This window comes from Streptomyces sp. NPDC060000, from assembly GCF_042737375.1.
Taxonomy (GTDB): Bacteria; Actinomycetota; Actinomycetes; order Streptomycetales; family Streptomycetaceae; genus Streptomyces.
Window position 1 is genome coordinate 1 of record NZ_JBHWUU010000022.1, and the last position, 100,717, is coordinate 100,717.

89 protein-coding genes, 3 tRNA genes and 6 pseudogenes are annotated in these 100,717 nt (G+C 70.2%); 55 read left to right on the plus strand and 43 right to left on the minus strand.

What is annotated here, in order from left to right:
* From ACFWBB_RS14065 to ACFWBB_RS14080, 4 genes and pseudogenes are all read left to right on the plus strand, one after another.
* Positions 1 to 317 (plus strand): annotated as a pseudogene (locus ACFWBB_RS14065) (MFS transporter); the annotation flags it as partial.
* A gap of 301 nt (positions 318 to 618) precedes the next feature.
* Positions 619 to 2,421 carry a DEAD/DEAH box helicase gene (locus tag ACFWBB_RS14070; protein ID WP_385270605.1) on the plus strand — a complete coding sequence of 601 codons (1,803 nt, stop codon included), beginning with the start codon at positions 619 to 621 and terminating at the stop codon, positions 2,419 to 2,421.
* A 545-nt stretch (positions 2,422 to 2,966) separates the two neighbouring features.
* The gene (locus ACFWBB_RS14075; RefSeq protein WP_385270608.1) at positions 2,967 to 3,617 is read left to right on the plus strand and encodes an IclR family transcriptional regulator; all 651 of its coding nucleotides are present in this window, start codon (positions 2,967 to 2,969) and stop codon (positions 3,615 to 3,617) included.
* Positions 3,618 to 3,667: 50 nt separating this feature from the next.
* The gene (locus ACFWBB_RS14080; protein WP_385270611.1) at positions 3,668 to 4,459 is read left to right on the plus strand and encodes a S16 family serine protease; all 792 of its coding nucleotides are present in this window, start codon (positions 3,668 to 3,670) and stop codon (positions 4,457 to 4,459) included.
* Between the two features lie 137 nt (positions 4,460 to 4,596).
* Here ACFWBB_RS14080 and ACFWBB_RS14085 read toward each other — a convergent pair whose 3' ends face one another.
* From ACFWBB_RS14085 to ACFWBB_RS14105, 5 genes are all read right to left on the minus strand, one after another.
* Positions 4,597 to 5,583, minus strand: coding sequence for a glycine betaine ABC transporter substrate-binding protein (locus ACFWBB_RS14085; protein ID WP_385270614.1), 987 nt, complete (start codon positions 5,581 to 5,583; stop codon positions 4,597 to 4,599).
* Positions 5,580 to 6,425 (minus strand): ABC transporter permease, encoded by an 846-nt coding sequence (locus tag ACFWBB_RS14090; protein ID WP_385270617.1) that lies wholly within the window; start codon positions 6,423 to 6,425, stop codon positions 5,580 to 5,582. The genes ACFWBB_RS14085 and ACFWBB_RS14090 overlap by 4 nt, the downstream gene beginning before the upstream one ends.
* The gene (locus ACFWBB_RS14095; RefSeq protein WP_385270847.1) at positions 6,422 to 7,663 is read right to left on the minus strand and encodes a betaine/proline/choline family ABC transporter ATP-binding protein; all 1,242 of its coding nucleotides are present in this window, start codon (positions 7,661 to 7,663) and stop codon (positions 6,422 to 6,424) included. Before ACFWBB_RS14095 ends, ACFWBB_RS14090 begins: the two co-directional genes overlap by 4 nt.
* Before the next feature lie 82 nt (positions 7,664 to 7,745).
* Complete coding sequence (locus ACFWBB_RS14100; RefSeq protein WP_385270620.1) at positions 7,746 to 8,393, minus strand: ABC transporter permease; 648 nt, start codon at positions 8,391 to 8,393, stop codon at positions 7,746 to 7,748.
* A gap of 64 nt (positions 8,394 to 8,457) precedes the next feature.
* On the minus strand, positions 8,458 to 8,940 hold the full coding sequence (locus ACFWBB_RS14105; protein WP_385270623.1) for an Lrp/AsnC family transcriptional regulator: 483 nt from the start codon (positions 8,938 to 8,940) through the stop codon (positions 8,458 to 8,460).
* Between the two features lie 126 nt (positions 8,941 to 9,066).
* Between ACFWBB_RS14105 and hppD the strand changes: the two genes are divergently transcribed.
* Positions 9,067 to 10,212 carry a 4-hydroxyphenylpyruvate dioxygenase gene (gene hppD / locus ACFWBB_RS14110; protein WP_385270626.1) on the plus strand — a complete coding sequence of 382 codons (1,146 nt, stop codon included), beginning with the start codon at positions 9,067 to 9,069 and terminating at the stop codon, positions 10,210 to 10,212.
* A 77-nt stretch (positions 10,213 to 10,289) separates the two neighbouring features.
* Here the strand turns inward: hppD and ACFWBB_RS14115 are convergent, their stop codons facing one another.
* The gene (locus tag ACFWBB_RS14115; RefSeq protein WP_385270629.1) at positions 10,290 to 11,774 is read right to left on the minus strand and encodes a tetratricopeptide repeat protein; all 1,485 of its coding nucleotides are present in this window, start codon (positions 11,772 to 11,774) and stop codon (positions 10,290 to 10,292) included.
* 98 nt (positions 11,775 to 11,872) lie between these two features.
* Between ACFWBB_RS14115 and ACFWBB_RS14120 the strand changes: the two genes are divergently transcribed.
* Positions 11,873 to 13,243: an FAD-binding oxidoreductase gene (locus tag ACFWBB_RS14120; RefSeq protein WP_385270632.1), complete on the plus strand. Its 1,371-nt coding sequence runs from the start codon at positions 11,873 to 11,875 to the stop codon at positions 13,241 to 13,243.
* Positions 13,244 to 13,274: 31 nt separating this feature from the next.
* On the opposite strand, the gene ACFWBB_RS14125 is transcribed toward ACFWBB_RS14120, so the two are convergent.
* Positions 13,275 to 13,751, minus strand: a complete 477-nt coding sequence (locus tag ACFWBB_RS14125) for an SsgA family sporulation/cell division regulator (RefSeq protein ID WP_385270635.1) — start codon at positions 13,749 to 13,751, stop codon at positions 13,275 to 13,277.
* A gap of 340 nt (positions 13,752 to 14,091) precedes the next feature.
* Here ACFWBB_RS14125 and ACFWBB_RS14130 point away from each other — a divergent pair, with 340 nt between their 5' ends.
* Complete coding sequence (locus ACFWBB_RS14130) at positions 14,092 to 15,972, plus strand: RDD family protein (protein WP_385270638.1); 1,881 nt, start codon at positions 14,092 to 14,094, stop codon at positions 15,970 to 15,972.
* A gap of 552 nt (positions 15,973 to 16,524) precedes the next feature.
* Positions 16,525 to 17,259, plus strand: coding sequence for an RDD family protein (locus ACFWBB_RS14135; protein WP_385270641.1), 735 nt, complete (start codon positions 16,525 to 16,527; stop codon positions 17,257 to 17,259).
* 64 nt (positions 17,260 to 17,323) lie between these two features.
* Here the strand turns inward: ACFWBB_RS14135 and ACFWBB_RS14140 are convergent, their stop codons facing one another.
* On the minus strand, positions 17,324 to 17,704 hold the full coding sequence (locus tag ACFWBB_RS14140; protein WP_385270644.1) for a hypothetical protein: 381 nt from the start codon (positions 17,702 to 17,704) through the stop codon (positions 17,324 to 17,326).
* Positions 17,705 to 18,072: 368 nt separating this feature from the next.
* On the opposite strand from ACFWBB_RS14140, the gene ACFWBB_RS14145 reads away from it, so the two are divergent.
* Both ACFWBB_RS14145 and ACFWBB_RS14150 read left to right on the plus strand, forming a co-directional pair.
* Positions 18,073 to 20,421, plus strand: a complete 2,349-nt coding sequence (locus tag ACFWBB_RS14145; protein WP_385270647.1) for an immune inhibitor A domain-containing protein — start codon at positions 18,073 to 18,075, stop codon at positions 20,419 to 20,421.
* 132 nt (positions 20,422 to 20,553) lie between these two features.
* Positions 20,554 to 20,907 (plus strand): hypothetical protein, encoded by a 354-nt coding sequence (locus tag ACFWBB_RS14150; RefSeq protein WP_385270650.1) that lies wholly within the window; start codon positions 20,554 to 20,556, stop codon positions 20,905 to 20,907.
* Between the two features lie 69 nt (positions 20,908 to 20,976).
* Here the strand turns inward: ACFWBB_RS14150 and ACFWBB_RS14155 are convergent, their stop codons facing one another.
* The 4 genes from ACFWBB_RS14155 to clpS form a co-directional block, all read right to left on the minus strand.
* Positions 20,977 to 21,414, minus strand: coding sequence for a Mov34/MPN/PAD-1 family protein (locus ACFWBB_RS14155; RefSeq protein ID WP_385270653.1), 438 nt, complete (start codon positions 21,412 to 21,414; stop codon positions 20,977 to 20,979).
* A gap of 144 nt (positions 21,415 to 21,558) precedes the next feature.
* Positions 21,559 to 22,992, minus strand: a complete 1,434-nt coding sequence (locus ACFWBB_RS14160) for an amino acid permease (protein ID WP_385270656.1) — start codon at positions 22,990 to 22,992, stop codon at positions 21,559 to 21,561.
* A 348-nt stretch (positions 22,993 to 23,340) separates the two neighbouring features.
* Complete coding sequence (locus ACFWBB_RS14165; protein WP_385270659.1) at positions 23,341 to 23,949, minus strand: DUF2017 domain-containing protein; 609 nt, start codon at positions 23,947 to 23,949, stop codon at positions 23,341 to 23,343.
* Positions 23,950 to 23,960: 11 nt separating this feature from the next.
* Positions 23,961 to 24,278 carry an ATP-dependent Clp protease adapter ClpS gene (gene clpS / locus ACFWBB_RS14170; RefSeq protein ID WP_385270662.1) on the minus strand — a complete coding sequence of 106 codons (318 nt, stop codon included), beginning with the start codon at positions 24,276 to 24,278 and terminating at the stop codon, positions 23,961 to 23,963.
* Between the two features lie 57 nt (positions 24,279 to 24,335).
* Here clpS and ACFWBB_RS14175 point away from each other — a divergent pair, with 57 nt between their 5' ends.
* From ACFWBB_RS14175 to ACFWBB_RS14200, 6 genes are all read left to right on the plus strand, one after another.
* The gene (locus ACFWBB_RS14175) at positions 24,336 to 25,730 is read left to right on the plus strand and encodes a nicotinate phosphoribosyltransferase (protein WP_385270665.1); all 1,395 of its coding nucleotides are present in this window, start codon (positions 24,336 to 24,338) and stop codon (positions 25,728 to 25,730) included.
* Between the two features lie 95 nt (positions 25,731 to 25,825).
* Entirely contained in the window at positions 25,826 to 26,413 is a 588-nt protein-coding gene (locus ACFWBB_RS14180) for an isochorismatase family protein (protein WP_385270668.1), read from the plus strand.
* A 136-nt stretch (positions 26,414 to 26,549) separates the two neighbouring features.
* Positions 26,550 to 27,674: a LacI family DNA-binding transcriptional regulator gene (locus ACFWBB_RS14185; protein ID WP_385270850.1), complete on the plus strand. Its 1,125-nt coding sequence runs from the start codon at positions 26,550 to 26,552 to the stop codon at positions 27,672 to 27,674.
* A gap of 92 nt (positions 27,675 to 27,766) precedes the next feature.
* Positions 27,767 to 27,862 carry a putative leader peptide gene (locus ACFWBB_RS14190; RefSeq protein ID WP_020132206.1) on the plus strand — a complete coding sequence of 32 codons (96 nt, stop codon included), beginning with the start codon at positions 27,767 to 27,769 and terminating at the stop codon, positions 27,860 to 27,862.
* Between the two features lie 127 nt (positions 27,863 to 27,989).
* Complete coding sequence (locus tag ACFWBB_RS14195; RefSeq protein WP_385270672.1) at positions 27,990 to 28,268, plus strand: MoaD/ThiS family protein; 279 nt, start codon at positions 27,990 to 27,992, stop codon at positions 28,266 to 28,268.
* Between the two features lie 16 nt (positions 28,269 to 28,284).
* Positions 28,285 to 29,235 (plus strand): PLP-dependent cysteine synthase family protein, encoded by a 951-nt coding sequence (locus tag ACFWBB_RS14200; protein WP_385270675.1) that lies wholly within the window; start codon positions 28,285 to 28,287, stop codon positions 29,233 to 29,235.
* A gap of 65 nt (positions 29,236 to 29,300) precedes the next feature.
* On the opposite strand, the gene ACFWBB_RS14205 is transcribed toward ACFWBB_RS14200, so the two are convergent.
* The gene (locus ACFWBB_RS14205) at positions 29,301 to 29,783 is read right to left on the minus strand and encodes a type II toxin-antitoxin system PemK/MazF family toxin (protein ID WP_385270678.1); all 483 of its coding nucleotides are present in this window, start codon (positions 29,781 to 29,783) and stop codon (positions 29,301 to 29,303) included.
* A 273-nt stretch (positions 29,784 to 30,056) separates the two neighbouring features.
* On the opposite strand from ACFWBB_RS14205, the gene ACFWBB_RS14210 reads away from it, so the two are divergent.
* Complete coding sequence (locus tag ACFWBB_RS14210) at positions 30,057 to 30,809, plus strand: MBL fold metallo-hydrolase (RefSeq protein ID WP_385270681.1); 753 nt, start codon at positions 30,057 to 30,059, stop codon at positions 30,807 to 30,809.
* Positions 30,810 to 30,898: 89 nt separating this feature from the next.
* Here the strand turns inward: ACFWBB_RS14210 and ACFWBB_RS14215 are convergent, their stop codons facing one another.
* Together ACFWBB_RS14215 and ACFWBB_RS14220 are read right to left on the minus strand one after the other, a co-directional pair.
* On the minus strand, positions 30,899 to 32,149 hold the full coding sequence (locus ACFWBB_RS14215; RefSeq protein ID WP_385270684.1) for a PTS transporter subunit EIIC: 1,251 nt from the start codon (positions 32,147 to 32,149) through the stop codon (positions 30,899 to 30,901).
* Between the two features lie 155 nt (positions 32,150 to 32,304).
* Complete coding sequence (locus tag ACFWBB_RS14220; RefSeq protein ID WP_385270853.1) at positions 32,305 to 33,603, minus strand: PTS transporter subunit EIIC; 1,299 nt, start codon at positions 33,601 to 33,603, stop codon at positions 32,305 to 32,307.
* A 110-nt stretch (positions 33,604 to 33,713) separates the two neighbouring features.
* On the opposite strand from ACFWBB_RS14220, the gene ACFWBB_RS14225 reads away from it, so the two are divergent.
* The 4 genes from ACFWBB_RS14225 to rdgB all read left to right on the plus strand — a co-directional run bounded on the left by ACFWBB_RS14225 (position 33,714) and on the right by rdgB (position 36,045).
* Positions 33,714 to 34,022, plus strand: coding sequence for a glucose PTS transporter subunit EIIB (locus ACFWBB_RS14225; protein WP_385270687.1), 309 nt, complete (start codon positions 33,714 to 33,716; stop codon positions 34,020 to 34,022).
* 78 nt (positions 34,023 to 34,100) lie between these two features.
* Entirely contained in the window at positions 34,101 to 34,838 is a 738-nt protein-coding gene (rph, locus tag ACFWBB_RS14230; RefSeq protein WP_385270690.1) for a ribonuclease PH, read from the plus strand.
* A 110-nt stretch (positions 34,839 to 34,948) separates the two neighbouring features.
* A complete protein-coding gene (locus ACFWBB_RS14235) occupies positions 34,949 to 35,365 on the plus strand; it encodes a hypothetical protein (protein WP_385270693.1) in 417 nt (138 codons plus the stop codon).
* A gap of 77 nt (positions 35,366 to 35,442) precedes the next feature.
* Positions 35,443 to 36,045, plus strand: coding sequence for an RdgB/HAM1 family non-canonical purine NTP pyrophosphatase (rdgB, locus tag ACFWBB_RS14240; protein ID WP_385270696.1), 603 nt, complete (start codon positions 35,443 to 35,445; stop codon positions 36,043 to 36,045).
* A 65-nt stretch (positions 36,046 to 36,110) separates the two neighbouring features.
* Here rdgB and ACFWBB_RS14245 read toward each other — a convergent pair.
* Both ACFWBB_RS14245 and bcp read right to left on the minus strand, forming a co-directional pair.
* Positions 36,111 to 36,193: transfer RNA gene (locus tag ACFWBB_RS14245), tRNA-Leu, on the minus strand.
* A 304-nt stretch (positions 36,194 to 36,497) separates the two neighbouring features.
* The gene (bcp, locus tag ACFWBB_RS14250) at positions 36,498 to 36,965 is read right to left on the minus strand and encodes a thioredoxin-dependent thiol peroxidase (protein ID WP_385270699.1); all 468 of its coding nucleotides are present in this window, start codon (positions 36,963 to 36,965) and stop codon (positions 36,498 to 36,500) included.
* A gap of 94 nt (positions 36,966 to 37,059) precedes the next feature.
* On the opposite strand from bcp, the gene ACFWBB_RS14255 reads away from it, so the two are divergent.
* Both ACFWBB_RS14255 and ACFWBB_RS14260 read left to right on the plus strand, forming a co-directional pair.
* Entirely contained in the window at positions 37,060 to 37,407 is a 348-nt protein-coding gene (locus ACFWBB_RS14255) for a DUF3618 domain-containing protein (protein ID WP_385270702.1), read from the plus strand.
* 117 nt (positions 37,408 to 37,524) lie between these two features.
* A complete protein-coding gene (locus ACFWBB_RS14260; protein WP_385270856.1) occupies positions 37,525 to 37,827 on the plus strand; it encodes a GroES family chaperonin in 303 nt (100 codons plus the stop codon).
* 74 nt (positions 37,828 to 37,901) lie between these two features.
* Here ACFWBB_RS14260 and ACFWBB_RS14265 read toward each other — a convergent pair whose 3' ends face one another.
* The gene (locus tag ACFWBB_RS14265; protein WP_385270705.1) at positions 37,902 to 40,337 is read right to left on the minus strand and encodes a transglycosylase domain-containing protein; all 2,436 of its coding nucleotides are present in this window, start codon (positions 40,335 to 40,337) and stop codon (positions 37,902 to 37,904) included.
* Positions 40,338 to 40,639: 302 nt separating this feature from the next.
* Here ACFWBB_RS14265 and ACFWBB_RS14270 point away from each other — a divergent pair, with 302 nt between their 5' ends.
* The 4 genes from ACFWBB_RS14270 to ACFWBB_RS14285 are packed head-to-tail and all read left to right on the plus strand — an operon-like array spanning position 40,640 to position 44,182.
* Positions 40,640 to 41,440, plus strand: coding sequence for an ABC transporter permease (locus tag ACFWBB_RS14270; protein ID WP_385270708.1), 801 nt, complete (start codon positions 40,640 to 40,642; stop codon positions 41,438 to 41,440).
* Positions 41,433 to 42,254 carry an ABC transporter permease gene (locus ACFWBB_RS14275; protein ID WP_385270711.1) on the plus strand — a complete coding sequence of 274 codons (822 nt, stop codon included), beginning with the start codon at positions 41,433 to 41,435 and terminating at the stop codon, positions 42,252 to 42,254. The genes ACFWBB_RS14270 and ACFWBB_RS14275 overlap by 8 nt, the downstream gene beginning before the upstream one ends.
* 8 nt (positions 42,255 to 42,262) lie before the next feature.
* Positions 42,263 to 43,351 (plus strand): ATP-binding cassette domain-containing protein, encoded by a 1,089-nt coding sequence (locus ACFWBB_RS14280; RefSeq protein WP_385270714.1) that lies wholly within the window; start codon positions 42,263 to 42,265, stop codon positions 43,349 to 43,351.
* A gap of 9 nt (positions 43,352 to 43,360) precedes the next feature.
* Positions 43,361 to 44,182, plus strand: coding sequence for a DUF1707 domain-containing protein (locus tag ACFWBB_RS14285; RefSeq protein ID WP_385270717.1), 822 nt, complete (start codon positions 43,361 to 43,363; stop codon positions 44,180 to 44,182).
* A 377-nt stretch (positions 44,183 to 44,559) separates the two neighbouring features.
* Here the strand turns inward: ACFWBB_RS14285 and ACFWBB_RS14290 are convergent, their stop codons facing one another.
* Complete coding sequence (locus ACFWBB_RS14290; protein ID WP_385270720.1) at positions 44,560 to 45,891, minus strand: SGNH/GDSL hydrolase family protein; 1,332 nt, start codon at positions 45,889 to 45,891, stop codon at positions 44,560 to 44,562.
* Between the two features lie 300 nt (positions 45,892 to 46,191).
* Between ACFWBB_RS14290 and ACFWBB_RS14295 the strand changes: the two genes are divergently transcribed.
* Positions 46,192 to 47,514, plus strand: a complete 1,323-nt coding sequence (locus ACFWBB_RS14295; RefSeq protein ID WP_385270723.1) for a DUF445 domain-containing protein — start codon at positions 46,192 to 46,194, stop codon at positions 47,512 to 47,514.
* Positions 47,515 to 47,579: 65 nt separating this feature from the next.
* Entirely contained in the window at positions 47,580 to 49,094 is a 1,515-nt protein-coding gene (locus tag ACFWBB_RS14300) for an MFS transporter (RefSeq protein ID WP_385270726.1), read from the plus strand.
* A 174-nt stretch (positions 49,095 to 49,268) separates the two neighbouring features.
* On the opposite strand, the gene ACFWBB_RS14305 is transcribed toward ACFWBB_RS14300, so the two are convergent.
* Positions 49,269 to 50,744: an alginate lyase family protein gene (locus ACFWBB_RS14305; RefSeq protein WP_385270729.1), complete on the minus strand. Its 1,476-nt coding sequence runs from the start codon at positions 50,742 to 50,744 to the stop codon at positions 49,269 to 49,271.
* 402 nt (positions 50,745 to 51,146) lie between these two features.
* On the opposite strand from ACFWBB_RS14305, the gene ACFWBB_RS14310 reads away from it, so the two are divergent.
* Complete coding sequence (locus tag ACFWBB_RS14310; protein WP_385270732.1) at positions 51,147 to 51,947, plus strand: hypothetical protein; 801 nt, start codon at positions 51,147 to 51,149, stop codon at positions 51,945 to 51,947.
* A gap of 26 nt (positions 51,948 to 51,973) precedes the next feature.
* Here the strand turns inward: ACFWBB_RS14310 and ACFWBB_RS14315 are convergent, their stop codons facing one another.
* Complete coding sequence (locus ACFWBB_RS14315) at positions 51,974 to 52,276, minus strand: hypothetical protein (RefSeq protein WP_385270735.1); 303 nt, start codon at positions 52,274 to 52,276, stop codon at positions 51,974 to 51,976.
* Positions 52,277 to 52,442: 166 nt separating this feature from the next.
* Between ACFWBB_RS14315 and ACFWBB_RS14320 the strand changes: the two genes are divergently transcribed.
* Positions 52,443 to 52,889 carry an Hsp20/alpha crystallin family protein gene (locus ACFWBB_RS14320; protein WP_385270738.1) on the plus strand — a complete coding sequence of 149 codons (447 nt, stop codon included), beginning with the start codon at positions 52,443 to 52,445 and terminating at the stop codon, positions 52,887 to 52,889.
* Positions 52,890 to 53,213: 324 nt separating this feature from the next.
* Here the strand turns inward: ACFWBB_RS14320 and ACFWBB_RS14325 are convergent, their stop codons facing one another.
* From ACFWBB_RS14325 to ACFWBB_RS14335, 3 genes and pseudogenes are all read right to left on the minus strand, one after another.
* Entirely contained in the window at positions 53,214 to 54,389 is a 1,176-nt protein-coding gene (locus ACFWBB_RS14325; RefSeq protein ID WP_385270741.1) for a CU044_5270 family protein, read from the minus strand.
* A complete protein-coding gene (locus tag ACFWBB_RS14330) occupies positions 54,386 to 55,060 on the minus strand; it encodes an RNA polymerase sigma factor (protein WP_385270859.1) in 675 nt (224 codons plus the stop codon). Before ACFWBB_RS14330 ends, ACFWBB_RS14325 begins: the two co-directional genes overlap by 4 nt.
* Before the next feature lie 129 nt (positions 55,061 to 55,189).
* Positions 55,190 to 55,573 (minus strand): annotated as a pseudogene (locus ACFWBB_RS14335) (SDR family NAD(P)-dependent oxidoreductase); the annotation flags it as partial.
* Between the two features lie 2 nt (positions 55,574 to 55,575).
* Here ACFWBB_RS14335 and ACFWBB_RS14340 point away from each other — a divergent pair.
* Positions 55,576 to 55,815, plus strand: a pseudogene (locus ACFWBB_RS14340) (hypothetical protein); the annotation flags it as partial.
* 426 nt (positions 55,816 to 56,241) lie between these two features.
* Here the strand turns inward: ACFWBB_RS14340 and ACFWBB_RS14345 are convergent.
* A complete protein-coding gene (locus ACFWBB_RS14345) occupies positions 56,242 to 56,793 on the minus strand; it encodes an N-acetyltransferase (RefSeq protein ID WP_385270744.1) in 552 nt (183 codons plus the stop codon).
* Positions 56,790 to 58,055, minus strand: coding sequence for a hypothetical protein (locus tag ACFWBB_RS14350; protein ID WP_385270747.1), 1,266 nt, complete (start codon positions 58,053 to 58,055; stop codon positions 56,790 to 56,792). The genes ACFWBB_RS14345 and ACFWBB_RS14350 overlap by 4 nt, the downstream gene beginning before the upstream one ends.
* Before the next feature lie 171 nt (positions 58,056 to 58,226).
* Here ACFWBB_RS14350 and tgmA point away from each other — a divergent pair, with 171 nt between their 5' ends.
* The 4 genes and pseudogenes from tgmA to ACFWBB_RS14370 form a co-directional block, all read left to right on the plus strand.
* Positions 58,227 to 58,490, plus strand: a complete 264-nt coding sequence (gene tgmA / locus ACFWBB_RS14355; RefSeq protein WP_385270750.1) for a putative ATP-grasp-modified RiPP — start codon at positions 58,227 to 58,229, stop codon at positions 58,488 to 58,490.
* A 4-nt stretch (positions 58,491 to 58,494) separates the two neighbouring features.
* Positions 58,495 to 59,464: pseudogene (gene tgmB, locus ACFWBB_RS14360) on the plus strand (ATP-grasp ribosomal peptide maturase).
* A complete protein-coding gene (gene tgmC / locus ACFWBB_RS14365) occupies positions 59,448 to 60,662 on the plus strand; it encodes an ATP-grasp peptide maturase system methyltransferase (RefSeq protein WP_385270753.1) in 1,215 nt (404 codons plus the stop codon). Before tgmB ends, tgmC begins: the two are co-directional and overlap by 17 nt.
* An 81-nt stretch (positions 60,663 to 60,743) precedes the next feature.
* A pseudogene (locus ACFWBB_RS14370) lies at positions 60,744 to 61,066 on the plus strand (DUF6879 family protein); the annotation flags it as partial.
* Positions 61,067 to 61,290: 224 nt separating this feature from the next.
* Here ACFWBB_RS14370 and ACFWBB_RS14375 read toward each other — a convergent pair.
* Positions 61,291 to 63,048: a DUF262 domain-containing protein gene (locus tag ACFWBB_RS14375; RefSeq protein ID WP_385270756.1), complete on the minus strand. Its 1,758-nt coding sequence runs from the start codon at positions 63,046 to 63,048 to the stop codon at positions 61,291 to 61,293.
* Positions 63,049 to 63,236: 188 nt separating this feature from the next.
* Between ACFWBB_RS14375 and ACFWBB_RS14380 the strand changes: the two genes are divergently transcribed.
* Positions 63,237 to 64,022 carry a hypothetical protein gene (locus tag ACFWBB_RS14380; protein WP_385270759.1) on the plus strand — a complete coding sequence of 262 codons (786 nt, stop codon included), beginning with the start codon at positions 63,237 to 63,239 and terminating at the stop codon, positions 64,020 to 64,022.
* Positions 64,023 to 64,239: 217 nt separating this feature from the next.
* Here ACFWBB_RS14380 and ACFWBB_RS14385 read toward each other — a convergent pair whose 3' ends face one another.
* Positions 64,240 to 64,440 carry a DUF397 domain-containing protein gene (locus ACFWBB_RS14385; protein WP_385270762.1) on the minus strand — a complete coding sequence of 67 codons (201 nt, stop codon included), beginning with the start codon at positions 64,438 to 64,440 and terminating at the stop codon, positions 64,240 to 64,242.
* The gene (locus ACFWBB_RS14390) at positions 64,440 to 65,285 is read right to left on the minus strand and encodes a helix-turn-helix domain-containing protein (protein ID WP_385270765.1); all 846 of its coding nucleotides are present in this window, start codon (positions 65,283 to 65,285) and stop codon (positions 64,440 to 64,442) included. Before ACFWBB_RS14390 ends, ACFWBB_RS14385 begins: the two co-directional genes overlap by 1 nt.
* A 204-nt stretch (positions 65,286 to 65,489) precedes the next feature.
* Between ACFWBB_RS14390 and ACFWBB_RS14395 the strand changes: the two genes are divergently transcribed.
* Positions 65,490 to 66,149: an ATP-binding protein gene (locus ACFWBB_RS14395; RefSeq protein ID WP_385270862.1), complete on the plus strand. Its 660-nt coding sequence runs from the start codon at positions 65,490 to 65,492 to the stop codon at positions 66,147 to 66,149.
* Between the two features lie 13 nt (positions 66,150 to 66,162).
* Here ACFWBB_RS14395 and ACFWBB_RS14400 read toward each other — a convergent pair whose 3' ends face one another.
* The 3 genes and pseudogenes from ACFWBB_RS14400 to ACFWBB_RS14410 all read right to left on the minus strand — a co-directional run bounded on the left by ACFWBB_RS14400 (position 66,163) and on the right by ACFWBB_RS14410 (position 72,150).
* On the minus strand, positions 66,163 to 69,336 hold the full coding sequence (locus tag ACFWBB_RS14400; protein WP_385270768.1) for a DUF3427 domain-containing protein: 3,174 nt from the start codon (positions 69,334 to 69,336) through the stop codon (positions 66,163 to 66,165).
* Positions 69,337 to 69,515: 179 nt separating this feature from the next.
* Entirely contained in the window at positions 69,516 to 70,532 is a 1,017-nt protein-coding gene (locus tag ACFWBB_RS14405; protein WP_385270771.1) for an SEC-C domain-containing protein, read from the minus strand.
* 142 nt (positions 70,533 to 70,674) lie between these two features.
* A pseudogene (locus ACFWBB_RS14410) lies at positions 70,675 to 72,150 on the minus strand (glycoside hydrolase).
* Positions 72,151 to 72,436: 286 nt separating this feature from the next.
* On the opposite strand from ACFWBB_RS14410, the gene ACFWBB_RS14415 reads away from it, so the two are divergent.
* From ACFWBB_RS14415 to ACFWBB_RS14430, 4 genes are all read left to right on the plus strand, one after another.
* Positions 72,437 to 73,288 (plus strand): class E sortase, encoded by an 852-nt coding sequence (locus tag ACFWBB_RS14415; RefSeq protein ID WP_385270774.1) that lies wholly within the window; start codon positions 72,437 to 72,439, stop codon positions 73,286 to 73,288.
* Positions 73,289 to 73,500: 212 nt separating this feature from the next.
* A complete protein-coding gene (locus tag ACFWBB_RS14420; RefSeq protein WP_385270777.1) occupies positions 73,501 to 73,812 on the plus strand; it encodes a DUF6412 domain-containing protein in 312 nt (103 codons plus the stop codon).
* Positions 73,813 to 73,912: 100 nt separating this feature from the next.
* The gene (locus tag ACFWBB_RS14425; RefSeq protein ID WP_385270780.1) at positions 73,913 to 74,638 is read left to right on the plus strand and encodes a YidC/Oxa1 family membrane protein insertase; all 726 of its coding nucleotides are present in this window, start codon (positions 73,913 to 73,915) and stop codon (positions 74,636 to 74,638) included.
* A gap of 120 nt (positions 74,639 to 74,758) precedes the next feature.
* Positions 74,759 to 75,616 (plus strand): fumarylacetoacetate hydrolase family protein, encoded by an 858-nt coding sequence (locus tag ACFWBB_RS14430; protein ID WP_385270783.1) that lies wholly within the window; start codon positions 74,759 to 74,761, stop codon positions 75,614 to 75,616.
* A 117-nt stretch (positions 75,617 to 75,733) separates the two neighbouring features.
* Here ACFWBB_RS14430 and ACFWBB_RS14435 read toward each other — a convergent pair whose 3' ends face one another.
* Both ACFWBB_RS14435 and ACFWBB_RS14440 read right to left on the minus strand, forming a co-directional pair.
* On the minus strand, positions 75,734 to 76,243 hold the full coding sequence (locus tag ACFWBB_RS14435) for a heme-degrading domain-containing protein (RefSeq protein WP_385270786.1): 510 nt from the start codon (positions 76,241 to 76,243) through the stop codon (positions 75,734 to 75,736).
* Positions 76,243 to 77,412, minus strand: coding sequence for a Gfo/Idh/MocA family oxidoreductase (locus tag ACFWBB_RS14440; protein ID WP_385270789.1), 1,170 nt, complete (start codon positions 77,410 to 77,412; stop codon positions 76,243 to 76,245). The genes ACFWBB_RS14435 and ACFWBB_RS14440 overlap by 1 nt, the downstream gene beginning before the upstream one ends.
* A gap of 452 nt (positions 77,413 to 77,864) precedes the next feature.
* Here ACFWBB_RS14440 and ACFWBB_RS14445 point away from each other — a divergent pair, with 452 nt between their 5' ends.
* The 5 genes from ACFWBB_RS14445 (at position 77,865) to ACFWBB_RS14465 (ending at position 82,874) form a co-directional block, all read left to right on the plus strand.
* Complete coding sequence (locus ACFWBB_RS14445) at positions 77,865 to 78,938, plus strand: ROK family protein (RefSeq protein WP_385270792.1); 1,074 nt, start codon at positions 77,865 to 77,867, stop codon at positions 78,936 to 78,938.
* A gap of 600 nt (positions 78,939 to 79,538) precedes the next feature.
* A complete protein-coding gene (locus ACFWBB_RS14450; protein WP_385270865.1) occupies positions 79,539 to 80,522 on the plus strand; it encodes a hypothetical protein in 984 nt (327 codons plus the stop codon).
* 160 nt (positions 80,523 to 80,682) lie between these two features.
* On the plus strand, positions 80,683 to 81,462 hold the full coding sequence (locus ACFWBB_RS14455; protein WP_385270794.1) for an HAD-IIA family hydrolase: 780 nt from the start codon (positions 80,683 to 80,685) through the stop codon (positions 81,460 to 81,462).
* A gap of 104 nt (positions 81,463 to 81,566) precedes the next feature.
* Entirely contained in the window at positions 81,567 to 82,211 is a 645-nt protein-coding gene (locus tag ACFWBB_RS14460) for a hypothetical protein (protein ID WP_385270797.1), read from the plus strand.
* A gap of 3 nt (positions 82,212 to 82,214) precedes the next feature.
* On the plus strand, positions 82,215 to 82,874 hold the full coding sequence (locus ACFWBB_RS14465) for a class F sortase (RefSeq protein WP_385270800.1): 660 nt from the start codon (positions 82,215 to 82,217) through the stop codon (positions 82,872 to 82,874).
* A 236-nt stretch (positions 82,875 to 83,110) separates the two neighbouring features.
* Here ACFWBB_RS14465 and ACFWBB_RS14470 read toward each other — a convergent pair.
* Positions 83,111 to 83,184: transfer RNA gene (locus tag ACFWBB_RS14470), tRNA-Lys, on the minus strand.
* 194 nt (positions 83,185 to 83,378) lie between these two features.
* On the opposite strand from ACFWBB_RS14470, the gene ACFWBB_RS14475 reads away from it, so the two are divergent.
* From ACFWBB_RS14475 to ACFWBB_RS14495, 5 genes are all read left to right on the plus strand, one after another.
* Positions 83,379 to 84,821: a peptidoglycan-binding protein gene (locus ACFWBB_RS14475; RefSeq protein ID WP_385270803.1), complete on the plus strand. Its 1,443-nt coding sequence runs from the start codon at positions 83,379 to 83,381 to the stop codon at positions 84,819 to 84,821.
* 136 nt (positions 84,822 to 84,957) lie between these two features.
* A complete protein-coding gene (locus ACFWBB_RS14480) occupies positions 84,958 to 86,067 on the plus strand; it encodes an SPFH domain-containing protein (RefSeq protein WP_385270806.1) in 1,110 nt (369 codons plus the stop codon).
* Between the two features lie 100 nt (positions 86,068 to 86,167).
* A complete protein-coding gene (locus ACFWBB_RS14485; RefSeq protein WP_385270809.1) occupies positions 86,168 to 86,773 on the plus strand; it encodes a lytic polysaccharide monooxygenase in 606 nt (201 codons plus the stop codon).
* 105 nt (positions 86,774 to 86,878) lie between these two features.
* A complete protein-coding gene (locus ACFWBB_RS14490; protein WP_385270812.1) occupies positions 86,879 to 87,337 on the plus strand; it encodes a DUF3592 domain-containing protein in 459 nt (152 codons plus the stop codon).
* Positions 87,338 to 87,377: 40 nt separating this feature from the next.
* Complete coding sequence (locus ACFWBB_RS14495) at positions 87,378 to 89,096, plus strand: AMP-binding protein (protein WP_385270815.1); 1,719 nt, start codon at positions 87,378 to 87,380, stop codon at positions 89,094 to 89,096.
* Here ACFWBB_RS14495 and ACFWBB_RS14500 read toward each other — a convergent pair.
* The 7 genes from ACFWBB_RS14500 to ACFWBB_RS14530 form a co-directional block, all read right to left on the minus strand.
* A tRNA-Lys gene (locus tag ACFWBB_RS14500) sits at positions 89,062 to 89,135 on the minus strand. The two genes, ACFWBB_RS14495 and ACFWBB_RS14500, sit on opposite strands and share 35 nt — an antisense overlap.
* A gap of 113 nt (positions 89,136 to 89,248) precedes the next feature.
* Positions 89,249 to 90,001 (minus strand): IclR family transcriptional regulator, encoded by a 753-nt coding sequence (locus ACFWBB_RS14505; RefSeq protein ID WP_385270818.1) that lies wholly within the window; start codon positions 89,999 to 90,001, stop codon positions 89,249 to 89,251.
* Positions 90,002 to 90,338: 337 nt separating this feature from the next.
* A complete protein-coding gene (ehuA, locus tag ACFWBB_RS14510) occupies positions 90,339 to 91,118 on the minus strand; it encodes an ectoine/hydroxyectoine ABC transporter ATP-binding protein EhuA (RefSeq protein ID WP_385270821.1) in 780 nt (259 codons plus the stop codon).
* Entirely contained in the window at positions 91,108 to 91,758 is a 651-nt protein-coding gene (ehuD, locus tag ACFWBB_RS14515; RefSeq protein ID WP_385270824.1) for an ectoine/hydroxyectoine ABC transporter permease subunit EhuD, read from the minus strand. Before ehuD ends, ehuA begins: the two co-directional genes overlap by 11 nt.
* Positions 91,755 to 92,399, minus strand: a complete 645-nt coding sequence (ehuC, locus tag ACFWBB_RS14520) for an ectoine/hydroxyectoine ABC transporter permease subunit EhuC (RefSeq protein ID WP_385270827.1) — start codon at positions 92,397 to 92,399, stop codon at positions 91,755 to 91,757. Before ehuC ends, ehuD begins: the two co-directional genes overlap by 4 nt.
* Positions 92,396 to 93,307, minus strand: a complete 912-nt coding sequence (gene ehuB, locus ACFWBB_RS14525) for an ectoine/hydroxyectoine ABC transporter substrate-binding protein EhuB (RefSeq protein ID WP_385270830.1) — start codon at positions 93,305 to 93,307, stop codon at positions 92,396 to 92,398. The genes ehuC and ehuB overlap by 4 nt, the downstream gene beginning before the upstream one ends.
* 112 nt (positions 93,308 to 93,419) lie before the next feature.
* A complete protein-coding gene (locus tag ACFWBB_RS14530) occupies positions 93,420 to 94,382 on the minus strand; it encodes a D-2-hydroxyacid dehydrogenase (protein ID WP_385270833.1) in 963 nt (320 codons plus the stop codon).
* A gap of 380 nt (positions 94,383 to 94,762) precedes the next feature.
* On the opposite strand from ACFWBB_RS14530, the gene ACFWBB_RS14535 reads away from it, so the two are divergent.
* Complete coding sequence (locus ACFWBB_RS14535; protein WP_385270836.1) at positions 94,763 to 95,494, plus strand: aspartate/glutamate racemase family protein; 732 nt, start codon at positions 94,763 to 94,765, stop codon at positions 95,492 to 95,494.
* A gap of 561 nt (positions 95,495 to 96,055) precedes the next feature.
* Positions 96,056 to 97,177 (plus strand): LLM class flavin-dependent oxidoreductase, encoded by a 1,122-nt coding sequence (locus tag ACFWBB_RS14540; RefSeq protein WP_385270839.1) that lies wholly within the window; start codon positions 96,056 to 96,058, stop codon positions 97,175 to 97,177.
* On the opposite strand, the gene ACFWBB_RS14545 is transcribed toward ACFWBB_RS14540, so the two are convergent.
* Positions 97,156 to 99,003 (minus strand): putative bifunctional diguanylate cyclase/phosphodiesterase, encoded by a 1,848-nt coding sequence (locus ACFWBB_RS14545; RefSeq protein WP_385270842.1) that lies wholly within the window; start codon positions 99,001 to 99,003, stop codon positions 97,156 to 97,158. The genes ACFWBB_RS14540 and ACFWBB_RS14545 overlap by 22 nt on opposite strands.
* Before the next feature lie 292 nt (positions 99,004 to 99,295).
* Between ACFWBB_RS14545 and ACFWBB_RS14550 the strand changes: the two genes are divergently transcribed.
* Positions 99,296 to 100,609, plus strand: a complete 1,314-nt coding sequence (locus tag ACFWBB_RS14550) for a M6 family metalloprotease domain-containing protein (RefSeq protein ID WP_385270844.1) — start codon at positions 99,296 to 99,298, stop codon at positions 100,607 to 100,609.
* Positions 100,610 to 100,717 lie beyond the last annotated feature (108 nt).

Here is a 100,717-nt window from a genome sequence, read left to right on the forward strand (position 1 = left end):
TGTCGGCTCCCGAGGAGGCCGGGACCAACTCCGCCGCCCTGCAGATCTCGGACGGGCTGTCCAACGTGCTCCTGCTGGCCGCCGGGGGCGCCGCCGTCGCGGCGCTCGGCGGTGGAAGTGTGGCGCACACGACGACGGTTACGGCGTCCGACGGCTCCCATCCGGCCGCCTTCGCCGCCGTCTTCCTGCCGATGGCGGCCGTCGCCCTGTTCGGGGCGTGGGTGACCACCCGACTTCGAGAGCGTCCGCAGTCACCGCAGTCACCGCAGTCACCGCAGTCACCCCAGTCACCGCAGCCGTCGGACCGCTCGCGGTGACCACCTCGCCGCCTGTGCGCAGGACGCGGCGTACCCGCTGGTCATCGACGTGGCGCCCACGTGGCGTCCGGTAGGGGACGGAGAAGTCGTGGCGATCACGGAACGGCTGCGGGCGCTGTGACGTGGGTCCCACCCACAGTCCGCCCGGCCTTGTTGGCGGGTTGGTAGCGTCGGGCCGCCGGTAGGGTGGCCCGGTTGTCATACGTAGCCGAGCCCCCACCCGCCACCCACGCACCGAACCCGCAGCCCTGTCCGACGCGCTTCGCGCGGCCCCTCTGATTCGACCCCGAACCCGGAGACCGTGACTACCACCGCCGCTTCCTCCACCGCCCACTCCCACCACCTGTCACCGGCCTTCCCGGGCCGAGCCCCCTGGGGCACCGCGAGCAAGCTGCGGGCCTGGCAGCAGGGGGCGATGGAGAAGTACCTCCAGGAACAGCCGCGCGACTTCCTCGCCGTGGCCACCCCGGGAGCCGGCAAGACGACCTTCGCGCTGACCCTCGCGTCCTGGCTGCTGCACCACCACGTCGTGCAGCAGGTGACCGTGGTCGCGCCGACCGAGCATCTGAAGAAGCAGTGGGCGGAGGCGGCCGCGCGGATAGGGATCCGGCTGGACCCCGAGTACAGCGCGGGCCCGCTCAGCAAGGACTACCACGGCGTCGCCGTGACGTACGCGGGCGTCGGCGTCCGCCCCATGCTGCACCGCAACCGGAGCGAACAGCGCAAGACCCTCGTCATCCTCGACGAGATCCACCACGCCGGTGACTCCAAGTCCTGGGGCGAGGCCTGTCTCGAGGCCTTCGAACCCGCGACCCGGCGCCTCGCGCTCACCGGTACGCCGTTCCGCTCCGACACCAACCCGATCCCCTTCGTGACGTACGAGGAGGGCAACGACGGGATCCGGCGGTCGGCCGCCGACTACACGTACGGGTACGGGTCCGCGCTCGCCGACCAGGTCGTCCGGCCCGTCATCTTCCTCTCCTACAGCGGCAACATGCGCTGGCGGACGAAGGCGGGGGACGAGATCGCGGCGCGGCTCGGCGAGCCGATGACCAAGGACGCGATCAGTCAGGCCTGGCGTACGGCGCTGGACCCGCGCGGCGAGTGGATGCCCAGTGTGCTGCGCGCCGCCGACCAGCGGCTCACCGAGGTCAGGAAGGCCATCCCGGACGCCGGCGCGCTCGTCATCGCCTCCGACCAGGAGTCCGCCCGCGCCTACGCCAAGCTGATCCGGGAGATCACCGGGACGAAGGCGACGCTCGTCCTGTCCGACGACACCGGCGCGTCCAGCCGCATCGACGACTTCAGCGGCGGCAACGACCGCTGGATGGTCGCGGTGCGGATGGTGTCGGAGGGCGTCGACGTGCCCCGGCTCGCCGTCGGGGTGTACGCGACGACCATCTCCACGCCGCTCTTCTTCGCCCAGGCCGTCGGGCGCTTCGTGCGGTCCAGGCGGCGCGGCGAGACCGCGTCCGTCTTCCTGCCGACCGTGCCCGACCTGCTCACCTTCGCCAACGAGATGGAGGTCGAGCGCGACCACGCCCTCGACAAGCCAAAGAAGGAGGGCGAGGAGGATCCGTACGCCGAGTCCGAGCAGGAGATGGACGAGGCGAACAAGGAGCAGGACGAGGACACCGGTGAGCAGGAGCAGTTCGCCTTCGAGGCGCTGGAGTCCGAGGCCGTCTTCGACCGGGTGATGTACAACGGCGCCGAGTTCGGCATGCAGGCCCACCCGGGAAGCGAGGAGGAGCAGGACTACCTCGGCATCCCGGGTCTGCTGGAGCCCGACCAGGTGCAGATGCTGCTCCAGAAGCGGCAGGCCAAGCAGATCGCGCACAGCAGGAAGAAGCCGGACACCGAGGCCGACCTGCTGGAGCTGCCCGCCGAGCGGCGGCCGGTCGTCTCGCACAAGGAGCTGATGGAGCTGCGCAAGCAGCTCAACACGATGGTCGGGGCGTACGTCCACCAGAGCGGCAAGCCGCACGGGGTGATCCACACCGAGCTGCGGCGGGTGTGCGGCGGACCGCCGAGCGCGGAGGCGACGGCGGGGCAGCTGCGCCAGCGCATCGCCAAGGTGCAGGAGTGGGCGACCCGGATGAAGTGAGGGCGGCCCGTCCCCTCGCCGGGTGCCAGGTGCCAGGTGCCAGGTGTCCCGTCACCTCAGCCAGGAGCCAGGAGCCCCGTCCCCTCAGCCAGGAGCCAGGAGCCCCGTCCCCTCAGCCAGGAGCCAGGAGCCCCTCCCCTCAGCCAGGTATCAGGTGCCGGGTGCACACCGGCGGCGGTGTTGCAGCCGGCGCCCGACACCCCGGCGTTCGGTGACAGGAGCCCCGCCCCTCGCCGTACCCCTGGTGGGGGCGTGAGCCAGGGCGTCACGCTCCGTACGTATCGGGATAAATGCAAGTAGTCCATACCGGCCAATGACCGGATTCTGGACGGAGCCTTCCGCTCAGCGAACCAGCTTCGCTACTGTCCCGCTACGCACACGCCCCGTGGCAGCGCCGCCGCGGAGCGCAGCCGTGAAGCGACTGGGCCCGGACAAGCCGGGCCCATCTGTCGATCGGCGGCCTCTGTAGCGCGTCACTGACGGGACTCGGTGACGCATCCGCCGCGACGGAGGTTGCCGACCTCACCACTTAAGGAGTGGGCGTCGTGACCGCGGAGACCTCCCAGACGCTCGATCGAGGGCTGAAGGTCCTGAAACTGCTGGCCGATACCGACCACGGGCTGACCGTCACCGAACTTTCCACCAAACTGGGCGTCAACCGGACCGTTGTGTACCGGTTGCTCGCCACCCTGGAGCAGCACGCACTCGTACGACGTGACCTGGGCGGGCGGGCAAGGGTCGGCCTCGGGGTGCTGCGGCTCGGCCGTCAGGTGCATCCGCTGGTGCGGGAGGCCGCGCTGCCCGCGCTGCGCTCGCTGGCCGAGGACATAGGGGCGACCGCACATCTGACGCTGGTGGACGGGACGGAGGCGCTCGCCGTCGCCGTCGTCGAGCCGACCTGGACGGACTACCACGTGGCCTACCGGGCCGGGTTCCGGCATCCGCTGGACCGGGGTGCCGCCGGCCGGGCGATTCTCTTCGCCCGGCAGCACCCGGCGCGTCCGGCGGACGAGCCCGGCTACACGCTGACGCACGGGGAGCTGGAGGCCGGCGCGAGCGGTGCCGCCGCTCCGCTGCTGGGCGTGACCGGCGTCGAGGGCAGCGTGGGCGTGGTGATGCTGGCCGACGCGGTGCCGGAGCGGGTGGGGCCGCGGGTCGTGGACGCGGCGCGGGAGGTGGCGGAGGCGTTGCGCTGACTCCGCGAGGGCCTTGGGGCCGGAACACGTCGTCACGTTAGATTGACCTCGTGCTCTCTCGCCTCTCACGCCCCAAGGCCCTCACCGTCTGCGCCCTCCCGCTCGTGGCGCTGCTCGCGACGGCCGCGTTCGCGCCCTTGCCGTTCTCGGTGGCGCAGCCGGGCATGACGGCGAACGTCCTCGGCGAGAACAAGGGCACCCCGGTCATCACGATCACCGGCGCGCCCACCCGGGACACCAGTGGGCAGCTGCGGATGACGACGATCGAGGCGACCAACCCCGACACCGACGTCAGGCTCTCCGACGTCATCGACGGCTGGTTCCGCGCCGACCAGGCGATCATGCCGCGCGACTCCGTGTACCCCGACGGGGAGAACACCAAGGAGATCGAGCGGCACAACACGGAGCAGATGCGGGAGTCGCAGGACGCCGCGACCGAGGCCGCGCTGAAGTACCTGGACCTGGGCGGTGACGACGTCAAGGTCACCCTGACCCTGGCCGACGTGGGCGGTCCGAGCGCCGGACTGCTGTTCTCGCTCGGCATCGTCGACAAGCTCGACGGCGACGGCAGCGGCGGCGACCTCACCGGCGGCCGCACGATCGCCGGTACGGGCACCATCGGGGCGGACGGCGCGGTCGGCGCGGTCGGCGGCGTGGCCCTGAAGACGCAGGCCGCGCGGCGGGACGGGGCGACCGTGTTCCTGGTGCCGAAGGCCGAGTGCTCCGACGCCAAGGCCGAGCTGCCCAAGGGGCTGCGGCTGATCCCGGTCACCACGCTGAAGGGCGCGGTGGGCGCACTGGTCGCCCTGGAGAAGGGGAAGGGCTCGGTCCCGAGCTGCTAGCGGTCCGTCACCGGGCGGCGGTCCGTCACCGGGCGACATGCTCGACGGAACCGCTCCATGAACCCGGCTGCTCCACGAACCCGGCTGCTTCACGGACCCATACCGCTCCACGGACCCAACTGCGGCCACGAGCCCGGCTACTTCACGAACCCCTCCTTCTTCATCCAGTCCAGGGCCACCTGGTGGGGGTCCTCCCCGCCGACGTCCACCTTGGCGTTCAGGTTCTGGGCCACCGTGTTGTCCAGTTTCTTCGTCACCGGGTCGATGACCTTCGCGATCGCAGGCCACTTCTTCAGCGTCTTCGAGTTGATCACGGGAGCCGCGTTGTAGTTGGGGAAGAACTTCCTGTTGTCGGCCATCACCACCAGGTTCATGGACTTGATGCGCCCGTCGGTGGTGAACACCTCCCCGTAGGCGCACGTCCCCTTCTGGACCTGGGTGTAGATGATCCCGGTGTCCATCTGCGTGATCCGCGAGGCGGACACGGCCATCCCGTACGCCTTCTCCATCCCGGGCAGCCCGTCCGCCCGGTTGGCGAACTCGCTCTCCACACAGAGCGTCACGGCCTTCGGGTCGGACTTCGACAGCGCGGCCACCTCCGACAGCGTCCTGGTGCCGTACTTCTTGAAGTTGGCCTGGTTCATGGCCAGCGCGTAGGTGTTGTTCAGCCGCGACGGTGGCAGCCAGGTCACGCCGTTCTTCAGGTCGGCGTCGTGCACGGCCTGCCACTGCCGCTGAGGGTCCGGGATGGGCTTGCTGTTGCCCTGGTAGGTGATCCAGGCGGTGCCCGTGTACTCGTACATGCCGTCGGCGTCGCCGTTCCTGACCGCCTCGCGCGAGCCGATGGAGCCCTGGATGCCGGTACGGTCCAGGACGTCAGCGCCGGCCGCCTGGAAGGCGATGCCCATCATCGCGCCGAGGATGAGGTTCTCGGTGAACGACTTGGACGTCACGGTGAGATGCGCGCCCTTGAGCGGCTCGCCCTGTCCGATCGACCCGGGCGAGACGTCGTCGACCATGGGGGAGCCGCTGGTGAGTCCGCACCCGGTCAGCCCGTAGGCGGTCAACCCGTAGCCGGTCAGCGCCGCCAGGGTCCCGGCGGTCACCAGGCGGGAACGCTTCACGAGTCCACCTCCAGTCCCCGCGGCCGCAGCAGCACTTCCGCCAGCGAGGCCAGCCAGTCGACGAGCAGGGCCAGTGAGACGGTGAGGATCGAGCCCAGCACCAGCACCGGCATGCGCTGGTTGGTGATGCCGGTGGTGATCAGCACGCCCAGCCCGCCGCCCCCGCCGAAGGTCGCCAGGGTCGCCGTACCGACGTTGAGGACGAGGGCCGTGCGCACGCCGGCCAGGATCAGCGGCACCGCCAGCGGCAGCTCCACCCTGCGCAGTACGCCCAGCGGGGACATGCCGATGCCGCGGGCCGCCTCCAGCAGCGTCGGGTCGTTCGACTTCAGGCCCGCGACGGTGTTGGCGAGCACCGGCAGGATCGCGTAGGCGATGATGCCGATCAGAGCGGCTCTGGTGCCCGTGCCCAGCCAGATCACCAGCAGGGCGAGCAGCCCGATCGCGGGTGTCGCCTGCCCCATGTTGGCGATGGCCATCGCGAACGGCGTGGCCCGGCGCAGCGAACCCCGGGTTAGCAGGATGCCGAGCGGGATGGCGATGATCAGCACGAAGAAGGTGGAGATCACGGTGAGCCGTACCTGCTGCCACAGGGCTTTCGACACCTGCCCGTTGGACAGCGCGTTCTCGGAGATCGGGTCCAGGTCCGCCTGCTGGAACCACAGCCAGGTCGCGAGCAGCAGGGCGACGAGGAACGCGGGCAGGAAGGTCAGCTTCCGCCAGGTGAGGCGACGGCGGGGCCGCGCCGACTGCGGGGTCCTGACCGGCTTCTGCTCGTCCTGGTCCTCCGGCCCGGGAGTGCCTGCCAGGTCGGAGCCCGCGTCCAGGTCGGGAGCGCTCACGCCTTCGCCTCCCCGCCCGGGCCCTCCTGCTCCGCGTGCGTCTGCGCGGCCCGGGCCTCCTCCAGCTCGTGTTGCGCCTCCAGCGCCTCCAGCCTGTCGGCCTCCAGCAGCTCGTGCACGGAGTTCAGCAGCGTCTCCATGTCGACGACCCCGGTGTACTCGCCCCGCCGCCCGGTGACCGCGACCCGCCCGGCGTTGTCCGTCAGCACCGCCTCCAGCGCGTCCCGCAGGGTGGCGTCCCGGGTCACCGTGTCGCCGACCAGGGTTCCGGCCCGCGCCAGCGAGCCCCTGGCCCGCATCAGGTCCCCGCGGCGCAGCCACTTGTAGGGCCGTCCGCGCTGGTCGAGGAGCAGGATCTCGTTCGTACGTCCCCCGGAGCCTGAATGGCCCGGGAGGGACCCCCAGGAGCGGAGTTTGTCGAAGATGGTCTGGAGCGGGTCGTCGACGGTCGCCGTCGGGTAGTCGGTGATCTCCACGTCCCGTACCCGGCTCAGGTTGAGCCGCTTCAGCGCCGCTCCCGCCCCCACGAACCCGGACACGAAGTCGTCCGCCGGGTTGGTGAGGATCGCCTCCGGGGTGTCGAACTGGGCGATGTGCGAGCGTTCGCGCAGCACCGCGATCCGGTCGCCCAGCTTGATGGCCTCGTCGAAGTCGTGGGTCACGAAGACGATCGTCTTGTGCAGCTCGTGCTGGAGCCGGATCAGCTCGTCCTGGAGGTGGTCGCGGGTGATCGGGTCGACCGCCCCGAACGGCTCGTCCATCAGCAGCACCGGCGGATCCGCCGCCAACGCCCTTGCCACGCCGACCCGTTGCTGCTGGCCACCGGAGAGCTGGCGCGGATAGCGGCCGTGGAACTCGCCCGGGTCGAGCCCGACCAGGTCGAGCATCTCCTCCACCCGGTCCCGGATCCGCGCCTTCGGCCAGCCGATCATCTTCGGCACGAGAGCGATGTTCTGCGCGACCGTCATGTGCGGGAAGAGGCCGGACGACTGGATCGCGTACCCGACCTTGCGGCGCAGCTTCACCGGGTCGATGTCGGTGACGTCCTCGCCGTCGATCCGGATCCGGCCGCCGCTCGGCTCGATCAACCGGTTGATCATCTTCAGCGTGGTCGACTTCCCGCAGCCCGACGGGCCGACGAAGATGACGGTCTCGCCCGCCTTGATCTCCATGGTGACGTTGTCGACGGCCGGGTTGGGGCTGCCCGGATAGCGCTTGGTGAGGTTGACCAGCTCGATCGTCGCCCCGTGGGCGCCGCCCCCGCCCCCGGTCCCGGTCCGGGACCCGGTCCCGGACTCGGACTCGGACTCGGACTCGGTCTCAGACACGGATCCCCCTGGGAATCGTCAGCCGTCCGATGAGGACGTACGCGGCGTCGAACAGCAGGGCCAGGACGATGATCCCGAGCGTGCCCGCCAGGACCTGGTTGAGCGCGTTCTTGCTGCCGAGCGAGGCGATGCCCCGGAAGATCTCGTTGCCCAGGCCGGGCCCGGAGGCGTACGCGGCGATGGCGGCGATGCCCATCAGCATCTGGGTCGAGACCCGGATCCCGGTCAGGATCGGCGGCCAGGCCAGCGGCAGCTCGACCCGCAGCAGCCGCATCGTCCCGGACATCCCGATGCCCCTGGCCGCGTCGACCAGCGTGGGATCGACCCCGCGCAGCCCCACGATCGCGTTGCGCACCACCGGCAGCAGCCCGTACAGGGTCAGCGCGATCACCGTCGGCGGTACGCCGAGCCCCACGAGCGGGATCAGCAGACCGATCATCGCGAGCGACGGGACGGTGAGGATCGCGGAGGTGCCCAGGGTGGCGAGGTTGCCCGCCCAGCCGCTGCGGTAGGTGACGACCCCGATCACGACGCCCAGCAGGGTGGCCATGACCATGCACTGGAAGACGACGCTGGCGTGCTGGTAGGCGTCGGTGAGCAGCTGCTGGTGACGGCTGCTCAGGTACTCCCAGAAGCTCACACGCCCTCACCGCCCCATGTCGACCAGGCCCGGACCGGACCGGCTCCGGGCCAGGTCCGCTGGGTCAGGGCCTGTCCCGGTCGTCCTCGGCCGCCTGCTCCACCAGCGGGATGATCCGCAGCGGAACGGGGTTCTCCATCACGATCGCGGTGGAGGCCCGGACAATGCCATCAAAACCGACAACCAGGTCGATCACCCGCTGGAGATCGGCGTTGGAGCGGGCCACGAGCCGGCACAGCATGTCCCCGGTGCCGGTGGTGGTGTGCAGCTCCAGCACCTCCGGCACGGTCCCCAAGTGCGCCCGTACATCGACTCCTTGCCCCTGCCGGATCTGCAGGGTGGCGAACGCGGTGACCGGGTAGCCGAGCGCCGCCGGATCGACCTCGGGGCCGAAGCCCCGGATGACTCCATTCGACTGAAGCCGGTCGAGCCGCGCCTGCACCGTCCCCCGGGCCACCCCCAGCCGCCGGGACATCTCCAGCACCCCGAGGCGCGGCTCCCGGGCCAGCAGCACGATGATCCGGCCGTCCAGTCGATCGATAGCCACAGCCGCCCGCCTCCCGGATGGTCACCCTGTACATAAAGCCCGTCGAAACCGGCGTGCCGCTGCACACCTTGCCCAGCGATGGAGCGAACTATTGCGCACCTTGCCGCCCGGGGCGAGGCTTCCGTCATGACGCAGACCACACACCACACTCCCGACACCGCCCGGCAGGTCGATCCCTTCCCGGTCAAGGGAATGGACGCGGTCGTCTTCGCCGTGGGCAACGCCAAGCAGGCGGCGCACTACTACTCCACCGCCTTCGGCATGAAGCTGGTCGCCTACTCCGGACCGGAGACGGGCAGCCGCGAGACCGCCTCGTACGTGCTCACGAACGGCTCGGCCCGCTTCGTCCTGACCTCCGTCATCAAGGCAGCCACCACCTGGGGCCACTTCCTCGACCGCCATGTGGCCGAACACGGCGACGGCGTCGTCGACCTCGCCATCGAGGTCCCCGACGCCCGCGCCGCGTACGCCTACGCGATCGAGCACGGCGCCCGCTCGCTCGCCGAACCGTACGAGCTGAAGGACGAGCACGGCACCGTCGTCCTCGCCGCGATCGCCACCTACGGCGAGACCCGCCACACCCTCGTCGACCGCTCCGGCTACGACGGCCCCTACCTCCCCGGCTTCGCCACCGCCGAGCCGATCGTCGAACCGCCCGCCCACCGCACCTTCCAGGCGATCGACCACTGCGTCGGCAACGTCGAACTCGGCCGGATGAACGAGTGGGTCGGCTTCTACAACAAGGTCATGGGCTTCACGAACATGAAGGAGTTCGTGGGCGACGACATCGCCACCGAGTACAGCGCCCTGATGTCGAAGGTCGTCGCGGACGGCACGCTCAAGGTCAAGTTCCCGATCAACGAACCCGCCATCGCCAAGAAGAAGTCCCAGATCGACGAGTACCTGGAGTTCTACGGCGGCGCGGGCGTCCAGCACATCGCGCTCAACACCAACGACATCGTGCAGACGGTACGGACGATGCGGGCGGCCGGGGTGCAGTTCCTCGACACCCCCGACTCCTACTACGACACCCTCGGCGAGTGGGTCGGCGACACCCGCGTCCCCGTCGGGACCCTGCGCGAGCTGAAGATCCTCGCCGACCGCGACGAGGACGGCTATCTGCTCCAGATCTTCACCAAGCCGGTCCAGGACAAGCCGACCGTCTTCTTCGAGATCATCGAACGGCACGGCTCCATGGGCTTCGGCAAGGGCAACTTCAAGGCCCTCTTCGAGGCCATCGAACGCGAGCAGGACAAGCGCGGCAACCTGTAGCGGCAACGTGTGGCCGCGACCCGTGGCCGCTACCCGTGCGGGAGCGGCTCGTGGCCCCCTGCCCCGGCGGCCCGGCCCTACTCGGGCAGCTCGGCCGGGGCCGGCTCGCCGCCCAGCCGGGCCGCCGCGGCCCGGGCCACCGGGCCGAGCAACGGCGAGAAGTACGGGTTGATCTGCAACGCCTCCCGAAGGTGCCGCCGCGCCGGCCCCTCCATCTCCAGACTCCGCTCGATCATGCCCCGGTGATACACGTAAGGCGCGCTGTACATGGCGCCCCCGTGCACCCGGTCCGTGGCGATCACGGCGAACCGCAACGCCTCCGTGTCGTCCCCGGCCCGGTGCAGCGCCCAGCCCAGCGCGTCCGCGACCGCGATCCCCGGCTGCCGTCGCCACTCGGCCCGCAGCCGCCGTACCGCCGACGCCGGATCCCCGTGGTCCGCCTCGAACCGGCCGAGCAGCAGTTCCCCGTCCACCCCGCCCGCCGCCTCCTGCCGGACCCGCGCCCGCAGCAGGTCGTACTGCACGTGCGCCGCCTGCGTCAGCCCCAGCGACTCGTACAGCTCGCCCAGCTCCAGCGCGTACTGCGGCAACGGCTGTCTGGCGAGCGCCACCTGGTACGCGTTCAACGCCTCCGACGTCCGCCCCAGGGCCGCCAGCGCCCGACCCTGCCCGGCCTGCGCGGCCCGCTGGTCGGGGTCGATCCTGACCGCCTCCTGGAAGTGCCGCAGGGCGTCCGCCCGCTCACCGCGCTCCCAGGCCAGCTGCCCCGCCCGCTCCAGCCAGGCCGCCTGCTCGGCGGGGGCGGAGGCACCGGCCGCCGCGTCGGCCAGCGCGGCCTGCGCGTCCTCGCGCCGGCCCTGGTCCCAGTACACGACCGCCGCCCGCGCCCGCACGGCAGGACCGGAGTGCAGCGCCGTCAGCCTGTCGAGCGTCCTGCGGGCCTTCTTGTAGTCGCCGAGTCCGGTGTACGCGTCGATGAGCTGCGGATACGTCGTCCAGCGGGCCGGCGCCAGCTTGCGCGCGGCCTCGCCCCAGGACAGGGCGGCCCGGAAGTCACGGCGCGCGTTGGCCAGCGCCGCCAGGCCGTCGAGGGCCTCGGCGTTGGCCTTCGGGCGCACCTTCAGCGAGGTCCGCAGCGCCCGCTCGGCCTTCGGGTACAGCGCGGCGGCGTCGGCGCTGCGCCGGCCCTGCTCGACGTAGGCCGCACCGAGCACCGCCCAGGACCGCGCGTCCCGCGGATGCGCCCGCACCCGGCTCTCGCGCTCCCCGATCAGCACCGCCAGATCCGCCGGCGCGGCCGGCACCCCCGCACGGACCGCGGTGCCCGCCTGCGCCCCCGGAGCCGGCGCGGGCGCCCGCCGCACCGTGGACCCCCCGCCGGGCAGGCACAGCAGCACCCCGCCCAGCGCCAGACAGCCCACGAGCGAGCCGACGAGCAGCCGCCGACGCAGCCGGGAATCCTTGCCGGTGGCCGCGGGCGCCGCGTCGGTCGCGGCGGCCTCTTCGGGGGCGGTGCGCTCTTCGGCGGCGCACTCCGCGTTCTCCATGGCGCTGTTCTCCATGGCGCTCACTGTGCGCCAGTACGACGACCGTACGACGTCAGCCGAAGGGCCGGGCGGACGGGGTTCACACCGATGGCCCCGGGTGCCAAGCTGTGATCATGAGCCGTAACCTGGTCGACCGTCTGCTCACCGGCCTGCCCGCCGAGGCCGTCCTCACCGACCCGGACGTCACGGTCTCCTACGCCAACGACATGGCCAGTTTCTGCCCGGCCGGGATCCCCGCCGTCGTCGTGCTGCCGCGCACCGTCGAAGAGGTCCAGCACGTCATGCGCACGGCCACCGAACTGCGCGTCCCGGTCGTCCCGCAGGGCGCCCGCACCGGTCTGTCCGGGGGCGCCAACGCCTCCGAGGGCTGCGTCGTCCTCTCCCTGACGAAGATGGACCGCATCATCGAGATCAACCCGGTCGACCGCATCGCCGTGGTCGAACCGGGCGTCGTCAACGCGGCCCTCTCGCGCGCGGTGAACGAACACGGCCTCTACTACCCGCCCGACCCCTCCAGCTGGGAGACGTGCACGATCGGCGGCAACATCGGCACCGCCTCGGGCGGCCTGTGCTGCGTGAAGTACGGGGTGACGGCCGAGTACGTCCTCGGCCTGGACGTCGTACTCGCCGACGGCCGCCTGATGTCCACCGGCCGCCGCACGGCCAAGGGCGTCGCCGGGTACGACCTCACCCGCCTGTTCGTGGGCTCGGAGGGCTCGCTCGGGATCGTCGTCAGGGCGATCCTCGCGCTCCGGCCGCAGCCGCCCCAGCAGCTGGTGCTGGCCGCCGAGTTCGCGTCCGGGGCGGCCGCCTGCGACGCGGTGTGCCGCGTCATGGCCGGCGGGCACGTCCCGTCCCTCCTCGAACTGATGGACCGTACGACGGTCAGGGCCGTCAACGACCTGGCCCACATGGGGCTCCCCGAGAGCACCGAGGCCCTGCTGCTGGTGGCCTTCGACACTCCCGACCCGGCCGCCGACCTCGCCGCCGTCGGCGCGCTGTGCGAGGCGGCCGGTGCCACCCAGGTGGTCCCGGCCGAAGACTTCGCCGAGTCCGAACTCCTGCTCCAGGCAAGGCGGTCCTCGCTCGTCGCCCTGGAGGCCGTCAAGGGCACGACGATGATCGACGACGTGTGCGTGCCCCGCTCGAGGCTCGGCGAGATGATCGAGGGCGTCGAACGCATCGCGGAGAAGCACGGACTGACCATCGGGGTCGTCGCCCACGCAGGCGACGGCAACACCCACCCCACGGTCTGCTTCGACGCGGCGGACCCCGACGAGGGCCGGCGCGCCCGCGAGTCCTTCGACGAGATCATGGGCCTCGGCCTGGAACTCGGCGGCACGATCACCGGCGAGCACGGCGTGGGCGTGCTGAAGAAGGAGTGGCTGGCACGCGAGATCGGCCCGGTGGGCGTGGAGATGCAGCGGGCGGTCAAGGCGGCCTTCGACCCCCTGGGCATCCTCAACCCGGGCAAGCTGTTCTGACACCGCCGCGACCGTGGCCGGAACCGGCGGCTCACTCCCCGTCCCTGGACTCGTCCGACGGCCACGGGTCGCACAGCCACAGGTCGTCCACGGGAGTCGGGGCGAGCAGCTCGGCCAGCCCGTCGTCGATGCCGAGCTGCTCACCCTCGGTCCCCGGGGGCACCACCCGCAGCGTCCGCTCAAGCCAGGCCGAGACCTGGGCCGCCGGCGCCTCCAGAAGGGCGTCGCCGGCGGGCGAGCTCAGCGCCATCAGCACCACGCTGCGCCCCTCCACCTTCGTCGGCCACACCCGGACGTCCCCGTGCCCGCACGGCCGGAACACGCCCTCCACGAGCAGCTCGCGGGCGAACGTCCAGTCGACCGGGTGCTCGGAGTCGATGTGGAAGGCCACGTGGACGGCGAACGGGTCGTCGCTGCGGTAGCCCAGCCGGGCCGGGACCGGGATGCTGCGCTCCGGCGACAGGATGAGGTTGAGCTCCAGCTCGCGCTCCACCACGGTGTGACGCATGTCGGTTCTCCTCTCGATACGGACCTCGCGCGGGCCCGCGGCGGGCCCGTACGAGTGGAGAGGGGCCGGGACCCGGAACCATTACGCGGGTCCGGAGAACTTTCTTCGAAGAGTTCCCGCCACGGGTGTCAACATGTTCCGGCCACGGGTGTCAACGCGTTCCGGCCACGGCGGCGACGCGTTCCGGCCCGGGCCGCTCGGTCGGTTCCGAACGTGTGAAGAGCGTGCACGGGGTTGCCCGGAAAGGGGCGGGTCCGACAGGACTGGCCGTGGGGCTTGCGTCGGTCTGATAGATGTGGAGCCCCCCAACCCACCCCCGAGCAGATACGGGACGACGGACATGAGCGCCCCAACCCCGGCACCCGGCGACGACAGGCCCCGCGAGGGGTACTACCCGGACCCGTCCATCCCTGGATACGTCCGGTACTGGAACGGTGCCTCCTGGGTACCGGGCACCAGCCGGCCGGCGCCCTCCGACGGCCGACCGCTCACGCCCCAGCCCGGCTCGCCCCCGGCCTCCGTGGAGGAGACCGGCCCGCACTTCTTCGACGAGGACCCGGCACCGGCCGACCCGTACGGCGGCCGTCCCGAGCCCGCCCCCTCGTGGGGCGCCGACCGCGCCCACCAGTCCGGCTTCGGCGGCGACCAGGACCGCCGGGTGTCCTGGGGCGCCCCGCAGGGTGCCGACCCGAGGGTGCCCCCGTCCGCCCCGGCGCGGCCCGAGGGCCAGTCGACGAGCACGGACGGCATGACGACGATCCCGCCCGCGCAACCGGAGGACGGTGCCGGGGACGTGATCTCCGGGGGCACGTTCGTCTTCCGCCGGCCGACGGCGGGCGGCGGGGCAGCCCCCTCGCCCGGCGCACCCGGTCCCGGCGCGCCGATCCCCGACGAGGGCACGGTCACCTTCCGACCGCCGGCCCCACGCACGGGCCACCACGACGACACGCCCCCGGCAGCCCACGCGCCCGCGTTCCCCGCCGCCGCCCAGGGCCCCATGGCGGCCCCGGGCCCGACCGCCGCCCCGGGTCCGGCGGGGGCTCAGACTCCGGCGGCGGCCCCCGGGGCTCCCGGTGACTTCGCGGCCCCTGAGGCCCCCGGGACCGCCCGGACTCCCGGGACTCCAACTGCCCCCGGGACGTTCGCGACCCCTGGGACACCCGGGACTCCCGGGACACCGGGGTTCGGTGACTCCGATGTCTCCGCCGGGGCGGGAAGCGGCCACGGCGCGGCCGTCTTCGGCCCGCAGGGGCCGGTCGGGGCAGCGTCCGACCGCGGGGTCGCCCCCGCCAAGCCCGGCTTCGGCGCCGGCAAGGCGGCCGCCGAGCGTGCGGCGGCCGCTCCGAGCCCGGGCATCCCGGCCCCGCAGGGCCCGGCGCACGTCCCGGCCGCCACCCCCGCTTCCGCGCCCGCCCCGCAGGGCCCCGCGGGGCACCCGGTCGCCCAGCCCGGGGTTCAGCCCGGGGGCCAGGCGCCCGCGTCCGCGCTCTCCGGCCCCCAGCAGGGCGCACCGAGCGTGCCCCAGCAGGCCGGCGGCCCTCAGCCGCAGCCCGCCGTGTCCGCCGCCGCTCAGGCCGCCGCCGCCCAGGCTTCCGCCCCGATGGCCGCCGGGCCCGGCGGCGGGCAGCCTTCGTGGGCCCAGCAGGTGCACCAGCTCGCGGGCGCCGAGGACGGACCCGTCACACCCTGGAAACCGCCGGTCGAGGACATCTTCCAGGCGGCCGCCCGGCGGCAGGCCTCGGCCCGTCCCGCGGGTCTCGGCAAGCGGCTGGCCGCCCGTCTCGTCGACACGCTCGTCCTCGCGGCCGTCACCTCCGCCGCCGCCGTGCCGCTGGGCGCGAAGGCCCTCGACCACGTGAACGAGAAGATCGACGCGGCCAAGCTCACCGGAGAGACCGTCACCGTCTGGCTGCTCGACGGCACGACGTCGGTGTACCTCGGGATCGTCCTCGCCGTCCTGCTGGGCTTCGGGGTCGTGTACGAAGCGCTGCCGACCGCGAAGTGGGGCCGCACGCTGGGCAAGAAGCTGTTCGGTCTCGAGGTACGGGACATCGGCGGCGGCGAGCCCCCGTCCTTCGGGGCGGCCCTGCGCCGCTGGCTCGTCTACAGCGTGCCGGGTCTGCTCGCCGTGGGTGTCGTGGGCGTCGTCTGGGGCCTGTTCGACAAGCCGTGGCGCCAGTGCTGGCACGACAAGGCGGCCCACACCTTCGTCGCCGGCTGACCCGCACCCAGCATCCCGCCCGAGGGTGCGGGCCCCGGACGCAAACCAAGGCCTCGCACCCTTGTTCTGTTCTCGGGGTCCCGGGCCCTCGCCCTGTTCTCGGGGTCCCGGGCCCTTGCCCTGTTCTCGGGGTCCCGGGCCCTTGCCCTGTTCTCGGGGTCCCGGGCCCTTGCCCTGTTCTCGGGGTCCTGGGCCCTTGCCCTGTTCTCGGGGTCCTGGGCCCTTGCCCTGTTCTCGGGGTCCCGGGCCCCGTACTCCGGGCCCCGTACTCCGGGCCCTGTACTCCGGGCCCCGGGCCCCGTACTCCGGGCCCTGTACTCCGTACTCCGGGCCCTGTACTCCGGGCCCCGGGCCCGAGCCCTGGACTTCGGCCTCGGGCCCGGGCCGCGCACTCCGGTCCCTGGCCCTGGTCCCGGTTTCTGCCCAGAGCCCCGCGCTCCGGGCCCGGACCCCTGCCAGGACCCCGCACCTCACCCCTCGCCCCCGTCCCCCGTCCCCCGTATGGACGCTCGCCGGATGCGGTGGGTGGCGGTTCGGGGTCGACTCGGGGGCATGACCAGCGAACCGCCCCCCGGTTCCGGCGGCGGCGAGCCGCCGGAGGACGATCCGTTCAGGAAGCAGCCGCCGCAGCAGGAGCCCCCGCAGCCCCCGTACGGCCAGGGGCAGCCCCCGTACGGCCAGGGGCAGGGCTCGCCGTACGACGCCCCGCACGGACCGTACGGCGGCGGGCCGGGTGGCGGTGGCCCCGGTCAGCCACCGCCCTACGGTGGCGGCCCGTACGGCGGTGGTCCGCAGGGTGGGGACCCGTACGGCGGGTACCCCGCAGATCCGCTCTCCGGGATGCCCCCGCTCGCGGACAGCGGCAAGCGCACGCTGGCCCGGATCATCGACATGATCCTCGTCTTCATCGTGGTGACGCTGCTGGCGTGGGCCTTCGGGGTCGCGCAGTACACGGTGGACGCGGACAAGATCGAGTTCGGCAAGACCTTCGGCCGGGAACTCGTCGCCGCGATCCTCTACGTCGCGTACGACACGATCCTGACCGCCAAGGCCGGTCAGACGCTGGGCAAGAAGTGGCTCGGGATGCGGGTGGCGAACCTCGAGAACGGCTCCACGCCCTCGGCGCAGACGTCGCTGATCCGTGCCCTGGTGCTGTGGGTGCCGTTCGCGTTCTGCTGCGCCTGTCTGTGGACGGCGATCTGCGGCGGCTGGAGCTTCTTCGACAAGCCGTACAAGCAGGGCCTGCACGACAAGGCGGCCAAGACGGTGGTGGTCAGCGCGCGGTGAGGTGACCGCGTACGGCGAAGGGCCCGCACCCGATGGCGCGGGCCCTTCGTCAGGTGCGTGTGTGTCAGGGGGCCGTGGGCTCCCGGACGGGCTCGGGCGCCGAGGCGACCGACGCCGGAACCGGCGCGTGGACGCCCGCGTGCGCGGGGACGGGAACGGGCTCAGGCCGGCTCGCGGGCATGCCCGCCCCGGAGCGGATCGTCGTCGAGCGGGGCGTGGGGCGGATCACGGAACGGGCGCGGGTCGTCGAGCGGCCCACAGGGGCGCGCGACACCTTGGGCACCGGCACCGTCATGGCGACGAGCACGCCCAGCGCGACCGCGGCGACGACGACGACCGCGATGCCGGGGCCCGAACTCGTCTGTGACAGCAGCAGCATGGCGAGCGTCGAGAAGATGACGGTGCAGGAACCGTACGTGAGCTGTGCGACAGTCGGACGAGGCATGGCAATCGGTGTCCTCGGAAGCGGGGGCGGTCTCGACTCTATTCGGCTGCATGCCCGAGCGGAACGAACGGTAAGCGTGACCTAACCCACGGTGCCGGTGCACAGGGGGCGCACGGAGTCATGACGTCCATCAAGTGGACTGCCCCGCGCGCCCGTCAGGGCTGCCGCCCCGTTACAGTCACATGTCCGCAATGCGAACACCAGCTCCTAATAATGCAGTTGACTTGTCCAAGTCAAGGTCTGTCTTTTCTCGTAAACCAGTAGTCAAATAGCGTCACTTGACTACACGCGTATAACAGCGCGCGGACCTTCCTTGACAGGGATCCCCCCTTTCCGCGCGTCCGGACGCGTGCGTGGGAGGACATCAAGTGACCAGTAGATCCTGGACGTTCAGGACGGCCTCGACGGTCGTCGCCCTTGCGGCGGCCTCGGCGACGTTCTCGACGTTCGCCGTGGCACAGGCCGCCGAAAACACCTCGGCGAAGGCCACGGCGGTGGACCGGCAGGACCCGCAGCCGGCCAAGGCCAAGGAGCACGACTTCGACGGCCCGCTCAGCAAGACCCAGGAGGCGCAGCGCGAGGAGGCCATCGAGCAGGTCATATCCGGCCAGGCTTCGGTCAAGGACCGGGACGGCTCCAAGGTCGTCCAGCTCAAGAGCCGCAAGGGCGCCGCCAAGTACGTGGAGCTCGGCCGCGAGAAGACCGACAAGATCTTCACGATCCTCGTCGAGTTCGGCGACCAGGTCGACAGCCGCTACGGCGGCACGGCCGGCCCGCTGCACAACAAGATAGCCGCGCCGGACCGGGCCAAGGACAACTCCACGGCCTGGCAGGCGGACTACAACCAGAAGCACTTCCAGGAGCTGTACTTCGGCACCGGGAAGAGCACCGAGTCGCTGAAGAAGTACTACGAGAAGCAGTCCTCGGGCCGCTACTCGGTCGAGGGCGAGGTGACCGACTGGGTCAAGGTCCCGTACAACGAGGCCCGGTACGGCTCCAACAAGGCCTCCACCGGCGCCTGGTACGCGGTCCAGGACGGCGTCAACGCGTGGGTCGCCGAGCGTGAGGCGGCCGGCGCCACCGCCGCCCAGATCAAGGCGGAGCTGGCCACGTTCGACCAGTGGGACCGCTACGACTACGACGGCGACGGCGACTTCAACGAGCCGGACGGCTACATCGACCACTTCCAGATCGTGCACGCCGGCGAGGACGAGTCCGCGGGCGGCGGCGCCCAGGGCGAGGACGCCATCTGGGCCCACCGCTGGTACGCCTTCGGCACCGACGCCGGCGCCACCGGCCCGGACACCAACAAGCTCGGCGGCACCCAGGTCGGCGACACCGGCATCTGGATCGGCGACTACACCATCCAGCCGGAGAACGGCGGCCTCGGCGTCTACGCGCACGAGTACGGCCACGACCTCGGCCTGCCGGACGAGTACGACACCTCCGGCGGCGGCGAGAACTCCACCGGCTTCTGGACCCTGATGTCCTCCGGTTCCTGGCTCGGCACCGGCAAGCAGGCCATCGGCGACCTGCCGGGCGACATGAACGCCTGGGACAAGCTCCAGCTGGGCTGGCTGGACTACGACGTGGCGAAGGCGGGCGTGAAGTCCAGCCACACGCTGGGCGTCGCGGAGTACAACACCAAGAACGCCCAGGCCCTCGTGGTCCAGTTGCCGGAGAAGAAGGTCACCACCGAGGTGGTCGCCCCGGCCGAGGGCGCCAAGCAGTGGTGGAGCGGCAGCGGCGACGATCTGCGCAACACCCTGACCCGCGCGGTCGACCTGACCGGCAAGACGTCGGCGGCGCTGTCCCTGGACGGCTGGTGGGACATCGAGCAGGGCTACGACTACCTGTACACCGAGGTCTCCACCGACGGCTCCAACTGGACGCCGATCGACGGCACTCTGGCCGACGGCACCGCGATCCCGCGTGACGGCAGCGGCAAGCCCGCCCTCACCGGCACGGTCGACGCCTACCAGAAGCTCACGTTCCCGCTGAACGCCTACGCGGGCCAGAAGATCAGCGTCCGCTTCCGTTACGCCACCGACGGCGGCGTGGCCCAGAAGGGTTTCGCGGCCGACGGGATCAAGGTGACGGCGGACGGCGCCACCCTCTTCTCCGACAACGCGGAGACGGCGGACGCCGCCTGGACCGCGACCGGCTTCTCGCGCATCGGGGCGTCCATCACGGACGACTACGCCCAGTACTACATCGCCGAGAACCGCCAGTACGTGTCGTACGACAAGACCCTCAAGGTCGGCCCGTACAACTTCGGCTTCTCGACGACGCGCCCCGACTGGGTGGAGCACTACCCGTACCAGAACGGTCTGCTGATCTGGAAGTGGGACACCTCCCAGGCGGACGACAACACCAGCCAGCACCCGGGTGAGGGCCTGATCCTCCCGATCGACTCGCACCCGACCGCGCTGAAGTGGGCCGACGGCACCCTGATGAACGCCCGTCTGCAGAGTTTCGACTCGCCCTTCAGCCAGTACCGCACGGACGCGGTCACGCTGCACAGGGCGGACGTCGCGGTCAAGATCAAGTCGAGCCCGGGCGTCTCCGTCTTCGACGACCGCAAGTCGACGTACTACGACGCGACGACCCCGCTCGCGGGCGTCAAGGTCACTGACACCAACACCACGATCAAGATCGTGTACGAGGCCACCGATGGCTCGAAGATCAAGGTGAAGGTCGGCCCCTCGGTGAAGTAGTCGGCGTTATCGCAGGTCAGACGCGTATCGGCGGCAACCCCTGGCGGGTCGCCGCCGATCGTGTTTAGGTGCCTCCTGTGCTCTTCTTATTGACACCGACCTCGATACCGACTCGCACGGGGGTGTGACCGCATGGCCGCAGGAGGCTTCTGCAAGCTGCCCAACGGCAGAGTGGTGGTGGCGCTGAACCTGCCCAGCCCCGCCGCCCGCGAGGGCCTCCCGGGCGCCTCCGCGGACGTCCGCGTGCTGGTCCACGCCCACAACCGGGCACGCGCCCTGACCAGGCTCCGCAACCTCGGCCTGCGGGCCGTCTACCTGCGCGGGAACGCGGCGCCACCCACCCCCGACGAGGTCACGGCGGTGCTCCACCACCCGGACGGCCTGATCTGGCGCACGGCTCCCGACAACGGTGTCCCGGCCGGCGTCGTCGCCGTACCGGAGCTGTGGCGCCCCATCCGGTCGCTGCTGCGGGGCGCGGCGGCTTAGCCCCGAGAGTCAGGGCGTGGGGGGATGCGGGGCGGGGGCGTGGAGGCGCGGGCGTGACGGGCTCGGGCCTCAGTACGCCTCGACCACCCGGACGTCCTCCTCCGTGACCTCTCCGTCCACGATGCTGAACGAGCGGAACTGGAACTCGCCGAGTCCGTCGGTGTCGGCCGTGGAGACCAGGACGTAGTGCGCGTCGGGCTCCATCGCCAGGGAGATGTCCGTGCGGGACGGGCGCGCCTCCGTCGCCGTGTGGGAGTGGTAGACGACCACCGGCTCCTCGTCGCGGTCGTCCATCTCGCGGTAGAGCTTGAACAGGTCGCCCGAGTCGAACTCGTAGAACGTGGGTGACATGGCCGCGTTCAGCATCGGGATGAAACGTTCCGGCCGGTCCGTGCCCGCCGGGCCCGCGATCACACCGCACGCCTCGTCGGGGTGGTCCTTGCGCGCGTGGGCGACGATCTGGTCGTACAGGGCCCGGGTGATGGTCAGTGTCCGCTGTGTCCGCATGGTCGCCAGGATAAGCAAAGGGGCCGCCCCGTACCGATGCGTGGTACGGAACGGCCCACATCGCGGACGTCCTGAGCGGCCCGCGCAGGGGGCGCCACGAGAGCTCCCTGCGGCCGGACGTCCCGGGGGTGGTCGACCGGTCGGTCAGCCGACCTTCTCGAACTCCGGCTCGCGCCGCGCGGTGATCTCCGGGTTGCGGCCCTTCAGGACCATCCAGCCGACGCCGAGCGCGGCCGCCCAGCCCGCCATCACGTACAGGCAGACCCGGGAGTCGGCGTCGTACGCGATCAGGCCGGTGACGAAGAGCAGGAAGACGATGGCCACCCAGCTGAACGCCGAGCCGCCCGGGGCCGGGAAGGACGAGGCGGGCAGTCGGCCCGCGACGACCGCGCGGCGGTAGAGGACGTGGCTGATCAGGATCATCAGCCAGGTCCAGATGCCGGCCGCGGTGGCCACCGAGGTGACGTAGCCGAAGGCCTTCTCCGGGACGACGTAGTTCAGCAGCACGCCGATGCCCATGAACAGGACCGAGACCGTGATGCCGAGGGCGGGCGTCTTGGTCGACGAAAGCTTCCGGAAGGCCGCGGGGGCCTCGCCGCTGTCGGCCAGGTTCCGCAGCATGCGGCCCGTGGAGTACATGCCCGAGTTGCAGGAGGACAGGGCCGCCGTCAGCACCACGAAGTTCACGATGCCGGCGCCCGCCGGGATGCCGATCTTCGCGAACGCCTCGACGAACGGCGAGACGCCCGGTGCGAACTCGGTCCACTTCACCACGCAGAGGATGACCGTGAGCGCGCCGACGTAGAACAGCGCGATGCGCCACGGCAGGGTGTTGATCGCCTTCGGGAGCGTCTTCTCCGGGTCCTGCGACTCGCCGGCCGTGACACCGACCAGCTCGACCGCGAGGTAGGCGAACATGACGCCCTGGAGGGTCATCAGGGACGAGCCGACGCCCTTGGGGAAGAAGCCGTCGAAGGCCCACAGGTTGGAGACCGCGGCCGTGTCGCCGGCGCTGCTGAAGCCGAAGGTGAGGACACCGAGGCCGATGACGATCATGCCGATGAGCGCGGTGACCTTCACCATCGAGAACCAGAACTCCAGCTCACCGAAGAGCTTCACGGAGATCAGGTTGACCCCGAACAGGATCACCAGGAAGACCAGCGCGGTCACCCACTGGGGGACGGCCGGGAACCAGTAGTTGACGTAGATCGCGGCGGCCGTGAGCTCGGCCATGCCGGTGACGACCCACATCAGCCAGTACGTCCAGCCGGTGAAGTAACCGAAGAACGGGCCGAGGAACTCGCGCGAGTACTCCGCGAAGGAGCCCGAGACCGGGCGGTAGAGCAGCAGCTCGCCAAGCGCCCGCATGATGAAGAAGATGATCCCGCCCGCGAGGGCGTACATCAGGATGAGACTGGGACCGGCCTTGGCGATGTTCGCCCCGGCGCCCAGGAAGAGCCCGACGCCGATGGCGCCGCCGATCGCGATCATCTGGACCTGGCGGCTGCCGAGTCCGCGCTCGTACCCCTCTTCGGGAGTGTCAGTGACAGCGGTGTCAGTGACCTTCTCAGAGGTCATGTGTGGTGCGCCTTTCTCCATGCCGAACCGGGCCTCTCGTCGGCCCCGGATCGGGTTTCGATCCCCCCGGATTGATGGAGCGATGCCTGGCCGGCGATCAACCGGCTCGGTGGCGCACCCGGCCGAACATACGGGTGGTGTTCGCCGGGCGGTCGTGAAGATTTATCACGCCCGCAATATTGATCACCCGGACGGGCTGTGGCGCACGACACAAGAAGAAGTGGATGAACGAGGCACAAAGAGGACACTCCCGGCCGTCGCGGTAATGCGATCGTTATCCGGATTTGAGCGTCCTCTGAGCGAACAAATAAGCGTACGAACCACCGCGTAACGGCTACCACGCCACGGCTACGGCAGCAGCGTCGTCACCAGCGTCTCCTGGAGCCCGCCCAGCCACAGGTACGCCATCACCATCGGCTTGCGCGGATCCGTGTCCGGCAGCCGGTAGAGGAGGTCCGTGTCGTCCTCGTCGGTGATCTCCAGGCGGGAGCCGATCGCCAGGCGCAGATCGTTGAGCGCGCGGAGCCACTGCTGGGACTCCTGCGGCGTCAGCTTCAGTACCGCACCGCCCTCGTCGGCCGCCTCGGAGGCCAGCGTGTCCAGCGAGCGGACCACCGTGAGGGCGTTCTCGCGCTTGCCGGCCCGCAGGTCGTTCTCCGTGTAGCGGCGGAACTCGGCGGAGTGCGCCTTCTGCTCGTCCGCCCGCTTCGGCCCCGGGGTGCCCTCCGGGTCGGTGTAGGCGTCCGGGAAGAGGCGGCGCAGCACCGGATCGGCGGGGGGCTCGCTCGGCCCCTCGGCGAAGAGCTCGGCGAACGGGTCGTCGGGGGCGTCCTCGGCGGGGCCGGGGCCGATGAGCTCCAGGAGCTGTACGGCCAGCGACCGGATGATGGAGATCTCGACGTCGTCGAGTGCGACGGCCGCGCCGCCGCCGGGGAGCGGTTCGAAGTGTCCAGGCATAGGAGGGGAGGCTACTTCCGGTCCTGCTGGAGGGTGGCCCACAGGCCGTATCCGTGCATGGCCTGCACGTCGCGTTCCATCTCCTCGCGGCTGCCGCTGGAGACGACCGCGCGGCCCTTGTGGTGCACGTCCATCATGAGTTTGGTGGCCTTGTCCTTGGAGTACCCGAAGTACGTCTGGAAGACGTACGTCACGTAGCTCATGAGGTTGACCGGGTCGTTGTGGACGATCGTGACCCAGGGGACGTCCGGCTCGGGTACGGCGAAGGCCTCCTCCGCCGACTCGGTGCGTTCGATCTCAAGGGGCGCGGGTGACGTCACAAGGCCCATGCTGCCACGCGTGATGGATATCGTCACACCGACGAAAAGGGAGTATCATCCATTGCCATGAACACAGCGGACCTTGGACTGCCAGAAGACGAAGGGCGCGAAGCGCTTCCTCAGAAGGGTGATGGGCGACGGGTGGGCGTTCCCTCCACGGCGCTCTTCACGGACCAGTACGAACTGACGATGCTCCAGGCAGCCCTCAAGGCGGGCACGGCCGACCGGCGCAGCGTGTTCGAGGTCTTCACCCGGCGGTTGCCGGACGGCCGGCGGTACGGCGTCGTCGCGGGCACCGGGCGGGTCCTGGACGCCATCGAGAACTTCCGCTTCGAGGCGGACGTCCTCGGCTTCCTGCGCGAGCGGGACATCGTCGACGAGGCGACGCTGGAATGGCTCGCCGGGTACCGCTTCTCGGGTGACGTGTGGGGCTACCCGGAGGGCGAGGTCTACTTCCCCGGCTCGCCGATCATGCGGGTCGAGGGCTCCTTCGCCGAGTGCGTGCTCCTCGAGACCGTGATCCTCTCCATCCTCAACCACGACTCCGCGATCGCCGCCGCCGCCTCCCGGATGTCCGCCGCCGCGAGCGGGCGCCCCCTGATCGAGATGGGCGCCCGCCGCACCCACGAACTGGCCGCGGTCGCCGCCTCCCGCGCCGCGTACGTCGGCGGCTTCGCCACCACCTCCGACCTCGCCGCCGGCTTCCGCTACGGCATCCCCACCGTGGGCACCAGCGCACACGCCTTCACCCTGCTGCACGACACCGAGCGGGAGGCCTTCCAGGCCCAGGTCGACTCGCTCGGCCGGGGCACCACACTCCTCGTGGACACGTACGACGTCGCCGAGGCCGTCCGGACGGCCGTCGAGGTCGCCGGGCCCGAACTCGGCGCGGTCCGCATCGACTCCGGCGACCTGCTCCTCGTCGCCCACCGGGTGCGCCAGCAGCTCGACGAACTCGGCGCGACGGAGACCCGGATCATCGTCACCTCCGACCTCGACGAGTACGCCATCGCCTCACTGGCCGCGGCCCCCGTCGACGCGTACGGCGTCGGAACCCAGCTGGTGACCGGTTCCGGGCACCCGACCGCCTCGATGGTCTACAAGCTCGTCGCCCGTGCCGAGTCGCCCGATCCGCAGGCCCCGCTGGTGCCGGTCGCCAAGAGGTCCACCGGCGGCAAGACCTCCGTCGGCGGACGCAAGTGGGCCGCCCGCCGGCCCGACGCGTACGGGGTGGCCGAGGCCGAGGTCGTCGGCACCGGGCCCGTCCCCGCCGCACTGGCCGACCACCAGCTGCTCGTCCAGCTGGTCAAGGGCGGCGAGGTCGTCGCCCGCGAGCCTCTGGACGCCGTCCGCGACCGCCACGCGGCGGCCCGCGCCGGCCTGCCCCTTTCCGCGATCCAGCTCTCGCGCGGGGAACCCGTCATTCCCACGGAGTATGTACAGGGTCCGTCGGGTAGCTAGGGCGTGAGTCCGGCTCCACCGGGCCCGCCCCCTCCCGCGGGGCGGACAAAGTCTCTAGGCTCAATTACTTCACTCTCAGTCGAAGGACACCGACCATGCGCCGCGCCTTGATCGTCGTAGACGTGCAGAACGACTTCTGCGAGGGGGGCAGCCTCGCGGTGGCCGGTGGCGCCGACGTGGCCGCCGCCATCACCGAACTGATCGGACAGGCGCCCGCCGGATACCGGCACGTGGTGGCCACCCGCGACCACCACATCGCGCCCGGCGGCCACTTCGCCGACAACCCCGACTACGTGCACTCCTGGCCCGCGCACTGCGTGGCGGGCACCGAGGGCGTCGGCTTCCACCCCAACTTCGCGCCCGCCGTCGCCTCCGGCGCCATCGACGCCGTCTTCGACAAGGGCGCCTACTCGGCCGCCTACAGCGGCTTCGAGGGCGCCGACGAGAACGGCGCCGGGCTCGGCGACTGGCTGCGCGACCGCCAGATCGACGAGGTGGACGTCGTCGGCATCGCGACCGACCACTGTGTACGGGCCACCGCCCTGGACGCGGCCCGGGCCGGCTTCCGCACCCAGGTCCTGCTCGACCTCACCGCCGGCGTGGCCAAGGAGAGCACCGACCGGGCCCTGGAGGAACTGCGCGCGGCCGGCGTGGAACTGACGGGAAAGCCGGTCGTCGCCTAGAGCCCGTCCCGGCCTCGTCCCGGCCTCGTGCAGGCCTCGTCCGGGGACCCTTCCGCCGGACAGGCCCCCGACCCGCCACCACCCCCGCGCCGGTTACCGTTTCCGCAAGGTGCACGCACAACTCGCCCCCACGGAGATGGTGTTGACGCAACGCTCGCACGTACGGCGGCCCACGCTCGAGGACGTCGCCCGGCAGTCGGGAGTCTCGAAGTCGACCGTGTCCCGCGTGATCAACGGGGAGGCCCGGGTACGGACAGAGGTCGTCGACCGGGTCCGCCACGTGATCTCCGAGCTGGGATACGTCCCCAACCGCGCCGCCCGGCAACTCGTCACCCACCGCACCGGCGCCGTCGCCGTGGTCGCCGCCCAGCCCGAGAACCGGCTCTTCATCGACCCGTTCTTCGACCTCCTCCTGCGCGGCATCCGCCGCGAACTCGCGCTCCACGGCGCGCAGGCCGTCCTGCTGTTCGTGGAGGAACCCGACGACTACGCGCGCGTGGCCGACTACCTCGGCGGCGGCCATGTCGACGGCGCGATCCTCTTCTCCCTGCGCCCCGGCGACCGGCTGGCCGAGATCATCGACCGGCTCGGCGTCCCGGCCGTGTTCGGCGGCCGCCCGCTGCTGCTCGACGGCGACCCCGTGCGTCCCGGCCAGGCCCATGTCGACGGCGACAACCGGGGCGGCGCCCGACTGGCCGTCCAGCACCTGGTCTCCCTCGGGCGACGGCGGATCGCGACCGTCGCCGGGCCCTACGACCAGGAGAACTCCGCCGCGGACCGGCTGGCCGGGTACCGGGACGTACTGCGTCACGCGGCCTCGCCGCACATCGTCGAGCGGGCCGACTACACCCGGCAGGGCGGCGCCGACGCCATGGCCGCGCTGCTCGACCGCCACCCCGACCTCGACGCCGTCTTCGTCGCCTCCGACCTCATGGCGTCCGGTGCCCTCCAGACCCTGCGCGAGCGCGGGCGCCGGGTCCCCGAGGACGTGGCCGTCGTGGGTTTCGACGACCTCACCTCCATCGCCGAGACGACCGACCCGCCGCTCACCACCGTCCACCAGGACGCCGAGGAGATGGGCCGGCTGATGGCCCGCCTGCTGCTCGCGCGGGAAAGCGCGGCGGCCGGCCCGCCGGACGCGTCCCCGCACCTGTCCCCGGACGCCTCCCCGCACCTGTCCCGCGACGCGTCGCCGGACACGTTCCCGGACGCGCCCTCCGTGATCGTCCCGACCCGGCTGGTGCGCCGCGCCTCGGCCTAGCGGAGCGGCGACATCTCACTCACCGGCCCCATTGCGTCCGCCATGTGGGATCACCTTCCAGAAGCCGGACCGGGAATCGATACGATGAGCCCATGGTTCTGAACGACGTGAGCGAGAAGACGCCGGGCGCACTGCTCGTGGCGCGGCTGCACGTCGACCTGTGCAGGCTCGCCAGCGCCATCTGTTGACGCGCTACCCGCCGCCGTACGGCCGTGAGCCGATGGGGGTACCCGCCCGCGCGAGCACAGCCGAGCGTGGGGAGCCTCACCCGCACGAACCCGCGCAGCCCACACCTTCCGACAGGAGCCCTGAGCCATGGCCATCGAGGTCCGCATCCCCACCATCCTCCGCCAGTACACCGACGGTCAGAAGGCGGTGGAGGGCAACGGTGACACCATCGCCCACCTGTTCACCGACCTCGAGACCCGGCACGCGGGAATCCACGCCCGCATCGTGGACGACGGAAAGCTGCGCCGCTTCGTCAACGTCTACCTGAACGACGAGGACGTCCGCTTCGTCGACGGCATCGACACCAAGCTGTCCGACGGCGACACCGTGACCATCCTGCCGGCCGTGGCCGGCGGCATGGCCTGATCGGCCGCCGGACCCCATGCGTTACGACTCCCCGCTGGCCGCGGTGGGCAACACCCCTCTGGTGCGCCTGCCGCGGCTCTCGCCGTCCGCCGACGTCCGTATCTGGGCGAAGCTGGAGGACCGCAACCCCACCGGCTCGGTCAAGGACCGCCCCGCCCTGCACATGGTCGAGCAGGCCGAGAAGGACGGCCGCCTCACCCCCGGCTGCACCATCCTGGAGCCGACGAGCGGCAACACCGGTATCTCCCTCGCCATGGCGGCCAGGCTCAAGGGCTACCGCATGGTCTGCGTGATGCCCGAGAACACCTCGCAGGAACGCCGGGAACTGCTCGCCATGTGGGGCGCCGAGATCATTCCCTCCCCGGCCGCGGGCGGCTCCAACACCGCCGTCCGCGTCGCCAAGGAGCTCGCCGCCGAGCACCCCGACTGGGTGATGCTCTACCAGTACGGCAACCCCGACAACGCGGGCGCCCACTACGCCACCACCGGCCCCGAGATCCTGGCCGACCTCCCGTCCGTCACCCACTTCGTCGCCGGCCTCGGCACGACGGGGACGCTGATGGGCGTCGGCCGTTTCCTGCGCGAGCACAAGCCGGACGTGAAGATCGTCGCCGCCGAGCCGCGCTACGACGACCTGGTCTACGGCCTGCGCAACCTCGACGAGGGCTTCGTGCCCGAGCTGTACGACGCCTCCGTCCTCACCACCCGCTTCTCGGTCGGCTCGGCGGACGCCGTGACCCGCACCCGGGAACTCCTCCAGCAGGAGGGCATCTTCGCGGGCGTCTCCACCGGAGCCGCCCTCCACGCGGCGATCGGCGTCGGGAGGAAGGCGCTGAAGGCGGGGGAGAGCGCCGACATCGTGTTCGTCGTGGCGGACGGCGGCTGGAAGTACCTGTCGACGGGCGTCTACACCGCGGCCACCACGGAGGAAGCGATCGAGACCCTCCAGGGCCAGCTCTGGGCGTAGGACCCGGGACCGCGGGCAGCAACGCCTTCAGACTGCGGGCAGCAACGCCTCAGCACGTCAGCACATCAGGTAGCCAGGTGACGGACCTGGTCCCACAGGACCGGGTCCACCACACCCACCCGGCGCCGGAAGTCCGCCACCGGGACCTGGCGCAGCTCGTCCGTCTCCAGGAAACTCGGCCGCCCCCGCGCGTCCCCGACGGCACCCGGCGGCAGCGGGATCACCCCGGCCCGCTCGTCGTGGTACTTGCTGGTGATCTTCGCGACGGTCACCCGGTCACCGCGCACCGTCAGCACCAGACACGGCCGGTCCTTCACCTCCGGGCCGTCCTCGAACGGCACGTTCGCCCACCAGATCTCCGCGGGCCGGGGATGACCGGCGCGGTCGCGACCCCTGGTCGAGCGGCCCTGCGGACGGCCCGTCGCTCGCCCCGGCGGCCGGGTTCTGCGCCCCCGCGGCCGCCGCCCCCGCCCCCAGCCGTCCACGAGCGTCGCGACCAGCGCGAGCAGTATCACCGCCGCGAGCGCGAGCCACCAGGACGTGTCCATACGACGACGTTACCGGCGCGCGAGGACCACCGCGCGCCCTCTCGCGCACTTCATGTGCCCCGGGTCCAGCCGAACCGGTGACACCACAGGTGAGTTCCCCCACAACGGCCCCTGGCGGAGGAGCGACCCGGGGTTTTGCGCCTTACGCTCGACGCACCGCACGACCCCCGTCGCCCCGTTTAACGATCATTTTTTACGATCATTCGTCCCCTGATCCGTCCCCCGGACCCACCCGGTACTTCTCGGTTTCCCGCCAGCGGAGGTTTCTGCTTTATGAAGCTCACCGTCGTCGGCTGCTCGGGGTCGTTCCCGTCCGCGGAATCGGCCTGCTCGAGCTACCTCGTAGAGGCCGACGGCTTCCTGCTGCTTCTCGACATGGGCAACGGCGCCCTGGGCGAGCTGCAGCGCCACTGCGGTCTCTACGACCTCGACGCGATCTTCCTGAGCCATCTGCACGCCGACCACTGCATCGACATGTGCGCCTACTTCGTCGCGCGCTACTACCGGCACGACGGCGGCCGCTGCGACCCCATCCCGGTCTACGGCCCGGAGGGCACGGAGCACCGCCTGACCACGGCCTACGCCGACACCCCGTCGGCCTCCTCCATGAGCGAGGTCTTCGACTTCCACACGGTCAAGCCGTCCACCTTCGACATCGGCCCCTTCACCGTGCACACGGAACGCGTGGCGCACCCGGTGGAGGCGTACGGCATCCGCGTCGAACACGGCGGCAGCTCGCTGACCTACTCCGGTGACACCGGCATCAGCCCCGCGCTGGAGCAACTCGCCCGTGACACCGACCTGTTCCTGTGCGAGGCCGCCTTCACGCACGGCAAGGAGAACATCCCCGACCTGCACCTCAACGGCCGCGAAGCCGGAGGGACGGCGAGCAGGGCGGGCGCGAAAAAGCTCGTGCTGACCCACATCCCGCCGTGGACGGACCCGCAGGTCAACCTGGCGGACGCCCGCGCGGTGTACGACGGCCCGGTGGAACTGGCCGCGCCGCGGATGACGTACGAGATCTAGCCACGGACTCCCGGCCGTACGAGGTTCAGGCGTACGGCACAGGAAAGGCCCCCGGTTTTCCCGGGGGCCTTTCCTGTGCGAGCGGCGTCCTACGCCTTCGTGAGGTCCTCGACCTCCTCCTCGGGCTCACGGCCCGGGGTGGGGAGGTTGAATTTGGTGATCGCGAAGCGGAAGACGAAGTAGTACACGGCCCCGAACACCAGGCCGATCGGGATGATCAACCAGGGCTTGGTCGCCAGGTTCCAGTTCAGCGCGTAGTCGATGAAGCCCGCGGAGAAGGTGAAGCCCGCGTGGACACCGAGGGCCCAGGTGATCGCCATGGACAGAGCCGTCAGCACCGCGTGGATCGCGTACAGCAGCGGCGCGATGAACATGAACGAGAACTCGATGGGCTCGGTGACACCGGTGACGAAGGAGGTCAGCGCGAGCGAGATCATCATGCCCAGCACGGCCTTGCGGCGCTCGGGGCGGGCGGTGTGCGCGATGGCCAGGGCGGCGGCCGGGAGACCGAACATCATGATCGGGAAGAAGCCGGACATGAACTGACCGGCGGTCGGGTCACCGGCGAAGAAGCGGGTGAGGTCGCCGTGCACGACGGCACCGCCGGCGTCCTTGAAGTCGCCGATCTGGAACCAGGCGACGGAGTTCACGAACTGGTGCATGCCGACCGGGATCAGCGCGCGGTTGATCAGACCGAACAGAGCCGCGCCGAACGCGCCCAGACCCGTCATCCACTCGCCGAAGTCCGAGATGACCTCACCGATCGGCTCCCAGACCAGGCCGAAGAAGACACCGATGAGCGTGCCGACGAACGCCATGATGATCGGCACCAGACGGCGGCCGTTGAAGAAGCCGAGCCAGTCCACGAGCCTCGTGCGGTGGAACCGCTGCCAGATCACCGCGCTGAGCAGACCCATCACGATGCCGCCGAGGACACCGGGGTTGTTGTAGGTCGCGGCTATGTCCGCACCCGCCTGGACCTTGGCCTCGGCTACCGGGAACGCCTTCAGGACGTTGCTGTAGACCAGGAAGCCGACCAGCGCGGCCAGGGCGGTGGAGCCGTCCGACTTCTTGGCGAAGCCGATCGCGACACCGATACAGAAGAGCATCGGCAGGTTGTCGAAGATGGCGCCACCGGCCGTGGCGAAGACCGCCGTGACCTTGTCCGGCAGATGCAGCTTCTCCTGGACGTCCGACTGTCCCAGCCGGAGCAGCAGACCCGCCGCCGGCAGCACGGCGATCGGGAGCTGAAGGCTGCGGCCGACCTTCTGCAGACCCTGCAGCAGACCGGCTCCCCTTTTCTTCTCGGGGGCCGCCGGGGGCGCGGTGGCGGTGCTCATAGACTTCCTCCATCGGGTGGTGGTCTACACCACTCAGTGGTGTAGACCATGTTTTAGCACGATGAAGGTGGCGTAAGGAACCCACGATTCCCGTAATCGTGGTATTACGCTCCGCTACGCCCGGCCGAGCCCCGACCGGGCCCGACTGCGCCCGACTACGCCTTCGTCACGTCCTCCCGCTCCTCCTCCGGCTCCCGCCCGGGAGTCTTCAGATCGAACCTCGTGATCGCGAAACGGAAGATCGCGTAATAGACGACGGCGAAACACAGACCGATCGGGATCATCGCCCACGGCCGCGTCGCCAGATTCCAGTTGATGACGTAGTCGATGAGCCCCGCCGAGAAACTGAAACCGTCGTGCACCCCCAGCCCCCACGTCACCGCCATCGACGCCCCCGTCAGCACCGCGTGCACCACGTACAGCAGCGGCGCCACGAACAGGAACGAGTACTCGATCGGCTCGGTGATCCCCGTGACGAACGACGTCAGCGCCACCGACAGCATCAGACCGCCCACCTCCTTGCGGCGCGACGGCCTCGCACAGTGCGTGATCGCCAGCGCCGCCGCGGGCAGCGCGAACATCATGATCGGGAAGAACCCGGACGTGAACTGACCCGCGTGCGGATCGCCCGCCAGGAACATGTTGATGTCACCGTGCACCACCGTGCCGTCCGGCTTCGTGAAACTCCCGAACTGGAACCAGATGGGCACGTTCAGGAACTGGTGCAGACCGATCACCAGCAACGCCCGGTTCGCGACACCGAAGATCCCCGCACCCCACGCGTCCAGCCCGTCCAGCCAGTCGCTGAAGCTCTCCAGAGCGTCACCGATCGGCGGCCACACCCACAGGCACAACGCCGCGAACGCGATCGCGACGAACGCCATGATGATCGGCACCAGCCGCCGCCCGTTGAAGAACCCCAGCCAGTCCACCAGCTTCGTCCGGTGATACCGCTGCCAGAAGAACGCCGTGAGCAACCCGATGACGATCCCGCCGAACACCCCCGGATTCTGGTACGCGAACGCCCCCACCGTGTTGTCCGTCGCCTGACACCCGATGTTCGGGATCACCTTCGAACCCGGCCCGCAGTCCTCCGGGAACTGCCGCAACACGTTGTAGTAGACGAGGAATCCAGCCACCGCCGCCAGTGCCGTCGAACCGTCCGACTTCTTCGCCATGCCGATGGCCACGCCGATACAGAACAGCAGCGGCAGCCCGAGGGAACCGTCGAGCAGCGCCGCGCCCGCACCCGCCATCACCTTCGCCACGTTCGTCCAGCCGAGCCCGTCGTCCCCGAACACATCAGGCTGGCCCAGCCTGTTGAGGATGCCCGCGGCCGGCAGCACCGCGATCGGCAGCTGAAGACTGCGCCCCATCTTCTGCAGACCCTGGAACGCGCTGTGCCAGCGCCGGCGTGCCGGGCTGATCTCGGTCTCGGCGCTCTCGGCACTCATCGTTTGGCGACCGCCTGTCAGGTGGTGTAGACCAGCTACGGACGATTGGGCTGCTGCGACGTCATCACTGACGTCATCCTTCGGCACACCCAGCACAATCGCTCGCGAAGTTGGGCCAACTGTGGGTTACTGCGACAAAGCGGTTCACATCGCAGGTCGCAACAGGGAATTCAGGGAGACGGAACATGGCCACCAAGGCTGAGAAGATCGTCGCCGGACTCGGCGGCCTCGACAACATCGAAGAGATCGAAGGCTGCATCACCCGGCTGCGCACCGAGGTCAACGACCCCTCGCTCGTCGACGAAGCCGCCCTGAAGGCCGCCGGCGCCCACGGAGTCGTCAAGATGGGCACCGCCATCCAGGTCGTCATCGGCACCGACGCCGACCCCATCGCCGCGGAGATCGAAGACATGATGTAACTCCCCGCGCTCACTCTTCAGGGGCTCCTCCCACCCGTGGGAGGAGCCCCTTCCGCGGCTACGGCTAGGCTCAGCGCCATGTCTCGAATCGACGGCCGCACCCCCGAACAACTCCGCCCGGTCACCATCGAACGCGGCTGGAGCAAGCACGCCGAGGGCTCCGTCCTCGTCTCCTTCGGCGACACGAAGGTCTTCTGCACCGCCTCCGTCACCGAAGGCGTCCCCCGCTGGCGCAAAGGCACCGGCGAAGGCTGGGTCACCGCCGAGTACTCCATGCTCCCCCGCGCCACCAACACCCGCGGCGACCGCGAATCCGTCCGCGGCAAGATCGGCGGCCGCACCCACGAGATCTCCCGCCTGATCGGCCGCTCCCTGCGCGCCGTGATCGACTACAAGGCGCTAGGCGAGAACACCATCGTCCTCGACTGCGACGTCCTCCAGGCCGACGGCGGCACACGTACGGCCGCCATCACCGGCGCGTACGTCGCTCTGGCGGACGCCATCTCGTGGGCCCAGGGCCGCAAACTCGTCAAGGCAGGCCGCCAGCCGCTCACCGGCACGGTCAGCGCGGTCTCGGTCGGCATCGTGGGAGGGGTGCCCCTGCTGGACCTCCGCTACGAGGAAGACGTCCGCGCCGAGACCGACATGAACGTCGTCTGCACCGGCGACGGCCGCTTCGTCGAGGTCCAAGGCACCGCCGAAGCCGAGCCGTTCGCCCGCGACGAGCTCAACTCCCTTCTGGACCTTGCCGTTCTGGGCTGCACGGAACTGACTGTGCTCCAGCGCGCGGCACTTGATACGGTCCTCGAAAAGTAAAGGGAACACCAAGGGTGGCGGCGGGCGGAAGCAACCGGCCCGCCCGCCGAGGCGTCTTGGCCAGTACACCAACGGGGGCCTCCTGGGCCTGACAAGGGGAGGAACCACCTATGTCCACGGCCGAGAGCCGACGCCCGCACCGGCGTCGCCGTACCGTCATCGCCGCCGCCACCGCGGCCGTCGCCCTCACCCTGGGACTGACGGCGACCGGCTGCGACGCGGTCAACAAGGCCCTGGACTGCGTCCAGACCGCCGACTCCATCGCCGACAGCGTCACCGACCTCCAGCAGGCCGTGGAGAACGCCGCGAACGACCCCACCCAGACACAGCAGTCGCTGACCTCCATCGAGAACAACCTCGACAAGATAGGCGACAAGACGGACAACGCCGACGTCAACAAGGCCGTCGACGACCTTCGGGCAGCCGTCACCAACGTCCGCACGGCCGTCGAGAACGGCGACAACACCCCCGACCTCAGCCCCGTCACGGACGCGGCAGGCGAACTGACGAAGGTCTGCACGCCGTAGGGACGGGCGGCGGGACCGACGACGGCGGAACCGGGGACGCCGGAACCGGAGGCGGCGGGACTGGGGATACTGGGCGCATGACCCGCCTGATCCTCGCCACCCGCAACGCCGGAAAGATCACCGAACTGAGGTCGATCCTCGCCGACGCAGGCCTGCCCCACGACCTCGTCGGCGCGGACGCCTACCCCGACATCCCCGACGTCAGGGAAACCGGCGTCACCTTCGCCGAGAACGCCCTGCTCAAGGCCCACGCACTCGCCCGGGCGACCGGCCACCCGGCCGTCGCCGACGACTCGGGCCTCTGCGTGGACGTGCTGAACGGCGCTCCCGGCATCTTCTCGGCCCGCTGGTCCGGCAAACACGGCGACGACCAGGCCAACCTGGACCTGCTCCTGGCCCAGCTGTCCGACATCGCCGACGAACACCGAGGCGCCTACTTCGCCTGCGCGGCGGCCCTGGCCCTCCCGGACGGCACGGAACGCGTCGTCGAGGGCCGGCTGCCCGGCACCCTCCGCCACACCCCGACCGGAACGAACGGCTTCGGCTACGATCCGATCCTCCAGCCGGAGGGCGAGACCCGCACGTGCGCGGAACTGACCCCGGCGGAAAAGAACGCGATCAGCCACCGGGGCAAGGCGTTCCGGGGTCTGGTACCGGTGGTGCGGGAGTTGTTGGGCTGAGGACTACCCACCAGCAAGGTCCGGATTGCGGAAGTCGCACGCCGGACCTTGCCAGTGAAGGCAAGTGCGGCCTGAGGGATTCGAACCCTCACGGGATTTCTCCCATCGCGCCCTAAACGCGAGGCGTCTGCCGTTCCGCCAAGGCCGCTGGCCGCCCGTCGTCGAGCGACGGGTGCCTGCAAGTGTAAGGGGATCCGCAGCTGTCAGGCGAGCGGCGTTCTCTCTTTCTGGCGACACCAGGTCTCCGTCAGCGCATGGCAATTGGGGCACAGGCAGCGCAGGTTCTCTTCGCGATCGTGGCTGCGCTCCGCACGTTCATGCCCCCTCCGTCACCGACCACCCGTTCGTGGTGTCGTACGGAGTAACGAACCGTTTATCGGACAGCCGCCCGAAACGTGAAGCGGCCCGTGCCGGGGTTCCGACGCGGGCCGCTTGCCGGCGGGGAGGGGACCTCAGATGCCCAGGTCCTTGATGATTTTCGCTACGTGACCGGTGGCCCGGACGTTGTACAGGGCTCGTTCGACCTTGCCGGCCTCGTCGACCACGATCGTGGAGCGGATGACGCCCATGTACGTCTTGCCGTAGTTCTTCTTCTCGCCGTACGCGGCGTAGGCCTCGGTGACGGTCTTCTCGGGGTCCGCCAGGAGGGTGACCTTCAGGGACTCCTTGTCGCGGAACCTGCCCAGCTTCTCGGGGCTGTCGGGGGAGATGCCGATGACGTCGTAACCCGCGCCGGTCAGCAGTTCCAGGTTGTCCGTGAAGTCACAGGCCTGCTTCGTGCAGCCGGGGGTAAGCGCGGCCGGGTAGAAGTAGACGATGACCTTGCGGCCCTTGTGGTCCGACAGGGACACCTGGTTGCCGTCGGCGTCGGAGAGGGTGAAGGCGGGGGCCACGTCCCCGGGCTGGAGTCGCTCGCTCATCGGACCAGCGTAACCGGGGGTCCTGACAGTGCGGCGGCGGGCAGAGCTGACAGACTGTCCAGAACAAGACACAGCTGACTTCGGAGGCCTTACCGTGGCGGAGACGTCGGACACCAGAACCCCGGCGCAGATCGAGGCGGACATCCGGGCCCGCCGCGAGGTGCTGGCGGAGACGCTGGACGAGATCGGGGTGCGGGTGCACCCGAAGACCATCGTCGGGGACGCCAAGGCCAAGGTCGTGGCGAACGTCGATCACACGCTCGGGAAGGCCTACGTCCAGGTCAACCGCGCCGTGAGCGAGGTGCGGGCGCAGTTCGTGGACGAGGAGGGCGCGCCCCGGCTGGAGCGGGTCGTGCCGGTGGCGCTGGTCGTCGTCGGCGTCGTGGGGCTGCTGGCGTTCGGCGGGCGCGGCAGGCGTGGCGGACGGCGTCGCAAGCGCTGATCCCCTGGTCCCTCCGGGGCCCACTCGCGTACGGATTCGCTTCGGGCAGGTAGGTTCACTGGTGTGAGCGCCAAGAGAGACGACCTGAGTACCCCGCACGACAAGCTGCCCATCCGGATGCTGCACGACCGTGTGCTCGTGCGGCAGGAGGCCGGCGAGGGTGAGCGGCGTTCGGGTGGCGGCATTCTGATTCCCGCCACCGCGGCCGTCGGCCGTCGGCTGGCGTGGGCGGCGGTCGTCGCGGTGGGGCAGAACGTGCGGACCGTGGAGCCGGGGGACCGGGTGCTGTACGACCCGGAGGACCGTGCGGAGGTCGAGGTGCGGGGGGTCGCGTATGTGCTGATGCGGGAGCGCGATCTGCACGCGGTGGCGGCCGACCGGTTCGAGGGGTCGGAGGACTCGACCGGCCTGTACCTCTGATTTAGCCGGCAAGAAGGGCTGGTGACCATCGTCACCAGCCCTTTTGTCGTTTCTTTTCCATGTTTGGAAGTACGTCAGTCCCACCCGGTGGCCGTGAGCTGGGGGCCGACCGTGCCCGACGTGTTGCCGGGGTCTCCGGTCGCGCCGTCGGTGGTGCCGGTCGAGGTGTTGCCGTCGGTGGTGCCCGAGCTGGTGCCCGAGGTCGTTCCGTTGGTCGCGGTCCCGCCGTCGGTGGTGCCGGCCGACGTGCCGCCGGTGTTCGTGGTGCCGCCGGTGGTGGTGCCGGAGGTGGTGTTCCCGGTCGTGCCGCCGGTGGTCGTGGTGCCGCCGCCGGTCTGTCCCTGGGTCTGGCCCTGCGTCCGGCCCTTGGTGGTGTCGCCGCTCGGCGTGCTGCCGCCGGTCTCGTGGTCGCTGGGCTCGTCCGAGGAGGGCGGGGCCGAGGGGTAGGCGGACTGCTCGCCGCCGTCCTGGATCTGGAGGTTGAAGTCCGAGTCGGGGGTGCCCTTCAGGGCGTTCTTGGTGAACTGGGCCCAGATCTCGGTGGGTGCGCCGCCGCCGTTGATGCGGGGGAGGCCCATCGCGCCCCTGAGGGACTTGTGGTCGGCGGTCTTCGGGTCCTGGCCCATGACCGCGACCACGGTGGCGAGGTCGGGGGTGTAGCCGGCGAACCAGGCCGCGGTGTCCTCCTCGGCGGTGCCGGTCTTGCCGGCGGCGGACCGGCCGGCGGCCTGGGCCGCGGTGGCGGTGCCGTTCTGGACGACGCTGCGCAGGATCGAGGTGGTGGTGTCGGCGGCTTCGCGGCTGACGACCTGGGAGGACTTCTGCGCGGGCAGGTCCATCACGTCGGTGCCGTTCTTGGTGACCTTGGCGATCAGGGTGTAGACGCCGTGCTTGCCGTGGTTGGCGAGGGTGGCGTAGGCCTGCGCCATGTCCAGGACGCTGGCGTTGGCCGTGCCGAGGGCGATGGAGGGGTAGGGCTGGAGGTCGGGGGTGTCGGTGGGCAGGCCGAGGCTGATCGCGGTCTGCTTGACCTTCGCGGGGCCGACGTCGACGGCCATCTGCGCGTACACCGAGTTGACCGACTTGTCGGTGGCGGTGCGTACGTCGATGTTGCCGTAGTTGACGTAGTCCTCGTTCTCGGGGGCGTAGGTGCCGCCGCTCCAGCCCTGGATGGGGCGCTTGTTGGTGCCGTCGTAGATCGTGTTGGGGGTGATCTGGCGGCGGTCCTGGGTCTCGGAGTCGTTCTGGACGGCCGAGGTGAAGACGAACGGCTTGAAGGTGGAGCCGACCTGGAAGTCCTGGCGGGTGGCGTTGTTGGTGTACTGCTTGACGTAGTCGATGCCGCCGTACAGGGCGAGGATCTTGCCGGTCTTGGGTTCGACGGCGGCGCCGCCCGCGCGGACGTAGGTGTCGACCTTGCGGTTCTTCTTGTCGAGCTTCTTCATCAGCTTGTCGTTGACGGCGTCGACGAAGGCGTTCTGCTTGCTCTTGTCGATGGTGGTGGTGACGCGGTAGCCGCCGGCGTCGAGTTCGTCCTGGGTGACGATCTTGTTGTCGCGCAGGTAGTCCTTGATCGCGTTGACGAGGTAGCCGCGCTGTCCGGACATGCCGTTGTCGGCGCCGGAGGTCTCCTGGGGCGTGGGGAACTTCATGCCGGTGCGCTTGGCCTCGCTGAGCCAGCCCTTGGTGACCATGCCGTCGAGGACGTAGTTCCAGCGGGCCTCGGCGGCCTTGCGGTTCTCGGGGTGGGCGATGACGTCGTACTCGCTGGGCGCGTTGACCAGGGCGGCGAGGTAGGCGCCCTGGGCGGGGGTGAGTTTGGCGGCTTCGACGCCGTAGTAGGCCTTGGCGGCGGCCTGCATGCCGTAGGCGTTGCGGCCGAAGTAGCTGGTGTTGAGGTAGCCCTCGAGGATGTCGTCCTTGGAGGTCTCGCGGTCCAGCTTGATCGAGATGAAGAACTCCTTCACCTTGCGGGTGACGGTCTGTGTCTGCGCGAGGTAGTAGTTCTTCACGTACTGCTGGGTGATCGTGGAGCCGGACTGCTTGCCCTTGCCGAGGGCGGTGTTCCAGCCGGCCCGGAGCATCGCCTTGGGGTCGATGGCGGACTCGGTGTAGAAGTCGCGGTCCTCGGCGGCGAGGACGGCGTGCTGGGCGTCCTTGGAGATCTGGGAGAGGTCGACGTTCTCGCGGTTGACGGTGCCGTCGCGGGCGATCTCGGTGCCGTCGGCGTAGAGGTAGACGTTGGACTGCTTGGTGGCGAGCGCGTTGGCCGGCGGGATCTCGACCATCGAGTAGCCGAGGAAGAACAGGCCGACGAGCACCAGGACGCCGACGAAGAAGGTGCCGAGCACCATGCGCCAGGTGGGCAGGAGCCGGCGCAGGCCGGTGCGCTTGGGTCGTTTCACCTTCTTGCTCTCCTTGCCTTCGCTGCCACTTTCTCCGTCACCCGCCTGGGGTGGTCCGGGTGCCGTGCCCCCGGTCGGCTGGTGCGGCTGCGGCTCGTCACTCATGTGTTGCAGGACTCCTGATTCGCGTCGTACGTTCCCGTACGCCTTTAACGCCTCTTACGTCTTTTACGCCTCGTACCCGTTCTGCGCCCCCTGCTGAAGACTCTCGCACCGTGCGTTCCGTTCCCGGCAATCGGCGCGCGTTCCGTCACACCGCGCGCGGTCGTGCCGTCGTGCGGGCTCGGTGTTCCGCTGTCGTGCCGGGAAAAGGCGTGGCACGCGATCGGGGCGGCGCACTAGGCTCCTGCGCTTCGGTGTCGAGAAGGGGCACCAGGGGTGACTATCGGGCGAGGAGGACGGTTGCCTTGGGATCGGCGCGGCTGTACGCGACCGTCGCGGCGGGGGGTTTCAGAAGGTACGCGACCTATCGGGTGGCCACGGCCGCGGGGGTGTTCACCAACACCGTTTTCGGCCTGATCCTCGTCTACGCATATCTGGCGTTGTGGGACGAGCGGCCGCACCTGGGGGGCTATGACCAGGCGCAGGCGGTCACCTATGTGTGGCTGGGGCAGGCGCTGTTCGCGACGCTCGCGATCCAGGGCGGCGGTTTCGAGACCGAGCTCATGGAGCGGATCCGCACGGGTGAGGTGGCGGTGGATCTGTACCGGCCGGCGGATCTGCAGCTGTGGTGGCTGGCGAGCGACATGGGGCGGGCGTTGTTCCAGTTGCTGGGGCGGGGGGTGATCCCTTTCGCCTTCGGGGCGTTGTTCTTTCCGACGGCGCTGCCGGACGATCCGGTGACCTGGCTGGCCCTGCTGGTCGCGATCGTGCTGGCGATGGTGGTCAGTTACGGGATCCGGTTCCTGGTGGCGTTGAGCGGGTTCTGGCTGCTGGACGGTACGGGGGCGCTCCAGGTGCTGATGGTCACCGGGATGTTCTTCTCGGGGATGGCGCTGCCGCTCAACGCGTTTCCCCGGCCGCTCGGTGACTTCGTGACGCTGCTGCCGTGGTCGGCGTTGTTGCAGATGCCCGCCGACGTGCTGATGGGGCGGATCGATCCGTGGTCCGCGTTCGCCTTCCAGGCGGGGTGGGCGGTGGTGCTGCTGGCGGTGGGCCGGTGGGCGCAGGGGGCGGCGACGCGGCGGGTGGTGGTGCAGGGTGGGTGAGCGAGGCCGGCTGGTGGAGGGGTTGCGGGCGTATCGGCTGATCGCCGGGATGTGGATCCGTTCGACGCTGGCGTACCGGGTGTCGTTCGTGCTGACGGTGGTCGGCGGCCTGTTGGTGACGGGGCTGGACTTTGTCGCGATCTTGCTGATGTTCTCGCAGGTCGATGTGCTCGGCGGCTACTCGTTGCCGGAGGTCGCCTTTCTGTACGGGTTGTCGGCGATGTCGTTCGGGGTCGCGGATCTGGCGATCGGCTCGGCGGGCCGGCTGGGCACGCGGGTGCGGGACGGCACGCTGGACACGTTGCTGGTGCGGCCGGCGCCGGTGCTGGCGCAGGTCGCCGCGGACCGGTTCGCGCTGCGCCGGGTGGCGCGGATCACGCAGGGCGCGCTGGTGCTGGGCTATGCGTGTGCCGAGATGGATGTCGCGTGGACACCGGTGAAACTGCTGCTGGTGCCGGTGATGATCGTCAGTGGCGGGGTGATCTTCTCGGCGGTGTTCGTGGCGGGCGCGGCGTTCCAGTTCGTGGCGCAGGACGCGTCGGAGGTGCAGGCGGCGTTCACGTACGGCGGCCAGACGCTGTTGCAGTATCCGCCGACCGTGTTCGGCCGGGAGCTGGTGCGCGGGGTGACGTTCGTGCTGCCGTTGGCGTTCGTCAACTGGGTGCCGGCGGCGTATGTGTTGGGGCGGCCGTATCCGCTGGGGCTGCCGGAGTGGGCGGCGTTCGCTTCGCCGCTGGTCGCGGTGGGGTGCTGTGCGGCGGCGGGGCTGGCGTGGCGGGCGGGGCTGCGGACGTATCGAAGTACGGGGAGTTGAGCGCGACCGTGTCGGAGAGTGCGAAGAGGGCCGAGAGCGAGGGGCGCGCCGGGAGCCCGAGGAGCGCCGGGAGTGCGTTCATCGAGGTGGACCGGGTGGAGAAGGTCTTCGATGTGCGGAGGAAGACCGGCTTCCTGAAGCGGGAGCTTCGGCGGGTGCGGGCGGTGGACTCGATCTCGTTCACCGTGGCGCGCGGTGAGATGGTCGGCTACATCGGGCCGAACGGCGCGGGGAAGTCGACGACGATCAAGATGCTGACGGGGATCCTGACGCCGAGCGGGGGCCGGCTGCGGGTCGCCGGGATCGATCCGTCGCGTGAGCGGACGCGGCTGGCGCATCGGATAGGGGTGGTGTTCGGGCAGCGTACGACGCTGTGGTGGGACCTCCCGCTGATCGACTCCTATCGGCTGATGCACCGCATGTACCGCATCCCGGACGGCCGTTACCGGCAGAACCTCGACCGGCTGGTCGAACTCCTCGATCTGTCGGCGTTGTTGGACGTGCCCGTGCGGCAGCTGTCACTCGGGCAGCGGATGCGCGGGGACATCGCGGCGGCGCTGCTGCACGACCCCGAGGTGCTCTATCTGGACGAGCCGACGATCGGTCTGGACGTGGTCTCCAAGGCGCGGGTGCGGGAGTTCCTGCGCGAGCTGAACACCGAGCGGGGCACGACGGTCCTGCTCACCACGCACGACCTCCAGGACATCGAGCAGCTCTGCTCCCGGGTGATGGTCATCGACCATGGTCGGCTGGTCTACGACGGGGCGCTGGCCGGGCTGCACGAGGCGGGGGAGAGTGAGCGGACGCTGGTGGTGGACCTGGAGCGGGAGCTGCCGCCGGTCGAGGTGGGGGAGGCGGCGCGGGTGGTGAAGGTGGACGGGCCGAGGCAGTGGCTGGCGTTCCCCGCGTCGGAGTCGGCGGCTCCGCTCGTCGCCCGGATCGCGGCGGAGTACCCGCTGGTGGACCTGTCGGTGCGGGAGCCGGACATCGAGGCCGTGATCGCGAAGATGCTGTATTCGACGGGGGGCGCCCACGAATTCCCGCCCGGGCGTGAGCCCGCGCGGGAGACCGTAGTGCCGGGGCCCGGGAACTCGTAGGCTGCTGACATGAGCGACGACGCAGCCCCGGGACTGCCGGATCTCCGTGCCTCCGACGCCGATCGTGAGCGGGTCGTCGAGGTCCTGCGGGACGCCCTCGCGGAGGGCCGTCTCGACATGGCGGAGTTCGAGGAACGGATGGAGGAGACGTACAAGGCGCGCACGTACGGGGAGTTGACGCCGATCACCCGGGACCTGCCGGTCGCCGCAGTGGCACCCCCGTCGGTCGTGTCGCTGCACAAGGAGCCGCCGGCGGACGGGAGTTGGGCCGGGCGGGTGGTGGGCGGCGAGGGTTCGTCGAGCTGGGCGGTGGCCGTGATGTCCGGCTTTCAGCGCCGGGGCCGCTGGACGGTCCCCCGGCGTTTCACCTGCGTCGCGTTCTGGGGCGGTGGGGAGATCGACCTGCGTGAGGCGGACTTCGCGGCCGGTGAGGTCGAGATCAACTGTGTCGCGATCATGGGCGGGGTGCAGATCATCGTGCCGCCGGGGGTCGAGGTGGACGTCCGCGGGATCGGCGTGATGGGCGGCTTCGACCAGCGGGAGACCGGGGTGCGCGGTGAGCCGGGCGCGCCGCGGGTGGTCGTCAGCGGGTTCGCCTTCTGGGGCGGGGTCGGCGTCGAGCGCAAGAAGACGCGGGCCGCCCGGCGGCAGGAGAAGCTGGACCGCAGGGCGGCGAAACGCGAGTTGCGCTCGTCGTCCCGGGAGGGTGAACAGGACGCCCACCGGCGGATGCTGGAGGGCCACAAGGACATCCTGGGGGGACATCGGCACGGCCAAGGGCCCGGGTCCGGCGCCCGGGAGGAACAGCGGGAACACCGCTACGAGGACTGACGGCCACCGCCCGGCAGGGGCCCGCGGTGAGGCCCGGCGGCGGCCGCTCGGCCCGGACGGTCGCTGTGGGGTTCGGTGGCTGCCGCTCGGCCAGAGGCCCCGCTGCGGGGCCCGGCGGCGGCTTTGAGGCCTGGCGGCGCCTATGGGGCCGAGGGCGGTCGCTCGGCCCGACGGTCGCTGTGGGGTTCGGTGGCTGCCGCTCGGTCAGGGGCCCCGCTGCGGGGCCCGGCGGCGGCTTTGAGGCCTGGCGGCGCTACGGGGTGGACGGCGGTCGCTCGGCCCGGACGGTCGCTGTGGGGTTCGGTGGCTGGCGCTCGGTCAGGGGCCCCGCTGCGGTGCCCGGCGGCTGCTGCGGCCGGGTGGGAGCCTGCCGGTGACTACAGCCGGGCGGGAACCGATCCCTTCAGTTCCGCCAGGCCGACGGTCTGCGCCATCTTCCGGTAGCCGCGGTCGCTGGGGTGCAGCTGGTCGCCCGAGTCGTACTCGGGGCGCAGGCTGCGCGGGTCGTACGGGTCGCGCAGCGCCCTGTCGAAGTCGACGACCTCGTCGAACACGCCGTCCGTCCGGATCGCCCGGTTGATCCGCTGCCGTACGTCCTCGCGGGCGTCGGTGTAGCCGTGGTGGCCGCGGAACGGCGTGAGAGTGCTGCCGACGACCCTGATGCCGTGGGCGTGGGCGCGCTCGACGAGGGTGCGCAGGCCGGTCACGACCGCCTGCGGGTCGGCGAGCCGCCGGTTGCGCAGGATGTCGTTGATGCCGAGGTCGATGACGACGGCCTTGACGTTCGTACGGCCGAGGACGTCCCGTTCGAAGCGGTTGAGGCCGGCCGCGCCGCGGTGGGGGTCGTCGACGAGGACCTGGTTGCCGCTGATGCCCTCGTTGACGACGCCGTAGCGGGGTGCGTCCCCGCCGGTGGCGACGCTCGCGCGCAGCCGGCCGGCGAGGACGTCGGGCCAGCGGCGGTTCGTGCCGGTGGTGGAGGTGACGCCGTCGGTGATGGAGTCGCCGAAAGCTACGACGGTGCCGTCGGCCTCGTTGCTGAGCACGTCCAGCGCGGTCAGGTAGCGCCAGTACTCGCCGGCCGGGGTGAACGAGGCGCCGGTCGTGTCCTCGGTGGACTCGCCCTCGGCGACGTAGTTGGTCTGCCGGGCGTGCGGGTGGTAGGTGACCGGGCCGGCCGAGGCGGGGGTGTAGACGCTGACCAGGACGTCGGAGTCGTGCGGGACGACCACGTTCACGGCGTCGCTGACCGTCTGCCCGCCGGCCGGGACGACGACGGTGGTGGCCCCGCCGAAGGTGAGCCGGCGCAGTGTGCCGGGGAGCACGGCCGCGCTCCCGCCGCCGGCCGCGACGGCGAGGGTGGCGTGCGTCACGGTGAGCGGCCCGGCGCCGTAGAGGTTGGACAGTGTGGCGCGGGCACTCGTACCGCCGACGCTGGTGTGCACGACGTTGCGGACCGTGCGGCCCGCCGTGCCGTCGGTCGCGGTGCCGGGTTCACCGCTGACCGGGGCGGCGGCCCAGGTGCCGACCCAGACGCCCGTCGAGGCGGGGGCGGCGTCGCCGGGGCCGGGGGCCGGGGCGAGGGCGGCCGCGCCGGAGCGGTACCCGGGGCCGTGGTCGGCGGCGACCGAGACGTACAGCGCGGTGGACAGGCCCACGACCAGGGCGACGATCGCAGACAGGAGGGCACAACCGTGTCGCCTGGCCATGCGGGTGGGTCTCCTCGGGGAGGGGAGCAGCGATGCGGCTCCGGATCATGCAGTCATGCAGTCATGCAGTGATGCGCTCACGCAGTGATGCAGGCACGCAGGCACGCAGACACGCAGGCACGCAGTCATGTCTTCATGCGTTCATGCGGGAGTTCACCGTTGAGCTCCCCCATCTGACAGACGCCGGGAACTCCTGTTCCGTTCCGGGAGTCGGTCAAGCAGGGACAATATCTGCGTGATCCGCGTGCGTTTCACGGGGGCACAGGTGGCACAGGTGGCACAGGGCGTCGACCGGAACGGATGGAACGGATGGATCGTACGGAAGCGGAGCGGCCGGCCGGCACCGGGGCGGCGCGCGCGATGACCGTCTTCAGCGCCGCCGACGAGGAGAAGCGGCGCGGGGTGCGCCAGATGAAGCTCACCGCGGCCGGGCTGCTGCTGTTCGTGGCCGTGGTGTACGTCCTCGCCGAGTGGGCTTCCCACCACGGTGCGGGGGCCTGGGCGGGCTATGTGGCGGCCGCCGCGGAGGCGGGCATGGTCGGTGCGCTCGCCGACTGGTTCGCGGTCACGGCGCTCTTCCGTCACCCGCTCGGCCTGCCGATCCCGCACACGGCGATCATCCCGAACAAGAAGGATCAGCTGGGTGTCTCGCTGGGCGAGTTCGTCGGGGAGAACTTCCTCTCCGAGGACGTCGTACGGGAGCGGCTGCGCGCGGTCGGCATCGGCACCCGGCTGGGTGCCTGGCTGGCCGATCCGGCGCACGCCGACCGGGTGACGGCGGAACTGGCGACGGCGCTGCGGGGCGCGCTCACGGTCCTGCGCGACTCGGATGTGCAGGCGGTGGTGGGGGAGGCGATCACGCGTCGCGCCGAGGCGCAGGAGATCGCGCCGGGCATCGGCAAGATGCTGGACAAGATCGTCGCGGACGGCGGTCACCGGCGGGCCGTGGACCTGGTGGTGGCCCGGGCGTACGACTGGCTGGTGCTGCACGGCGACTCGGTGATGGGCGCGGTGGAGGGCGGTGCCCCCGGGTGGACGCCCCGTTTCGTCGACAAGCGGATCGGCGAGCGCGTCTACAAGGAACTGCTGCGGTTCTGCGCGGAGATGCGGGACATGCCGTCCCACCCGGCGCGGGGCGCCCTCGACCGGTTCCTCGGCGACTTCGCCTCCGACCTCCAGTCCGACACGGACACCCGGGCGCGGGTGGAGCGGCTCAAGGGTGAGGTGCTGGGCCGGGGCGAGGTGCAGGATCTGATCGCGTCCGTCTGGACCGCCGTGCGCTCCATGATCGTCGCGGCTGCGGAGGACGAGCGCAGCGAGCTGCGGCTGCGGGTGCGGGCCTCGCTGCTGTCCCTGGGGGCCAGGATGGCCACCGAGCGCAAGGTGCAGGAGAAGGTGGACAGCTGGGTGGAGGGCGCGGCGGTGCACGTCGTGACGACCTACCGGCACGAGATCACCTCCCTGATCACCGACACGGTCGCGGGCTGGGACGCGGAGCACACGACCCGCAAGATCGAGGCCAACATCGGCCGTGACCTCCAGTTCATCCGGATCAACGGCACGGTGGTGGGTTCGCTGGCCGGGTTGCTGATCTACACGGTGGCGCGCTGGCTCGGGGCTTAAAGGCGCTGGTCGCGGGAACACGACCGGCGTTCCGCTCGAAGCGGGGCGTGCCGAGGAGGGAGCCCATGACCAGCGCCGAAGCTGCCGTGCCGGCCGAGAAGGACCGCACGATCACCACTGACATCCCCGCCCGCCTCGACCGGCTCCCCTGGTCGCGGTGGCACTGGACCATCGTCTTCGGTCTGGGCACCGTGTGGATCCTGGACGGCCTGGAGGTCACGGTCGTAGGGAACATCGCTGCCCGGCTGTCGGAGCCGGGCAGCGGCCTGCCGATCACCTCCGGGCAGGTCACCGGCGTCGCGGCCGCGCTGTACGTGGCCGGTGCGTGCGTCGGTGCCCTCTTCTGGGGCCGGCTCACCGACAAGTGGGGCCGCAAGAAGCTGTTCATGATCACCCTCGCGGTGTATCTGGCGGCCACGGCCCTGACGGCGGTGTCCTTCGACACCTGGTGGTTCCTGCTGTTCCGGTTCCTCACCGGCTTCGGCATCGGTGGCGAGTACGCGGCCATCAACTCCGCGATCGACGAGCTGATCCCGGCGCAGTACCGGGGCCGGGTCGACCTGATCATCAACGGCAGCTTCTGGCTGGGCGCGGTCGGCGGTTCGCTGCTGTCGATCGTCGCGCTGAACACCGACATCTTCGCGGCGGACGTGGGCTGGCGGCTGACGTTCGCGCTGGGCGCCGTCCTCGCCCTGGTGATCCTGCTCGTACGGCGGCACGTCCCGGAGAGCCCACGCTGGCTGCTGATCCACGGCCGGGACCGGGAGGCCGAGGAGATCGTCACCTCGATCGAGAAGAACATCGAGGAGGACAAGGGGGAGCGGCTGCCGCGGGCCGAGGGCGAGCTCACGATCCATCAGCGCCGCACCGTCTCCTTCGTCGAGATCGCCCGCACGGTGTTCTCCGACTACCGGCGCCGCTCGGTCCTCGGCTTCTCGCTCTTCATCGGACAGGCGTTCCTCTACAACGCGATCACCTTCGGCTTCGGCGCCATCCTCACCAAGTTCTTCGACGTGCCGAGCGGCAGCACCGGCTACTACTTCGCCGTCATCGCGATCGGCAACTTCTGCGGTCCGCTGCTGCTGGGCAAGCTGTTCGACACGGTGGGCCGACGGGTGATGATCTCCTCGACGTACCTGCTCTCCGGTGTGCTGCTGTTCGGCACGGCCTGGCTGTTCGACCAGGGCTCGCTGAACGCGACGACGATGACGGCCTGCTGGTGCGCGGTGCTGTTCTTCGCGTCGGCGGGCGCGTCGAGCGCCTATCTGACGGTGTCGGAGGTCTTCCCGATGGAGACCCGCGCGATGTCCATCGCCTTCTTCTACGCCCTCGGCACCGCCGCCGGCGGCATCAGCGGCCCCCTGCTGTTCGCCGACCTCACCGACACGGGCAAGGTCGGCGACACGGTCCTCGCCTTCTGCATCGGCGCGACCCTGATGTGTGCGGCGGGCCTGGTGGCGGCGTTCCTGGCGGTCAAGGCCGAGGGGCGCTCCCTGGAGGACATCGCCAAGCCCCTGACGGCGGCGACGAAGGTCAGCGAGTCGACCGAGGGAGACCGCTCCCGCAAGGCGACCGCGTGAGGTCATCGGCGCGGGCGGCCTCCCGCGGCCGGTCGTGCGGGCGGCCTCCCGCGGCCGGTCGCGCGGGTGGCTGCCTGAGTCCGCCGCACGCGGGCGACCGCCTGAGTGCGCTCGCGCGGCGATCGTCCGAGGTCATGGGCGCGGGCGACCGCCTGAGTCCGCCTGCGGGGTCTTCTACTGTTCGCCGCCCCGGGCCCGTCCCCGTCGGCGCAGCAACAGCAGGCCGCCCGCCAGGGCGGTGAGGCCGGTGGTCGCGGTCCAGGCGACGAGGTCGGTGGAACCGGTGGACGCGAGGCCGCCGCTCTTCGGAGCGGCGGCCTTCGCCGTGCCGTGGCCCGCCGAGGCGGAGGGCGCCGCCGCCCCACCCGCTGCGGCCCCGGACGCGGCCGAGGACGTGGACGAGGACGTGGACGGGACCTCGGATGCGGACGCCGACGTGGACGAGGTGTCCGAGGAGCCGCCGCCCGCGGTCGTCGTCGCCCGGTCCCGGGTGAACGCCAGCGTGCCGAAGCCGAGTTGGTCGTAGCCGCCGCTGTTGGGGCCGTAGTCCCCGCCGCCCCCCTCGGGTGCCGCCTCGGCGGCGATCCGGGTGAGGTACGGGGCGGACAGTCCCCGGCGCCCGGTGTAGTGGTTGGCGATCATCGCCCAGACCGGCCGGGTCATCGCCGGGTCGACGCCCGCCGCCCCGGAGGCCGTCTCGCTGCCCGACCAGCCGCCCACCGCGCCCTTGGCCCGGGTGTTGGCCGTGTAGGCGACATCCCCGCCGAGGCTCCACTTGGCCACGTACTGGGCGCCCTTGAGGAAGCGGCTGTCGTCGTACCCGTAGAGGTCGATGCCCTGGTTCCAGGCCATCTCGCAGAAGGTGCCCATGAGGCCCACGCCGAGCAGCGCGTGCCCCTGGTCCCGGCCGGCCTCCAGCCACTCGCCGAGACCGTCGTCGTGCACGACCGGGACGGCCTTCCTGACGGCGCCGAGCCCGGAGCCGTTCTTGAAGTACTGGACGGCCTGCTCCACCTTGGCGCTGTCGTCGCAGAAGATGCCGGTGGCGAGGACGCAGGCCATGGCGGTGAGGTCCCAGTTGGGCCAGTAGTTGGTGACCACGGCGCCGTTGTGTTCGACGAGGAAGCTCTCGCTGAGCGGCGAGAAGACGGTGGTCAGCATCTTCTGGAAACGCTCGAGCTCGAAGCCGGCGTGGTCGCGGACGAGTTCGGCGGCGTTGGCGGCCTGGTAGCCGTACAGCCCGGCCGCCAGGAACCGGTCGGCGGAGCCCGCGAGCGAAGTGAGCTTCGCCGACCAGGCGTTGAGGATCGCGACGGCGGTGTCGGCGTACGCGCTGTCACCGCTGACGTGGAAGCGCAGACCGTTCTGGTAGGCGGCGTGGAGGTCGTTGTAGAGGATCGCGTAGTTCTGGGGCGAGCCCGAGCCCCGGTACACGGTGGCCTGTGGATTGGCCGTCCAGCCGCTCTGCGCGTGCCGGTTGGCGGTGAGCCGGGCGTATCCGGCCGTGTAGGGCCCGGCGCCGGCCTTCACCTTGGCGGCCATCCGGGCCAGATCGGCGCCGGTGTGCAGGAGGCCCGGGTGCGCGTATCCGGCCGCGGCGGCGGGCGCGGCGGGGACGGCCGCGGCCACACCGACGGCTCCGGCCGCCATGCCCGCGGCCTTCAGCAGTCCGCGGCGGCTGATCTGTCGCGGGGCGATCCGTCGGGGTCGAGTCTGGTGCGGTTGCAGGTGCATGACGCGGAGACGGACGAGGGGTGGGGCCGATAACGAAAACCTGACCGACTGCACCCCGACGGCGCACGCCGTGCAACTCATCGACCCTCAGGCGGGTTTCGGCTGCCGGACGGCGTTGCGCGAGTGCCTCCGCAAGATGGCGTGGACGAGGCCGCAGGGGTACGGGTGGGCGTGCCGGTCGGTGGAAGGGCCGGGCGAAGGGGTGGGAGGAGAGGCGGGCAGAGGGGCGGTGACCCGAGAGATGAAGATCGTATAAGGTGGCGCGCCGTGGCACGCGCAAACGCGTGAACCGTGCCACGTACTCGGGGGAGATCTCACGTGAACACCGGCAGCCCGGGCCGCTCCGGCGCGCTGCGCGCCCTGCCCAACCCGCTCGCCGTCGCCTCGGCCCTGGCCGAACCCTCCCGTGCCGACCGGGTGGACGACCCCACGGTGCGCGTCCTGGCATGGGCCCGGACAGCGGTGGGGCTGGCCGCGACGGTGTGGCTGCTGATGGCGTATCCCCTGCGGGAGGGGCGCGAGAAGTTCGTCATGGACAAGCTGGAGGAGCTGCTGATCGGCTGCGGGATCACCTTCGGCACGGCCTTCGTCGCCGTGACGGCGTTCATCGCCACGGCCCGCTCACCGCTCGGCCGGGTGTACGCGCGTCGCCTGCTGGGCCCGCTGCTCTCGGTGTTCGCGATCGCGCTCGGCGCCGCGGTGTGCTGGTTCCTGGTCCGGCTGCTGAAGGGCGAGATCATCGCGCCGTCCGACTTCGACTACCACGGCATCCTCTTCGGCATCCTGCTGATCGTGGTGTTCGCCCTCGGCACCCTCGCCTGCGCCGCCGCCCTGCTCCTCGCGATCCCCGTCACCGTGGTGGCCCTGGTCTACGCCTTCAACTCCTGCTTCCGCCTCGGCGACGTCCACGACCTGCTGCCGGCTCTGATCTCCCCGCTCCTGGTCTGGTCGCTCTTCGGCCTGGGCCTGCTGGACGACCCGGAGGTGGCCGCCCCACCGCTCGTCCTCTACGGCTTCCTGGTGGGCGGCCCGCTGTCGGTGACGCTGCTGTCGGTGTGGGAGATACGGCGACTGCGCCGACGGCACGGGGTGACGTTGCGGTCGGCGCTGGGCCGGTAGGTCTCCGGCCCCGCGTGACCCCTGGCTCAGCCCCGCCGGTCCGCGACCGCCCAGGACGCGAGGGCGACCGCGCCCGCCACGCCGAACACCGACGGCCAGGCCCCCACCCTCTTCGCCAGCGGATGCGACCCCGCGAAGGCGGCGACGTACGTGGCGGTCAGTGCCCCCGCGGCCTTTCCGCCCGCCTGCTGCTGCCACTGCCGCGCGGCCGCGGCCCCCGCGACGGCGAGGACGACCCCGCCCAGCGGCCGCTGCCTCGTCCACCGGGCCACGCCGTACCCGCCGACCAGCCCGCCCGCGGCGATCACCGCACTGGGAACCCTCACCATGTCTGCCTGCCTTCTTCTCATCGGTCGGCTTCGACTGGCCCGAGGCTAACCCGATGCCTCACCGACACGACGAAGGTGAGCCGAGGCTTGTCAACTTTCCTCGTTCGAGCTATATAAGAAGGCATGAGGCATCGCCTGACAGAACCTCTGGAAGGAGTGACCCGTGATGCTCATGCGTACCGACCCGTTCCGTGAATTCGACCGGCTCGCCCAGCAGTTCTTCGGCCCCGGGACGGCTACCGGCACCGACCACCACCCCGCCGCGATGGCGATGGACGCCTACCGCTCGGGCGACGACTTCCTCGTCCACTTCGACCTCCCCGGCATCGACCCGGAGACGATCGAACTGGACGTGGAACGCAACGTCCTGAACGTGCGCGCCGAGCGCCGTTCCCCCGCCCCCGAAGGAGCGGAGCTGATCGTCGCCGAGCGTCCGGCCGGCACCTTCACCCGCCAGCTCTTCCTGGGCGAGACCCTCGACACGGAGCGCATCGACGCGTCCTACGAGGCCGGCGTCCTGACCCTGCGCATCCCGGTGGCCGAACAGGCCAAGCCGCGCCGTATCCAGATCACGGGCGGCACGAGGGGCGACCGCAGGCAGCTGGGCGGATGACGAGCGGCTGACGTCTGAAGGGCTCGGGAGAGCGCCGAGGCGGCGGCCACAGCCCGCCTCTCTCCCGAGCCCGCCGCCGAACCGAGCCCGAGCCCGCCGTCGAGCCCGAGCCCGCCGTCGAACCAAGCCCGAGCCCGAGCCCGCTGTCGAACCCGAGCCCGAACTCAAGCCCGCCGTCGAACCAAGCCCGAGCCCGAGCTCAAGCCGAACCCGAACCCGAGCCCGAACTAAAGCCCGCCGTCGAACCGAGCCCCAGCCCGAGCTCAAGACCGCCGTCGAACCAAGCCCGAGCCGAGGCACAGGCCAAGCCCGGCGGCGTTGCGGCTAGCCTCGCCGGGCCCGCCGGCGCTCGCCCGGCGTCTGCCCGCGCTTGTCCACGACGGCCCGCTCCAGCACCGCGCTCGTGTCGTAGACCGTGCCCGCCTTGGCCCGCTCGGTGTCGCGGCTGAAGACGGTGCGTACGCCGAGGTAGTCGAGGGTGCGGGGATCGAAGATCCACTCGGTGCGGGTCCCGTGCCGGGTGTCCTCCCGGGCGATGGCGATGCCGTGCCGGCCGGCGGCGTCCACCGCGTCGGCCACCTCGGTCACACCGGCGATCCGGGCGGTGGCCCGGTAGAACGCGGCAGCCGTCGCGGACGGCATGATCTGCTCCCCGACGAGATCACCGATCCGGCCGAAGACCACCTGATCCCTGTCCTCCCCCTTCTCGACACGGGTGTCGGCGTAGAGCAGCTTCAGCAGGGCGTCGGGATCGGTCGGCAGGGAGGCGAGCCAGGCGTAGGTGGGCCGGTCGAAGCCCGCCGCCACCGCCGCGTCCTTCGGGTCCGTACCGTCCGGCACGCCCACCTCGATCGGCCAGTCCTGTCCGTTCTCACGGATCAGCCCGACATCGGTCACAGGCCCCTGCCGCTGCGAGAACCACACCTGCCGCTCGTGCGTCTTCCCGAGCTTGACGGGCCCGTCGAAGGCACCCTCGTTCCCGGCACCCGTGCTGCGCACGTAGACGAACTGACCGTCGCCCACGCGCTCGACGTCCGTCCGCATGGCGACGGCGGCGATACGGTCGAGGGTCACGACGGCGCTGCGGCTCCCGCCCGCCGTGCTGCTCGCACCGGGCCGCGCCGCCGTTCCACCGCCATCCTGCCCCGAGCCGATCCCGGCCGTGAGCCCGGCGGCCAACGCGGCGGCGACGACACCGGCGACGAGAGCGGGCCGCGACCACCGTCGCCCCCGGAAGAGGTACGGATCGCCGCCGCAGGGGCGAGCGCCGAGGTGACCGCGGCTGCTGTCATAGGTGTTGCTGTCACCGGTGCGGCTTTCACCGCCGCTACCGCTGAGGCTTCCGCCGTCTTTGTCGATGAGCTGCATCAGAACGTCCATGTGATGGGAGCGACGCCCGGGAGGCAGCACCTGCTCGGCGGGACCGGCGGGCAACAGCCCCTCCAGTTCCCGGAGTTCTTCGAGTCGCTCCTGCTCGGGTCCGACCGGAGTGGAGTTCATCGGGCTTCCTCCTGAATGGGCAGGACCGCGAACGCGGTCTCACTCTCTACCTCTCCGCGACGGGGGCGGGGTTCCGTACGTCGTCCCGCGGGCCGTCCCGCAGACCGTCCGGTACGCCCCGGCTCCCCGGCCTCCCGCTCGACGATCTCCCGCAGCCGGGCCCGAGCCCGGGACAACCGTGACCGGACGGTCCCCACCGGCACCCCGAGGGCCTCGGCGGCCTGCGCGTAGTCGAGCCCGCCCCACACGCACAGGGCGATGACCTCCCGCTCGTGCCGCCTGAGCCGCCCCAGCACCCGCCGCACTTCGGCGAGCCGACGGGCGTCGTCGATCCGCCCGGCGACCTCCTCGGCGAAGTCCCCCACAACCGCGTCGGCTCCGGCGTCGGCTCCGGCCCGCCGGGCGAGAAAGGCGAGCCGTCGCCGAAGACCCCGGTCGGCGTTGCGTGCCTTGTTGGTGGCGATGCCGAACAACCACGGCCGCAACGTCCCACCCTCGACGGCCACCTCGCCCCGCCCCCGCCAGGCGGCGAGAAACGTCTCCGACATGACCTCCTCGGCCAGCGACCAGTCCCCGGTCAGCCGGAGCGCGTGGTTGTACACGGCCGTCGCGTACGACTCGTAGAGCTCGGCGAAAGCCGCCCGCTCCCCGCTCCGCACCCGCCCGCGCAACCGCCCGCCGTCATCGTCGTCCTCGGCCTCTGCGATCTCTCTGATGGACCTCACACATCTACCTCTCCGGGCAGGAGGAGGCAGTTCCCGTGGCGTCGGTCACACTGCTCCGGACCAGGCCCAGCAGGGCTACCAGGGCAGCGGCCCCTCCGCGTCGAGAAAGCTCCCGGTCGGCCCGTCGGGGCCCACCCGCGCCATCCGGACGATGATCTCGGCGCCCTCCTCGACACTCTGGACGCCGGTGTTCCCGTTGAGGTCGGTCTTGGTGAAGCCGGGCTCCACCGCGTTGATCCGCATGCCCGGGAACGCCTTCGCGAACTGCAAGGTGATCATGTTGACCGCGCTCTTCGAGGCCGGGTAGGCGACGCCCGGATAGGCGTACGCCGGGGTGTCCGCGTCAGCGACGCGGCTCAGGGAGGCCTGACCGCTGCTGACGTTGACGACGACGGGGGCGGGGGAGCGGCGCAGCAGCGGCAGGAACGCGTGGGTGACCCGCACGGTGCCGAAGACGTTTCGTGGGCTACCACCAGGCCTCGGTCATCATCGACCACCCCCAAACGGGCCCCATCACCCTCGACTGCGACATCCTCACCGTCACAGGCAGCGACCTCCGCATCATGATCTACACAGCAGCCCCGGACAGTGAGGACGCGCAACGCCTGGAGCTCTTGGCGGTGGTGGGCCTACAGCCGCTCGCGGAGGAACGGAGGCCGGATCCAAGGTCTCGGACACCCGCGTCTGGGAGGCCGCTTTGAAACGTCCCCGACACCCTCGATCATGAACGTTCACCGTCCGAGGCTGAGACCACCGCTGGTCGAAAGGGGCCGCTTCGCCCGTCGTTCAGGACCGTCTAACCTGCGGAGCATGATTCGTGCGGTGGTGTTCGACGGGGCGAGTGTCTTGTTGACGAGACCCGGGAGTACGGGACGTGGCCAGGGAGCGAGCGTGCGCCGGACCTCGCGGATGCGATCCATGCCGGTGGCGTACCAGGTGATGGCCAACTGGTCGAGGGCCGTGACGGCGTATCTGCACGCTTCCTCCGGTCTGCCGTCCGCGGCTTCGACCGCAGCGAGGTCGCCAAGGACGACGGTGCGCTGTTTGTCTGACTCGGGTGGCAGATTGTCGAGTACCTCGTGGAGCGTCTGGCGAGTCTGTCATGGAGCTTCGGGTCGGCTGACAGTTCATACCTGGTGCAGCGGATCGCGCATCATCGAGGCGAAGACCGGGGAGTCCGCGAACGGCTGCTGCTCGCCGATCTTCTCGTAGCCCCAGCGCTCGTAGACGGCTTGGACCTTGCCTTCTCCCGCCTTCGGATTGACCAACAGTGTGACCCGGTCCTCTTCTCTGCCGGCCAGAAGTTCCTCGTGGATGCGGAGGGCCAGGCCGGTCCCGCGCCACGGGCGCCGGACCACGATCTCGTTCAGCGCGAGCGTGCGCTTGCCCGTCTCTTCCGTGTACCCGTCGGGCAGTGGGGTCGTCATGGCTCGCCACCAGCGAGTGCCGGGGCCCAACGGGGTGGCGTACGCGAAACCGGCGGGCTCGGTCCCGTCGTAGGCGACGACTGTCTCCCACCCGGGCAGCGAGCTGTGTCCTGTCAGCCGCTCGTCGAAGCGTTCGGCGGAGTAGAAGGGACCCGTGAGGCCCAAGTCGCGCTGACGGACCTCGACATGGATGTTGACGATCGTCCGGCGCACGCGCTCGACGGCGGTGTGACGGCGCAACTCAAGGCTCACAGGAGCTCCGTTTCGAACCACTCGCGAGTGGCGGGGGAGTCTGGGACGAGGGCGTGGAGCCGGTGTCCGAAGGTGTTCAGCAGACGGGCGGTGCGTCCGTGTCGAGCTGGGGCGGGGATCTTGTTTGCTGTGGACACGGCGAGTTCGGGCTCATGCTGGCCGAGCTGGGCTTGGGCGAGATAGGCGTGGGTGAGGGCCCGGTTGCGCTTCAGGTCCGGCCGAAGTCTCGCCAGCGTGTGGTGGGCGTGTGCCTCTGCTTCTTCCCACAAGCCGAGCGTGGTGCTTGTCGTGAGGGCGAGGAGGTGGAACTCGGCCGAGTCGTAGAACCGCAGCCACGCGGGGCGTTGCGCCCCGGTCTCGGCCCGGCCCAGATTGGCCTCGGCGATGCCGAGGGAGCGCACGGCGGCCTGGCGGTTGCGCACGTCGGCGTGGTGCACGGCCGCACGCGCGTGGGCGAGGGAGGCAAAGAGGGGGTCGCGGGCGGCGCGGGTACGTTTCGCGGCTTCGTCGGCCGCGAGTGCGTCGGCGTACTGGCCCTGGTGCCGGTAGAACGCTCCAGCATGTCCCCAGACGCGGAACTGGATCGCGGAATCGCCGGAAAGGCCGGCGAGAGCGATTGCCTCGCTCAGATGCTGTCGGGCCCGGTCAAGCCGTCCGCCGTCGATCGCGGCCCACAAGGCGGAGCCGGTGAAGGCCGCGGCGAGGCCGTAGAGCTGTCCGCGCACGCGTTGTGAGGCGGGCCGTGTGTCCTGGAGGTGCAGCACACGCTGGGACCAAGCGAGCGCTGCCGCTTCGACCTGATCGGTTCCGCCGGCCTTGTTGTCGTTGGCGATGATCAGTGCGAACTGGGCGGCGAGCCGGTTCACATCGGACTGCCCGATGCGCCCCGGCAGGCTTGACGGGCCCGCGATGGGCGAGAGAGCGGAGGCTGAGGCGGTGGTGAGGAAGGTTCGGCGGAGCACGTGCTCCTCCTTGTGGTGCCGACTGCTTTCGGGTGTTGGCTGCTTGACGGAGGACCTGGCGTGGGGAGTGAACCCCAGCTCGATCGCCGTACACCCGAATACTGCCTCCAGTGCCAGTCGTTGTCTGGCCTGCGGCCACCGGGTTCTCCCCGTCGCCAAATTGTGGATCGTTCGGACCGAGACGGTGCCTTGCCTGCCGGTGACCTGCTCGATCGCCCCGTTGATCGCCTCAGCCAACTCCTCCTGCGTGAAGCTGAGTTCACGCATGCGTGCCTTGAACTTCTCATTTGCCTCCGCCACACGAACCACCGTAAGGGCGGGGCGCTGTAGTCATCCTGGCGTGAGTAAAGGAGGGGTCAGTTTTTCCGGTTGAGGGCGGACGGGGAGAGCACGGTCTTTCCTGCCGATCGGCGCACCTCCTGTCGTTCACTGAGTGTCACAGCGTGAACACGACTTTTCGAAGGAGAATCCGTGGCACACACGAAGCCGCACCAGATCACCGCTGCCCGACCATGGGGAGTCGGCCGTCTGGCCCCCTACCCGACGACGGTGAAGCTGCCGTTCGCCGTGGTCACGGTCGACCCGGCCACACAGACCGGCGTCTTCCGCGACCACCGGGGCCAAGTGGTCGAGATGGGCAAGCACGGCACCAGCTCCGGCACGGAGACGTCCACCTCCACCAACCTCGACTCGCAGCCCGATCAAGGACACGACCAGGACAGCAACAAGGACTGACGCTGTGACCGAGGAGAGGCCCGTGCTGGTGGTCACCGAGGAGAACGACATCACCGCCGACATGGTGATCACCCACCTCAACCGGCGCGGCGTACCAGTGGTCCGCTTCAACCCTGCCGACGTCGGTCCCGACCTGACGGTCTCAGCACGACTCGGCAGCTGCCCGGCCCCAGTGGCCGGGCACATTCGAACCCCGTCGCGAACGGTCGGCCTGGAGCACGTGCGAGCGGTGTACTGGCGCCGCCCCGTCTGGCCCGGATTCGAGCACCTTTCGGACGCCGACGCGCAGTTCGCCGCCGCGCAGGTCCGCTATGGGCTCGGCGGCATTCTGTACGCCTTACCAGGCTGCCTGTGGGTCAATCATCCACTCAGGAACGCAGCTGCCGACTACAAGCCCGCCCAACTGGCTCTCGCCCAACGAATGGACCTCACGGTTCCGCCCACACTCGTGACGAACGACCCCGACGAGGCACGTCGGTTCATCCACGAACACGGTGAGGTCATCCACAAAACGCTGAGATGGACGCCGTACCAGCGAGACGGCGTCGGCCTCACTTCAGGCGGAGCCGGTTCGCGCCGAGGAACTGGACGACTCCGTCCGCGTCACACCGCACCTGTTCCAGGCCCGTGTGGACAAAGTCGCGGACCTGCGAGTCCTCATCGTCGGACGGCGCGTGTTCGCCGTACGCATCGACTCCGGCCTCCTGGACTGGCGCAAGGACTACAGCCTGCTCAGATACCACGTGGTAGACCTGCCGGGCACCCTTGAGAAGGCCCTTCTCGCCTACCTCGACCACCTGGGCCTCGTATCTGGATCCTTCGACCTCGCTCTGGACCACGACGGCGAGTTCCACTGGTTGGAGCTGAACCCCAACGGCCAGTGGGGATGGCTGGAGGAGAAGACCGGACTGCACATGGCCGCGGCGTTCGCCGACCTGCTCACTCAAGGAGAAGCACATGCCCCTGCCCGATAGCGCTCCGCAGCGGCGCGCCCTCGCCGACCGGCTGGAGGCCGCCGGAATCCTGAGGAGTACCCAGTGGCGTGCAGCGGTCGAGGCCGTCCCGCGTGAGCTGTTCCTGCATCCGGGTGTGTTCCTTCCAGCGGATGGCGGACGCTGGCGCCCGGTCAACGCGCTCGGCACAGACGCGAAGGAGTGGCTCGAGACCGCGTACAGCGAACAATCCCTGGCCACCCAACTGGACGGCTCCGTGACCGCTGACCAGACCGCCGACTTCGTCACCGGGATTCCCACCTCGTCGTCCACCACACCCGTGACCGTGGTCGGCATGATCGAGGGCCTACAGCTCGAGGACGGCCACAGGGTGCTGGAGATCGGCACCGGCACCGGCTACTCCACCGCTCTGATGTGCCATCGCCTCGGTGAGGACAACGTCACCACGGTCGAAGTGGATCCGCAGGTAGCCGCCCGCGCGGACGCCGCGCTGGAGGACGCCGGATACTCCACGTGGACGGTCACAGGTGACGGCCTCCTCGGCCACCCGGCCCGGGCTCCCTACGACCGAGTGATCGCCGCCTGTGCCGTACGCCGCATCCCCTACACCTGGGTCCGTCAGACCAAGCCCGGCGGCATCATTCTCAGCACAGTCGGCTCCTGGCCGTACGGCACCGGCCTGGCGAAGATCACCGTGAACGAGGATGGCAGCGCCGAAGGGCGGATCGTCGGCCGCTCCTCCTTCATGCAAGCTCGCTCCCAGGCCACCCCACCGTTGGCCGGGGACCTGTCGGCCCGCACTGCGTACCCGGACACGGAACGTCTGGTGAAGGTACCGCCCACCCTGCTGGACGAGTGGATGCCGGCCTTCCTCGCTCAACTCGCCGCGCCGACCGCCCAGCTCGTACGCGCCACGGGAAGCGATGGCACCCCCTTTCTCTACCTCTTCGACCCCGACCGGGAGTCCTTCGCGGCTTTCACGGAGGACACGTCCGGTTGGACGGTCAGTCAGGGAGGGCCCGTGGCCCTGTGGGACGACGTTGAGCAGGCCCTCACGGCCTGGCAGGACGCCGGGAAACCAGACATCAGCGCCGTACGACTCCACATCACAGACCGCGTGCACACCTACTGGATCGGCGGTAGGAAGATCACGACCAAGCATCGCTCGCACTGGATCGGCGAGAGCCCCTCGTTGCGATGGGAACACAGGCTTGCCTGAACCGGCGAACAGGGCCGGAGCCGGCGCCCTCATCGCTGGTCGTAGCGATGAACCTGAGCGCCATGTGGCTTTCTGGCGCGGGTCCTACGACGTGCCCGTGTCGTGTCCGAGCCGGTCACCGACTACATCCGTTACGAGCACGCCGGAACCGTCGTCAACCTGCACGCAGGCGAACTCGTTCGCTGGCTACCCGTAGGCGGGCGGCCGACCTGATGCTGCCCGGCGCCGACCTGTGGATCTTCGACGACACACAGGTCCTCTTCAACCACTTCTCGGGCGACGGCGATTGGAGTTGCACGCCCAACGAACTGCGCACGGAGTCGCACATCGTCAAGCAGTGCTCGGACGCCTTCGAGGCAGTATGGAAGCGCGCAGTCCCACACGACGAGTACGAGATCCACTGACAGAAAGTTTCCTCGGCCCGCTCATGTCTCTCTCCCTGTCCTCCTCCGCCCAGGCCGCTCGCGAGAACGTGACGCGACGGCTCGCGACCTGAGGAGAAACGCCGGCCTCACGGTCACCGAGCTGGCCTCCCACAGGTCGCTACTTGTCGCTGTGGGCCGCCCTTCGACAGCCCACACGCGACCCTGGCAGCAACGCTCCTCAAGCGACCTCTCAGCAGAGCCGTTTACGCCCAGCGACTGCCGTCAGGCCACACTTCAAGGGCATACCCAGCCAACTTGGCTTGGCGAGCCTTAATGCCGTCGACTCGCCATTTCCCGTTCTGGCGATCCCACAATGTATCGATCTCCGTTTGTGCGGAGATGAGAAGTGCAGAGTTGGTGTAGAGGTCGGCTTTCTCCGGAAAAGCGAGACCAGACAGCGCCTGGTTCTTCTTCCCTGTAAGAAGCGTTAGGTTCCCCAGCCTGCTGACCCAATCTTGGTGATCATCGAGAATCAGCTCAATGCTCGGCTTCTGGGGGTAGATATTATCAACATGAACCTTCCCATCCCCCATCACTAGTTCTTCATGAACGTCGTTCTTGAGGCGCAGGTGCTGCTCCATTTTTGTCAGGAGATACCGAGCTTGAGACGGCTTGGGGATTGAGGCTTCGAGGAAATCGGCCTTAAAGGTCTCATCGTCCGGAATCCAGCCGAAGACCTTCTGTAGCACACCTTCTAAGCTGGCGCCTCTAGAAAGCTCTTTGGCTGCGCTAAACACGTTCTCCTCGAGAAGGGTGGACTCCCTACGGCCGACCACCGTCCATCGTACGTAGTAGCTTATGGAAGCTTCTATTAGAATTTGCAGCTGCGGGTATGAATGCCCTCCTGAGGCAGACAGCAAGAGTGGGTAAAGGGCGTCCGCGCTCATAGCTTTGATCTCGTTCAAGGCGGCGTCGAAATCAACATCACCGGTGCTGCCTGTAATCAATTCCGCGTACCGGCCGGCGGCACCTTCGAGTTCGGCAGAAAAGGCCCCGACGCCATACAATTGTGGACGCTTGTCGAAATGGGCGCTAAGATCTTTCCGAATGGTCGCATAAAGACTATGAGACTTTACGTCACCATGCTTTGAAACCCAGAAGTGGCGCAAAAATTTTTCAATCTCTTCCCGGCGTTCAAATCCATCCAAAAGAGATCGCCACGCATCATTTACTCGAGTTTTCTCGTGCTCGCTCCTACCTTTCTCCATCAAGAAGTTGCGAACGAGGTCTACGGTGGAAAGATCCTTTCCTCGGGAGTTGATGGTTTCGAATACCTCGTTGGCGTCACCTGATGACGGGGTCTGGATCTCAACGAATACCAGACCGTTGATCAAGCATTCGCGCAGTGCGTCGAGGTAGTCCATGCGTGCCTCGTCTTCGACGTAGGCTTGTAGTCGATTGCTAATCTTGGATCGAAAATTGTTATACGCATCTAAAATGAGATGATGTGAGGGTCGTCCAGGCTTCTCAATTTTAGTGCAAGTGCCGGTAATTTCACTCCAATCTTGGATGTGATCGCGAAAGAAGTCGCGATCAAAAAGAGAAAGGACAAGGAAGTACTCCATCGGCTCCTTGCGGCCCGACTTGCGTGCTATGTAGTCTCGCTGGATATTGTTCGCGGTCGATATTCCTTCAGGTGATCTCATTCCCCAAAGTATGTCTCTGATCGCCGCAATGAGGATCGTGGATGTCGTCAGGCGCTGTTGGCCGTCAAGTAGCGAGCGTCCCTGTTTCGAGTCGACAGTGATGGTAACAACGGGACCTATGAAGTACTCTGCTGATGATTCGCGCCCGCTTTCGCGAGACTCCTTGAACTTCTCGATGTCTGCCCAAAAAACATCGACTTCCTTTTTTGTCCAGGCGTATTGGCGCTGGCTGTCATCGGGGACGGTGACGATGGGATTATTGGCGCCGATCAGCTGGCCGAGTGTTTGTCGCTGCGCCTGTTTGATGATGGCCATGAGAGTCCTTCAGTCGTCGTGCGGAAGGTGAGCGTACCTCCGCCCTGGTGCGAGTGGGGTGAGAACTCGCCAGACTAGGGGAAGCCAAGCTTGGTGGCACGTCATGCTCAGGCTGGGCCGCTAGCCCCGGGAGACTGCTACATTCAGCGGTCAAGCACTGTCGGCAAGTACGACCTCGGGCAGGGGACATGGACTTTTCGAACGAGAACACCGCCGCGCACCACTTGTATGCGCTGATAGCACGTGTCCGCTCATCTACCGAGAGTAATGCCGCCTCGGCTTGGTCTGAAGTCCTTGGCGCCGAGTGGGGCAGTCATGAGTTTGCCCGGCGACATTCCGAAGTCGTGACTCTGCTGCAAATGACAATTCGACAGGTGGGTGCGCTTCCAGAGAGAGCGCGTATCCGTTGCGAGCGGCATATCAACGCATGGTGGGTTGCGGTTATGCAGCCGGCGATTAATTGGATGGATGAGTCTCGGTCGCTCCAATCGCTTATCGATGACGATAAGCTGGATCACCTGGAGTCTACGGCAGATCTGATATCCGGAAACCTCGTAGGGTCCGATGCGGCACCACGCAGTACGGATTTAAGTGAGATAGTCGATCGCTGCAATGAGTGGATCGAACTGCTTACGTCCATGGGCGAAGGGGAAATTGATGGCCCTGTGAGGGATCAGCTGATTTCTCAACTCCGTCACCTGATCTGGCTGATCGATAACGCTGGCCTTTTTGGTGGAGCAAGGGTGGCAGAGGAGGCGAGCACTGTCATCGGGTCCCTGGCTCAGACCGGTGCCTCGTTGGTCAATGTTCGTGAAGAGAACCTAAATCATTGGAAAAAGGCCTTGTTGGCATTGGTGGCCGCGTGCGTTGTTTTCAATCAGGCGTCACCCATCCTGCAAGAGTCGCTTACTGCAGGCGAAAGTCTCGTCAAAGAAATTTCTTCAGTTGTTGAAGAGTTCCAGGAAGAAGGGTGAGGGAGATTCCGCCCTTTGAGTAGGGCACCTGCTCGGACTTGTTCCGGAGCAACCTCGGCGACGGGATGGAGGGGCGGGGCGTTTGGGGACGTGGAACGTGCGGGACCTTGTCCAACATCCACCTCTGCGCCTCTCAAGTCTGGCGTAAGGCTTGCGGGTCTGATGGGGAGGACGTGGCGAGAGCCGGAGCGGCATGCGTCCTCCCCGGACGGCCTCGTCACTCGTCCAGTTCTCCCCGCCGAAGCGCGTCCACAAAGAAGTCCCAAGTCTGATGCTGGACAGCTACGACAGGTCCGCTCTCCTGCTTGGAGTCACGTACAAGAGTGCTACTCCCGCCTAGCGCACACTCCACGCACTCAGTCCCACTGCCGCCGCTGTAGGAGGACTTGAACCATTCGTACGGGGAGAGCGAGGTCATCAGGACTCCTTGCTTATGCGGTCGACGATCTCTGCTGAAGACTCCAGGTCGAGTGCCTGTGCGCAGAGGTACTCGAACGCCAACCTATAGCGCTCCAGTTCTTGTGGCTTCTCCATAAAGAGCCCACCGCCGATCAAGTCCACGTAGGCCACATCCAACTCCCGGATCGGGCCTCGCAGGACGGCGAAGCTCCCGACCGCGGCTGCGTGTGCCCCTTTGGCGAAGGGCAGTACCTGGACCGTCACATGGGGGCGTTGAGACACCGTGAGCAGATGGCTGAGTTGCTCCTGCATGACGCCGTTGCCGCCCACCCGGCGTCGTAGCGCTGCCTCATCGATCACGCACCAGAGGTGGGGCGGCTCCTCTCGATCCAGGAGTTCCTGCCGCTTCATGCGAATGTCGACCATGTGCTGGACCTCCCGCTCTGAGCACTGCACCTCTGAGGCCCGGTGTACGGCCTCGGCGTAGGCGCGTGTCTGGAGGAGCCCAGGGATGTACATGCAGGCGTAGTGGTCCTCGCGGACGACCTCGTCTTCGAGTGTCAGCATGAGATTCATCGACTCGGGGATGGGGTCGGCGAGTGAGCGCCACCAACCCTGGATCTTGGATCCCTTGGCGAGTTCGACTAGGGCGAGCCGCTCTTCGTCAGATGCGTCGTATTCGCGGCACAGGGCGTCGACCGCTGGCCACTTGACGGTGCCCTCCTTGGTCTCGTAGCGGCTCAGAGTCGCCTTGGAGATGCCCACGTATGAGCCTGCCTCCTCCAGGGTTAGGCCTTTGGCCTCACGGAGGCGGCGCAGATCCGCGCCGAGCTGGCGCCTGCGGGTAGTGGGTCCAACTGCCATGTTCAAGGCCCTTCGTGCTGATCCGTTAGATGGTGCGTGTCTTCAGTGCGCGAGGACAAGACAGCGTGCGCTGGGGGCGTGCTTACCAGTCTCGCGCTCCTCTTTCCTCGTAATGAGAGTTCCATTTTGAGAGTTTCAATGCAACTCTCGGTGTGTAATCAGTTGCAAGGAGCGACTGGAGTCGTGTGGGAAGGACTTGCCGTGATGCACAACGACCTGCGCACGCACAGGAAGCCGTGGAGCCTCGCCTTCGTGGCGGAGCCCAAGGAGGTGGCCGTCCTCCGCCGGTTGATGCGGCTTCACTTGAACCTGTGGGGGCTGCCCGAAGTGGTCGGGGATGCTCAACTCTGCGTGACCGAGTTGGTTTCCAACGTCATCACGCACGTGGGCACGGGGACGCCGACCACCCTCGCGGTCTCGATGAATGGCGCTCACCTGCGAATCGAGATCCAGGACCCGGACACTCGCGCCCTCCCCACCCTGCTCCAGTCGGGAGTTGACTCCGAGGGCGGTCGCGGAATGGCCCTCGTCGACGCCACTGCCGTGCGCTGGGGCGTCGAACTTCACGGGGATCGGAAGGTGACGTGGTGCGAGTTGGCGCCGGTGGCGGACTTGCCCGTCTCGATGCATGACAGCCCGCGCTTGAGCAGAGCCGAAGGGCTGTTGGAGCTCTACAGGGCGGAGGTGCCGTCGAGCGCGGCGAATGCAGGCTCGCACCGGCTGAGCTTGGCCCGCGCGGAGGAAGCGGCGATTGCCATCATCACCGACCTCCTCCTCTGGCTTCACGGGCGCGGCCGTGACGCGGACGAGCTCCTGGACCGAGCCCAGACGCACTTTGAGGCAGAAGCCCGCACCTCTGCATAGTCAGAAGTCTGGGTCAGCTTGTGATGGAGGCGTACGAGCTCACATCGGCAGGAAGCTCTGAGTGCAGATCCCACGTGATCGCCATGGGTTTGCTGCCGGTGTGCCCCGCGTAGGTGGCCGGCCCAAGGAGCATCCATGGCTCGGCCTTACCGATGCTGTTGCGCTTGTAGCGCCGCAGGAAGAGCAGGACGTGGCTCCCCTGCTGGGCGTGTTGCTGGTACCGCAGACCAGTCGCGGAGTTTTCCGGAGTGGTGCTTTGCGACTCCCAGTGGAAGCGGGCCGGGCTGAGTGCGTAGTCCTTGTAGCGGACTGTGGGCGAGAAGTCGCGCTCACTCTTCTCCAAGGTGATCAGTAGAGCGTCGGTCTTGAACTCCTCCACCCAACGCACTCCTTGTCCGAAGTCTCGCGGCATCTGGCCACCCAGTTGGGCAACTCCCAGTGCCGAGAGGATCTCGGATCGGTTGTAGGAGCTGTGGATCTTCAACGGGATGGGGGCCAGCGGACCTTCCAACGGGAGGGGGAAGTGGTCAGCCTCTTCAAGGGCGTACGAGAGGACCTGCTCCAGTTCGTCACGCAACACCGGCTGGGCGTGCAGCGATTCAAGCCCCTGGCGGTAGCTGGAGAAACCACCAGCGTTGTCCCACAGGTTGAAGAAGAGCATGCGGGCGTACGCCTGCTCCTTCACTGACAGAGAGTCGTAGTCGGGGGCGTCATTTGCGAGCAGCCGTAGATACGCGTGGATTCGGTCCGGGTCGTCGACGTGCAGGAAGGCGTGGACACGCTTGAGAAGCTCGGCCTCGCCCGACGGCGCCTTCTCGCGGATGAAGCCGGCCTTACGCAGCACCTTGGTCCAGGAGTTGTCGCTCTTGTAGAGCTCCTGGATATCGCGTCGGCTCTCGCGAAGGTAGTCGGCCAACCTCGGGGTGCTGTAGTCCCTCGCCTCCTTGGCCAACGTGGTGATGGTGGCCTTGAGCTGGGTGCGGATGTTGTCGAGGACCAGGTCCTTCGACTTGCCCTCCAGGATGATCTGGCAGCCAGACGGCAACTGCGGGAAGTCCTGCTTGATGCTGTCGACGAGGCGGTTGCGTGAGAGGTTGGTCAGAGCTCGGAACTGCTCTTCGAAGCGAAACTCGGCTCGATGCTGACCGATGAAGTCGAGCACGGTCAGGACAGGCTTGTTCGGAGTACGGCGCAGACCACGCCCGAGCTGCTGGAGGAAGACGGTCGCGCTGTTGGTGGGGCGCAGAAGCAGAAGCGTGTCGACGTCGGGGATGTCCAGACCCTCGTTGAACAGGTCAACGGAGAAGATCACCTGGATCCGACCTGCTTTGAGATCGTCAAGCGTCTGTTGGCGCACCTCGGGCCTGGAGTCACTGTCGAGTGCCGCTGCTTGGAATCCCGCTCGGCGGAAGCACTCCGCCATGAAGTGCGCGTGGTCCTTGGTTACGCAGAATCCCAGCGCACGCATGGCGGCGGGGGACGAGATCTTGTCCTCGACCTGTTTGATGACGATGCGCGCCCGAGCCTCGTCAGCCGTGTAGAGGCGGCCGAGCTGATTCCGGTCATAGACGCCGGAACGCCAGTCGAGGCGGGTTAGATCCGTGCCGTCGGGCAGCCCGAAGTAGTGGAAGGGACAGAGGAGATCGTTTTCCAGGGCCTCCCAGAGCCGTAGCTCGGCGGCGATCCGTCCGTTGAAAAACTCGTCCTGCACATTGCGCCCGTCCATCCGCTCCGGGGTTGCCGTGAGGCCCAGGAGCTCAACCGGCTTGAAGTGCTCGATGACCCGTCTGTACGTCTCAGCGGTGGCGTGGTGGAACTCGTCGATGACGATGACGTCGAAGTGCTCGGGGTCGAGTTGCTCCAGACGCTGGAGGTTGAGCGACTGGACGCTGGCGAAGACGTGTGTCCAGTCGCGTGGTTCCTTGCCACTGTGGAGAAGCTCGCCGAAGGAGGCGTTGTCGAGCACCTCTCGGTAGGTCCGGAGGGACTGATCCAGAATCTCCTTGCGGTGGGCGACGAAGAGGAGGCGGGGGAGGCGCCCCCCGCGTGCGTCGCGCATGTTTCGGTAGTCCAGTGCTGCCATGACGGTCTTGCCTGTCCCCGTCGCCGCCACGAGGAGATTCCGATTGCGGCCACGAATGTCGCGCTCAACGCGGAGGCGTTCCAGCATGTCCTTCTGGTGCGGGAGGGGATGCACCTCAAGACCAGAGAGGCTGATCTTGATTTCTCCGGCAGGCCCGGTACCGCCCGCCCGGGCGAGCGCCTCAGCGAGTCGCTCACCATCGCGATCGGGGTCGTACGCCTCGAAGGCCGTGTCGGCCCAGTACGCGTCAAAGGTCGCCTCGAACTTGTCGAGCACCCTGGGAGTGGCGACCGAGGACAGTCGTACGTTCCACTCCAAGCCATCGAGCAAGGCAGCCTTCGACAGGTTGGAGCTGCCCACATACGCCGTGTCGAAGCCCGTGTTACGGCGGAACAGCCAGGCCTTGGCATGCAGACGCGTCGATCTGATCTCGTAGTTGACCTTGACCTCCGCGCCGAACTCACGCACCAACCTGTCCAAGGCGCGCCGATCGGTGGCGCCGATGTAGGTGGTCGTGATGACCCGGATGGGGACGCCACGTTCCTTGGCCGCACGGAGCGAGTCCTCAAGAACCCTTATCCCGTACCACTTGACGAACGCGCAGAGCAGATCGATGCGGTCGGCGGTGGCGAGCTCTGCCCGCAACTCCGCACCCAAGCTCGGATCGTCCGGTGCATTGGTGATCAGCGCCGTCTCGGACAGGGGAGTTAGGGGCCTGATGGCGTAGACGCCCGGAGCTTCCTGCTCGGCCAGGGCGAGGAGCTGGCGGGGACCATCGACGATGGCGGTTCCGGCCGCGTCCACGTCCGGATCCGGCACGCTACTGACCAGGGACTGCATGATCTGGTTGGCCGCGGCCACTTGCTTGTCATGGGGCAGCTGACTCAGCCGCCGCCCCACGGCCTCACCGATGTAGCGCGCCAGAACGTGCGGCGAGGACTCGGCGCTGACCTCCGTGTGGATCGGCTTCCAACCGGCGGCGTTCAGCTGCTCGATCTGTGCCTGCATGCCTTCGGTGATGAGCTCCTCGTACACACCTGCGACAGGTTGTGACAGATCTCCAGGCTGAGCCACGCTGGTCCCCTCGATCGCTTCTTGCCCCATGAACAGTTCTAACAGGGGCTACTGACACAAGAGGGTTGAGTACTCGGACGCGGACGCTACCCGGTCGGCCGCGCCGGCACTTTGGACCGACATCGCTCCCCTTGTCACCTTCCTCCTCTCCGGCGGTTACTTCTTCGTCGCCGAAGAGGAGATTCCTGTGGACGGGGCCCGCTCCCCTGTTATGCCCTCGACCCGTGGCACCCTTCGTACTGCCTACCCGACCCGCACCAGCACCCCGCCCCCCGCTCCGGCGGCCACCTCACGGCCCGCCCCCGCGCCGCCAACGTCGTCGCGTACTGCGGTAGCAGGTCCGTGTCTGCCGGGGACGTGCCCTCTGAGGCTGCGAAGGCCTCGTAGGAAGGCACCGTGCCGGTCACGATGCCGAGGTTGGGCGTGCCCGAGGCGGACAGTTCGCGCAGGGATGCCTCTATGCCGGCCAAGTGCTCCTCGTGGGACGGGTACTCCTCCGTCAGCGACGGGTACGCGGCCACCAGTTCCGCCAGTTCGGCCTTCGGCCAGTGCAGGACCGCGACCGGGAACGGGCGGGACAGTTCCTCGCGGTAGGTGCCGAGCTCGGCGCGAAGTCGGGAGATCTCCGCCTGGAGCTCTGCCGGGTTGTCCGAGCCGAGGGACCAGACGCGCTTCGGGTCGTGGAGCTCGTCCAGGGAGACGGGGGACGAGTGGAGGGTGTCGGCGAGGACGTCCCAGTCGTCGTGGACCGCGCCCAGCATGCGGCGTACGCGGTGGCGGCCGAAGAGGAGGGGGTGGGAGGCGTGCGGGACCTCCGTCGTGTCAGCCAGGAGCAGGGTCACCCCCTCCGTGAAGGTCTTCTGCGCCGCCTCCAGCTCGTCGTGGGACTCCAGCGACTCCGCGACGATCACCCAGGGGGCCGGATCGCGGGGGGCCGCGGCCCGGATGCCGTCGATGATGGCTCGGGCCTCGGCCTCGTGGCCGTACTCCCACAGGTTGGAGGCCTTCAGGGCGCGGACCAGGTGGGGGGTGTCCAGCCCGCCCGGGGCCGACAGTAGGCGGTCGTAGAGGGTCGTCGCGGCGGGGCGGTCGCCGGCCAGTTCCAGGTGGGCCGCGGCCTGCAGCAGCAGGGCTTCCGCGTCCTCGGGATACAGGCCGGCGGTCCGCTCCAGGCGTGCCGCTTCGGCGGTGTGGTCGACGTTCTCGGCAGGCGTGTCGGGGCGCATGGTTGACACCGTAGCGCCGCCCGCTGACGAAAGAGAGATATCTGCAGGCCAGAGGGGCGGATTGCAGATCAGATTGGATCAGATCAGATCGGGGCCGACGCCGGACCCAACCGGCGCCCGCCCTCCGCGACGGCCTCCGCTCCTAGATCGTCACCCCGTCCACCTGAAGCGTCTGTACCGCGCCCGCCGCGAACGGCACGCTGATCGTCTTGCCGCTCAGGTAGGTGTCCGAGCGGGCCGTGTAGAGGTCGCCGGAGCCGCTCGTCACCGTGTTCCAGCGGGGGACCAGGCCCGACGAGCCACCCGTCACCGTCGTGAAGCGGGAGAGGTCGAAGGTCAGGGTCTGGGCCGAGGAGGAGGTGTTCGCGGCCACGATCACCAGGCGCTTCGCCGTCTTGTCGATCGCCGCCGCCGCATAGCTCACCCCCGTGTCGAGGATCGTCATGCCGGGGCGGATGTGGCGGCTGAACTGGGCCATCACGTAGTACTTCGTGGTGACCGCGCCCGCCGCCAGCGTGCTCGCGTCGTACGCGATCATCGCCCAGTTCGTCGACGGGTCCATGACCTGCCAGTAGACCCACGCCGTCGGGTGCAGCCAGCGGAAGTCGTAGAGCAGGTTGCTCGCCATGGTCAGGCCGGTGCCGTCGTTGTCGCCCGTCTCCGAGTTCCACAGCGCCTTGCCGGCCGTCGTCACCACGTCCGTGTAGAGCAGGTCGCGTCGGCCGCCCGAGCCCTGGTAGCCGTGGACGTTGACCCGGTTCACGTACCCCTTCGTCGTCGACGAGAAGGAGTTCCACGTGGTGCGGGCGAGGTCGTAGCTCGTCTCGTCCGACGCCGAGATCTTCGTCGCCGTCAGGCCGCGCTTGTCCAACTCGCTGCGCATGTAGGGGAGTACGGCCGACTGGACGGTCGCGTCCATGTGGCAGCCCTCCTGCGTGCCGGTCGCCGTCCACCAGGCCGACGACGGCTCGTTGAAGGGGTCGACCGTCGCGAAGTTCACGCCCCAGTTCGACTTCGCGTACAGCGCGACCGCCGCCAGGTGGGAGGCGTGCTGGCGGTAGTTCCAGGTCTGGAGGTTGTTGCCGCCGCCCGAGGCACCGGAGGGGTTGTGGTTCGAACACATCCACCACATGGGGGAGTTGGCGAACAACTCCGTCGTGGCGCCGCGAGACGTCGCCTTCTGGAGCATCGCGCGCTGGGCCGCGTCCGCCGTCCAGTCCCAGGCCGAGGAGGTGGGGTCCTCGTTGTTCCAGTCCTGCCAGTAGCCCTCGATCTGCTTGAACGCGGGGATGTTGGCGGAGGCCACCATGCCGGCGCCGCCGACCGTGTTCCAGCTGCACGCGCCCAGGTTGTAGCGGGCGATGTTGAGGCCGAGGCCGGGGAGGGTCTTGCCGTTGTAGGACACCGACTTGGTCGTGAAGAAGATGTCGGCGAAGTCGTCCCGGGCGCCGAAGACGTTCGCCCACCAGGCGAGGGAGGTGCCCCAGCCTTACCAAGTGCCGTACGTCGTAGACGGGTTGACGGAAATCGTCGCGTCGGCGTGGGCGGTGCCCGTCGAGAGGGCGCTTGTGAAGAGCGCGCCGCCCGTGGCCGCCAGCAGTGTCCTGCGTCGGATCATGACTTCTCCGCTTCCATGACAGCGAGACAGCGAGACAGCGAACGACCGCCGGTCGTCCCAACCGGCGTCGTCGGGTGCGTCAGTGCACTGGTGCGTGCGTGCGGTGCGTGCGTGTGGTGCGTGCGGTACGTGCGGTGCCTCAGTGCGTCACGAAGCATCGGGTGCGGCCCGTGGTGTTGTCGAGAGTTGTGACAGCCCTTTCTCAAACCTGTGGAGGAAGGGGAGGGGAGGGTTCGAGGGGGCGAACGGTCTGGAGACCTCGCCCCCCTCCGCCTATCGTGCCCGCGTGCGGATTCCCCTCGTACGGCGCGTTTCCCTCGTGCGGCGCGTTCCCCTCGTACAGCACAGCACCCGGCGGCGGCGCGCCCGGTACCGGCGGGTGCTCTGGAGCGGTGCCGAAGTCCTCGTCACCGCCGGGGTGTTGGTGCTGCTCCTCGTCGTGCATCAGCTGTGGTGGACCAACCGGGAGGCCAGGGACGGTGCCGAGCGACGGGTGGAGTCGTTGGAGCGGGAGTGGGGGAGCGCCGGTGGCGGCGGTACCGCGGGGGACGCCACCGGTGACCCCGCGGACGGAAGCGACTCCGGCTCCGGTGCGGGTTCCGGCGATGGCACCGGCTCCGATCGGGCCTCCGGGCAGCCGGGCACCGGAAGCGGGACGAGGTCGTCGTCCGAAGTGCCCCGCTCCTCCCAGGCCTACGCCGTGCTCCGCGTCCCGCGGCTCGGCCTGCGCGTCCCCGTCGCCGAGGGCACCAGTAAGCAGAAGGTGCTCAACAAGGGGTACGTCGGCCACTACGCCGGTACCCAACAGCCGGGGCAGGAGGGCAACTTCGCGGTGGCCGGGCACCGCAACACCCACGGCGAGCCCTTCCGGTACCTCAACCACCTCGAGAAGGGCGACAAGGTGGAGGTGGAGACCCGGAACGCGACCTACACGTATGTCGTCGACAAGATCCTTCCGCAGACCTCGCCCCGCGACTCGGGCGTCATCCGGCCCGTACCCCGGTCCCTCACCAAGCCCGCCTACGGGTACGACGCCCCCGGCCGCTACCTCACCCTCACCACCTGCACGCCCGAGTACACCTCCCGGTACCGCATGGTCGTGTGGGGGCTGCTGGTCGCGACGCTGCCCCGGCGGTAGGTCGTCCCCCGACACGCCGCTCGGTCGGCCACCCTCGGAAGACCCGTCCACGACCCTACGACCCCTCGGTGCCGGCGGGGCTCCACGAAGGCGAAGAGGCCGCTGGAACCGTTCGGGGCCGGTCAGGTATAACCGACACCAGACAAGCGGGTGAAGCAGACGCGAGAAGGCAGACGCGAGAAGGCAGACGCGAGAAGAGGGAGGGGGAGAGCGTGATCCGCAGCCGGTTCGTGCCGCGCCCCGCCCTCGTGCTGTTCCTCCTCTTCGTGGACGTCGTGCTCCTCGACGCGAGCAGCCTCCCGGCCGCCGTCGCGGTCGCCGCGACCGCCGCGGCCGGCTCCGCGCTCGCCGTCTGCACTCTCGTCGCCGCGCGCAGCGCCCCCGCCGTCCCGCCCACCCGGGTGCGCACGGCCATCAGGGACCGGGCCCGCCGTACGGCCTTCCTGCCGCAACGCGACCCCGACGCCTCCGGCCGCCCCCGCCCCAGGGCGCCCGGCCACGCCTTCCCGACGACCGTCGCGTAGGGCCGCTCAGCCAAGCAACACGTGGGTGCCCCGCGCGGGTCGTCATGCCGTCAGTCCCGTTCTCCTCGGCACGACGAGACCCCCGGAGGGCTCACCACCCATGTCCGTTTTCGCCAGCCTGGTCGAGCAGCTCGCCGACCTGCTCCATCCCCTGTTCGGCGCCACCGCCGCGGCCGCCGCCATCGTCCTGTTCACCGCACTCGTACGACTCCTCGTCCACCCCTTGTCCAGGGCGGCCGCCCGAGGACAGAAGGCCCGTACGGCGTTGCAGCCGAGGATCGCCGAGCTGCGCAGGAAGCACGCCAAGAACCCCGAGCGGCTCCAGCGGGCGGTGCTGGAACTGCACACCGAGGAGAAGGTGTCGCCGCTGTCGGGACTGCTGCCCAGCCTCTGCCAGTTGCCCGCCTTCTTCCTCCTCTACCACCTGTTCTCCAGCTCCTCGATCGGCGGCGGGGGCAACGGGCTGCTCAGCCACCGGCTGTTCGCCGCGCCACTCGGTGACCGCTGGACGGACGCGCTGGCCGGGGGCGGGATGTTCGGCGCGGCCGGGCTGGTCTACCTGGGGCTGTTCGCCGTCGTCGCGGCCGTCGCCTCCTTCAACTTCGTACGGGCGAAGCGGGTGCCGCTGCCCCAGGCCGGCATCGGCATCGGCACCGGCACCGGCACCGGTGAGGAGGTGCCCGGGCTCGGCGCGCTCACCAAGGTCATGCCGTTCCTGTCCTTCTTCACGCTGGTCACCGTGGCCGTCGTACCGCTGGCCGTCGCGCTGTACGTGATCACGAGCACGACGTGGAGCGCGCTCGAACGGGCCGTCCTGTACAGGTGACGGTCCAGTCCGTGAACGGGGGCTTGCGGACCCGATCGTGAGCTTGGAGGATCGACCAGTCCTCCGATGGCTGCACCCATCGGACGGGTGCGGCGCCCGCGATCGAGGGAGATAGTGACCATGAAGCTGCTGCGAGTCGGTACGGCGGGAACGGAGCGGCCCGCGCTGCTCGACCCCCAGGGGGTCCTCCGGGACCTCTCCGGGGTCGTCCCGGACATCGACGGGGCTCTGCTCGCCGACGACGTGGCACTCGGCCGGGTCCGCGCCGCCGCGGAGTCCGGGGAGCTGCCGGTGCTGGACGCGACCGGGCTGCGGACCGGGCCGCCGCTGGCCCGGATCGGCAAGATCGTGTGCATCGGGCTGAACTACCACGACCACGCCCGGGAGACCGGGGCCGAGCCGCCCTCGGAGCCCGTCGTCTTCTTCAAGGCGGCGGACACGGTCGTGGGGCCCTACGACACCGTCCTCGTGCCGCGCCGGTCCCTCAAGACCGACTGGGAGGTGGAGCTGGCGGTCGTCATCGGGCGTACGGCCCGCTACCTGGAGTCGGCGGAGGAAGGGCTCGCGCATGTCGCGGGGTACGCCGTCGCGCACGACGTGTCCGAGCGGGAGTTCCAGATCGAGCGGGGCGGGACCTGGGACAAGGGGAAGAACTGCGAGACGTTCAATCCGCTGGGCCCGTGGCTGGTGACGTCCGACGAGGTCGCCGACCCGCAGGACCTCTCCCTGAAACTCTGGGTCAACGGGGAGCTGAAGCAGAACGGGACCACGGCGGAGCAGATCTTCCCGGTGGGCGAGGTCGTCCGGTACGTCAGCCAGTTCATGACCCTGTACCCGGGGGACGTCATCAACACCGGGACGCCCGCGGGCGTCGCCATGGGCGAGCCGGAGCCCAAGCCGTACCTGCGGGCCGGGGACGTGGTGGAGCTGGAGATCGCGGGGCTCGGACGCCAGCGCCAGGAGTTCAAGGACGCGTAAGCGCTCCGCTGGGGGCGGGGAACCGGGGTCGGTTGTCGGCTGCGGGCCGGCTGTGGCTGATCGCGCAGTTCCCCGCGCCCCTTGGGCGCGTTTCACCCGCGCCCCTTCGGGCGGGTGTCAGCGCAGGTACTTCTCCAGGAACTGTTCCAGTACCTCCACCACGAAGCGGTGGTCCTCCAGTTGAGGGAGGCCCGAGACCGTCACCGCGCCGATGATGCCCACGCCCTCCACGTTGACGGGGAAGGAGCCGCCGTGGGCCGCGTACTCGTCCGGGTCCAGGCGGGAGGAGTCCTCGAACGTCGTGCCCTTGGCCCGGAAGCGGGAGCCCACCAGGTAGGAGGACGCGCCGAAGCGCTCCACCACCCGGCGCTTGCGGGCGATCCAGGCGTCGTTGTCGGGCGTCGAACCGGGCAGCGCCGCGTGGAACAGCTGCTGGCCGGCGCGGTGGATGTCGACGGCGACCGGCGCCTGGCGCTCGCGGGCCAGCTCCACCAGCAGTGAGCCGAGCTCCCACGCGTCGTCGTTCGTGAACTGGCGGAAGACCAGCCGTCGTTCCTGGGCCTGGAGTTCCTCCAGGGTCGGGGTGATCTCCGGGGTGAACTTCGGGGTCATCTGGTGGGTTCCCATCACAGCGTCACCGCCACCTTGTCTCGTGCCGAACGGCGGGCCGCCTCCAGTACGTCCAGGGCGGCGGCCGCCTCGGCGGCGGTCACCGGATCGGGGCCGCCGTCGATCAGTGCCCTGGCCACCGCAGCGTAGTAGGCCGGGTAGTCGCCGGGGAGGGTCTGTTCGGGTCGTCCGCCGCCGGTCAGCGGGGACTCCCCGGCGCCGACGCGGCCCCACAGCTCCTCGGGCTCGGTGCCCCAGCCGGGGGAGCCGTCGGGCCGCTCGCCCTCCCGCAGCGCCGCCTCCTGCGGGTCCAGGCCGTACTTCACATAGCCCGCCTCCGAGCCCAGCACCCGGAAGCGCGGGCCGAGCTGGGCCGTCGTCGCGGAGGCGTAGAGGTGGGAACGGACGCCGTTCGCGTGCGTCAGCGCGATGAAGGTGTCGTCGTCGGTCTCCGCGCCGGGCCGGCGGACGTCCGCCTCGGCGTAGACCGAGACCACCGGACCGAACAGGACCAGTGCCTGATCGACGAGGTGACTGCCGAGGTCGTAGAGGAGACCTCCGATCTCTGCGGGGTCGCCGGACTCCCGCCAGCCTCCCTTCGGCAGCGGCCGCCAGCGCTCGAACCGGGACTCGAAGCGCCGGACGTCGCCCAGCTCGCCCCCGTCCAGCAGCTTGCGCAGGGTCAGGAAGTCGTTGTCCCAGCGGCGGTTCTGGAAGACGGAGAGCAGCAGGCCGCGCTCCTCGGCGAGGGCGGCCAGCTCCCGTGCCTCGGCCGCGGTGCCGGCGACCGGCTTGTCGACGACGACCGGCAGGCCGGCCTTCAGGGCGGCGGTCGCGAGCGGGACGTGCGTCTTGTTCGGGGACGCGATGACGACCAGGTCCAGCTCGTCGGCCCGGGCGAGGAGCTCGTCCGGGGTGGCGGCGACGCGTACGTCCGGGAACTCGGCGCGGGCCTGCTCCTGCCGCCCGGGGTTCGAGGTGACCACCGTGTCGAGGACGAGGCCCTCGGTCGCGGCGATCAGCGGGGCGTGGAACACGGAGCCCGCGAGGCCGTAGCCGATCAGACCCACGCGGAGCGGGGTGCCAGCCGGGCGGGTGCGGGTGCGGGTGTCCGTGCCGGTGCCGGTGCTGGTGTCGGTCTTGGAGCCGGAGCCGGAGTCGGTCTCGCCAGTTGTACGTCCAGTCATGCGATCCACTTTGGCAACGCTGTTGCCAAAGTGCAAGCGCGGGAGAGAATGGCAACGTGAACAGGACGAACGGCGAAGCCGACCCGGACCGCACGCCGGTCGCCGAGGCGCGCGGCCAGGCGGATCGCGAGGCGGATGGCGAGGCGGATGGCGAGGCGGATCGGACGTCGGCTCGCACGGCGAGTCGCGCCGGGGGGCGCAAGGTCCGCACGCCGGGCGACGGGGGACCGGCCAGCCCGGCGGGCGACGGCGCACCGCCCCGTACGCCGGACGGCGGGGCGGGTCGCGCGGCGGATGGCCCGGCGGGTCGGGTGGCGAGTCGTTCGGGGGGTCGCACGGCCCGTACGCCGGGCGGCGCGGCGGGTGGGACGTCGGACGGCGCACCGGCCCGCACGCCGGACGGCGGCGCGGCGGGTCGGACGTCGGACCGTGCTGCGGGCCGCACGGCAGGCGTGAACCTGCTCGCCCTGCGCAGCCACAACACCGCGCTCGTGCTCGATCTGCTGCGCACCGCAGGGCCGGACGGCATCAGCAGGCTGGAGCTCGCCGAGCGCACCGCTCTCACCCCGCAGGCGGTCAGCAAGATCACCGCCCGGTTGCGGGGGGAGGGCCTGGCGGCCGAGGCGGGGCACCGTGCATCGACCGGCGGCAAGCCGCGCACGGTCCTGCGGCTGGTTCCCGAGGCGGGCCACGCGGTGGGCGTCCACCTCGACCGGGACGAGCTGAGGGTGGTGCTGGCCGACCTCGACGGGCGCGTGGTGGGGGAGCGCCGCGTCCCGCTGTCCCTGGGCGCGGGGACGGAGACGGTGCTGGGGGCGGTGGTGCGGGAGGTGACGGAGGTACTCGGCGGTGGTGTCGCGTCGACCCTGCTCGGTGTCGGGGTGGCGCTGCCCGGGCCCCTCGATCATGCCCGCGGGGTGCTGCACCGGGTCACCGGATTTCCCGAGTGGGACGGGTTCGAGCTGCGGGACGTGCTGGCGGCGCGGCTCGGCGTGCCGGTGGTCGTCGACAAGGACACCAACGCCGCCGCGCTCGGCCTCGCGGTCGGCGGCGAACGCGGCTCCTTCGCCTGTCTGTACCTCGGTACGGGTCTCGGCGCCGGCCTGGTGATCGGCGGGATCGTCCACCGGGGGGCCCGCACCGGCGCGGGGGAGTTCGGGCACCAGGTCATCCAGCTGGACGGGCCGCGCTGCCCCTGCGGCAACCGGGGCTGCGTCGAGGCGCTGTGCCTGGCGGCCATCGGCCGGGGGGACGTGGCCGGGGCGGCGCGGGTGCTCGGCGAGAGCGCCGCGAACCTGGCAGGGCTGCTCGACATCGACGCCGTGCTGCTGGGCGGCCGGACCATCACGGCCGCACCGGAGCCGTTCGTACGGGGGGTCGCCGCCGTCCTTGACGCCCGCGCACGCCGCGAGGGCGCACGGGAGGGCGCCGTACCGGTACGCCTCGCCCCGGGTGGGGCCCGGGCCGTCGCGGAGGGCGCGGCGCAACTGCTGCTGGCTCCGGTGTTCGGCCGCGGGGACGGCTGAGCCGAAGACGGGGCCGAGGGCCGGGCGCTTCTCCTCGTGGGGCGCCTGCTGAGCCGATGGCCGGGCCCACGGCCGGGCGTGTCCCCCGGCAGGAAGGGTTCCCGAGCCCGCCCGGGCCTACTCCCGAGCCCCCGGCCGGGCGCCTGCGCCGGACGACGGACTCGGCCGGGTCCACTCCCCACTGGCGGGCCTTCGGCCGGGTGCCTGGGCCCGAACGAGGGGCTTGGCCGGGGCCACCCGACTGGCGGGGCTTAACGGTGAGGGTGGTGACGGGTGCGGCCAGGATCGCGTCGGCTTGGCCGGGTGGCTGCGCCGGACGACGGACTCGGCCGGGTCCACTCCCCACTGGCGGGCCTCCGGCGGGTGCCTGGGCCCGAACCACTCCCCACTGGCGGGCCTTCGGCCGGGTGCCTGGGCCCGAACGAGGGGCTTGGCCGGGGCCATTCCCGGCTGGCGAGCCTTCGGCGGGTGCCTGGGCCCGAACGACGGACTCGGCCGGCGAACCTTCGGCCGGGTGCCTCCGCCGAATGAGGGGATTCGTACGGTCGTACGGTGTGCCGTTCCCGCTCGGGGCGTCCCTTCATTCAGGCTCACGTGTTCATGCGACTGTGCCCGCCTGCCTCCCTCTGCCTCGCCGTGGCCGCCGCCCTCCTCCCCGCGACCGCCCACGCGGAAGCCGGCCCGAGTTGTGCCCGGCCCGACGGCGCCGACTTCCCCCTCACCACCCGTCTGCGCGGGGGCCCGGCCTCCTACCGGGCCGGCGGCGGATACGGCGTCTGGTATCTCGATCTCACCAACACCACCCGCCGTACCTGCGACGAGATCCACCCGGTCGTCGTCCTGGTCGACGCCGGACGCACCCTGAAGCCGTCCCAGGCGCGTCTGGAGTTCTACGCCGACGGACAACCGCACCCGGTCCGCTTCGAACCCACCGACGACGACGAACTGGTCGGCGCGTTCACCGACGGACCCGCCGACGAGCCCACGGCACCGGAGCACGCCGATGGGCAGGCCGCACAGCGGGCCGACGGCGTCGACCGTTTCCGCGGCTTCACCGTGGGCCCCGGCCGGACCCTCACCGTCAAGCTGCGCCTCGCCCTCACCTCGGACACCGCGCCCAACGCCATCACCGCCAACGCGGCGATCGTCCAGCGGCACGGTGACGACGGCGACTGGATCGGGCAGTCGAACGACTACCGCTTCACCGTCGAGGCCGGCTCGGACCACGACACCGCCCCCGGCCCCAGCACCACCCCCGGGCCCGGCACCACCCCCGGCCCCAGCACCGCTCCCGAGTCCGACGCCACCCCCGAGTCCGACACCGCCCCCGGCCTCGACCCCACCGCATCCGCATCCGCATCCGCATCCGCACCCACGCCCTCGCCCGGCCCCGCCCACGCCGCCACTCCCGCCCCCGACGCCTCCGCCGCGGGCACCGGCCGCCTCTCCCTCGCCGACGAGGCCGAGGAGCTCGCCCGCACCGGCCTCACCTCACCCGCCGCTCTCGTCACCGGCACCGCCTGCCTGCTCGCCGCCGGAGCCGTCCTGCTGCTGGCCCGCCGGCTGACCCGTCGACGCCGTTGAGCCATGGTCGCGTCCCAGCCGGTGGACGCCTCGGAACCGGCCATTCCCTCAAGATCGGGCCTGTGCTTAGGCTGGGGCGCACGCAGCGACCGCGTGCAGGCGCAGCACCGCGTAAAGGCGCGGCCACCGCGTACTCGCGCACGGCAGGGAGATCCCGCACATGGCAGACCGCAAGCCCATCGAGTCGTGGCTCACCGACATGGACGGTGTGCTCATCCACGAGGGCGTACCGATCCCCGGCGCCGACGCCTTCCTGAAGAGGCTGCGCGACTCGGGCAAGCCGTTCCTGGTCCTCACCAACAACTCGATCTACACCCCGCGCGACCTGCACGCCCGGCTGCGGCGGATGGGCCTGGAGGTACCGATCGAGAACATCTGGACCTCCGCGATGGCCACCGCCCAATTCCTGGACGACCAGCGGCCCGAGGGCACGGCGTACGTCATCGGCGAGGCCGGACTGACCACCGCGCTGCACGACATCGGCTACATCCTCACCGACCACGAGCCCGACTACGTCGTCCTCGGCGAGACCCGCACCTACTCGTTCGAGGCGATGACCAAGGCCGTCCGGCTCATCAACGACGGCGCCCGCTTCATCTGCACCAACCCGGACGAGACCGGCCCCTCCGCCGAGGGCGCGCTGCCGGCCACCGGGGCCGTCGCCGCGCTGATCACCAAGGCGACCGGCAAGAACCCGTACTTCGCGGGCAAGCCGAATCCGCTGATGATGCGCACCGGGCTGAACGCCATCGGCGCGCACTCCGAGAGCAGCGCGATGATCGGCGACCGCATGGACACCGACGTCCTCGCCGGCATGGAGGCCGGCATGCAGACGTTCCTGGTGCTCACCGGTCTGACCCGGCCCGAGCAGGTCGAGAACTTCCCGTACCGCCCGTCGCGGATCGTGGACTCCATCGCGGATCTCGTCGACCGGATCTGAAACCCGTAACACGGCGTGAGCCACTCGTACGGAGCAGTGATACCCCGCCCGAGGATGCGCTTCGGGTCCTGGCGGGGGAGTCTCCAATCAGCTGGAGGTTCACGATGGGTTCACTGAAAATCACTCTCTGTGCGGGTGTCGCGGTCGTCGCCGCGGTGCTCATCCCGACGGCGTACGCCTCGGGTGAAGGCAGCGGAAACGGGCGCGGCAGCGTGTCGGTCACCCCGTCGACGCCCGCACCCGGCGACGAGGTCACGCTCGAGGTCAGCGGCTGCGGCGGCAGAACGGCCACCGCGGCCTCGGCCGCCTTCGTCGCGGACGCGCAGCTGGTCGGCGCTGGTGGCGCGGGCGGCACGCTCGTCGGCGACACCCGGGTCCGCTCCTCGATCGGAGCGGGCACCTACGACGTGCAGATCACCTGCGTCGACTTCAAGGTGAAGGGCCGGATCAAGGTCGTCACGTCGAGATCCGCCGAGTCGTCCCCGCAGTCCCCGCAGTCCCCGCGGTCGCCGCGGTCGGCGGAGCCGTTCGGGCCCGTCACGCCCGCCATGCCTGCCTCTCCCGTCGCACCGGTCCACGCGGGCGGCGGCGGCACCGCCCCGCTCGACCCGCTCACCGCCGCGGACGAGGCGCAGGTGGACGGCCATGGCCCCGGTACCGCGCAGGCGGTCGTCGGGCTGGTGCTCGCGGGTGTCGCCGCGGCCGCCGTCCTGTTCCGCGGTGTGCACCGGAGACGCAGGGCGGAATGAGCGATGTCCGACCGCGAACGCTCTTCCGGCCGTCTCCTCACCGGCCTGGCCTGGGCGGTGCTGCTGCTCGGACTGTGGCTGTGGGGGCGCCAGGTGACCGACGTACGGCACGGCATATCCGCCCCGGCCACGGGTGACATGGCCGCGGTGGGGCGGCCGCCGGATGCCGAACTCCCACCCGCCGTCAAGCCGTTGGGGCAGGCGCTGCCGCAGCGCATCGACATCCCCGACCTGGGCGTGCAGGCCCCGGTCGTCGCCCGCGGGCTGGACACCGAGGGGGGCATCGACCCGCCGCCCTTCGACCAGGCGGGTGTCGTCGGCTGGTACGCCGCCGGTGCGAAACCCGGCGCCCGGGGCACCGCCCTGCTGGTCGGGCACGTCGACACCGAGACCAGGCCCGCCGTCTTCTACAAGCTCAGCACACTCAAGCCGGGCGAGACGGTACGGGTGGTCCGCGACGACGGGAAGGTCGCGGAGTTCACCGTCGACGACGTCGAGGTGATCCGGCGCGACCGCTTCGACGCGCGGCAGGCCTACGGCCCCCGTCAGGCGGACCGCGCAGAACTCCGCCTGATCACCTGCGGCGGCACCTTCGACCGGGTGAGCGGCGGCTACACGGCCAACGTGATCGTGTCGGCGTATCTGACGGGCACGGGCGGCTGACCTGACGTCACCTGGCACGGTCGACGGCCCGCTCCCCCGGAACCGCCGACCGGGCCGGTCCTCGACCGCGCGCGCCCGGGCAGCGGGAGTAACCCGGCGACCGGCGCGGGGGGCTGTGAGGTCCACCTACCCCGCGCACGGGGGTGCCGACCGCATTCCTGTGCTCCCGTGGGCGACTGGCGGGTGTGCGAATACGACGAAGGCCCCTCGCTTTCGCGAAGGGCCTTCGGTGTCTGTGCGCCGCCAGGGACTCGAACCCCGGACCCGCTGATTAAGAGTCAGCTGCTCTAACCAACTGAGCTAGCGGCGCCTGCTGACGTCATAACTCTACAGGACCCCCGGGGGTGCCCAGGACCACCCGCCCCCGGGGATGTCGGGCCACTGGGCCGGGCGGGTGTCGCGTACATCATTCGGACCGTCAGCATGCGAGTCGGGAAGACAGTTGAGAAACTGGCGAACGTGCACAGTCGCGGACATTTCCAGCTGGAGTGTGAGGGGAATCGCATGGGCTCTCCGGTATTCGAGGAATTCGATCCCGGGAGCGACTGCGACTGCCCCGGATGCGTATCGCGGCGGCGGGCGGGATCGAATTCCGCGCCCGCCCCGTTCGGCGGCCGTCCGGCCGCCCACCGCGTCCTGGTCGTCGCCACGGCGGCGGCCGCGGCGCTCGGGGCCGCCCACGCGGTGCCCGCCTTCGCCGCCCCGCGGGCCCCCGACCGGCCCGGCGTTCCCGCGGATGACGAACCCGCGACCCCCCAGGGCGGCAAGGCGCCGCTGCATGGACCGGCGGGGCAGCCGGCCCGGCCGGGGGGACTGACGGGACCGGTCAAAACGCCCCCGACGACCCGGGCGGACATCATCCGACGGGCCAGGGAATGGGTTTCGGCAGAGGTGCCCTACAGCATGAACACCTACTGGTACGACGGTTACCGGCAGGACTGCTCGGGCTTCGTCTCCATGGCCTGGAACCTGCCCGGGAACGAGTGGACGGGCAGTCTGCACCAGTACGGGAAGCGGATTACCAAGGAGGATCTCCAGCCCGGCGACATTCTGCTGTTCCACAATCCGACCGACCCCGAGAAAGGCTCGCACGTCGTTATTTTCGGCGGCTGGACGGACTACACGCACAGCTACTACATCGTCTACGAGCAGACCCGCCCGACCACCCGCCGACAGGCCACTCCCTACGCCTACTGGAGCCATTCCGACCGCTACGTCCCTTACCGGTACAAGGGCCTGACCACCGCGGCCACGCCAGGCTCCGGGGTGCAGGTCGCCATCGGCACGGGTGACGGCGGCGGCGACAGGCCCGGCGCCGCGGGCGCCGCGACGACGCCGTTCCCGGGGCGGCCGGCTTTCGGGCCCGGCGCGAACAACGCGTACGTCACCCAGCTCGGGCGGCGCCTCGTCGAACGGGGCGGCGCACGCTTCTACGCCTCGGGCCCGGGCCCGAGGTGGTCGGCGTCCGACGGCTGGGCCACCGTGGCTTTCCAGCAGGCCCAGGGCTGGCGCGGCGCCGACGCCGACGGCATCCCCGGCCCGAAGACCTGGGCCCTCCTGGCCACGGGCGGGGGCAGAAACATCGACCCGGGCTGGTCCCCGGCAACCGGCACCGGCGGCGGGACCGGCACCGGTTCGGTCAGCGGTGCCGGGACGGGGGCCGGGACCGGGGCGGCCGGCTCGCCCGGCGTGCCCACCCGGCCACGCGTTCCCGCGTACCCCGGCCGGGGCATGTTCCGGCCCGGTGCGCAGAACGCGCATGTCACCCAGTTGGGGAGGCGGCTGGTCGAGAAGGGGTTCGGCAAGTACTACACGACGGGTCCCGGACCGCGTTGGGGCGAGGCGGACCGGCGAGGGGTCGAGGCCTTCCAGCGCGCCCAGGGCTGGCGCGGCGGCGCGGCGGACGGCCACCCGGGCCCGGAGACCTGGCGGCGCCTCTTCTCGTAGACCCGCTCGGGGAGAGGCCGCAGCCCGGTCGGGGCTCGCCCCGGAGGGCAACGACCCCCGTGGCCCGCCCGGGCCCGCTCCTTCCCCTGATCCCACCCACTGTCATGGCGTATCTGGCGCGGAGGCTGAGGCACGCATGAACACGACCACTTCACCGACACCCGAGTCCGAGGGCCCGTCCAGGCCCACCCGGCTCATCCAGAACGAGCAGACCACCGAGATCCCCGTCCATCTGCTGTTCCGCGACGACCCCGAGCCACGGCCCGTGCCGCTCGGGCCCGCCGTGGTGGGCAGCCGCGCCGGCACCGGGGAACAGCCGAGGCTGCGCCGCCCGACACCGGCCAAGCCCCGACCGGTGGCGCAGGTCGACCCGGACCTGGTGGAGCGGTCGGCCCGGGTACTGCCCGGTGCGGTGGGCGTGTTCGCCGGCTTCTGCGGAGCGGCTGGCTGTGTGGCCGCCTCGTGGTGGGCCGGGGTGCTGCCACCGCACGCGGCGCAGGCGCTGCGGCTGCCGGCGTTCGCGGGGGCCGGGCTCGGTCCGGCGCAGTGGGCGGCGTACGCGGGGGCGGGCGCGCTGGGGCTGTTCGGCTTCGGCGGTCTGGCCCGGGGCCGGACCGGGCGGGCCTGGGTGCTCGGTCTGTTCGGCCGCTACCGGGGGACCGTGCGGCGCACCGGCCTGCTGTGGGTGAACCCGCTGCTGCTGCGCCGCCGGGTGGACGTACGGCTGCGGCACTGGCGCAGTGAGCCGATGCCCGCCGCCGACGGCAGCGGGGTCGCGCTGCGGGTGGTGGCGCTCGTGGTGTGGCGGGTGCGGGACACCGCGCGGGCCACCCTCGGGGTGGAGGACCACGAGACGTATCTGCGGGAGTGCGTCGAGGCGGCCCTCGCCCGGATCCCGGTGGAGACGCCCGGCGCGGGACGGGGTTCGGTGGAGGCGGCGGGGGAGGCGCTGACCGGGCGGGTCGCGCAGGACGCGGGCGCGATCGGCCTGGAGGTGTTCTCGGTGCGGCCCCTGCGGATCGAGTACGCCCCCGAGGTCGCCGCCGCGATGCACCGCCGCCGGATCGCCGCGCTGGACGCCCAGCACCGGGCGAGCGTGCTGACCTCGGTGGTGGACTCGGTGGAGGACACGGTGACCCGGCTGACCATGCGGGGGCTGGTGGAACTCGACGACTACGAGCGCAAGGCGCTGGTGAAGGACCTGACCGTCGCCTTCTGTTCGGGGCGCGGGGAACAGGGACCGTGATTGGTCTGGACGTGCAAAAGAATCGGCAATAATCTCGAACTTGGTCTAGACCTGCACGGCTCAGCTCAGTGAACTCCCCACGTTCTCCAGGAGCGGCAGCATGCGCGAAAAGACCAAGTGGTACGCCGCCGCGCTCGGGCTCACCACGGCGGGAGCCTTTGTGCTCACCGCCGGGGGCGCGAGCGGACACGGCTACACCGACCTTCCCGTCAGCCGGCAGAAGCTCTGCCAGAACGGCACCGTCACCAACTGCGGCGACATCCAGTGGGAGCCGCAGAGCGTCGAGGGCCCCAAGGGCTTCCCGGCGTCCGGGGCGGCAGACGGACGGATCTGTTCCGCGAACAACACCCGTTTCGCCCAGCTCGACAGCCCGAAGACCCCGTCGGGCGGGGCCTGGCCGGCCACCAAGGTGAACGGCGGTCAGAGCTACACCTTCCGCTGGCAGTTCACCGCCATGCACGCCACGACCGACTTCACGTACTACGTCACCAGGCAGGGCTGGAACCAGAGCCACAACCTGGCCCGCTCCGACCTCGACCTCACCCCGTTCCTGACCGTGCCCTACGGCGGTCAGCGGCCCCCGTCCACCCTCTCGCACAGCGGCACGCTGCCGTCCGGGCTCAGCGGACGTCACATGATCGTCGCGGTGTGGACGATCGCCGACACGGCCAACGCGTTCTACGCCTGCTCCGACGTCACGTTCTGAACGTCCGGCGTTCTGAGCATCGCTTGAGCTCCCCCGGGCCCGCGCGCGGGTACGTTCCCTGCACGCCGACACGACCAGGTCGGCGCCGGGACATCGGGGGAGCCCATGGAAACGTTCTTCTACATCGTGCCGTCGGTCATGATGGCCGGCCTGCTGTTGGGTGTGTCGAGGCTGGTCCGCCGCTCCCGGCGGATCGCCCGGGCCTGGAGCGGTGGTCTCACCGCGGAGGCGTGCTGTCTGCGGACGTACACGACGGCCGACGGCGGCGACACCATGGTCGGCACGACCCTGCACCACGTCTACGAGTTCACCACCCGTGAGGGCCGGGCCGTCCGCTTCGAGGAGGCGAACGGCCCGGGAACGACCCTCGAGGGCGACATCGTCACCGTCCACTACGCGGCCGGCCATCCCGAGGAGGCCACGGCCAAGGCCCCCGCCCGCGGCCGGCTCCTCGCCGAGTCGGGGTGCCTGCTGCTCTTCCTCGGCGCGGGCATCGCCTTCTGTGTCTTCTTCATGGTCACCGCCCACTGGATGTTCGGCGAGGCCGACGGCTTCATGCCGTAGCCCTCCACATCTGACGGCGTGTCAACTACCGTGCTCCGCCATGGAGTCCGTCGCCGAACTCGTAGCGGACCGGTGGGGCGACCACCGGCCCGGGCTGTGGTGCCAGAACCCCGTGAACCCCGTGAACCCCGTGAAGTCCGGGGATGTCGTCCTCACCCATCACGAGGTCGCCGCCGGTGCCGCCGCCCGGGCGGCGCTGCTGGCCGACCTGCTGCCGCCGGACGGGCCGCCGCATGTCGGGGTCCTGCTGGACAACACCCCGGAGTTCCCGCTCTGGCTGTCGGCCGCCGCCCTCGCCGGCGCGGCCGTCGCAGGGATCAACCCCACCCGGCGAGGCCCCGAGCTGGCCCGGGACATCCTGCACACCGAGTGCCGGCTGCTGGTCACCGAGCACACCCACCTCCCCCTCCTCGGGGGCCTCGACCTGCCCGGGGTCCGGCTGCTGATCACCGCTACCCCGGAGTACGACGACCTCCTCGCCCCGTACGCGAACGCCCGCCCCGACCCCTCCCGGGCCACCCCCGCCGACCGGCTCCTCCTCTACTTCACCTCCGGCTCCACCGGTGCCCCGAAGGCCGCGATCTGCACCCAGGGCCGGCTGGCCGCCGCCGGCCGCTCCCTGGCCGGGCAGTTCTCCGTCCGCCGGGACGACGTGCACTACGTCTGCATGCCGATGTTCCACGGCAACGCGGTGATCGCCGACTGGGCGCCCGCGCTGACGGCCGGGGCCGGGGTCGCGCTGCGGCGGCGGTTCTCGGCGTCCGGGTTCCTGGCGGACGTACGGCGCTACCGGGCGACGTACTTCACCTACGTGGGCCGGGCGATCCAGTACGTCCTGGCCACCGAGCCGCGCCCCGACGACCGGGACCACACGCTGCGGCTCGGCTTCGGCACCGAGGCGGGCGCGGTGGACGCGGCCGCCTTCGAGCGGAGGTTCGGGGTGCGGCTGGTGGAGGGGTACGGCTCCTCGGAGGGCGGGGCGGCCGTGCAGTGGTCGCCGGGGACACCGGCGGGAGCGGTCGGGCGGGCGCGGCCCGGTCTCGTCGTCCTCGACCAGGAGACGCGCGCCGAGTGTCCGCCGGCCGAACTCGACCCGGCGGGACGGCTGCTGAACGGCGAGGAGGCGATAGGGGAGCTGGTCAACCGCGGCCCGAACCCCTTCGAGGGCTACTGGCGCAACCCGGCCGCGGAGGCGGAGCGGCGCCGCGAGGACGGTGCGTACTGGACCGGCGACCTCTTCTACCGCGACCGCGACGGCTTCCTCTACTTCGCGGGCCGCACCGACGACCGGCTCCGCGTGGACGGCGAGAACCTGGCCGCCGCGATGATCGAGAACATCCTCGCCCGGTACGAGGGAGCGGCCGCCGTGGCCGTCTACGCGGTGCCGGATCCGGTGACCGGGGACCAGGTGATGGCCGCGCTGGCCGGGCCCTTCGATCCCCTCGGGTTCGCCGAGTTCCTCCTCGCCCAGCCCGATCTGGGGACGAAGATGGCGCCCCGGTTCGTGCGGGTGCTGGAGCGGATGCCCGTCACTGCCACGAACAAGATCCACCGGGCGCGGCTGCGGCGGGAGGGGGTCCACTGCGCCGATCCGGTGTGGTGGCGGCCGCCGGGAAAGGCGACGTACCGGAGGCTGACGACGGCGGACGCCGAAAAACTGGGGAGCGGGGAGACCGGGGGGAACGCCGAAGGGCCCCTCGTCTTCACGAAGGGCCCTTCATCGGTGCGCCGCCAGGGACTCGAACCCCGGACCCGCTGATTAAGAGTCAGCTGCTCTAACCAACTGAGCTAGCGGCGCATGACTCCCGCCCTCCGCCTCAGGCGGTTGACGACGGAGAAAATACTACCCGGTCCGCGGGGGTGCTCCGGACCACTGCGGAGCACCTGCCGGGCCACCCCCGCGGACGCGCCTCAGATCGCGAGTGACAGCAGGACCGGCGCCGCGTTCCTGTTCAGGGTCTCGGCGGCCTGGCGGAGCCGGTGGGCGTGTTCGACGGGCAGGGAGAGGGCCAGACAGCCCGCCGTGGCGCCGGCGGTGATCGGGACGGCCGCGCAGACCGTGCCGATCGCGTACTCCTGGAGGTCGAGCATCGGGACCGTGGGCGGCTGTGCCTCCAGCCGGGAGAGCAGCAGCTTGTCGCTGGTGATGGTGCGCGAGGTGAGCCGGGCCATCTTGTGCCGGGAGAGGTGGTCGCGCCGGCCGTTGTGGTCGAGCTGGCCGAGCAGGCTCTTGCCGAGCGCGGTGGCGTGGGCGGAGGAGCGGAAGTCGACCCATTCGTTGACGGACGGCGTGGCGGGGCCGTCGGCGTACTGGGTGATCGTGACCTCGCCGTCGACGTACCGGCTGATGTAGACGGCGGCGCCGACGCAGTCGCGGAGCCGGTCGAGGGTGTGCTGGAGCTGGTCGCGCAGGGCCTGTTCGCGCAGGTGCGCGGACGCGAGGCGGGTCAGGGCGTCTCCCGTGACGTACGCCCCGTCGGCCATCTGCTCGACGTAGCCCTCGCGGCGCAGCATGCGCAGGAGCGTGGTCAGCCGCTCCGCGGTGAGGCCGGTCTGGCGGGCGAGTTCGATGTCGGTGACACCGGTGGAGTGCCGCGCCACCGTCTCCAGGACGCGCAACGCTTCCTGGGCCGAGTGGTACGGCGCGGTCGGCTCGACCCTCATGACGGCTCACCTCGCATCGTGGTGCAGGGCGCGAGCAGGTTCGGCCGGGGGTCCGGGGGCCGCCCCCCCGGAATAGCACAGCAGCGCCACGGTTCCCCCCTGGTCGCTTCATGGCCGTGATCCCTGATCCTGGCAGTGAATCACCTCCACGATAACGGCCAAGGGGGCGGGGCGGAGAGGTTGTTGACGAGAATGTGTTGCAGCTTCGGTCCCCTCAACTGCGGCGCTGACACGCTGGCATATGCCAAAGTCATGCCCCGTCGCCGAGAGCTGGGGTCTTGGACGCATTCACCCCCTGAAGCCCGGCCGGCTGCCGGGCCCGAAGCCGGGAAAGTTCCTACAGCACCGCGCTCAGGAACTCCCGCGTGCGTTCCTGCTCGGGCGAGCCGAAGATCTGCTCCGGCGGCCCCGCCTCGATGACCCGGCCCGCGTCGAACATCAGGACCTGGTCGGAGATGTCCCGGGCGAAGTTCATCTCGTGCGTCACACAGAGCATCGTGATGTCGGTGGAGCGGGCGATGTCCCTGAGGACGTCGAGGACGCCCGCGACCAGCTCGGGGTCGAGCGCCGAGGTGACCTCGTCGAGGAGCAGGATCTGCGGCCGCATCGCCAGCGCCCGGGCGATCGCGACCCGCTGCTGCTGTCCGCCCGACAGCCGGGACGGCTTCGCGTCGCACTTGTCGGCCAGACCCACCAGGTCCAGCAGCTCGCGCGCCCGCGCCTCCGCCTCGTCCTTGGACAGACCGAGCACGGTCACCGGGGCCTCGGTGAGGTTTCTGAGCACGCTCATGTTCGGGAACAGGTTGAACTGCTGGAACACCATCCCGATCTTCTTGCGGACCTCGCGGACCTGCTTCTCCGGCGCCGGGAACAGATGCTGCCCGTCGACGGTGATGATGCCCTCGTCGGGCTTGGTCAGGGTCATCAGCAGCCGCAGGATCGTGGTCTTGCCGGAACCCGAGGGGCCGATGAGGGTGACGTGCTTGCCGGGCTCCACGGAGAAGTCCAGATGGTCGAGGACGGTGTTGTCCCCGAACCGCTTGGTGACCCCTTCCAGCCTTATCAGCTCGGCGCTCTTCGGGGTGTCGGACGGCTGCTTGAGAGTTTCAACGGACAAGGCGTCGCTCCAGGGTGCGCAGAAGGAGGGAGGCGAGATAGGAGATGACGATGAAGGCCACGCCGATCACCGTGAGGGGCTCGGTGAACTGGAAGTGCTCCTGGGAGAAGAGCCGGGCCCGGCCGAGCATCTCCAGCACGGTGATCGCCATCAGCATCGGCGTGTCCTTGAGCATCGAGATGACGTAGTTGCCGAGCGCGGGCACGACCCGGCGGACCGCCTGCGGAAGGATCACCGCACGCCAGGTCCGGGTCCTCGGCAGGTTCAGCGCGGTCGCCGCCTCCCACTGGCCGACCGGCACCGCCTCGATACCGGCCCGGTAGACCTGCATCGTGTACGTCGAGTAGTGCAACCCGATCGCGACCACCCCGGTGGCCATCGCCGACAGGGTCAGTCCCCATTCGGGCAGCACGTAGAAGAGGAAGAACAGCTGCACCAGCAGCGGGGTGTCCCGCACGAACTCGGTCACGATCCCGACCGGCCACTGCACCCACCGCGTGGGGGTCCGCATCAGCAGCGCCCACACCAGACCCAGCGTGAACGAGATCAGCGAGCCCAGGACCAGCGCCTGGAGGGTGACGAGCAGTCCGTCCCAGAACAGCGGCATGAAGTCGCGGACGGCATCCCAGTCCCAGTTCATCGCACACCCGCCTTCAGATGGTTCTCGAGCCCTCGCATCACCCGGGTGAGCAGGAACGCGATCACGAAGTAGATGAGCAGCACGTACGTGTAGATCTCCGCGCTCTCCTGGAGCGCGAGGCGGACCAGGTTGCCGCTGAAGGCCAGGTCGCCCATGCCCATGACGGACACCAGGGCCGTGCCCTTGAGCAGCTCGACGAGGAGGTTGGAGAACGGCGGGATCATCTCCGGCACCGCCTGCGGCAGCAGGATCTTGCGCATCCGCTGCCCGGGCGTGAAGCCGAGCGCGATCCCGCCCTCCCGCTGCGCCGGGTCGACGGCCCGGAGCCCGCCGCGCACGATCTCCGCGCCGTAAGCGCCGTAGGTCAGGCCGAGCGCGAGTGTGCCCGCCCACATGGGCACCAGCTGCCAGCCGAACGCGGGCGGCAGCACGAAGAACACCCAGAAGATCATGACGAGGGCCGAGGTCCCGCGGAACACCTCGGTGTAGAAGCCCGCGAGGAAGCGGACGATCCACAGCCGGTGCGTACGCGCGATCCCGACGAGGAAGGAGACGGCGGCACCCAGCAGAGCGCTGAACACCAGCAGTTGAACGGTCGCCCAGATCCCCCTGAGGACGAGTTCCCAGAGTCCCGATGTCATCCGCCGCACAGCTCCTTCGCGGTCAGGTCGGTCATCTCGGCCCTGGTGAACCCGAAGGGCCGGAGGATCCGGAACAGCTCGCCGCTCTTCTTCAGCTTCCGCAGCTCGACGTTGAAGGCGTCCCGCAGCTTCGTCTCGGTCGGCCGGAACGCGAAAGCGCCCCCGTCGACATGCGGCTTGCCGCCGACGAGCGGGGCGAACGGCTTGGTCGCCTCGGCCTTGGCGGACTTCTTCACGACCTCACGGGCGGTGAGCGCGGTACCGGCGAAGACGTCGACCCGCCCCGCCTCGACGGCGTTCAGCCCGGCGACCTGGTCCGGCACGATCAGGATGTCGTCCTGCTCGTACCCCGCCTCGACGGCGTACTGGATCTCCGCGTACCCGGTCCCGGTGGCGAACCTCGCGCCCTTCTCCACCACGTCCCGGTAGGTGTGCAACCCCTTCGGGTTCCCCTTACGGACGATGAACGCATCCAGCATCTGATAGTCCGGGTCGGCGAATATCACCTGCTCGCAGCGGTCGGGATTGATGTACATCCCGGCGGCCACGACATCGAACTGCTGGGAACCGAGCCCCGGGATGAGCGACCCGAACTCGGTGGGCACGGGCTGCACCTTGTCGACCCCGAGGCGCTTGAACACCGCCTTCGCCAACTCGGGTGCCTCACCCGTCAACCGACCGTCCCTGTCGATGTATCCGAAGGGGATCTCACCGGCTATGCCGAGCCGCACGACACCCTGTGCGCGGAGTCTGTCCAGCAGGTCGCCGCCGGGCGCGGTCGACGCCGTCGCCACCCGTGAGCAGCCCGCGGCGCCCAGCGTGCCGAGCGCCGCCACCCCCGCGAGCAGCGATCGGCGTGTGGTTCCGGTCGTGTGTGTGCGATGACTGAATCTGGTCGGTGGAGCCATGGCGGCGCGGCTACCCAGGACGATTCGACGTATGCGCCGCGGATCGCGGGCTGCACACGACCACCCCGAGGCCTCCCCGACGTGGGGGCGAGGGGCTTCTCGGGCGGGTACCTCAGTGTCCGGGCACGTATCCGCGCTGCTTGTCGACCACGTTCTTCAGCGGCCGGCCCACCGCCCAGCGCTCGAACAGGTCCACGAACTGCGCGCCGAGTTCGTCCCGCCAACCGACCGTGTCGCCGCTCATGTGGGGCGAGATCAGCAGCCCCGGGACCCGCCACAGCGGGCTGTCCGAGGGGAGGGGCTCGGTGGTGAGGACGTCGAGGGCGGCGCCCGCGATCCACCGCCGTTCCAGGGCCCGCACCAGCGCGTCCTCGTCGACCAGCGGCCCGCGGCCGACGTTCACGAAGCGGGCGGAGGGCTGCATCACACCGAACCGCCGGGTGTCGAACATGCCGTACGTCTGCGCGGTGAGCGGGGCCGCGGCGATCACCCAGTCCGCGCGGGCGAGGAGCCGGTCCAAGTCCTGGGGGCCGTGGATGCCGGTGCGCGGGACGCGGCCGACGACGGCAGCGGTCATCCCGAGCGCCTTCAGCGTGCGGGCGACCGCCCGCCCGATCGGCCCGGACCCGACGACGACGGCCCGGGTGCCGGCCACCCGCCCGCCCTCCCGGTGCCGCCACTCGCCCCGCCGCTGGAGCTCCCAGCTCCGCGGCAGATCCTTGGCCATCGCCAGGACCAGTGCGGCGACGTACTCGGCGATCGGCTCGTCGAAGATCCCGCGCGCGTTCGTCACCACCGTGTCCGAGGCGGTGAGCTCGGGACACAGCAGGTGGTCCACGCCCGCGCTCGCCGTGTGCACCCAGCCGGGCCGTGGTCCCTCGCCGGGCCAGGCGGCGCGCACCGCGTGCGAGGTGAAGTCCCAGACCAGCAGGACGTCCGCCTCCGGCAGCCGCGCGGCGAGGGAGGCCTCGTCGGTGTGCAGCACCCGGACCCGCCCGGTGAGGCGGCCGAGCCGGGGGAGGGGGTCGGCGTCGAGCACGAGGAGTGTGGGCAGAGCTGCGGGGACGACGGCCATCCGGTGCCCCCTACGTCCGTGGACAGGTGCCTGACGTGCGCGGATCGACCACGTTCGCACCCGAACCCACCGCCGTCAACAGCCCGTTCGTGCGGCACGTCGCGCGTCCTGCCCCTGCCGGCGCCGGCGCTCGCCGGGGAGGCACCTTTCTCGGCCAACCAGGTGACCATGTGGGCGGCGTCGCGCCGACCGGGTATCCGAGCGGTGGGACCGTGACAAGCGCTGCTGCGGGGTACCTCCCGCGCCCTTCGGGCACGCGGGAGAGCCTTCGGCGCGCGTGTGGCCCCCGGGCTGCCGGACACCCGGGTACTTCGGGAACCCCCCGTACCGCAGGAACCCCCGGTCCTGCCGGAAGAAGAGCAGCAGCAGGAAGGCTGGACATGACCGCACTCGGTTTTCTCTACCCGGGCCACTCGGCCGAGGACGACTACCCCCGTATCGAGCAGCTCCTGGGCAGTGACGTCCGGCTGGACCTGGTCCACACGGACGTCGGAGAGGACGCCCACCGGGTCGACGTACTGCGGCAGATGGGCGCGCCCGAGCGGCTGATGAAGGGCGTCGAGCAGCTGCGGCTGGCCGGCGCCGAGGCGATCGTCTGGGCCTGCACCAGCGGCGGCTTCGTGCACGGCTGGGCGGGCGCCCAGGAGCAGGTGCGCTCGCTGGCCACGACCGCCGGCATGGCGGCCTCCTCCACCTCCTTCGCCTTCGTGCACGCGGCCCAGGAGATCGGCGCCGGGCGGGTCGCCGTCGCCGCGACGTACCCCGACGACGTGGCCGGGCTGTTCGGCGAGTTCCTTCGGGCGGGCGGCGTGGAGGTGACCGGCGTCCACAGCGCCGGGACCGGCACGGCGGTCGAGGTCGGCCTCTGGGGGGAGGCGGAGGTGTTCGCCCTCGCCCGGGCGGCCGACGCGCCCGACGCCGAGGCGGTCCTGCTCCCCGACACCGCCCTGCACACGGCCGCGTACCTGCCCGCCCTGGAGAAGGAACTCGGCAAGCCGGTCCTCACCGCCAACCAGGTCACGGTGTGGGAGGCCCTGCGCCTCACCGACCGCCGGGTGAACGCCCCGGGTCTCGGCGCACTGTTCACCAGGGAACCGATCGTGCAGGTCTGATCGGCCGGCCGATCCCGCTTGCCCGACGGGGGCAGCCGGGATGACCGGGTCGGCCGCGCCGACGGGCCTGCGAGATGGCCGCGCTGTCGGCCCAGCCGAGATGGCCGCGCTGCTGGGTCGGCCGTGACGGTCGTGCTGGCGGGCCTGCCGTGACCGTCGCGTCGGCGGGCCTGCCGTGACCGTCGCGCTGGCGGGGTCGGCTGTGACGGTCGCGTCGGCGGGCCGGCCGTGACGGTCGTGCTGGCGGGGTCGCCGACAGGGCCGCGTCGGCGGGTCGGCTGAGAGGGCCGCGTCGGCGGGTCGGCCGAGAAGGTTTGGCGTCGGCGGGCCAGCCGAGATGGCCGCGCTGCCGGGGTCGGCTGTGACGGTCGCGTCGGCGGGTCGGCCGTGACGGTCGTGCTGGCGGGCCCGCCGACAGGGCCGCGTCGGCGGGTCGGCCGGGGCGGACGCGCCCGCCGGGACGCCTGCGGAGGCGGGGCGCCCGAGGGGCCGGGAATAAACGGGGACACCCTCCTGTTATGGCGCCGAGGACAGCACACGGCCGACAACAGGAGGACCCCCGTGGCGGCAGACGAGACGGCGAGCGACGTGACGGCGGCGGCGGACGAGATCCGGGGCGCGGCACAGGGCAGCGCCCCGGTGCCGCTCTCCGTACTGGACCTGGTCACCGTCGGCTCCGGTCACACCGCCACCGACGCCCTGCGCACCAGCGTCGACCTCGCGCGGTTCACCGAGTCGCGCGGCTTCCACCGCTACTGGGTCGCCGAGCACCACTCGATGCCGGGTGTGGCCTCCTCCTCGCCCGCGGTGATCCTCGCCCACCTCGCCGCCCACACCGACCGCATCCGGCTCGGCTCGGGCGGCGTGATGCTGCCCAACCACGCGCCCCTCGTCATCGCGGAGCAGTTCGGCACCCTGGAGGCGCTGGCCCCGCGCCGCGTCGACCTCGGCCTCGGCCGCGCCCCGGGAACGGACGGTGCCACCGCCGCAGCCCTGCGCCGGACCGCCACCCTGCACGAGGGCGCCGACGACTTCCCCGAGCAGCTCGCCGAGCTCACCCGCTTCCTGGACGACGACTTTCCCGACGGCCACCGCTACCGCCGGATCCACGCGATCCCCGGCCCGGTCCAGGGCACGTCCCCCGGTGGAGTGCAGTCGCCGCACCGGCCGCCCGTCTGGCTGCTCGGCTCCTCCGGCTTCAGCGCCCGGCTGGCCGGCGTGCTCGGTCTGCCCTTCGCCTTCGCGCACCACTTCTCGGCGCAGAACACCGTCCCGGCCCTCGACCTGTACCGGGAGTCCTTCCGGCCCTCTGCGGTGCTCGCCGAGCCGTACGCGCTGATCGGCGTCTCCGTGCTCGCCGTCGACGACGAGCGGGAGGCCCGCCGACAGGTCCTGGCCACCGGCCTCAACATGGTCCGGCTGCGCGGCGGCCGCCCCGGTCTGTTCCCCTCCCCGGAGGAGGCGGAGGCGCACGAATTCAGCCCGCTGGAAAGGGAGTTCGTGGACTCCTGGGGCGCGAACATCATCCACGGCACGGCCGACGAGGTCCGCACCGGCCTCGACGACCTCCACAAGCGCACCGGAGCCGACGAGTTGATGCTCACCAGCCACGCCCACCGCGGTGAGCTGCGCCTGCGCTCCTACGAACTGATCGCGGACGCCTACGGGTTGCCGACGGCGTAGGTCTCGGTTCCGGACTCCGTCCCCAGCAGTTCGGAGATACGATCCGGCGACACCGGACGGGAGTACAGCCACCCCTGCCCGGTGTCGCAGCCGATACTGCGCAGCCGGGTCGCCTGCGCGGAGGTCTCCACGCACTCGGCGGTGACGGTCAGCCCCAGCCGGTGGGCGAGGTCGATCATCGCCTCGACGACGACCTGGTCGGCCGGGTTCGGCGGGGCGCCCGCGCCCTCGTACTGGAAGCCGCGTACGAAGGATCCGTCGAGCTTCAGCACCGACACCGGCAGCCGGCTCAGGTAGGCGAGGTTGGAGTAGCCGGTGCCGAAGTCGTCGATGGCGATGCCCACGCCCATGTCGCTGAGCGCCTGGAGCGCCTGGAGCGGCCGTCCGGCCGAGCCCATCACGGCCGACTCGGTGAGCTCCAGCTGGAGCAGGTGCGGCGCGAGCCCGGTCTCGGCGAGGATCTCCGCCACATCCGCCACCAGGTCGGAGTCCCACACCTGACGCACCGCCACGTTGACGCTGACGAACAGCGGTGGATCGTCCGGATTGTCCAGCTGCCACCGCCGTGCCTGCCGGCAGGCGGTGGCCAGAACCCATCGGCCGAGCGGCACGATCGAGCCGTCCTCCTCGGCCAGCGCGACGAACCGATTCGGCGACAGCAGCCCGAACCGGGGGTGGTCCCAGCGGACCAGTGCCTCCACGCCGCGCAGCCGGCCGTCCGACATGCCGACCAGCGGCTGGTAGTCGAGGCGGAACTCGCCGCCCTCGATGGCGGGGCGGAGTGTGGAGGCCAGGGCCTGCCGGGTCATCAGATGGGCGTTGCGCTCGGGGTCGAACAGCGTCCAGCGGTCCTTGCCGTCCACCTTCGCCCAGTACAGGGTTGTGTCGGCGGCCTGCATCAGACCGGTCGCCGTGGTGCCGGCCGCGTGCCGCTCCACCACCCCGATGGACGCGGAGACGTTCAGCCGGTGTCCGGCCAGGTCGAAGGGGGCCTGGAGTGCCTTGAGCACGGACTCGGCGAGGTCGGCGAGCTGCTCGGTGCCGGTGGAGTCCTCGACCAGCAGGGCGAACTCGTCGCCGCCCAGCCGGGCCACCAGCGGCACACTCGGCCGGGTCCGCCCGGCGTCCTCGGCACACTCCGTCAGCCGTTCGGCGACGGCGGCCAGCAGCCGGTCGCCGACCCGGTGGCCGAGGGTGTCGTTGACCGCCTTGAAGCCGTCCAGGTCCAGGTAGCACAGGCCGATCCGGCCGCTCCCGCTCTGCTCGTACGCCTCCGCCTCCAGTGCGGCGGACACCCGCTCGAAGAACAGGGTCCGGTTGGGCAGCCGGGTCACCGGGTCGTGCATCTGGAGGTGGCGCAGTCTCGCCTGGAGGTCACGGTGCGCGCTGACGTCGGCGACGGACAGCAGCACGCCGGGCGTGGCCTCGTCGAGGGGTGAGACGGTGACCTGCGCCCACAGCGAGCGCCCGTCGGGCTGCTTCAGGCGCCGGGTGCAGCGCAGCTTCGCCTGCCGGCCGCGCAGCACCTCGCGGTACGCGTGCCAGGTCCGGGCGTCGTTGGCCAGGTCCAGCAACTCGGCGGCGACCCGCCCGGCCAGGCCCGCGCTGCCGCCGCCGAGCAGCGCGTCGAGCGCGTCGTTGGCGTCGACGATCCGGCCCTCGCCGTCGACCACGGCCATGGCGAGGGGCGCTGCCGCGAAGACGGAACGGTAGGCCGCCGGCCGATGGACCAGGGCCCCGCTTTCCGTACTATCGATGTCACTCTCTGTGACGGCCGACCGGTCGAGGTCTGCCGCGGGCGTCGACTTTTCGGACGTTCCGCTCACCGCTCGCTCCCGCAGTGCACTCGATCGCTGTCCGTGCAGGAAAGTCTGCCGATCATAGAGGCTGCCCCCGGGCCCGCGCAGCCACTGCCCAGTGTCCCCGAACAACCCGCCTTTCTGACAGATCGTTTCTGCCCGCACCTGGCCCGGTTCTGTGGGTGGACGACCGCTTGTGACGTTCCGTGAGAATTCCGGGGGTGTCGAGGTGATGCCCGCTTTCGGGCTTCTCACTCGTCTGGGGCAGACAAACAGGGCGTAGTACGACAAATTCACACAGGCTGGGTGGCGGTGTCCCATGAACCGCCTTCCGGAGGTCCCTGTGCCGCGACTGCCGCGACGTCCGCGACTGCTCCCGCGCCCCCGACTGCGCAGTGGTGCGGCCGTGTTCACCACCCTCTCGGCGCTGGTCGCGAACTCCCTCGTCAGCGGACCCTCGGTGGCCGAGCCCTTCTCCGCCGCCCCGTGCGCCCTCGCCCGCACCGAGGCCCATCACTCGGAGGGCGTCGACACCTGGAACACCGCCTACGCCCGTCCGACCCGCTCCCTCGACGCGGTGATGGTCTTCCTGTCCTTCCCGGACTGGACCCCGATGACCTCCCCCGCCGAACTGGCCGCCGACCACTTCCCGGCGACCGACCGCTTCTTCCGGCAGGCGTCGTACGGCAGGTTCAGCCTGAACGCGCATCCGCTGAAGCGCTGGATCCGCATGCCGAAACCGTCCACCGCCTACGCCATACAGCGCGACTGGAACGCCGAGAGCCGGGCCGCCTACCTGCACGACGCGCTGGCCGCCGCCGACCCCCACGTCGACTTCTCCCGCTATGACGTCGTCTACTTCGTGGCCGACCCGGACGCGCCGGGCGTCGACTCGGACGCGACGAAGGTCGTCAACCTGGACACCCCGCTGCACGCCGACGGCACCGACATCCGCCGGGTCGTCACGGTCTTCGAGCAGCATCCCCCGGACCGCCTCGTCCTCGCCCACGAGACCGGCCACGTCTTCGACCTGCCCGACCTCTACCACCGCCCCGCCGACGGCAAGGGCGACTGGGACACCTACGTCGGCGACTGGGACCTGATGGGCAGCCAGTTCGGCCTCGCGCCGGACCTGTTCGCCTGGCACAAGTGGAAGCTGGGCTGGCTGGAACCGCGCCAGGTGATGTGCGTACGGGGTCCGGGGCCGGCCCGGCTGACCCTGGAACCGCTGAGCGCCGGACCGGGCGGCCCCGTCACCCGCGCCGCCGGGGCGCCGGCCTTCGGACTCGGCAACGGCGTCAAGCTCGCGGTGGTGCGCACCGGCCCGGACAGCGCGCTCGCCTTCGAGGCGCGGAGCCCGGTGGGCAACGACCGGGCGGCCTGCCGCAGCGGCGTCCTCGTCTACCGCGTCAGCAGCGGCGCCCGGTCCGGCCGGGGCCCGGTCGAGGTGGTCGACGCCCATCCGCGCACCGAGGCCTGCTGGGAGAACTCCGTCTATCCGCCCCTCGCGGACGCCCCGGTCGCCCTCGGTGAGAGCTTCACGGTGCCCGGCAACGGCGTACGGGTGGACGTGGAGGGGCGTACGGCGTCGGGGGAGTGGACGGTGAAGATCACGCCGGGGAAGAAGCTCTGACCGACGGTGTTTCCCGGACATGCGAAAGGTCCCCCGCTTCCGCGCGGGGCCTCTGCCGAGGGGGGTGTGGGTGGCGGAGCCCCCACGGTGCGCGGCGCGGTCGCGCAG

Bases quoted from the DNA above. Each gene is read 5' to 3' on its own strand.
- ACFWBB_RS14300 (WP_385270726.1), top strand. From the start codon at position 47,580: ATGACCAGCGCCGAAGCTGCCGTGCCGGCCGAGAAGGACCGCACGATC.
- ACFWBB_RS14165 (WP_385270659.1), bottom strand. From the start codon at position 23,949: ATGCCTGGACACTTCGAACCGCTCCCCGGCGGCGGCGCGGCCGTCGCA.
- ACFWBB_RS14390 (WP_385270765.1), bottom strand. From the start codon at position 65,285: ATGGCAGTTGGACCCACTACCCGCAGGCGCCAGCTCGGCGCGGATCTG.
- ACFWBB_RS14465 (WP_385270800.1), top strand. From the start codon at position 82,215: ATGTCCGACCGCGAACGCTCTTCCGGCCGTCTCCTCACCGGCCTGGCC.
- ACFWBB_RS14455 (WP_385270794.1), top strand. From the start codon at position 80,683: ATGGCAGACCGCAAGCCCATCGAGTCGTGGCTCACCGACATGGACGGT.
- ACFWBB_RS14495 (WP_385270815.1), top strand. From the start codon at position 87,378: ATGGAGTCCGTCGCCGAACTCGTAGCGGACCGGTGGGGCGACCACCGG.
- ACFWBB_RS14325 (WP_385270741.1), bottom strand. From the start codon at position 54,389: ATGAACTCCACTCCGGTCGGACCCGAGCAGGAGCGACTCGAAGAACTC.
- ACFWBB_RS14160 (WP_385270656.1), bottom strand. From the start codon at position 22,992: ATGACCTCTGAGAAGGTCACTGACACCGCTGTCACTGACACTCCCGAA.
- ACFWBB_RS14120 (WP_385270632.1), top strand. From the start codon at position 11,873: ATGAGCCGTAACCTGGTCGACCGTCTGCTCACCGGCCTGCCCGCCGAG.
- ACFWBB_RS14130 (WP_385270638.1), top strand. From the start codon at position 14,092: ATGAGCGCCCCAACCCCGGCACCCGGCGACGACAGGCCCCGCGAGGGG.
- ACFWBB_RS14220 (WP_385270853.1), bottom strand. From the start codon at position 33,603: ATGAGTGCCGAGAGCGCCGAGACCGAGATCAGCCCGGCACGCCGGCGC.
- rph (WP_385270690.1), top strand. From the start codon at position 34,101: ATGTCTCGAATCGACGGCCGCACCCCCGAACAACTCCGCCCGGTCACC.
- ACFWBB_RS14205 (WP_385270678.1), bottom strand. From the start codon at position 29,783: ATGGACACGTCCTGGTGGCTCGCGCTCGCGGCGGTGATACTGCTCGCG.
- ehuD (WP_385270824.1), bottom strand. From the start codon at position 91,758: ATGAACTGGGACTGGGATGCCGTCCGCGACTTCATGCCGCTGTTCTGG.
- ACFWBB_RS14505 (WP_385270818.1), bottom strand. From the start codon at position 90,001: ATGAGGGTCGAGCCGACCGCGCCGTACCACTCGGCCCAGGAAGCGTTG.
- ACFWBB_RS14150 (WP_385270650.1), top strand. From the start codon at position 20,554: ATGGCCGCAGGAGGCTTCTGCAAGCTGCCCAACGGCAGAGTGGTGGTG.
- ACFWBB_RS14460 (WP_385270797.1), top strand. From the start codon at position 81,567: ATGGGTTCACTGAAAATCACTCTCTGTGCGGGTGTCGCGGTCGTCGCC.
- ACFWBB_RS14475 (WP_385270803.1), top strand. From the start codon at position 83,379: ATGGGCTCTCCGGTATTCGAGGAATTCGATCCCGGGAGCGACTGCGAC.
- ACFWBB_RS14155 (WP_385270653.1), bottom strand. From the start codon at position 21,414: ATGCGGACACAGCGGACACTGACCATCACCCGGGCCCTGTACGACCAG.
- hppD (WP_385270626.1), top strand. From the start codon at position 9,067: ATGACGCAGACCACACACCACACTCCCGACACCGCCCGGCAGGTCGAT.
- ACFWBB_RS14285 (WP_385270717.1), top strand. From the start codon at position 43,361: ATGAGCGACGACGCAGCCCCGGGACTGCCGGATCTCCGTGCCTCCGAC.
- ACFWBB_RS14235 (WP_385270693.1), top strand. From the start codon at position 34,949: ATGTCCACGGCCGAGAGCCGACGCCCGCACCGGCGTCGCCGTACCGTC.
- ACFWBB_RS14195 (WP_385270672.1), top strand. From the start codon at position 27,990: ATGGCCATCGAGGTCCGCATCCCCACCATCCTCCGCCAGTACACCGAC.
- ACFWBB_RS14190 (WP_020132206.1), top strand. From the start codon at position 27,767: ATGGTTCTGAACGACGTGAGCGAGAAGACGCCGGGCGCACTGCTCGTG.
- rdgB (WP_385270696.1), top strand. From the start codon at position 35,443: ATGACCCGCCTGATCCTCGCCACCCGCAACGCCGGAAAGATCACCGAA.
- ACFWBB_RS14450 (WP_385270865.1), top strand. From the start codon at position 79,539: ATGCGACTGTGCCCGCCTGCCTCCCTCTGCCTCGCCGTGGCCGCCGCC.
- ACFWBB_RS14320 (WP_385270738.1), top strand. From the start codon at position 52,443: ATGCTCATGCGTACCGACCCGTTCCGTGAATTCGACCGGCTCGCCCAG.
- ACFWBB_RS14265 (WP_385270705.1), bottom strand. From the start codon at position 40,337: ATGAGTGACGAGCCGCAGCCGCACCAGCCGACCGGGGGCACGGCACCC.
- ACFWBB_RS14305 (WP_385270729.1), bottom strand. From the start codon at position 50,744: ATGGCGGCCGGAGCCGTCGGTGTGGCCGCGGCCGTCCCCGCCGCGCCC.
- ACFWBB_RS14140 (WP_385270644.1), bottom strand. From the start codon at position 17,704: ATGCCTCGTCCGACTGTCGCACAGCTCACGTACGGTTCCTGCACCGTC.
- ACFWBB_RS14490 (WP_385270812.1), top strand. From the start codon at position 86,879: ATGGAAACGTTCTTCTACATCGTGCCGTCGGTCATGATGGCCGGCCTG.
- ACFWBB_RS14400 (WP_385270768.1), bottom strand. From the start codon at position 69,336: ATGGGGCAAGAAGCGATCGAGGGGACCAGCGTGGCTCAGCCTGGAGAT.
- ACFWBB_RS14175 (WP_385270665.1), top strand. From the start codon at position 24,336: ATGAACACAGCGGACCTTGGACTGCCAGAAGACGAAGGGCGCGAAGCG.
- ACFWBB_RS14440 (WP_385270789.1), bottom strand. From the start codon at position 77,412: ATGACTGGACGTACAACTGGCGAGACCGACTCCGGCTCCGGCTCCAAG.
- ACFWBB_RS14215 (WP_385270684.1), bottom strand. From the start codon at position 32,149: ATGAGCACCGCCACCGCGCCCCCGGCGGCCCCCGAGAAGAAAAGGGGA.
- tgmC (WP_385270753.1), top strand. From the start codon at position 59,448: ATGCCCCTGCCCGATAGCGCTCCGCAGCGGCGCGCCCTCGCCGACCGG.
- ACFWBB_RS14290 (WP_385270720.1), bottom strand. From the start codon at position 45,891: ATGGCCAGGCGACACGGTTGTGCCCTCCTGTCTGCGATCGTCGCCCTG.
- ACFWBB_RS14485 (WP_385270809.1), top strand. From the start codon at position 86,168: ATGCGCGAAAAGACCAAGTGGTACGCCGCCGCGCTCGGGCTCACCACG.
- ACFWBB_RS14395 (WP_385270862.1), top strand. From the start codon at position 65,490: ATGCACAACGACCTGCGCACGCACAGGAAGCCGTGGAGCCTCGCCTTC.
- ACFWBB_RS14115 (WP_385270629.1), bottom strand. From the start codon at position 11,774: ATGGAGAACAGCGCCATGGAGAACGCGGAGTGCGCCGCCGAAGAGCGC.
- ACFWBB_RS14425 (WP_385270780.1), top strand. From the start codon at position 73,913: ATGTCCGTTTTCGCCAGCCTGGTCGAGCAGCTCGCCGACCTGCTCCAT.
- ACFWBB_RS14530 (WP_385270833.1), bottom strand. From the start codon at position 94,382: ATGGCCGTCGTCCCCGCAGCTCTGCCCACACTCCTCGTGCTCGACGCC.
- ACFWBB_RS14210 (WP_385270681.1), top strand. From the start codon at position 30,057: ATGAAGCTCACCGTCGTCGGCTGCTCGGGGTCGTTCCCGTCCGCGGAA.
- ACFWBB_RS14550 (WP_385270844.1), top strand. From the start codon at position 99,296: ATGAACCGCCTTCCGGAGGTCCCTGTGCCGCGACTGCCGCGACGTCCG.
- ACFWBB_RS14185 (WP_385270850.1), top strand. From the start codon at position 26,550: ATGGTGTTGACGCAACGCTCGCACGTACGGCGGCCCACGCTCGAGGAC.
- ACFWBB_RS14200 (WP_385270675.1), top strand. From the start codon at position 28,285: ATGCGTTACGACTCCCCGCTGGCCGCGGTGGGCAACACCCCTCTGGTG.
- ACFWBB_RS14385 (WP_385270762.1), bottom strand. From the start codon at position 64,440: ATGACCTCGCTCTCCCCGTACGAATGGTTCAAGTCCTCCTACAGCGGC.
- bcp (WP_385270699.1), bottom strand. From the start codon at position 36,965: ATGAGCGAGCGACTCCAGCCCGGGGACGTGGCCCCCGCCTTCACCCTC.
- ACFWBB_RS14135 (WP_385270641.1), top strand. From the start codon at position 16,525: ATGACCAGCGAACCGCCCCCCGGTTCCGGCGGCGGCGAGCCGCCGGAG.
- ACFWBB_RS14125 (WP_385270635.1), bottom strand. From the start codon at position 13,751: ATGCGTCACACCGTGGTGGAGCGCGAGCTGGAGCTCAACCTCATCCTG.
- ACFWBB_RS14315 (WP_385270735.1), bottom strand. From the start codon at position 52,276: ATGGTGAGGGTTCCCAGTGCGGTGATCGCCGCGGGCGGGCTGGTCGGC.
- ehuB (WP_385270830.1), bottom strand. From the start codon at position 93,307: ATGGCTCCACCGACCAGATTCAGTCATCGCACACACACGACCGGAACC.
- ACFWBB_RS14405 (WP_385270771.1), bottom strand. From the start codon at position 70,532: ATGCGCCCCGACACGCCTGCCGAGAACGTCGACCACACCGCCGAAGCG.
- ACFWBB_RS14430 (WP_385270783.1), top strand. From the start codon at position 74,759: ATGAAGCTGCTGCGAGTCGGTACGGCGGGAACGGAGCGGCCCGCGCTG.
- ACFWBB_RS14295 (WP_385270723.1), top strand. From the start codon at position 46,192: ATGGAACGGATGGATCGTACGGAAGCGGAGCGGCCGGCCGGCACCGGG.
- ACFWBB_RS14375 (WP_385270756.1), bottom strand. From the start codon at position 63,048: ATGGCCATCATCAAACAGGCGCAGCGACAAACACTCGGCCAGCTGATC.
- ACFWBB_RS14180 (WP_385270668.1), top strand. From the start codon at position 25,826: ATGCGCCGCGCCTTGATCGTCGTAGACGTGCAGAACGACTTCTGCGAG.
- ACFWBB_RS14435 (WP_385270786.1), bottom strand. From the start codon at position 76,243: ATGGGAACCCACCAGATGACCCCGAAGTTCACCCCGGAGATCACCCCG.
- ACFWBB_RS14480 (WP_385270806.1), top strand. From the start codon at position 84,958: ATGAACACGACCACTTCACCGACACCCGAGTCCGAGGGCCCGTCCAGG.
- ehuC (WP_385270827.1), bottom strand. From the start codon at position 92,399: ATGACATCGGGACTCTGGGAACTCGTCCTCAGGGGGATCTGGGCGACC.
- ACFWBB_RS14535 (WP_385270836.1), top strand. From the start codon at position 94,763: ATGACCGCACTCGGTTTTCTCTACCCGGGCCACTCGGCCGAGGACGAC.
- ACFWBB_RS14260 (WP_385270856.1), top strand. From the start codon at position 37,525: ATGCTGCACGACCGTGTGCTCGTGCGGCAGGAGGCCGGCGAGGGTGAG.
- ACFWBB_RS14380 (WP_385270759.1), top strand. From the start codon at position 63,237: ATGGACTTTTCGAACGAGAACACCGCCGCGCACCACTTGTATGCGCTG.
- clpS (WP_385270662.1), bottom strand. From the start codon at position 24,278: ATGGGCCTTGTGACGTCACCCGCGCCCCTTGAGATCGAACGCACCGAG.